Below are 111,487 nucleotides of genomic sequence, written 5' to 3' on the forward strand. Positions count from 1 at the left end.
CGACCAGGCCGCCCTGCAGGCCCGGCGCGTGGGCCTGCCCGAATCCGCCCTGCCCGCCCTGCCCCTGGCCGAGCTGAAGATCAGCGGCGCCCGGCGCGTCAACGCCGAGGCCCTGCGCGCCGAGCTGGGCCTGCAGCCGGGCGACCGCGTCGGCCGCGGCGAGCTGGCGCGCGCCGTCGAGCGCCTGGACGGCACCGGCGACTTCGACCGCATCGAGACCGAGGTCGACGACCGCGACGGCCGGCGCAGCGTTGAGCTCAAGCTCACCGAGGCCGACTGGGCCGCCAGCCGCGTGCGCCTGGGCCTCGAGCTGTACAGCAACTTCGCCGACGCCAACAGCTATTCGCTGGTCGCCATGCATGTGGCCAACTGGCTCAACCGCTGGGGCGCGGAGTTGCGCAGCGTTGCGCGCATCGGCTCCACGCGCGGCCTCAACACCGAGTTCTACCAGCCGCTGGGCCCCGGCTCACGCTGGTTCACCAGCGCCAAGCTCGCCTATGCCGCCGGCAGCAACGACGTCTTCGACCAGGGCCAGCGCGCGCTGCGCCTGTCCAGCAGCCTGACCAGTGCCCAGCTCGAACTCGGCCACCGCGTGGCCGGCCTGGGCGACCTGCGCTTGGGGCTAGGTCGCCTGCACGCCAGGGACGAGGTCGTGCTGCCCGTCATTCCCGAGAACGGCCGCCGCTCGCAGACCTATGGCCAGCAATACCTGGAACTGCACACCGACTCCCTCGACTCGCTGGCCTTCCCCAGCCGCGGCCAGTGGACGACGGCACGCATCGAATGGCTGCGCCCGCGCGGCGAGTCCGGCGTCATCAACGCGTCGCTGCTCGGCCTGTCGGCCTTCCGCCTCGGCGAATGGGCCGGCCAGCTGTATGGCGAGTTCGCCCACGCCGAGCGCGGCCAGGCGCGCTCGCTGGGCGGCTATCTGCGCCTGTCCGGCACGCCCGACGCCTCGCTGGTGGGCGAGAACATGGTGCTGGCCCGCCTCGTCATGGCGCGGCGCATCGGCGAGATGCCGGTCGGCCTGGGCGGCGCCGTGCGCATCGGCTTCTCGCTCGAAGCCGGCGCCATCGGCGCGGGCTCGGGGCTGAAGCTGTCCAATGTGCCGCGCAGCGGCTGGCAGCAGGCCGCCAGCGGCTTCCTGAGCGTGGACACGCGCTTCGGCCCCTTCTTCCTGGCCCTGGGGTCGACACGCGGCGGCGAGACCTCGGCCTACCTGCTGCTCGGCCCGACGTGGTGAATTGGCATTCAAGCCCCCGCCACTTCGGTCGATAAGCCCCTCAAGAGGACCTGCAGCATGCGGGCTGGCCCCCAACGGGCGTTGAGGAGAAGACCATGAAGATCCAGTCGTTGAAGAAACCTGTCCCCGGCCTGCTGGCCCTGGGCACCCTGATGTTGCTGGGCGCCGCCGGCATGCGTGCCGTGCAGGCCGCCGACAACGCGACGGCCTCCGCGACCGCCGTCGTGCTGCAGCCCATTGCCGTCAGCAAGGCGGCCGACCTCGTGTTCGGCAACGTCGTCGCCGGCAACGGCGTCGTGACCCTCGCGACCGACGGTACCCGCACGAAGTCCGGCACCGCCGCACTTCCCACCGGCGTCGCGGGCGTGGCGGCGCGCTTCGATGTGACGGGCTCCGGCAACAACACCTTCTCCATCGACTACACCGGCAGCGACACGGTGCTGACCGACGCGAGCAGCAACACGATGGCCGTCGACTGGATCACCGAGGCACTGGCCGGCACGACCGCGAGCGGCAAGACCGACGAGACCACCGACGCGACGTCGGGTACCCTCTCGTCCGGCGCCGCCTACATCTTCGTCGGCGGCAAATTGACCGTCGGTGGCGCCCAGGCAGCCGGCACCTACACCGGTGTCGTCAAGGTCACCGTCGCCTACAACTGAGGGCAAGGCCCTTTTCCGCCATGACGCGCGCTTCCTGCGCCCTGTGCGCGGCCGTCGGCCTGCTGTGCGCCCTGACGCCGCCGACGCGCGCCCTCGCGGCGACAGCCCCGGCCCAGGCCAGCGCCGTCGTCGTCGTGCCGGTGGCGGTCAACGCCTGGCTGGGCGTCCCCATCAACGTGCAGGAGCTGCTGCTGGCCCAGAACGCGCCGGCCGGCCCGGCCACCGGCACTCTCGTGCCCCGCGTGCCCAGCGCGACGGTACCGGCCGCGCTGCGTGCCCTGCCGGTCTGGATCACGGCGGCCGTGGAGTCGCGCCAGGCCTTCGGCGCGGAGATCGTCGCCGCCACCGGCTCGGCCCTGCTGCCGCGCGGACCGGCGGCGGCCATCTCGTTCGGTGCGGCGGACGGCGATGGCGACGGCGAGCCGCCCCTGGTCATCACCGTCGCCTTCAATTGAAATGCAGCGCTGCCTGACCTGGGCCCTGCTGCTGGCCAGCGCCGCCGCACAAGCGCAGGACTTGACCAACAACACGGCCCTGTCCTTCGGTGCCTTCACGGCAGGCGGCGGCGGCACCATCACCGTCGCACCGGGCGGCGGGCGCATGAAGACGGGCAGCGTCATCCTGGTCAACCAGGCCGGCACGGCCAGCGCCGCGCAGTTCACCATCAGCGGCACGCCGAACGCCGTGTTCACCATTTCCCTGCCCATCGACGGAACCACCTTCCTGACCGACGGCGGCAGCGGCAGCATGGCCCTGAACAGCTTCTCCAGCAGCCCGCCGGTGACGGGCGTGCTGTCCGGCGGCGGCACGCAGACCATCAACGTCGGCGCCACGCTCAGCGTGGGCAATCTGCAGGGCACGGGTGCCTACAGCGGCACCTTCAGCGTGACGGTCAACTACCAGTAACAAATTGCACCGTGAATGCGGCGCTTTTGCGGGCTTTGCCGCCCTCAAGTTCTGGCGACCATGCCGGAATGCGTGCAACACCCAAGCTTTTCCTGCTGGCGGCCCTCGGGCTGCTGGGGGCGCGCGCCGCCTTCGCCGACCTGATGCTCTTCCCGACGCGCATCGTCTTCGACAAGCAGCGCGCGGCCCAGGTCGAGCTGATGAACCAGGGCAAGACGCCCGAGACCTACCGCATCCATCTCGTCAACCGCCGCATGGGCCCGAATGGCGAGTTCATCGCCATCGACCAGCCCGGCGCCGGCGAGCAGTTCGCCGACGCCATGCTGCGCTACTCGCCGCGCCAGGTCACCATCCCGCCGGGCGGTTCGCAGACCGTGCGTATCCTGCTGCGCAAGCCCGAGGACCTCGCCACGGGCGAATACCGCTCCCACCTGCAGTTCGACCGCGTCGCCGAAGCCAGCGGCGCCAGCAGCGTCGAGGACGTCGCCAGGCGCGGCGTGCAGGACGTGGGCGTCAGCATCCAGGCCCTGGTCGGCGCGTCCATCCCCGTCATCGTGCGCCAGGGCGACACGCAGGCCCGGCTGGACCTCGCCGACCTGGCCGTGCAGCCGCCCGCCGCGGGCGGCCCCGGCCTGCTGTCCTTCCAGATGAAGCGTGACGGCAACCGCTCCGTCTATGGCGACCTGCTCGCCACCTTCACGACGACGGCCGGCGTGACCTTCGAGGTCGCGCGCGCCGGTGGCGTCGCCGTCTATGTCCCCAACGCCAGCCGGCGCGTGCAACTGCCCTTGCAGTTGCCCTCCGGCAACGCCCTGCCCGCCGGCACCTTGAAGCTGGCCTTCCGCGAGCGGCCCGAGTCCGGCGGCAAGCTGCTCGCCGAGACCGCGCTCACCCTCCCCTGACGGGCCGGCGCCCGCGCGCCATGGCCCGCCGTGCCCTGCGCCTCGCCCTCGCTGCCCTGGCCGTCTGGCCATGGCTGGCCTGGGCCGGCCCCAACGACGCCCCCACGCCGCTGCGCCAGCTGGAGGTGCAGGTCGACGGCCGCAGGATGGCCGAGCCCGTGGACGTCTTCCAGACCGACTACCAGGTGCTGCTGCCGCTGGGCGCCGTGTCGCGGCTGCTCGGGCTGGATGTGCGCGTCCAGCCGGCCACGGGCCGTGCGGCCGGCACCCTGCCCGGCTCGGGCGAACCCTTCTGCCTGGATCTCGTCGAGTCCAGCATGCGCATCGGCGAGCGCCGCCTGTCCTTCGAACCCCGCCTCGCCCAGGCCATCGGCAGCGACATCTATGTATCGACGCAGCTGCTGACGCGCTGGCTCAACCTCGAGCTGGCCGTGGACCTGCCGCACTGGCAGCTGCGGCTGCGCGTGCGCGACGGCGTCGCGGTCGCCCCCGCCGCGCCGCTGCCACGGCCCGGACCCGCCCGCATCGACGAGAACAACCTGCTGGTGCTGGAGGTGATGCTGGACGGACAGGTCATCTCGGACAGCTTCGCCGCCTACCAGGACGGCACCCAGACCCTGCTGCCGCTGGGCGAGCTGTCGCGGCTGCTGACCCTGGCCATCCAGGTGCGGCCCGACCGCGGCAGCGCCGAGGGCCGGCTGCCGCGCGACCGTGCCTTCGCCCTCAACCTGCCCGAAACCCTGGCCAGCGTGGCGGGCCGCGAGCAGAGCTTCGAGCCGCGCCTGGCCGGCGTCGTCGGCGACGACATCTATGTGTCGCGCCAGCTGCTGACGCGCTGGCTGCCGCTGGACCTGCAGCTCGACCTCGCCACCCTCAAGCTCAAGGTCGTGCCGCGCGAGAAGCTACCGCTGCAGGAGAAGCTGGAGCGCGAGCGCCTCGCCGCCGCCCTGGCCGGCATGCAGCCCGCCGAGCGGCCCAACTACCCCTACGCGCCGTCGACGCCGGGGGCCATCGGCGTGCCGTCCATCGACCAGTCCCTGGGCGCCGACGCCCGCTACGGCCGCCATTCGCGCCAGTACAAGGCCGCCTACACCGCCTATCTGACCAGCGACCTGCTCGGCATGGAGGGCTCGGCCTATGTGCTCAAGACCCAGGACAAGGCCACACCCGACCTGCGCGTCACGCTGGCGCGCAACGATCCCGATGGCGGCCTGCTCGGGCCCATGAAGGCCCGCTCGGTGACGCTGGGCAACGTGGCCCTGCCCAGCGTGCGCAACGTCATGCAGGGCAGCGCCAAGGGCAATGGCGTGGCCGTCAGCAACCGGCCGCTGGACCAGCCCAACAGCTTCGACCGCCACAGCCTGCGCGGCGACCTGCCGCCCGGCTGGGACGTGACCCTCTACTACAACGACCAGCTGCTGGGCTACCAGTCCTCGCGTGCCGACGGCCAGTACGCCTTCGACGACCTGCCCCTGTCCTTCGGCCCCAACGAGTTCCGCCTCGTCTTCCACGGGCCGCTCGGGCAGCTGCGCGTCGAGAAGCAGAGCTTCCTGCTCGACCAGGCCAGCGTGAAGCCTGGCGAGGTCTTCTACACCCTGGCCTCGCAGGTGGCGGACGACGGCTCGGTGCGCAGCCTGGCCCAGGCCGACATCGGCCTGGGCAAGAAGCTCACGGGCAAGCTCGGCCTGGTGCGCCGGCCGCGCATCGTCGGCGGCATCGCCACCGAGACGCTGGACTATGGCCAGCTCGGCCTGCTCGCCTATCTCGACTCCATGATCCTCAGCGGGCAGCTGAGCGGCATGCGCGGCGGCGGCCTCGGTGAGCTGGGCTTGAAGACCCGCCTGGGCAGTTTTGCGCTGGACGCCCTGCACACCCAGCGCCAGGGCGGCTTCGTCACCGACCAGTTCTCCGTGCGCCGCCGCGACGAATTGCGCCTGCAGGGCAGCGTCAAGCTCGGCGCCCTGCCGCGCCTGATGCTGGATGTCGGCGCCCTGCGCAGCAGGCTGGACTACGGCGGCACCGACCTGCAGCTCGGCCTGCGCACTTCGCTGATGTACTGGGGCACGGCCTTGTCCAACAGCCTGCGCTGGCAGCGCAGCGGCGACCAGACGACGACGGACGGCGCGCTGCAGGTCAGCCGGCGCGTGGCCGACATCGGCCTGAACGCCCAGTTCAACTACCGCGTGCAGCCCGGCAGCAGCCTGCAGGCCGTGGCCATCAGCGCCGACCGCAACCTGGCCGACGGCTACCAGCTCAACGCCGGCCTGCTGCGCAGCATGGACTCGGGCCTGACCCTGGTGTCGGCCGGCCTGGCCAAGAGCCTCGGCAGCTTCGGCCTGGCCCTGAGCGCGAGCTATTCCAGCCAGCGCGAGCTGGCCCTGGGCCTGCAGCTCTTCATTGCGCTGGACCGCGACCCGCGCAGCGGCCGCTGGCAGTTCGACGGCCAGCCGCTGGCCGGCACCGGCGCCGTGTCGGCCCGCGCCTTCGTGGACCGCAACATGAACGGCATCCGCGAGCCCGGCGAAGAGTTCGTACCCAACGCCGGCTTCATCCTCAACGGCGGCGGCCGCCATCCGCGCCTCACCGATGCCGGCGGCGTGGCCTTCCTGAACCGGCTCTCACCGGGGCGCTATGCCGACATCGCACTGGACCCGTCCACGCTGGAAGACCCGCAATGGAAGCCGCTGACACCGGGCGTGCGCGTGCTGCCGCGGCCGGGCCGCGTCGAGCAGCTGGAATTCCCGGTCATCGTCACCTCCGAGGTCGAGGGCACCATCTACCTCGTCGAAGCCAAGGGCAAGAAGCGCGGCATCGGCGACGCCCAGGTGGAGCTGGTCAATGCCAAGGGCGAGGTCATCGCGACGACCACCAGCTCGGCCGACGGCTACTACCTCTTCCACCAGGTCACGCCTGGCGCGTTCAGGCTGCGCATCGCGCCCGAACAGGCCGCCAAGCTCAAGCTCAAGGGCGCGCTGGAGCGCACCCTCGACGTGCCGGCCAACGGGGACTTCCTCAGCGGCGAGGACCTCGATCTCAGGCTCTGAGCCAGCGCTCGGCCAGCGCGAAGTCCTCGGGCCAGGTCACCTTGAAGTTGGCCATGGACGCACGCACCAGCAGCGGCGCCAGGCCCAGCGCCTCGACGGCGCTGGCCTCGTCGGTGGCGGCGGCGCCCATGGCGGTCAGCGCCTGCTCGACCAGGCCGAGGCGGAACATCTGCGGCGTCTGCGCGGCCCATTTGTCGCGGCGGTCGACGGTGGCCGTCACACGGGCTTGTGCGTCAGCGGCCTTGAGCGTGTCGGCGATGGGTTGGGCCAGCAGGCCGCCGACGGCGTCGGGCAGGCAGGCGTCGATCAGCGCATCGACCCACTCGGGCCTCAGCAGGCAGCGCGCGGCGTCATGCACCAGCACCCAGTCATCGCCGACGGCGCCGCGGCGGCGCAGTTCGGCCAGGCCGCCCAGCACGCTCTCGGCCCGGCTGGCACCGCCGACGCGAGCGGCCCAAGCGCTGTGGTCAGGGACGGCGGTCTCGAAGCGGTCATCAGCCGGCGAGAGCACCACCAGGGTCTGGACGAGGCGCGGCACGGCCGCGAGCGCCGCCAGCGTGTGGGCCAGCATGGGCCGGCCGGCGATCTCGACGTATTGCTTGGGGATGCCGGCGCCGGAGCGCTCGCCGATGCCGGCGGCTGGCACGAGGGCATAGCAGCGCGGGCTGCGGGAGTCTGTCGTCATCGGCTGAATTAGAGCAGCAGGTAGTCGACCGGCTGCAGCGGCGGCGGTGGTTCGGCGTCGCCCAGGGCCTGGCGCAGCTCGATCTCGATGCCGCGGCAGATGGCATCCAGCGGCAGATCGTTGGCCTCGGTGCCGAAGGGCTCCTCGATCTCGTCGCCGAGGGCGTCCAGGCCGAAAAAGGTGTAGGCCACGATGGCGACGACCAGGGGCGTCATCAGGCCGATGGCGTCCACCAGGCCGAAGGGCAGCAGGAAGCAGTAGAGATAGGCCGTGCGGTGCAGCAGCAGCGAATAGGAGAACGGCAGCGGCGTGTGGCGGATGCGCTCGCAGCCCGCGGCGGCGGCCGTCATTGCACTCAGCGTCGCGTCGATCTCGACGGCGCGCATGCTGTCCAGCAGGCCATCGCGGCGGCAGCGGGCCAGGTCGGCACCCTGGTTCAGCATCAGCATGGCGGGGCGGTTGTGGCCAGCGGCCAGGGCGGCCAGCTCGGTCGATGACACCAGTCCCTGCAGGCCGCTGTCATCCTGCGGCCGCCCGCGCAGCAAGGCCTTCAGCGCATGGCAGAAGGCCGCCGCACGCAGCAGCAGGCGCACGCGCGCGTCGCCCAGGTCGCGCGCAGCGGCCGGCGGCGCGGGCCAGTCGATCAGATGCAGCACCTGGCGGGCGAGGTTGCGCGAGCGCTGCACCAGCTCGCCCCAGAGCTTGCGCGCCTCCCAGTAGCGGTCGTAGCAGGAGCTGTTGCGAAAGCCGAGGAAGACGGCCAGCGGCAGGCCCATCAGCGAGAAGGGGATGGGCGACAGCATCAGCACCATCGTTTCGCGCGGCAGCGCGCGATGGCCCAGCGTGACGATGAAGGCCAGCAGCACATTGGCCAGCAGCACGCCGCGGATGCGCCTCAGGATGGAGCCGCGCAGCACGAAGAAGAGCCGCAGGGCGGAGGGACGCTGGCGCAGGATCATGGCGCCATTTTCGCCAGCGCGTGCTGCACGGCGGCGAGTACGGCCTGGGGCGCCTCCATCTGCGGGTAGTGGCCCACGCGCGGCAACTCGACGACGTCGGCGGGGATCTGCAGCTCACGCAGCCTCGCGATCATGTGGGCGCCCGAGATGGGGTCGGCGCTGCCATTGATGACGGTCAGCGGCACCGGGCAGTTCTGCAGGGCGCCGACCCAGCGCTCGCGGTTCTCGCGGCGCTCCACCATGTAGCGGATCAACCCCGGCAGCGCGAGACAGCCGTCGTCACGGCTCATCAGCGTCCACATCGCGTCCAGCTCGGCTTGCGTCGGTTTGGCGTCGCCGGCGATGGCCGTCAAGCTTGCCCCGAGCTTGGCCCGGCTGGACAGGCGGGCGATCAGCGGGCCCAGCGGCGACAGCAGCAGCTTTTGCAACAGCACCGGCCTGTGCGTCTCGGGAAAGAGTCCGCCATTGAGCAGGATGACGCCGCGCAGCTTGACGGGCAGGCGGCCATCGATGGCGCGGGCGACGATTTCCTGAGCCACCGTGTCGCCGAGGTCATGGGCCAGCACGGCGCATTCGCTGACCCCGGCCTCGGCCAGGGCCGCGAGAAACAGGTCGGCCTGCTCACCCACCGTGTAGCGATGCCCGCGCGGCTTGGCCGAGAGCCCCAGGCCCAGCATGTCGGCGGCAACCAGACGGTACGTCCGCGCCAGGTCGGGCCAGAGCTTGCACCAGTCCCAGCTCGCCGTCGGGAAGCCATGGATCAGCAGCAGGGCCGGTGCGTCCTGCGGCCCGTCGCTGCGGATGAAAACGCGCTGGCCGCGAAAGTCGACATGGCGGCCCGCCGCTGCCCAAGTCTCGACGCTCGGGGTCACGCGTCGTGCCCGGGGCTCTGGCGCGCCAGACGGCGCAGCAGGCCCGGCCACGCCAGTTCGGCGCCCGAGCCGCGCAGCACCTTGTCGCTCTGGGCGCGGATGCCGGCCAGGATGGCTTGCGGGATGCGGATCAGCTCGCCACCACCCGCCTGCGCCGCGATCTGGATCTCGCAGGCCCGCTGCAGCATGAACATCTTCAGGAAGGTGTCGGCGGCGCTTTGGCCCAGCGTGAGCAGGCCATGGTTGCGCAGCATCATCAGGGAGGTCTTGCCCAGGTCGCGCACCAGGCGCGATTTCTCATCCGGGTTGAGGGCCACGCCCTCGTAGTCGTGATAGCTGAGGGAGGCCAGCGGGAAGAGGCTGTGCTGGGAGATGGGCAGCAGGCCCTCGTGCTGGGCGCTGACCGCCACGCCGGCCACCGTGTGCAGATGCATGACGAAGTGCGCCTCGTCGCGAGCCTCGTGCACGGCACTGTGGATGATGAAGCCGGCCGGGTTGACGTTGTAGTCGCTGGGCACGACCTTCTCGCCGGCCTTGTCCACCTTGACCAGGCTGCTGGCCGTGATCTCCTCGAACATCATCCCGTAGGGGTTGATGAGGAAGTGATGCTCGGGGCCGGGCACGCGGGCCGAGATGTGGGTGAAGATGAGGTCATCCCATCCATGCAGCGCGGCCAGCCGGTACAGGGCGGCGAGATCGCAGCGGACGGCCCATTCCTCGGGCGAGCAATCAGGCGAACCGGACTTTGGGCTCATGGCGTCTCCTCAGCAAAAGGATGAATCCAGCATAGCGCCGACAATCGGGGCGCTGTTGTCACCTCCGTTCCCATGCTGATCGCCGACCTCCGCCAGCGCCTGCGCGCGCTGGGCGCCAACCCCGACCACGAAAGCCGCGTGCTGCGCCTGTGGCTGCAATGCCTGCCGCTGGATGGGGGCAAGCGGCCGCTGCAGGGCTGGCTGCCCAAGGCCGTCTTCGAGGCGCTGCCTGCGCTGATGGCGGAGCTGGACGGCCTGCTGACCCTGCGCAGCGAGCATGCCGGCGGCGACGGCCAGTCGGCGCGGCTGCTGCTGGGCCTGAACGATGGCCAGACCGTGGAGACCGTGCTGCTGCCGCGCGACGGCGTCTGCGTGTCCAGCCAGGTGGGCTGCGCGGTCGGCTGCAGGTTCTGCATGACGGGCGTGGACGGCCTGATCCGCCAGGTCGGCAGCGCCGAGATCGTGGCCCAGGTGGTGCTGGCAAGGCGCAAGAACGCGAAGCTGAAGAAGGTCGTCTTCATGGGCATGGGCGAGCCGGCGCACAACCTCGCCAATGTGCTGGAAGCCATCACGCTGCTGGGCCGCGAGGGCGGCCTGGCCCACAAGCAGCTGGTGTTCTCGACGGTGGGCGACGAGCGCGCCTTCGCCGCGCTGAACGAGGCCGAGGTCAAGCCGGCCCTGGCCCTGTCCCTGCACACGACGGACGCCGCCAAACGCGCCGACCTGCTGCCGCGCGCGCCGCGCCTCACGCCCGAGGATCTCGTTGAAGCCGCTGACGCCTATGCCCGCGCCAGCGGCTATCCCATCCAGTACCAGTGGACGCTGCTGGACGGCGTCAACGACGGCCCCGAGGAGATGGACGGCATCGTGCGCCTGCTCAAGGGCCGCTACGGCCTGCTCAACATGATCCCCTTCAACAGCAACGAAGGCCTGCCCTTCCGGCGCCCGAGCTGGGACCGCGCGAAGGCCATCGCGGCCGAGCTGAGCAGCCGCGGCGTGCTGACCAAGCTGCGCGACTCGGCCGGCCAGGACGTCGAGGGCGGCTGCGGCCAGCTGCGCGCCCGCGAGGCCAAGGGCCGCCCTGCTCGGGTGGTAAGGATTCACGCCTGATTCGAGGGTATCCGGCAGACCGGTTACGGTCGATTCCGCAAGCAGAATCGCGGCGCCGCAGCGGACACGCTGCGAGAAGAGCCACCTCGGAGACCCCATGACCCAGCTTCAGACGCTCGCCGCGCGCGTGCGCCTCGCCACCCTGATCGCCGGCGCAGCCCTGTGCCTGCAGGCCACCGCGGCGCCCACCGCCACCAAGTTCGACACCACGGCCCAACTGGGTGGCAGCGCCTTGCAGCTGAACGGCAAGGGCACGCGCGTGCGCCTGGTTTTCAAGGCCTATGACATGGGCCTGTACACGGCCCGGCGCGTCGCCACCACGGCCGAGCTGATGGCCCTGCCGGGCCCCAAGCGCCTGCAGTTCACGGCGCTGCGCGAGCTGCCCGGCACCGACCTGGGCCGCCTCTTCCTGCGCGGCATCAGCGACAACACGCCGGCCGCGCAACTGACGCGCCACACGCTGGCGACGACCCGCCTCATCGAGGTCTTCTCGGGCAAGCCCAAGCTGATGCCCGGCGACGGCTTCACGATGGATTTCGTGCCCGGCAAGGGCACGCAGTTCTACATCCAGGGCCAGCCCCAGGGCGAGCCCATCGGTGATGACGAGTTCTTCACCATGGTGCTGAAGATCTGGTTCGGCGAATCGCCGGCCGACGCCAACCTGCGCGACGCGCTGCTGAGCGGCAGGGACTGAGTTCCCTCGCCGACCCCGGCCCGCAAGCTCCGCGCGCCTACGATGAGGCGTCGTCCAGCCCGCCTCACCGCCATGAAAACCGCTGTCTTCAGTGCCCGCCGCTATGACCAGTCCCTGCTGGCGCAGGCCAACCTGCGGGCCGGCCACGAGCTGGTGTTCATCCAGGACCGGCTGACTGCCGACACGGCCCGCTTGGCCGGCGGCTGTGCCGCGGTCTGCGTGTTCGTCAACGACGGCGTGGATGCCGAGGTGCTGGCCCGGCTGGCCGACCAGGGCACGCGGCTGGTCGCGACGCGCTCCACCGGCTACAACCACATCGATGCCGCCGCAGCCGCGGCGCTTGGCATCGCCGTCGTGCGCGTGACCGACTACTCGCCGCACTCGGTGGCCGAGTTCGCCGTGGGGCTGCTGCTGGCCGTGAATCGCAAGATCGCCCGCGCCAGCAACCGCACACGCGACGGCAATTTCGAGCTGGAAGGGCTGATGGGATTCGATCTGCACGGCAAGACCGTGGGCGTCATCGGCACCGGCAAGATCGGCACGATCTTCGCACGCATCCTGCACGGCTTCGGCTGCACGCTGCTGGGCCATGACGTGGCCGCCAATCCGGCCTTCGAGGCGCTGGGCGGCCGCTACGTGACGGTGCCGGAGCTGATGGCGCAGTCGGATGTCATCTCGCTGCACTGCCCGCTGCTGGCAGGCACGCACCACATCGTCGACGCCGCGTCGTTGGCCGGCATCAAGCGTGGCGCCATCCTCGTCAACACCAGCCGCGGCGGCCTGGTGGACACCGAGGCGGCCGTGCAGGCCCTCAAGAGCGGCCAGCTCGGCGGCCTGGCCATCGACGTCTACGAACAGGAGGCCAACCTGTTCTTCCAGGACCTGTCGTCCACCGTCATCACGGACGACGTCATCCAGCGGCTGGTGTCCTTTCACAACGTCATCGTGACCGGCCACCAGGCCTTCTTCACCGTCGAGGCTGTCGGCCAGATCATGGCCACCACCATCGAGAGCCTCAGCGACTTCGAAGCGGGCCGGCCGCTGCGCCACCGCATCCCTGCATAGAATCGTGGCCATGCGCCGCTGGTTCATCGCCCTGCTGACCCTGCTTGTCGCCGCCCAGCTGTCCTGGGCCGGCGCGGCACTGTGCTGCATCGATGAGCTGAGCGGTGGCGAGCCCTCATCGCTGGTCAGCAGCGAGCAGGCCCACACGGCCAAGGCCGGCGACAGCCATCCGGTCTGCGAGACCGGCCATTGCCACTGCCACCATGCCGGGGCCGCCACGCCGCTGAGCGAGGCCGATGCCCTCGCCGCGCCGCAGGCGCAGACGCCCGCGCCGCTGGCCCAGGCCCGGCACAAATCCCACATCCCCGCCGGGCTCGAACGCCCCAATTGGCCGCGCGCCTGATTCGGCGCGCCGCTTCCCCTCCCCCGTCCTGAAGCGCGGCACCCAGCGGGTGCCGGCCGCGCCGAACCGTCTGCCGTTGTTCCCCAACCGGAGAGTTCGATGCGATTCCTTCTACCAGCGCTGCTGTTCGCGCTGGCCCCCGGCGTCTCCCACGCCATCACCCTGGCCGAGGCGCAAGCCCTCGCCCAGGCCCACAACCATGACCTGGCCCAGGCGCGGCTGGAACTGCAGGCCCTGCAGGGCGCCGAATTGCAGGCCGGCGCCCGGCCCAACCCCGAGCTGGGCGTGCTGCTGGAAGACACGCGCAGCGCGACCCGGACCAGCACCGTGCAGCTGTCCCAGGCCATCGAGCTGGGCGGCAAGCGTGCAGCCCGCCAGGCCGCCGCCGCGCAGGCTCGCGAGCAGGCCGCTGTCGCATTGAGCGCCAGGCGGGCCGAAGTGCGCGCGGCCGTGGCTGCGGCCTTCTTCGAGCTGCTCGGTGCCGAGGCTCAGCAGCAGCTGGCCGAGTCCGCCGTGGAACTGGCTCGCGGCGCGAGCGGTGCTGCCGACAAGCGCCTGCAGGCCGGCAAGGTGCCGCCGCTGGAAGTGGCCAAGGCGCGCGTCGCCGAGGCCCAAGCGCGTGCCGAGCTGGCCCAGGCCCGCAGCGAATGGCAGCTGGCCCGCGCGCGGCTGGCCGCGCTGTGGGGCCAGGGCCCGCAGGCCGTCACCGGTGCCGAGGGCGGTAGCGGCACCCTGCCCTCGCCGCCCTCCGACGCGCAACTGGCCGCCTGGGCTGCCGACGCGCCGGCCCTGCGCCTGGCGCAGCTGGAGATCGCGCGCCGCCAGGCCTTGCTGGACGTCGAGCGGGCCAAGCGCGTGCCCGACGTGACCTTCACCGTCGGCGCCAAGCGCGACGCCGAGCTGGGCCGCACCCAGGCCGTCATCGGCTTCTCGCTGCCGCTGCCGCTGGCCGACCGCAACCAGGGCAGCCTGCTGGAAGCCCTGCGCCGCGAAGACCAGGCCCGCGAGGCCCTGGCCGCCGCCACGCTGAAGCTGCAGGCCGACGTGGCCGCCGCAGCCGAGCGCCTGCGCGCCAGCCGCGAGCAGGCCCGCCTGCTCGCCGACGAGGCCCTGCCCGTCGCGCAAACGGCCCATGAGACCGCGCTGAAGGGCTATGAGCTGGGCAAGTTCGCCTTCCTGGACGTGCTGGATGCCCAGCGCAGCCTGTTCCAGCTGCGCCGCCAGCAGCTGCAAAGCAGCGCCGAAGCCCACCGCGCCGCAGCCGAACTGGACCGGCTGCTGGGCCGCGCCGCGCAAGACAACAAGGATTGATGATGAACAAGAAACGAAACCTCGCCATCGCCGCCGTGCTGGTGGCGGGCCTGCTGCTGGCCGCGGCCATCCTGCGCGGCGGCCACAAGCATGCCGACGAAGGCCATGAACATGGGGCGGGCGGCAGCCATGGTCACGCCGAAGCCGCCGCGCCCCAGCCCAAAGGCCCGCATGGCGGCCGGCTGTTCAGCCAGGACGGATTCGGCCTGGAGCTGACCATCTTCGAGAGCGGCGTGCCGCCCGAGTTCCGCGTCTACCTCTATGGCGACGGCAAGCCGCTGCCGCCGGCCGCGGCCGAGGTCACGGTGACGCTGCAGCGCCTGGGCCGCGAAGCCGAGGTCTTTCGCTTCAGCGCCGAGAAAGACTATCTGAAGGGCTCGGCCACCGTCGAGGAACCGCATTCCTTCGCGGCCACCATCAGCGCGACCAGCGCCGGCAAGCGCCGTGAGTTCCGCTTCGAACAGGTGGAGGACCGCGCCACCTTGAGCGACGAGCAGCTGCGCCACAACGGCATCACGCTGGAGACGGCCGGCCCGGTGCGCATCGTCAGCGCACTGGAACTGCTGGGCGAGGTCAAGCTGAACCAGGACCGCGCCGTCGTGCTGACGCCGCGACTGGCCGGTGTCGTGGAGGCCGTGCGCGTGAATGCCGGCGACCGCGTCGCGCGCGGCCAGGTGCTGGCCGTGCTGTCCAGCCCTGCCCTTGCCGACCAGCGCGCCGAAGCGCTGGCCGCGCAGCGCCGCCTGGCCCTGGCCCGCACCACGCATGAACGCGAGAAGAAGCTGTGGGAGGACAAGATCTCCGCCGAGCAGGACTACCTCGCCGCCCGCCAGGCCTTCCACGAGGCCGAGATCGCCGCCGAGAACGCACGCCAGAAGCTGGCTGCGCTGGGCGCAGCGCCCGGTGATGCGCAAGGCCTCACGCACTACGAGATCCGCTCGCCCATCGCCGGCGTCGTCGTCGACAAGAAGCTCAGCGTCGGCGAGGCCGTCAAGGAGGACGCCGCCGTCTTCCAGGTGGCCGACCTGTCCAGCGTCTGGGTGGAGCTGGTGGTGCCGACACAGCAGCTGCCGCAGCTGAGCGAAGGCATGGCGGCCGAGGTCAGGGCGACGGCCTTCGAAGCCCAGGGCGAAGCGCGCTTGAGCTATGTCGGCGCCCTGGTCGGCGAGCAGAGCCGCAGCGCCACCGCCCGACTGGTGCTGGCCAATCCCAAGGGCCTGTGGCGACCCGGCCTGCCGGTGACGGTGACGCTGAAGGGCAGGGACAGTGCCGACGCCGAGGTCGCCGTGGCCGTGCTGGCCGACGCCGTGCAGACACTGCGCGACGGTCCCGTCGTGTTCGGCCGCTACGGCCAGCAGTTCGAGGCCCGCCCCGTCGAGCTGGGCCGCGGCGATGGCCGCCATGTCGAGGTGCTCAAGGGCCTGAAGGCCGGCGAGCGCTATGCGGCCAGGAACAGCTTCCTCGTGAAGGCCGAGCTCGGCAAGAGCGAAGCCAGCCACGATCACTGAGGACGCCGCCATGTTCGAAAGACTCATCCGCTTTGCCATAGCGCAACGCTGGCTGGTGCTGCTGGCCGTCTTGGGCATGGCGGTGCTGGGCGTGTTCGCCTACCAGCGCCTGCCCATCGACGCCGTGCCCGACATCACCAATGTGCAGGTGCAGATCAACACGGAAGCCCCGGGCCATTCGCCGTTGGAGGCCGAGCAGCGCGTGACCTACGCCGTCGAGACGGCCATGGCCGGCCTGCCGCGGCTGGAACAGACGCGTTCGCTGTCACGCTACGGCCTGTCCCAGGTCACCGTCGTGTTCAAGGAGGGCACCGACATCTACTTCGCCCGCCAGCTGGTGGGCGAGCGCCTGCAGCAGGCCCGCGCCACGCTGCCGGCCGGCCTGTCGCCGACGCTTGGCCCCATATCGACCGGTCTGGGCGAGATCTATATGTGGACCGTGGAGGCCAAGCCCGGTGCGCTGAAGCCCGACGGCACGCCCTTCACGCCGACCGACCTGCGCGAGATCCAGGACTGGATCGTCAAGCCGCAGCTGCGCACGGTGCCCGGCGTGACCGAGATCAACACCATCGGCGGCTTTGCGCGCGAGTACCAGGTGGCCCCCTGGCCCGATCGCCTGGCCGCGCGCGGGTTGGCGCTGGCCGACGTGGTGAACGCGCTGGAGCGCAACAACGCCAATGTCGGCGCCGGCTATATCGAGAGGCGCGGCGAGCAGGTGCTGATCCGCGCGCCGGGCCAGGTCAAGAGCCTGGACGACATCGCCAACATCGTCATCACGACGGCGCAGGGCGCGCCGGTGCGCATGCGCGACGTGGCCGACGTCGGTTTCGGCCAGGAGCTGCGCACCGGCGCCGCCACCGACAACGGCACGGAGGTCGTGCTGGGCACGGTCTTCATGCTGATGGGCGAGAACAGCCGCCAGGTGTCGCTGGCCGTGGACAAGCGCCTGGAGGAGATCAACCGCAGCCTGCCGGCCGGCGTCTTCGCGCAGACGGTGTATGACCGCACGACGCTGATCGACAAGGCCATCAGGACCGTGCGCAGCAATCTGCTGGAAGGCGCCCTGCTGGTCATCGCTGTGCTGTTCGCCTTCCTGGGCAACTTGCGCGCGGCCCTCATCACGGCGGCCGTCATCCCGCTGTCCATGCTGTTCACCTTCAGCGGCATGGTGGCCGGCAAGGTCAGCGCCAACCTGATGAGCCTGGGGGCGCTTGACTTCGGCCTCATCGTCGACGGCGCGGTCGTCATCGTCGAGAACTGCCTGCGCCGTCTGGGCCAGCGCCAAGCGGCGGCCGGCCGGCTGTTGACGCGCGAGGAGCGCTTCGCCGAAGTCTTCGCCGCGGCCCGCGAGGCGCGCCGGCCGCTGCTCTACGGCCAGCTCATCATCATGGTGGTCTATCTGCCCATCTTTGCCCTCAGCGGCGTGGAAGGGAAGATGTTCCATCCCATGGCCTACACGGTGGTCATCGCGCTGCTCGGCGCCATGCTGCTGTCCGTTACTTTCGTGCCGGCCGCGGTGGCGATGATCGTCACCGGCAAGGTCGAGGAGCAGGACAACCGCCTGATGGCCTGGGCGCGGCGCGGCTACACGCCGCTGCTGGACTGGACCCTGGCCAACGCCGTCCTGGTGCTGACCGTCGCGGCCGTGGCCGTGGCCTTGAGCGCCCTGATCGCCACGCGCATGGGCAGCGAGTTCATCCCCAGCCTGGACGAGGGCGACATCACCATGCATGCCATGCGCATCCCGGGCACCTCGCTGACGCAAGCCGTCGACATGCAGCAGGAGCTGGAGCGCACGCTGCTGGAGGCACCCGAGGTGGCCCGCGTTTTCTCCAAGCTGGGCACGGCCGAGATTGCCAGCGACCCCATGCCGCCGAACGTCGCCGACACCTACGTCATGCTGAAACCCCGCGGCGAATGGCCCGACCCCAGGCTGCCCTCGGCCGGGCTGGTCGAGAAGCTGCAGGCGCTGTCAGCCCGCCTGCCCGGCAACAACTACGAGTTCACCCAGCCCATCCAGATGCGCTTCAACGAGCTGATCTCGGGCGTGCGCAGCGATGTGGCGGTCAAGGTCTTCGGCGACGACATGGCGACCATGGAGGCCACCGCCACGCAGATCGCCAAGCTGCTGGAGGGCGTCAACGGCGCCGCCGACGTCAAGGTTGAGCAAACGACCGGCCTGCCGGTGCTGACGCTGGACATCGACCGCACTCGCATCGCCCGCCTGGGGCTGAGCCTGGCCGAGGTTCAGGACACGGTGGCGACGGCCATCGCCGGCCGCGAGGCGGGTGCGGTCTTCCAGGGCGACCGCCGTTTCGACCTGCTGGTGCGCTTGCCCGAGAGCGTGCGCAGCGATCTCGAGGCGCTGAAGCGGCTGCCGATCAAGCTGCCCGGTTCGGACGGGAAAGGAGGGCATGTGCAGCTCGGCGAGGTGGCGAGCTTTGACCTGCAGCCCGGCGCCAACCAGGTCAGCCGCGAGAACGGCAAGCGCCGCGTCGTCGTGACGGCCAATGTGCGCGGGCGCGACGTCGGCAGCTTCGTCAAGGAGGCCCAGGTCCTGCTGGCCCAGCGCGTCAAGGTGCCGGCCGGCTACTGGACGCAATGGGGCGGCAGCTTCGAGCAACTGCAGTCCGCCACGCAGCGCCTGCAGGTCGTCGTGCCGGTGGCCCTGGGCCTGGTGGCCGTGCTGCTGTTCGCGATGTTCGGCAATGTGCGCGACGGGCTGCTGGTCTTCACCGGCGTGCCCTTTGCGCTGACCGGCGGCATCGTGGCGCTGTGGCTGCGCGGCATCCCGCTGTCGATCTCGGCAGGCGTGGGCTTCATCGCGCTGTCGGGCGTGGCCGTGCTGAATGGCCTGGTCATGCTGAGCTTCATCCGCGCGCTGCAGGACGAAGGCCGGCCACTGGCCGAGGCCGTGCGCGAAGGCGCCGTCTCGCGGCTGCGCCCGGTGCTGATGACGGCCCTGGTTGCGTCGCTGGGCTTCGTGCCCATGGCCATCGCCACCGGCACCGGCGCCGAGGTGCAGCGGCCGCTGGCCACCGTCGTCATCGGCGGCATCCTGTCGTCGACCGCGCTGACGCTGCTGGTGCTGCCCCTGCTCTATCGCTGGGCGCACCGGCGCAGCGAACTCAGGACGACTGGCGGGCCTTCACCCACTCCATCACCAGCTCCCTGAGCACCGGCAGCGGCACCTGGCCCGCGGTCAGCACGACGCGGTGGAAGCCCTTGATGTCCCACTTCGCGCCGAGGGCCTTCTCGGCCTCGGCGCGCAGCTTCGCGATCTCCAGCTGGCCGATCTTGTAGCCCAGGGCCTGGCCGGGCCAGACGATGTAGCGCTCGACTTCGGAGACGACATCGCTCTCGGCCATGGACGAGTTGTCGAGCATGAACTTGATGGCCTGCTCGCGCGTCCAGCCCTTGTGGTGCAGGCCGGTGTCCACCACCAGGCGCATGGCGCGCAGCTGCTCGTCGGAGAGGCGGCCATACCACTGGTAGGGATCGGTGAAGAGGCCCAGCTCCTTGCCCAGGCTCTCCGCATACAGCGCCCAGCCTTCGACGTAGGCGGTGTAGTGGCTGCCGAAGCGGCGGAACTTGGGCAGGGCCTGGTCTTCCTGGGCGATGGTGACCTGGAAGTGATGGCCCGGCGACGCCTCGTGCAGCGACAGGGTCTCCATGCCGAAGATGGGCTGGGCCTTCAGGTTGAAGGTGTTGACGTAGAACACGCCGGGGCGTGAACCGTCGCTGGAGGGGCTCTGGTAGGACGCACCGGCCGCGCTCTCGGCACGGAAGGCCTCGACCTCCTTGACCTCGTAATCCGCCTTGGGCTGGATGTCGAAGAGCTTGGGTGTCAGGCCGTTGATCTTCTTCTGCAGGTCGCGGTAGCCGGCCAGCAGGTCCTCGGGCTTGCTGTAGTAGTACTTGGGGTCGTCCTGCAGATGCTTGAAGAAGGCCTTCAGGTCGCCGGGGAAGCCGACCTGCTTTCGCACGCCCTCCATCTCACCCAGGATGCGCGCCACCTCCTTCAGGCCGATGGCATGGATCTGCTCGGCCGTCAGCTTCAGCGTGGTGGACTGCTGCACGCGGTGGGCATACCAGGCCTTGCCGTCCGGCAGGGCTGACCAGGCCGTGCTCTTGCGCGCCTTGGGCGTGTACTCGTCGCGCACAAAAGCCAGCAGGCGGCCATAGGCGGGCAGCACCTGGGTGGACAGCAGCTTGCGCATCTCGGCCGAGATGCGCTCGCGGTCGGCCGCGGGCACGGCATCGGGGAAGTTCTTGATCGGGCCCCAGAACAGGCTCTGCTCGGGGTCGGTCACGGCCAGGGCCGTCAGCTGGGGCAGCACCTTCTCCATGACGGCCCGGGGCTGGGTCACGCCGGCCTTCACGCCGTCGCGCATATTGGCGATGCTGCCGTCGAAGATCGGCACGGCCAGGGCCAGGCGCTTGAGCCAGTCGTCGTAGTCCTTGGTCGTCTTGAAGGGCTGGATGGACTGGCCCGTGCCCATCTGGGCCAGGAAGCTGGGCGCCCCGCCGATCTGGCTGATGGGCTGCATCCAGTCGGGGAAGCGCTCGCCGGCCAGGTTCTGCTCCAGGTCCAGCTTGAGGATGCTGTAGGAGATGCGGTCCTTGGGGTCGAGCCTGGCCTTGTTGAAGCCGGCCAGGCCCTTGAGCTGATCCTGCACCTCGCGCTTGGCCTGGGCGCGGTAAGCCGCCGTCGTCGTGTCGATGAGGCGGTCGTTGTAGCGCGTGTCGCCGAGCGACGTCGCCAGGATGGGCTGGCGCTGCAGCGTCAGTTCCCACTGGGCGTCCAGCCATTGGTGGAAGCGTTCGCTCTCGGTGGCGGCAAAGGCGGGCAGGCTCAGCGACAGGCTGGTGGCGAGCAGGCTCAAGGCATGGCGACGGCGCATGGAATCTCCGATGTGAAGGCCGCGATGCTAGCGAGGTGGCTGCTGACAAGCCAAAGGACATGGCTTCCCTAGAATCCCGGCACGCCCCGCTTCGGGGCTGTTGTCGTTTGTAGGTACGCATGAGTCTTCCGTCGCTGCCGGTGGTTCAACCCGGCAAGAAGTTCACCCACCCCCGCCCCGTCGGTTCGGCCGACGCCCTGCTGCTCGCCCGTTTCGTGCAGCAGCAGCGCGACGCCGGCCGCATGGCCGCCATCTTCACGGCCGAGCCGGGCGACACCCAGCGCCTGGAAGACGAGCTGAAGTTCTTCGCTCCCGAGCTCAAGGTCGCCGTCTTCCCCGACTGGGAAACCCTGCCCTATGACAGCTTCAGCCCCCACCAGGACCTGATCTCCGAGCGCCTGGCGACGCTGTGGGAGCTGCTGCAAAGCAAAAAAACGAAAAGCATCGATGTGGTGCTGATGCCGGCGTCGACCGCCCTCACCCGCCTGGCACCGCCCAGCTTCCTGGCCGGCACCACCTTCAACTTCAAGCTGAAAGCTAGGCTGGACGAAGCCTCGCTGCGCTCCCAGCTGACGCTGGCCGGCTACACCAACGTGAGCCAGGTCGTGCAGCCTGGCGAGTACGCCGTGCGCGGCGGCCTCATCGACCTCTTCCCCATGGGCTCGGCCGTGCCCTACCGCGTCGACCTGTTCGGCGACGAGGTCGACTCCATCCGCACCTTCGACCCCGACAGCCAGCGCAGCCTCTACCCCGTTCCGGAGGTGCGCCTGCTGCCGGGCCGCGAGTTCCCGATGGACGATGCGGCGCGCAAGGCCTTCCGCAACCGCTGGCGCGAGAAGATGGACGGCGACCCGACCAAGTCGCGCATCTACCGCGACATCGGCGACGGCATCGCCTCGGGCGGCATCGAGTACTACCTGCCCATCTTCTTCGAGCAGACAGCCAGCGTCTTCGACTACCTTGGCGCCGAAGCCGGCCTGGCCCTGCATGGCGAGGTCGATGAAGCCATCCAACGCTTCTGGACCGACACCAAGGAAAGACACCGCTTCCTGCAGCACGACCCCGAGCGGCCGCTGCTGCCGCCCCAGGAGATCTTCCTGACGGCCGAGGACTTCTTCGGCCTGACCAAGCCGCATGCCGTGCTGTCGGTGCGGGGCAGCGAGCCGGTGGACTTTGCGCGCCCCCTGCCCGACGTCAGCGTGGAACGTGGCGCCCAGGAGCCGCTGGCCCGCCTGGAAGCCCACATCAAGGCCACGCCGCACCGCGTGCTGCTGCTCGCCGAGAGCGAAGGCCGGCGCGAGAGCCTGCTGGAGCAGCTGCGCGACCACAAGATCGACCCGCCCTCGGCCGCCAGCCTCGCCGAGTTCTGGGAAGGCGACGAGAAATACGCCATCACGGCCGCGCCGCTGGCCGAGGGCTTCTTCTGGGTCGATGCCGAGAGGCCGGTTCAGCTCATCACCGAGACCGAGCTGTTCGCGACGACACCCACCACGCGCCGCCGCCGCAAGCAGGAGCAGGTCAGCGACGTCAATGCGCTGATCAAGGACCTGTCCGAGCTGAAGGTGGGCGACCCGGTCGTGCACATCAACCACGGCATCGGGCGCTACCAGGGCCTGGTCAACATCGACCTGGGCGACGGCCAGAAGAGCGAGTTCCTGCATCTGGAATACGCCGACAAGGCGACGCTTTATGTGCCGGTGGCCCAGCTGCATCTGATCGGCCGCTACACCGGCGTGTCGCCGGAAGAAGCGCCGCTGCACAAGCTGGGCTCGGGCCAGTGGGAAAAGGCCAAGCGCAAGGCCGCCGAGCAGGTGCGAGACACCGCCGCCGAGCTGCTCAACCTCTACGCCCGCAGAGCTGCACGAGAAGGACACGCTTTCAGGTATTCGGGGCACGACTACGAGGCTTTTGCCGCCTCGTTCGGGTTTGAAGAAACCCCAGACCAGCGCGCCGCCATCCACGCCGTCATCCAGGACATGATCAGCCCCAAGCCCATGGACCGCCTGGTCTGCGGCGACGTGGGTTTCGGCAAGACGGAAGTCGCCCTGCGCGCGGCCTTCGTCGCGGTGATGGGCGGCAAGCAGGTCGCCATCCTGGCGCCGACGACGCTGCTGGCCGAGCAGCACTACCAGAACATCTCCGACCGCTTCGGCGCCTGGCCCATCAAGGTCGCGGAGATGAGCCGTTTCCGCTCCGCCAAGGAGATCAAGGCGGCCATGGAGGGCATCGCCGACGGCACCCTGGACATCGTCGTCGGCACGCACAAGCTGCTGTCCGCCGAGGTCAAGTTCAACCGTTTGGGCCTGCTCGTCATCGACGAGGAACACCGCTTCGGCGTGCGCCACAAGGAGGCCATGAAGGCCATGCGCGCCGAGGTCGACGTGCTGACGCTGACGGCGACTCCCATCCCGCGGACGCTCGGCATGGCGCTGGAAGGCCTGCGCGACCTCAGCGTGATTGCCACCGCGCCGCAGCGCCGCCTGGCCATCAAGACCTTTGTGCGCGCCGAAAGCAGCGGCACCATCCGCGAGGCCGTGCTGCGGGAACTCAAGCGCGGCGGCCAGGTCTACTTCCTGCACAACGAGGTCGAGACCATCGAGAACCGGCGCCAGAAGCTGGAAGAGCTGGTGCCCGAGGCGCGCATCGTCATCGCCCACGGCCAGATGCCCGAGCGCGAGCTGGAGCGCGTCATGCGCGAGTTCGTCGCCGGCAAGCACAACCTGCTGCTGTGCTCGACCATCATCGAGACCGGCATCGACGTGCCGAGCGCCAACACCATCATCATTGCCCGTGCCGACAAGTTCGGCCTGGCCCAGCTGCACCAGCTGCGCGGCCGCGTCGGCCGCAGCCATCACCAAGCCTACGCCTATCTGATGGTGCCCGACATGCAAGGCCTGACCAAGCAGGCCACCCAGCGCCTGGATGCCATCCAGGCCATGGAAGAGCTGGGCTCGGGCTTCTACCTCGCCATGCACGACCTGGAGATCCGCGGCGCCGGCGAGGTGCTGGGCGACAACCAGAGCGGCAACATGATGGAGGTGGGTTTCCAGCTCTACAACGACATGCTGAGCGAGGCCGTGCGGTCGCTGAAGGCCGGCCGCGAGCCCGACCTGCTGTCACCGTTCGCGGCCACCACCGAGATCAACCTGCATGCCCCGGCCCTGTTGCCGGACGCCTATTGCGGCGATGTGCAGGTGCGGCTGTCGCTCTACAAGCGTCTGGCCACGGCCGAGAAGAACGAACAGATCGACGCGATGCTGGAAGAGGTCACCGACAGATTCGGCAAGCTGCCTTCTCAAGGCCAGAACCTCTTCGACCTGCACCGCCTGCGCGTGCTGGCCAAGCCTTTCGGCGTCATCAAGGTGGACGCCTCGCCGGCCATCATCAACATCAACTTCCGCCCCAACCCACCCATCGACCCGATGCGCGTCATCGAGCTGGTGCAGAAGAACCGCAACATCAAGCTGGTGGGCAACGAGAAGCTGCGCGTCGAGAAGCAGCTCTCCAGCCCGCAGGACCGCGCCCAGGCCGTGCGCGAGGTGCTGAGGCTGCTGGGCCAGCCGATCAAGGAAGGCTAGGCAGCACCAGGGCGCGCAGCGCCGCGTCGGCACGGCCCAGCAGCTCGGCAAAGCCCTGGCGCTGGGCCAGTTCCACCGCCTCCAGCAGCAGCGGCTGAGCCTCGCGCGCTGCCAGCCCCTGGGACTGGAGCAGCAAGCCTTCTACCAGCGGTTCCATCAGGCCGGCCTCGCGTGCCACGGCCACCTGTCGGGCGGCTGCGCTGGCATCGCCTTCGAGCAGCTCCAGCCGCGCCAGCCGGATGTGCAGCAGCGGATGCTGGCTGCGCTGGGTCAGCGCGCGCAGGCGCTCGGCCAGGGCCGGGTCGGGCGGCAAGCCCTGGGCCTGGCGCAGCAGGCCGCGCAGCCAGGCGATATGCGACACCCGCAGCGGATCGCGGCTTTGCGCCAGCAGCGGCTCGGCAGCGGCCAGGTCGGCCTCGGCCAGATCGACACAGCCACTCTGCCAATACAGCCGCGCACGCCGCGTCAGCGCCTCGGCCTCGAACAGGGACGAGCCTTGCGCACGCCCGAGCTCCAGCGCCCGGTCCAGCACGCCGCGCGCCTCGCCATAGCGGCCGGCGCTGGTCAGCGTCAGGCCCAGCATCAGCAGGGACAAGGTCTCGGTATGCGCCACGCCCGCCCAGCTCTGCAGGCTGCGCCGCGCCATCAGCTCCGCACGGTCCAGCTCGCCCAGGGCCTGAAGCATCACGCCCAGGTCGCTTTCGATGGTCAGGCCCCGGCAGTAGTCGGGGTGGCGTTCGAGCAGCAGCTCGAAGGCATCGCGCGCCGCCCTCACCTGGCCGCCAAACCAGTGGATCTGGCCCTCGTAGCTCAGCAGCGAGGGCCGCGCGGGCGAGAGCTGGCGCAACTGCCCGAGCAAGGCCCAGGCGGCCGGGATGTCGGGCTCGCGCATGGCCAGCTCGATCAGCACCTCGCAGGCATTGCAGCGCTCGGCCAGCGGCATACGCGGCAACAAGTGCCGCAGACGCTCAGCCAGCACGGCGGCCTGGGCCAGGTCGCCCGAGAACACGGCGTTGTCGACCAGGCCGGCCAGAGCCTGGCCTTCGATCTGCTCGCGCTGGACCGGATCCGCCACGGCGCCGGCCAGCTCCAGCACCTGCTGCAGCGCCGCGCGGCCCGCCGGCAGGTCGTGCAGCAGCGCGCACTCGGCGAGGCTGAGACGCGCCTGCAGCGCCAGGGCCGGCTCGCAGGACTCGGCCGCCACGCGCTCCCAAAGCGCCTGGGCCTCGTCGTAGCGGCCGCGCAGCTTCTGCTGGGCCGCGCCCCGGTGCAGCCAGGCCAGGGCCGTCTGCGCCTCGCCGGCGGCCTCCCACAGCGCCGCCACGGCCAGCGGCTCGGCTGCGCCCTCCATGCGCGCGCCCAGCGCCAAGGCGGCGCGCTGGCGAAGCGACTGGGCCTCGAAGGCTGGCAGCACGCCCAGCACCGCCTCGCGCACCAGGTCGTGCCGGCATTGCAAGGCGCCATCCGCCTCCTCGCGCAGCAGCGCGGCCTCCAGCGCCTGGCGGGCAGCGGGCAGCAGGTCGCCATCTCCCACGGCGGCCACGTTGCCCAACACGGCCAGCGGCAGGGGCCGGGCCAGCACGGCCGCCGCGCCGACGAGGCCGCGCGCCGCCGGGCCCAGCATCTGCCAGCGCCTGAGCAGCAGCTCGCGCACGCGCGGCGACACGGCCACGCCGTCGGCCCGCGCGCGCAGCAGCTCGCCCAGCACGAAGGCATTGCCATGGCTGGCCGCCACCAGCGCCGGCGCATCGGCGGCACTCTGGCCGGCACGGGCCAGCAGCTGCTGCACGGCGTCCAGCGCCAGCCCCGGCAGCGCGAGGCTGCGCAATTCCTGCTGGCGGGCCAGCCATTGGCGGTGCTCGGACGGCAGTTCCTCTCCCCGGGCCGCGCCACGCCAGCGCAGCTTGCCGCGGTGGCTGAGCAGGGCCAGCAGCTCCAGACTGGCGGCGTCCACCCATTGCAGGTCGTCCACCAGCAGCACCGGGCCCAACGCCTCCAGCACGCGGGCCAGGCCTTCCAGCAGCCGGGCGCGGGCACTCAAGGCGTCCAGCGGCGGCAGGGCTTCGTCCACCGCCAGTTCGGGCAGCAGCCGCGCCAAGTCGAGGCGATAGGCGGCCAGCCCCCGCTCGGGCTGGCGCAAAAGCGCACGCAGCGTGTCCAGGCGCGGCAGCAGCAGCTCGACGACGGGCCTGTAGGGCATCTGCGCCAGGCCCTCGCGGCCCTGCAGCACCGGTGCGCCGGGAAAGGCGGCCTTGAGCACGCTGCTCTTGCCCACGCCGGCCTCGCCCAGCAGCACCAGGGCCGGCGCGGTCTCGCGACGGATCAGGCCCAGCAGTTCGGTACGGCCGCACAGCGCGTCATCCACTGCAACGGCCAGCGCGGCACCGCCCTGCTCCAGCAGCGCGCGCAACGGCGCCTGCCACGGCGCGGCGCCACCACGCTGCAGGGCACGGCGCGCGGCATCGTCCCAGCGGCGCTGCAGCAGCGCACCGTGCTCGTCGGCCCAGCGCCAGAACTCGTCGAAACCGGCGAAGCGAAAGCCCTGCAACCAGTCCGAGGCCGGGCGGGCCCGCAGCTCGGCGCCATCGGCCTCGGCACAGGCCATCTCCAGCAGCGCCAGGTCGTGGGGCAGTTGCAGGCAGACGCGCTGGCGCTCGGCCACCAGAGCGTCGCCCTGGCCCAGGCCGTCCAGCAGCTGGCGCAGCCGGTGCAGGTTGATGCGCAGATGGTGGCGGGCCTGCTCGCGCTCGGCGTCGGGCCAGAACAGCGCGGCGAGCTGGCCGCGCTCCACCCAATGGCCGACACAGGCCAGATGGATGAGCAGGCAGCCCGGCAGCGTGGCGGGCAACGCGAGACTCTCCCCGGCCTGGCCCCGCCAGGCCGGCACTCCCAGCAGCTTCAGCATGCCGCGCAGTGTGCGTCAGCCGCGGCGGCGGCGCAGCAGGGTCAGGCCCAGGCCGGCGATCATCAGCATGCCGGCCGACGGCTCGGGGACGGGAGCCGCCGGCGTCAGCGTGGCGGAGAAGTTGTCCAGGCTCAGGAAGGCGCTGCCGGCCACGCAGCCGTTGACGCCATTGCAGCTGGTGCCCAGGGTGTAGCGGAAGCCCGTGAAGATAGGCGCCCCGGCGGCGCTGAAGTCGGGATGCTGGGTGGAGCCGGCCACGGCCGTCACCCAGTCGGCCGCCACGGCGGCAAAGGACCATTGCCGCGACTGGTAGATGCCCAGCTGGGCCTTGCTGCCGATGAAATCGCTGCCGATGACGGTGTAGACGATGCCGCCCTGCATCAATGCCGGGCGGATGCTGCCCAGGGTGTCGAAGGCGAAGCTGCTGGACAAGCCCTTGATGTCGGCGCTGAAGTCCAGCTGCTGCAGGGCGCCTGCCTGCGCCGGGTCATAGGCCAGCGCCGTGTACAAGGCGCCGAGCCGGTTCGTGGCGGTGAAGGTGCCGGTGCTGCGCGGCGTCGCATAGCTGATGACCCAGTGCGAGCCCGGGTTGCCGAGATTGGCGTCGATGACCATGTTGGCCTCCGCCGGTCCGTCATCGGTGATGGAGATCAGCGACCAGTCGGCGCCATTGAAGTCGCCGACCTGCAGGCTCAGGCCTGGGTTGGCAGCGGCATGGCCGGACAGGGCCAGGGTCAGGCTGAGGGCGGCGAGGCGGGACATGGGCGGGCTCCTGGGCTGGGGTTTGGAGGCACTCTGCGCGGTCAGCGTCTCCGCACCGTCTCCGCAAGCTAGGGACTGCCTGCGGGCCGCCAACTGCCTAGACTGCGCCACCTTGCCGAACGGAGCACTCCAACAATGAAGAAGCTGGCTTGCATTGCCGCCGCCCTGTTGCCCACCCTGGCCAGCGCCGCCGGCCTGCTGGGCTCGACGGTGGACGTGCGCTACCACTACGACGGCGGCACGCCGGTCAACACGCTGGACTCCGTGCTCGTCGGCGCCGGTGTGGAGCTGAGCTGCCCAGGCAGCGCGCAGATCTGCACCATCCTCAGCGCCCCCGGCCAGGCCCTCGACATCGGCGACAACAGCATCCGCTACGACTACACGGGCGGCGGCGCCGGCTTCAGCAATGTGCCGGTCAACAGCTTCGATTTCGGGGCGCTGTACAGCGGCGCGGTCATCACAGGCTTTGGCGTGCAGACCAATATCGCGGGCTTCGACGCCTCGCGGGTGAGCTTCTCGGCGCACGGTTTGCAGATCAACATGAGCAACGTCAACGTGAGCACCGGCGCCTTCTTCCAGATCGACCTGCAGACCGCCCCCGTGCCCGAGCCGGCCAGCGCTGCCCTGCTGCTGGCCGGCCTGGCCCTGCTGGCTGCGCGTCGCCGCGCCTGAGCGCACCGGGATAATGCGGGCATTGATGGCCCGCCCTATCCCGCCCCTGTGACCTCCCCTGCTTCTGACGGCCTCGTCCTGCGCGACGGCCCCGCGCTGCCGCCGCTTGCCCATTTCAAGCTCGCCGCCTTCGACATGGACTCGACGCTGATCAGCATCGAGTGCATCGACGAGATCGCCGCCCTGGCCGGCAAGGGCGAGCAGGTCGCCGCGATCACCGAGGCCGCCATGCGCGGCGAGATCACCGACTTCAAGGACAGCCTGCGCCGCCGCCTCGCCCTCCTCGCCGGCGTGCCGGCCAGCGTGCTGGACCGCGTGCTGGCTGAACGCCTGCGCTTCAACCCCGGCGCCCGCGAGCTCTGCGCAGCGCTGAAGGCAGCCGGGCTCAAGCTCGTCCTCGTCTCGGGTGGCTTCACCTTCTTCACGAGTCATGTGGCCGCCGAACTGGGCATGGACTTCGTGCGCAGCAACGAGCTGGAGATCGAAGGCGGCGCCCTCACCGGCCGCGTCGCCATGCAGGACTGGGGCGACATCTGCGACGGCGAGCAGAAGCGGCTGATGCTGCTGGAATGCTGCGCCAAGGTCGGCTGCCGCCCCGACCAGGCCGTGGCCGTGGGCGATGGCGCCAACGACCTGCCCATGATGGGCGCGGCCGGCCTGTCGGTGGCCTATCACGCCAAGCCCAAGGTGCGCGAGCAGGCCCGCATCGCCATCAACGAGGGCGGCCTGGACCGCCTGTTGGAGTTGATCCGGCCGTGAGGCTGGCGGCGCTGCTGCTGGCCACCGTGCTCGCGGGCACGGCGGCAGCGCAATCGCCACGGCCCGTGCTGCGCTTCATCGCCGCCACCAACAACGCCCTGCCCATCGCCGAGTTCGACGCCAACCAGGCTCTGGTCGGCGGCATCGTCAAGGACCTGGGCGAGCTGATCGCCGCCGGCCTGGACCGGCAAGCCGTCTTCCTGCCGATGCCGGGCAAGCGCGTCAGCGCCGCCCTGCTGGCCGGCGATGCCGACGCCATCTGCTTCGTGCTGCCGGAATGGCTGCAGGGCGACTTCCGCTGGACGCGCGGCCTCATCCCCGATGCCAGCCTGGTTGCCGCCCACGTCGATGCGCCGGCGCTGAAGAGCCTGGAGCAGCTCGCCACCCTGCCCCTGGGCACGGTGCAGGGCTACAGCTATCCTCATGCCGAGCAGGCCCTGGGCAAGTGGTTCCGGCGCGCCGACGTGACCAGCATGGCGGCCAACCTGAAGCGGCTGGCCGCCGGCAAGGTGCGCTATGCACTGGTGGAGAAGACTTCGCTGCAGTACTTCCTGCGCGAGCAGCCCGACGCGCCGGTGCGCATCGCCTGGGTCATCAACCAGTTCGATGCGCGCTGCGCGCTGTCGCCGCGCTCCGGCCTGCCCTTCGCCGAGGTCGCCTCGGTGCTGGACCGGCTCGTTCGCGACGGCAGCATCCAGGGCGTGCTGGCGCGCTACCGCTGAAGCCGCCGCCGGGCCACGCCGCCCATGCAGGCCAGGCCGGCCAGCATCAGCGCATAGCTGCCGGGCTCGGGCACCGCCGTCACGGCCAGCACATCGGCCACGATGGGGGTCGAGTTGGAGCCGGCGATGGTCGTCCAGTTGGCGCCGGAACCCAGCGCGGTCTTCAGCTGGGCCAGCGAGGCGAAGGGCGCGTCGTTCGTGCTGACCTGGGCCGTGAACTGCGTGTAGCGCGTTGCCGTGCTGGCGTCGATCTTGTATTCACGCAGCTGGATGCCCGAGAGGCCGGTCGCGGCGGTCGGGTTGTCCGATGTTGAGTAGCTGCCGCGATTGGAGATGGCGCCCAGGAAGGTGATGGCCGCGGGCTGGTAATTGGTGGCGTAGGAAGCCGCCTGGAAGGCATAGAGGATGTCGCCGCCGCTGCTGATGTTGGAGGCGCCGCCGTTCAGGTTGACGACCGTGCCATTGGCCGTGCCGCCGGCGGCACCGGACTTGGCGGCGTACTGGCCGTTGGTGCCGGTGCCCAGCAGGGCCACCGAGGTGCCGGCCTTCACGGTGCTGGCGGCGGTCCAGGACCAGAAGGTCTCGGCCGTCGTCGAGAACACGCCCGAGGCCGTGGGCGTCTGCAGCACATTGGTATCGGTGAAATAGACGGTGGTGCCGGCGGCGATGTCGACGAAGCTGACGAAGGACCAGCCACCGACGGTGGTGTTGCCGTTCACGCCGGTGAAGGCGAAATCGGTCTTGGTCAGCGCGGTACCGGCGGCCTGGGCGCCGAGGGAGGCGACGGCGAGGGCGAGGGCATTCAAGGTCAGGAACTTGTTCATGGTGGGTCTCCTCACAGGGTGGGGTTGGAACGGCGGCGGGCGGCCCACAGCAGCGCAAGGCCGGCGGGCAGCAGCAGGGCCGAGGCGGGCTCGGGAACGGGGGCGGCGGCGATGACGAGGTTGTCCAGGGACACGCCGTAATAGCTGTCGCGGTTGGTCAGCGTGAAACCGGCGATGTCGGCCGCCCCGCCGCTGCGCGCGAAGGCGTAGCGGCCATCGCTGCGTCCGCTCAGGTCAACGGCCTGGATCAGGCTGCCGTCCGTGCGGTAGAGGCTGAGCGTGATGGCGCCGCCGTCGGCGTCGCGCAGCTGGAAGCCGAGCGCCGACACCGGCGACGCGAAGCGGGCCGAGATGGCACCGAAGCCATCCGCGGCACCGGCCTGGGGGCCGATGCCGAACAGCGCCATGCCGTCGGCGTCGCCATACTGATAGGCGCCCAGGTTGGCGCCAGTCGCGCCGGCCAGCAGGTTCAGGCCCGCGCTGGGGGCGCCCAGGCTGAGGTCGTCGAACCAGTCCTGGGCCACCACACCGGGCCGCGGCGCCTTGGCCACGGCCAGCTCCTGGCCGGCGAAGCGCTCGCCGAACTGCACGCCGCCGCTGCTCAGCAAGCCGTCGATGACGGCACCGTCGGCCAGCTCGGCAAACGTGACGGCCGCGCCGCTCAGCGAGGCATAGGCCACCTCGCTGGTCGCCGCGGCCTGGGCAGCACCCATGCCGAGGCCGAGCAGCAGCGCGGCGAGGGTTTGAAGTCGGAATTTCATGATGATGTCTCTCCTCAGCGGCCGCCGCCGACGATGCTGACGTTGTCGAAATCGGCCGTGACGACCGCGCTGTTGCTGCCCGACGAAAGGGCCAGGCCCACGTACAGCGTCGTGGCGCTGGTGGTCAGGTTGGTCGGCGTCTTCTCGGTCCAGCTCACGCCGTCGGTCGAGGCGGCCTGGAAGAGCGCGTTGCCCGAACGCCGCACCCGCACCCAGACCGGCAGGGCCGAGGTGGAGAAGCCGGCGATGCTGGCCTTGTTGTTGCCGTTGATGGCCGCGCGGATGTCGCCCGTGGACGAGTAGCGCGCCGTCCAGGCGTAGGCCGGCGTGCCGGTCAGCCCCTCCATCGCGACGATGCCGGCGCGGGCCGAATCGGCGCTGCCGCCCTGGCTGACGACGCGGGCCGTGAATGTGAAGTCGCCCGTCAGCGCCGTGTATTTGAAGTTGAAGGCATAGGGGCTGCCGGTGTTGATGACGCCGGCACCCGACAGCGTGTAGGTGCCGGTGGCCTGGGCATAGGCCGCCGCCGGCACGGTGGCCGTGACGGCGCTGCTCAGCGTCTTCTCGCCGCTGCTGCTGTCGCAGGGCAGCACCGTCGTGCAGGCCGTGCCCGGGATGCTGGGGGGGGCCGGGGCCGGCGTGGGTGCTGGGCTCGGCGCCGGCGAGGGGCCGGGTGCGGGAGCAGGCGCCGGTGCCGGGCTGGGCGCAGGGGCGCTCGGCAGCGGCGCGGGCACCGGGCCCTGCACGGCGAACAGGCCCAGGCGGCCGGCGCCGGCCGACGCCTGCACGGCGGCGCGCGTGGCGTCGGCCGTGCGCAGCGTGTAGGCATAGGGCGGCACCCAGTTCTGCTTGACGGGCAGGCCCTCGCAGCCCTGCAGCTCGATGTCGATGACGCCGGCCATGGGCTTGCCGAGGTCGTCCTTGTCGCTGATGAAGCGGTGGCCCGTGCTGCGGAAGCTGATCGCATCCTTGCCACCGGCCAGCTTGCCGCAGACCTCCTTGGGCTTGAGGCCGGTGAACTCGTAGAAATTGTTCTCCGAGATCACGTCGGACTGGTAGCGCACGTCCAGGCCGGAGGCGAACTTCTTGTCGGCGTCCTCGGTCGTCGTGCTGCCGCTGACCAGGTTGTTGTAGAGGTGGAGCTGGCCGAAGCGCACCAGCGGCAGGCGGCTGTAGGGGTGGTCCCACCAGTTGCCCGTCATCGTCACATGCAGGCGGCCGGCGTCGCTCCAGGCGCGGCCCGAGTCGCCATTGCCGACCAGCGTCGTCTTGTGGTGCTTGGTGAAGACGCTGCCCGACACCGTCACGTAGTCGCTGCCGCGGATGATGTCCAGGGCGCCGTCGTGGCGGGTGTCGCCGGCCAGCGAGTCGGGCGTGTCGCCGTCGCTGATGGTGACGTGGTCGACCCAGATCTGCTGGCCGCGCGTGATGGCGATGCCGTCCATATAGGCATTGCCGCTGTCCTCGGGGTTGACGTCCCAGGGCGTGTCCAGGGCCAGGTTGCGCAGGATGATGTTGCGCGTCCAGGTCGGGTAGAGCTCGGGGTCCTTGCCCGCGGCCACCCATTTCTTGAAGTCGTCCTCGGGGCTGCCGCCGGCCGTCTGCGCCGCCTCGATGCCGATCAGGATCTGCGTGCCGGTGATGCGCGCCGGGCGGCCGTTGCTGTCGTTGATGCCGACCAGCGTCGTGTTGGACGGGATGGAGAAGCTGCCGCCGTTCTTCTGGTCGAGATAGCCGGTGTATTCCTCGAACACCGTGTTGCCGTCGCGCCAGCGGAAGTCGATGTGGCCGACGATGCGGATGATCTTCGGCTCGTTCTTGGCCTCGCGCAGGGCGGCCAGCAGTTGCTCCTTGTTGAACACCGTGTAGACGCGGTTGGCCGCGGCCGAGGAGCCGCCGGTCACCCTGACCTTGCCGGCGCGCGACTGGCCATGCCAGCCGATATCGGGCGCCGTCTCGCGCTCGAAGGTGAGCTGGCCGCCGGTGGGGTCGACGGTGGCGAACTGCCAGGCCGGCAGCCGTGGCGCGGCGCGGTAGTTGCTCGGGTTGTGCAGGCCGCCGATGGTGGTCGGCGCGGCGTAGGTGCGCGTGCCGACGTCGAAGAGCAAAGGCGCCGTGGGGTCGGTCAGGCTGAGGGCGTCGATGACCGGCGCGGGGGCCGGCGTGAGGGGCCGGGGGTCGCGCACGGCCAGGGCCTTCGCGGTCGCGACCTCCGAGGTTGCGGTGGCATCGAGGCGGCTGGCTGTTGCGGCGTCGCCGGCCTGGGGAGTGGCGAAATGGACAGGGTTGTGCTGGCCGCCCCCGCAGGCCAGCAGGCCGAGCGAGATGGACGAAGCCAGCAGGCCCAGCTTGGGCTTGCTTGAGGTCATGGCATGTCTCCGGGCGCGCTCTGGCGGCGCGCATTTCTGAGGTGATTGCCGCCTCCCGGCTGGCGCGGTCTGGGGCAGGCGCGAGCCCGCCCGGCACCTGGCCCGTCAGGGGTCAGGCGCGCAGCGCATCAGCAACAGTGAAGACGGGGGATCGGCGGCAGGCCGAGAAGTGGCATGACACCCTTGCGGCACCGGCTCGCTTGGGCATCAACGGGGTGAGCGGGCGCAGCAGGCGCCTCGCACTGCGTCGGCTGTCGAGACCCCGGTCACCCGGCGGTGTCCGGTCGGCGGTTCGGCTCAGCGAGCAGTTGGAACAGTGTTTCGTTTTTGAACCAACCGGTCAACGCCGGGCATTCCCTGAGGGCGTGAGTGCCGCGACGGCGCAATCCGCGGACCGCGTTGCCCGGCGCCGCCACCACCCTCCACCCCCATAGCACGACTTCAAACTAGGGATGTCGAAAACGTTGACATTCATTTGACCCGCGACACCCCCCTAGAACTCATTTATTCGTTGCCTGCCAATGAGTTATCTCGCATGGCATGGATGGTGCTTATCCCGGTCGTCCCGCGGTCTTTTTCCGCACCTTCATCAACCCCTACTAGGGAGCTCACGATGCGCAAGATTCTCTCCACCGTGGCCATCGCCGCCGGCATGTTTGCCGCTGGCAGCGCCAACGCCTACCTCGTCTTCACCGGCATTGACACCAACGGCAACGCCGGTGTGCAAGTCGCCGCCACGAACTCGACCGCTGCCGAGACCGCTTTCAAGAGCAACCTCGTCGGTGTCGGCACCGAGAACTTCGAAGGCCTGGCTTCGGGCGCCTCGGCACCTCTGGCCCTGAATTTCGGCGCTGCCGGTGTCGCCACGCTGAACGGCGCGGGCAACGTCAATACCAACCCCGCAGGCAGCACGAACGGTTTCGGCCGCTACTCGGTGCCCGGCGGCACGCAGTTCTGGGAAGTGTCTGCCGGCGGCGGCAACCCCTTCCAGGTGGACTTCAGCAACTCGCTGGCCGCTTTCGGCTTCTACGGCATCGACCTGGGTGACTTCGGCGGCACGCTGACTCTGGAACTGTCGCGCGGCGGCTCCGTCATCGGCTCGCAGATCGTCAACATGGCCGCTACGGGCGTTGCCGACGGCAGCATCCTGTACTTCGGCCTGATCGCCTCGAACGCTGCTGAAGAATTCGACAGCATCCGCTTCCTGTCGACCACGGGCTCGGGCGATGCCTTCGCCTTCGACAGCTTCACCATCGGCACCAAGGAACAGATCCGCCAGCTGCCGGAACCCGCCAGCCTGGCCCTGGTCGCCGGCTCGCTGCTGGGCCTGGGCCTGGTGCGTCGTCGTCGCGCCTGATCGCTCTCACACCTTCGGGTGTCAAAACGGCGGCCCTCGGGCCGCCGTTTTTCATTGGGCGCCGGGTTTGCCGTAGCAGCAGCCAGGCGCGGGCACGCAGTCTTCAGCCATCCCCGCTCAAGCCCTTGAGCTCCCGCCAGCGCTGGCGCAGGCGCCGCAGGGCGGCATGGTGGAGCTGCGATATCCGTCCCTTGCTCAGGTTCAGGCTCAGGGCAATCTCGTCGAAGGGCTGTTGCTGGAAGTAGTGCCGGAACACCACCCGCCGCTCCGCCTCGGGCAGCTGCTCGGTGAGCTCGGCAAGCCGGCGGCGCAGCTGGATCAGCTCGGTGCGGGCATAGGCGTTGTCGGGTTCGCTGGGTTCCTGGGCCTCGGCGAGGCCTGAATCCTCCAGCGCGAATCCCAGCGCCAGGCCGATGGCGAGCTCCGCCAGGCGTTCCAGCGCCGAGCGGTCCTGCGGCGCTTCGGCCTGCAGGGACTGCGCCCTCTCCCGCACCAGCTCGCGGCGCACCGTCAACTGGCGCTGCAGTTCGCTGTAGGCCGCCAGACCGTTGAGCAAGGCCCCCTCGATGCGATGGGTCGCGAAGGTCTCGAAGCGCACGCCGCGCGCCGGCATGAAGCGGTCGATGGCCTCGAGCAGGCCGACCATGCCGAGCTGCACGAGGTCGGCATAGTCCAGCTCCGCGCCGAACCGCCGCCCGTAGACGCGTGCGGCCAGGCGGCGCACGAGGGGCGTGTAGGCATCCACCAGGCTGGCCCGCTCAGCGGGAAGCTGGCGATTCGCCCAGGCCGCGGCGCGATCAGTGGATGGTGCCGAGGAGTGATCGGGTGACGATGTTCCAGCCATCGATCAGCACGAAAAGCAGCAGCTTCAGGGGTACCGACACCGTGGACGGCGGCACCATCATCATGCCCAGGGCCATCAGCACGCTGGCGACGATGAGGTCGACGAGCAGGAAGGGCAGGAAGATGACGAAGCCGATCTGGAAGGCGGTGCGCAGCTCCGACAGCATGAAGGCCGGGATCAGATGCAGCATGCTCACGTCCGCCAGGCCCTGCGGGCGCTGAGCCCGGGCCAGCTCGATCATCAGCCCCAGGTCCTGCTCGCGGGTCTGGCGCACCATGAACTCCTTGACGGGCTCGATGCCGCGATCCGCGGCGGCCGCCATCTTCACCTTCCCCGCGAGATAGGGCTGCAGGGCATCGTCATTGAGCCTCTGCAGCACGGGCTGCATGGAGAACAGCGTCAGGAACAAGGCCAGCGTGACGATGACGGCATTGGGCGGCGAGTCGATCAGGCCGATCGCATGGCGCAGCATGGACAGCACGACCACGATGCGCACGAAGCAGGTCATGCAGATCAGTGCCGCCGGAATGAAGCTCAATGCCGTCAAGCCCAGGAAGATGCGCAGGGCCGAGGCCATCTCCGGCGACTGGGCGCCCTGCTCCGCCAGGCTCCACGGTGTGGTGGGTGGTGTACCGGCGGCCCAGGCCGTGCTCGTGAACAGCAACGCGGCCAGCAGCAGGAAGACGGGCGACCTCATGTCGCCCGCTCCGGCGCGACCTCGTCATCGCGAAGGCATTGGGTGCCGGCCGGCCCGACGCTGAGCAGCAGTTGCCGGCCTGCGTAGCGTGCAACGACGAGCTGGGTCTGCGGCGTCATGGCACGCGCCTCCAGAACTTCTATCAAGACATGCCGCCCGCGCGGCCAGCTGACGGAGCCTGCACCACGCCGCCGAAGCAGCCACAGCAGCAGCGCCAGGGCGGCGCAGCACAGCACGAAAGCCAGCCCCCACTGAGAAGCATCTGGCAGCGCCGTATCGGCCGCAGCCTTGAAGGGCAGTGCTGCGCTCGCTGCCGCGGATGCTGCGGCTGGGGTGGTCATGGCTGGGGCCCGCTGGGCGCGACCTCGGTGATGCGAACGCCGAACTGCTCACCCACGGCCACCAGTTCACCGCGTGCGATCACGTTCTCGCCCAGCAGCACGTCGAACGGCGCATTGAGGGCGCGATCGAGGGTCAACACCTCACCCTCCTTGAGCGACAGGATGTGGCCGACATTGCTGCCGGCTCGCCCGGCCACCACGAGCAGCTCTGCCTTGACGTCGGCCAGCGCGGCCAGCCTGTGGTGGGGCGCGGCGGAGCGGCCACCGGGTTGCTCGGCAAGGGGCGGGAGGTCGATGGATTGCATGGTCATGACGGTCAAGGATCAGACAGCCAGCCAGCGCGCGGCGCGCTGGGGTGGATCGGCGAAAGCACCGAGGTGCGCGGACAGCGCCAGCGAGCATCCGGGCGACACGAGGCGCAGCGGAGCGTCCAGGCCTGCTTCGAGCAGGAGCACATCACCGGGCGCGAGTTGCATCAGCTCGCTGACACGGACGCTGGCTCGCCCCAGCTCGGCCACCAGAGGAACTGCCAGCCCGGCCGCTGCACGTTCGAGGTCCACGGCCCGCAGGGAAGGCAGCGCGGGGGGCTTCAGCCAGCCGCCGGCCTTGAGCTGGGCGGCGTCGAGCAGCACGCTGCAGCGCATGCCGAGCAGCTCTCCGGTGATCCGCAAGCCTCGGTGGCCTGGCAGGCCTCTCAGCGCTTCAGCAGGCGGAGGGTTCGGGAACTGCCGCTGCAGCTGTTGCTGGAGCCCATCCGTCATGCGGGCGATCACGGCATCCACGATGGCGGATCGGCCGGCATCCAGCTTGAACAAGGCTTGAGCGATGGCGTTGCGCCAGTGGGCCGCCGCAGGCGCGAACAGGTCCACGGCATCGGACACCACCACATCCTGCTCGGCTTCGAGGAGACTGGCCTGGACTCCCTGCATGGCGGGCAGGCCCCAGGCCGAGGCCCAGTCCGCCACGCTGCCTTGAAACGCGGCTGACACCGCCGCGACCAAGGTCGGCGGCAGCCAGCAGAGGGCGCGAACGGGGCTCAACGGTGGCCCTTCATGTCGAAGAGATCCTGCAGCAGCTCGTTGGCCGTCGAGACGATGCGCGACGAGGCCTGGTAGCCGCGCTGGGCCACGATCAGGTCGGAAAACTCCGTGGCGAGATCGACATTGGAGCCCTCGATCTGGTTGGAGCCTATGCTGCCGAAGCCGGCCTGGTTGGGCTGGCCCACATGCAGGCCTTGCCGCGAGCCGTAGGAGAAGTCGCTGCCACCCAAGGGCTGAAGCTGGGCATTCGCATCGAAGAGGGCCAAGGCGATCCGCGATCCCTTGGCCGTCTGCCCATTGGAATAGCCCAGGCTCATGGTGCCGTCGGCCTCGAAGCCTATCTTGCTCAGCGACCCGACCGCATAGCCGTCGCTCGTGCCGATGGCCAGCGATGACAGGGTGCCGGTATCGAAGCTCGTCACATTGCCGGAGAAATCCACGGTGACGCTGGTGCCGGCCACGCCCGCCGGCGCGTAGACGAAGCTCAGCGAGTTGGCCGCGGGAGACGGGATGCCGCTGATGAACTGGATCTCGCCGGTGCTGACATCGGTCACGCCGTCGGTGATCTTGACCACCCAGGTCCCGGCCGCGCCGGCCTTGGGCTTGAAATTGATCTTCAGGCTGTGCTCGCCGCCCGCGGCATCCACCAGCTTGAGGCTGTTGAGGCTGAAGTCGGTCACGCTGGAGGACAGGTTTCCCGTCATGCTGACGGCGGTCGTGGCCTTGGGCGGGTTGATGCGCAGGCCGCTCAAGGTGATCGGAGCCTCGGCGCCCGTCGCCGTCAGGCCGACAACCTGCTTGCTGGTGCCGCGCATGACCAGCACGCCGTCGCGGTCGAACTCGAACTGCCCGGCGCGGGTGTAGGTGGCCGCCCCGGTCCCCTGCTCGCGCGTGATGAAGAAGCCTTCACCGTTGATGTTCAGGTCCAGCGGGTTGCCGGTCTGTCTCAGCTCGCCGGTGCGGAAGTTCACCACCGTCTGGTCCAGCGCGACGCCGCCACCGAACTGCATTCCACCAGCCAAGGCCTGGCCGCCCCCGCCGCCGGGGTGCGCATACAGGCTCGAGAACAACGCGCTGCTCGACTTGAAGCCCGGCGTGTTCAGGTTGGCGACGTTGTTGCTGATGACCTTGAGGCCCGAAGAGAAGGTCTGCAGGCCGCTGGTTCCGATGAAGAGGGAATCAAGCATGGTGGTGGCTCCTGGGGGTGGGGTCAGCGAACAGCCGTCAGATTGGCCAGGCCGATGTCGGTGAGCAGATTGCCGCTGCTGGTCTTGATGGTCAGCCGCGGCTCGCCCGATGTGAAGGACAGGGCCGTCACGGTGCCCGACGAGTTGCCAGCCGCCGTGGTGACGTCCACCGTCTTGCCCAGCAGGCCCACCGATTGCATGGACGCCTGCGCCGCCAGCAGGGCACCGAGCTTGTCGTTCATCTCCTGGGTCTGCTGCAGCGACGTGAACTGGGCCAGCTGGGTCACGAACTCCTGGTTGTCCATGGGCTTGAGCGGGTCCTGATTGCCGAGTTGGGCGACGAGGATGCGTAGAAAGTCCTGGATGCCGATCTGGGTGACCGCATTCGCGGCGGCTGTTGCGTTAGTGGCCATGGCGGATGGTGGAGATGGAGACAGGATCGAGATTGCCAGCGGGCGGCGGCGCCTCGGTGCTGGAGTCGGGCATGCCGTCCTGCTCGGCCGCGGCGTGCAATTGCTGGCGGCCATTGACCACGACCTGCACCCGGGCATACCCGGCCTGCATCAGCGCCCGCGTCAAGCTCTGGGCGGCCAGCGCTGATTCGCTGGCCGTCAGCTGCGCATCGCGCATGGAGGCCAGCACCTCCTGGTCATTGAGCTCGCGCAGCATCAGATGGCGGGCGCCCGGCTCCTGCGCCTCGGTTGGCGCGGATCGGCGCGGCATGGCTGACGCGGCCGGCTCTTCATCCATGGCTTGGGCCTTCAGCGCAGCTGCGATGTCGGGCGCGACCGCAGGCAACTGGGCGCCGAATGCTCGAGGAGAAGCTGGCGCCAACGCCTGCGATTCCACCGGCTCCGTCCCCGTTGCGAAAGCCGTGATGTCATGCAGCGCAGCCGCACGCGCATTCAGATTGCTGAAGGCCGCCACTGCCGACACAGCGTCTTCAGCCGCACCAGCTTCGACGAAGGCGGGAGAAGGCGATGGGAGCCAGCCCGCGCCGCCGGCGACGGCCCCGGCCGCTGCCGATGGCTCCGGCGCTGTCGGCCGAGGCGACGGCCTTTCAACCGTCGCGGCCTGCTCAGGCTCGTCTTCTTCGTGCAGACGCTCGGCGCGAGAACCTGCACCCCGGCCGCCGTCGACGTCGCGCTGCTCGCCCGCGGCGGCCTGCATCGCCGCCCGCCCTCGCCGCTCCAGGCCCGCGCCGGTTGACGGGGCTGGCTTGGGAGCTTCGGCCTCGACTCGCAACGCCGCCTCGGGCGCTCGCCCGGCCGCTTCTGGCGATGCGCTCCCCCGCGCGCCCTGGGCGACCTGACCCGCCTGGCCCCAGCTTTGCAGCCATTGCCGCTCCAGCTCCTGCAGCAGCCGGCGTCGCAAGGCGGCGCTGTCTTCCGGCCTTGCCGCCGGGACCGCAGGTCTAGCTTGAATGACTGTCATCAGGACCTCCCGAGGATTCCGTTGACGATGGCTGGCTCATTGCCGGGGCAGGACGCCAGCTTCCCAGCAGCCAGGCCTCCGCGGCGTCCCTGGCCTCCCGGGTGGACAAGTCGCGACGCCTCTCTTCTGCCAAGCTCTGCGCGAGTCGTTCAAGCAGGCGCTGTGTCGAGTGCGTCCGTTGAAGTTCAAGCTTCGTTGCATCCCACTGCCCCTCGCAGCCGGTCTGCTGATGAAGCGCACGATCGGCCTGCTGGCGCAGATGGCCGTAGAACTCCCGATACACCGCATCGAGTGCGGCATCCAGATGACCCACACCGCGCTGCGCCACCCAGGCTGCGGACAGCTCGCCGAGTGCGCCGCGGGCCAGGCGCTCGTGTTCGGCGGCCTCCAACAGCGCATCCCAGGCATCGCGGGCCTGCTGTCGCTGGTGCAGGGTGTGCGCCTCCTGCGCGCGCAGCGCTGCGTGCATCCAGGTCTTGGTGGGCCTCACATCGCTGCCCTCCTGGCAAGCGCAGCCTCCAGAGCCGTCCGCGTCTGCGCGAGGCTGGCGTGCTCATCGGCCCTCTGGCGCAGGAAGGCCGTGATGCGCTCCCAGTTGGCCAGCGCATGGTCGAGCTCGGCGTTGCTGCCGGCCTTGTACAGGCCCATGTCCACCATCTCGTGCTGGCGTCTGTGCACCGCCAACAGGGCTCGCATTTCCTGCGCCAGATCCTGGTCGCGCGACTGCAGCAAATCGGTATCGAGACGGCTGACGCTGTGCAGCACGTCGATGGCGGGATGGTGGCCGGCATTGGCCAGGTCGCGGCTGAGCACGACATGGCCATCCAGCGTCGCCCGCAGCGCATCGGAGACGGGCTCGTTCAGGTCGTCACCCTCGACCAGCACGGCATACAGGGCCGTGATGGACCCGCCCCCCTGCAGGCCGCCGCAGCGCTCACACAAGGCGGGAATCGCCGAGAACACCGACGGCGTGTAGCCTCGAGCGGCGGGCGGCTGGCCCGCCGCCAGATCGATCTCGCGGCGCGCCATGGCGAACCGGGTGACGGAGTCCATCATCAGCAGGATGTCCAGCCCCTGGTCGCGGAAATACTCCGCGATGCTGGTGGCCACATAGGCCGCGCGAGCACGGACGACCGCGGGCTGCTCGGCGGTAGCGACGACGACCACCGTGCGGGCCCGGGCATCGGCGCTGAGCCGCTTGTCGATGAAGTCCTGCACCTCCCGGCCACGCTCTCCGATCAGGCCGATGACGGCGACATCGGCCGCGACATTGCGAGCCAGCATGCCCAACAGCGAACTCTTGCCAACCCCGCTGCCGGCAAACACGCCCAGACGCTGGCCGCGCCCCAGGGGCAGCAAGGCGTCGATGGCGCGAATGCCGGTCACGAGGGGCTCGCCAATCGGCGCGCGCGCCATCGGGTTGAGAGGCGCCGGGTGCAGCGGCATGTCGCGCCATCCAGCGCCTCGCACCGCACCTGCCAGGGGCCGCGCAAAGGCGTCCACCACCTGCCCCAGCAGGCCTGGACCCACGCTGACGCTGGGCTGGGTGTCCAGCGCCAGGACTTCGGCGCCCACCGTCAGGCCCTTGCAATCGCCGTAGGGCATCAGCGTCAACTGGCCATCGCGGATGGCCACCACCTCGGCCTCGATGCCCTCCCCGTCAGGCGTGCCCACCCGGCAGGTCTCGCCCAACGCGACGGCGGGGCCGGCTGATTCGATGCCCAGTTCCGTCACGCGCGTCACGCGGCCGATACGCCGGTAGAGCGGCAGCCGGCCGAGCGCCTGGGGCCAGCTCTTCACGAGGCGGCCTTCGCGTCTGCGCGCCGTGCGCGCGCCATGCTCAGGCTGTCACGCAGCAAGCCGAGCTGGACCTCGAGACGGGCATCCAGGGTCTGGACTGCCGACTGCACGATGCACCCGCCGAGCTTCACCCGGTCATCGGCGGCGAAATGAAGTCCCGCCGGCCACGGCTGGGCGCTTGCTGCGCGGCTGGCCTCCACGGCGGCCATGTCGCTGGCATGCAGCAGCACCGTCAGCGGGCCTTGCAGTTGCGCGTCCGCCAGTACCTGGTGCACGGCCTCGGCGACGTCCTCCGACGCCCTGCACCCCAGCAAGCGAGCCGCGGCGATGAAGGTCCATTCCGTGACCTCGGCCTCCAGCTGATCGCGCAGGCCCTGTGTCTGCACGGCGAGCTCGACCGCCAGACCGCGCCATTTCTCCGCCTGCTCCTTCGCCAGCTTGTCCTGGCGCTCCTTGAGTTCACGTTCAAGCCGCTGCCGGGCCTCATGCTCCGCCTCGCGCCGCGCTTCGGCCAACGCCTGCTGCCGGCCCTGCGCCATGCCGCGCTCGACCCCCTGCTCGAAACATTGCGCTCGTGCCGCATCGAGCTCGGCCTGACTGAGCCAGACGCCGGGTTCCGGTGCAACCGCATCGCACGCTGGCGGCTCGGCGCGCAGGACGACCCGCGACTGCGGCGCCGCCGCGAACAAGCCAGCCTTCAGAACGGCGCCATGGCTCATGCAGCCCTCCTACCCACGGACACCGCCGCTTCGCGCCAGCTCTGCAGCAAGGCTTCACGAAGAGAGGGCGTCCAGGCGGGTTCAGCCAGCGCGGCGGGCGTACCCCCGTGCTGCCATCGCGCCATGACTGCCTGCCGCTCGGTCTCGCCCAGCATCGCCAGCAGCTGGCTTTGCAGTGCCGGCGGTTCCTTCGCCAACGCCATGCAGAGCGAGGCAGCCTGCATGCCGAAGGCCTCCGTCGTCGCGGCCGCCTCGCTCAGGGCCACGCGAATGACCTCGGCGTCCGCGGGAATGTCGAGTTCGCGGAGCTCGGCCAACAAGCCCAGCAGCGTCTCGCGGTCGGGCACGGGCAGGCGTTGCAGCAGCCAGTCACGGTCGACGTCGCCCAGCGCGTGCAGCGTGAGCGCGGCGCGGCGCAAGCCGCCATGGCTGCCGACGTTCAGGTTCATGAGCGGGGCTCCAGCCATTGCTGGAGCGTGGCCAGCAGCGCCTCGCGCTCATGGTCGCTCAGCGGCGCCGGAGCCAGCTGCGCCTTGCGCTGACGCCCGCGCCGCCACCGCAGCCCGGCGAACAGCATGCCGCCCATCAGAAGCGCAGCGAGCGCGTAGGCAAGCGTCGCGGTCGAGCGCGCGCCCGGCGCATCGTCCAGTCGCGCCGTCGCGCCTGTCAGCGCCAGCGCCGCCCGCGGCCCCTGATCGGCCGCCGGCGCCGGCGTCGCCCCTCCCAGGTCCGACACGGCGTGGACGGTCACGACATCGCCACGCGCAGGCAGCAGGCCGACGGCGGCGGCCACCAGCTGCCGGACTCGCGCCAGCTCGGCATCCGTCAGGCTGCGTTTGACGACCACCGCGACATTGAGATGGGCGATCTGGCCGCCCTGGGAAACCGTCTGCGCGACCCGCTTGCCGGTCTGGTAGTCCGTCTCCTGGCTCATGACCTGGGCGGCCTGGCTGCTCGTCGCGCCATCTCCCGCCGGCTCCCGGGTCACCATGCGCTCGCGGGTGATGACACCCGAGGGCTGGGCGGAGCGATCGGCCTGGGCAACGGCCAGCACCTCCTCGGTCGTCACGCGGGACTGCTCATGATTGAGCACGACATCGACGGCCACCAGGGCATCGCCCGGCTGGAACATCTGGTCGAGCAGGCGCGTGGCCTTTCTGGACAGATGGGTCTCGAGGCTCTGCCTCGCGTCCAGCTGGCCCACGGCCTGCCCTGCCTCCTCGCCGCCGGCGCGCGACAGCACCACACCATGCTGATCGAGCACGGTGACGTCGTCCGCCCTGATTTCGGGAACGGACGCGGCGATCAGGCGCTGAATGCCGGCGACCTGATCGCCGCGCAGGCCCTGCCCACCCTTCAAGGACACGCTGACCGAGGCCTTGGCCCGCGGCGCATCCTTGCGGAAGAGGGTCTGATCCGGCAGGGCGAGGTGGACCCGCGCGTCCTGCACCTGGTCGATTGCCAGGATGGTCCGCGTCAACTCGCCCTGCAGGGCGCGCTGGTAGTTGACCTTCTGCACAAAGTCGCTGACGCCGAAGTCGGCGTTGTTGAACAGCTCGAAGCCCACCGCGCCATGCAGCGGCAGCTGCTTGCCCATCAAGGTCAGGCGCGTGCGATGCACGCTGTCGGCCGCAACGAGGATGGCATGCCCGTCCTCGCTGAAGCTGTAGGGCTGTTTGAGCTTGTCGAGCTCGGCGGCCAGCACGGCGGCGTCTCGCTCGGCCAGGTCGGAGAACAGCACCGCCTTGGGCTTGCTCTGCGCCCACCAGGCCAGGCCCAGCACCACGGCCAGGATGGCGGCTGCGGCCAGGCCGAATCCCAGCTTCCTGGGCGCCGACCAGCCTTCGAAGAAGCCGGTCCATCCGGCGCGGGCATCGGTCTTCATCGGCTACACCTGCATGCGCATCACGTCCTGGTAGGCCTCCAGGATGCGCGACCTCACCTGGCTGGCGACCTGCATCGCCAGCCGGGCCTGCTCCAGCTGCAGCATGACCTCGTGCAGGTTCTCTGCCGTGCCGGCCGCGACCTTCTGCACGCCCTGCTCGGCGGTCGTCAGCTGCGCGTTGAGACCGACCAGCTCCCGTTCCATCCAGTTGGCGAAGCCGGGCGCCGCGGCGGCCGAAGCCGGCTGGGCCGCCTGCGCAAGCTGGGACTTGAGGGCCTCGATGGCCTCGATGCCGGTGATGCTCATCCCTGGCCTCCCAGCTCCAGCGCCTTCACGGCCATGGCGCGGGCCGTGCTGGCAACAGCCACATTGGCTTCATAGGCCCGCAGAGCGGTGCTGACGCTCACCATCTCGGTGGTCTGGTCTACCGCGGCGTGAGCGACGAAGCCCTGGGCATTGGCGTGCGGGTGGCCAGGGTCATGGACGAGACGCGGCGCGAGATCCAGCGCGGTGACGCTCACCTGCCGCGCCAGCGCCGGCTCCGCCAGGCTCATGGCCCGGTTGAAGTCCAGCTGCAGGGGCTGGGCGACCACCTTCTGGACGGCATACGGCGACTGGCCGGCCGGCGCGCTGCTGTGCATATTGGCGAGATTGAGGGCGGCCACGTCGACGCGGCGCTTCTCGAGGTCCATGCCGGCGGCGGCAATCTGGAATACGGCGCGGTAGTCCATCAGCGACGCCCCTCCTGCACCGCGACGGCCAGGATGCCCAGCTGGCGGCTCAGGGCCTTGAGCAGGGCCTGGTAGTGCAGGCTGTTGGAGGACAGGGCCGCCATCTCCTCGTCCAGCGCTATCGGGTGGCCGGCGGCATCGGGCATCGCTCGGGGCAGCGGCACGTCCTCTGCCCTGAAGCCCGGGCCGGCAGCCACCTGCGCCCGCACCGGCCCCAGCAGTTCCTCGAACTGCACGCGGGTGGCCATGGCGCCCGCGACATGGGCGTTGGCGATGTTCTGCGCGATGGCCTGGTGTCGCAGCGCGCCGGCATCGAGGGCACGGCTCACCAGTTGCAGCGTTGCGGGGTCGATGAAATTCATGCGCTTCTCCGGGGCTACTGGACGATCAGCTCGGCATGCAAGGCGCCAGCTGCCTTGATGGCCTGCAGGATGGAAATCATGTCGCGCGGCGGCGTCTTGCCCTTGGCGAGCAGTTGCACCAGGTCGGTCACGCGCGTGGGGCCCGCGGGAACAAACCGGGGCGCGGCCGGCTCCTGCACGCGGAGCTGGCTGTTGGTGATGACCTCTGTACGGATCCCCGCGCCGGGCGAGCGCAGCAGCGTCGGCTGCGAGACCGCCGTCTCGGCAGCGACGGTGACACGCGTCTCCCCGACCACCACGGCCACCGGCGAGATGCGCACATCGCCCCCGGCGACCACGGTGCCGGTACGCTCGTTGATGACGACGCGGGCGTGGCGGTCGGGCTCGACGGACAGCGCCTCGATCTGCCTCACGAAGGCCGGCACCCGGGCGCGGTAGGCAGGTGGCACCTGGACATCGATGGCGCCGGCGTCCCTCACCTCGGCCAGCTCGGCGCCGATGCTTTCGTTGATGCGGTCCGCCACGCGTCCCGCCGTGCCGAAGTCGGCCTGATGCAGCACGAGGGACAGCACGGGCGGCGCCCCGGCCTCGTCGCCGATCGACGCCTCCACCGTGCCGCCGCCGCTGATCAGTCCGGCGGTGGGGTGGTTCTTCTGCACCTGGTTGCCCTGGGCATCATGCCGGAAGCCGCCGACCGTGAGCGAGCCCTGCGCGAGCACATAGACGCGGCCATCCGCCCCCTTGAGCGGCGCCATCAGCAGCGCGCCCCCCTCGAGGCTGCGGGCGTCGCCCACCGAGCTGACGGCGACGTCGATGTGGTCGCCCGGCCGGGCATAGGCCGGCAGGCTGGCCGTCACCATCACGATGGCCACATTGCGGCTCGCCACATCGTCGGAGGCGATGCTCACGTCAAACCGGTTCAACAGGTTGGACAGCGTCACCCGCGTGGCCTTGCTGCGCACGCTGTCACCCGAGCCCGACAGGCCGGTCACGACGCCATAGCCCACCAGCGCGTTCTCGCGCTGCGCGCCGACGCGGGCCAGGTCCTTGAGGCGGACGGACTGGGCCTGCCCGGCCAGCAGATGGCCGAGCAGCAGCAGGAAGAGAAAGCCTGCTCGCATCTCAGATTCCGAACAAGGCGAGCAACTTCTGCCACCAGCGCGGGCGCTGCGCATCGCCCAGCACGCCATCGCCCACAAAGGCCAGCCGGGCTTCCGCCAGGCGGCTGGACAGCACGACGTTGTTCTCCCCGACATCGCGCGGCCTGACCCGTCCCTCGGCGCGAATGGCCTGCTTCTCGCCATTGATCTCGAGCAGCTGCTCACCCGCCACCCGCAGATCGCCGTTGGGCAGGACTTCGCGGACCAGCACGGTGATCTGGGCCAGCAGGCGGCCGGCTCGCTGCGTGCGTCCCGTGCCGTTGAAGTCGTTGCCGGACGTGATGCCCACACGCTTGTTCCAGCTCGGCAGGCTGACACCGAGGCCGACGCTGGCATCCCGGTTCGTCCCGGTGTCCGCGGTCGAGGTGGCCGACGCGTTCTCGTAGACCATGATGGTCAGCACCTCGCCGACCTCGAAGCGACGCTTGTCCGCCGTCAACGACTGGAACTGGGCGTCGGAGTACAGGCTGCCACGCACGCGCGGCCGTGGCGCGGGGCTGCCGCTGGCAACCGGGCTGACGGACGTCGACGACTCGGGCGGGGTGGCGTCCCGCGGCTGCAGCCCGTCTGCGTCATCGGCGCGCGCCACCGTCGTCGCCGCAAGCACCAGCAAAGCTGCGAGGCGCTTCATTGGCTGTCCACCTTGAAGGTCCGTGCGTCCACCAGGCGCCCCTGCAGGGCGACCCGCCGACCCGCAGCCTGCACGCGCGTGCGCTCGCCCACCCGCGCCGGCGCCAGCAGCTCGGCAGGCAGGCTCACCTCCACGACGCCCTCTGCCAGCACGGCCGTGACGCGATCGCCGCGCAACAAGGCATGGCTGGGCAGCAGGACCGCGTCCGTCACGATCTCGCCGCGCCGCACCGAGCGCCGCAAGCGGCCATCGGGCAGCGCGGCCGCGTCGACGCGCTGCAGCGGCATGCCGTCAGGCCAGCGCAGGGGCCGCAGCTCCACGTCGCCGGCCTGCAAGGCGGTGCCCATGGCCAGTTCCCGCGTGCTCGTCCAGGCGGGAGCGATCCAGCCCACGGTGAGGGGCACGCGTTGCACATAGGGTGCGGCAGCGCCGGCCCGCACCCGCACCGGCCACGTCAGCGCCCCGCTGCTGAGGGCCTGTACCGAAGGCCAGGGCTCGGCCTGCAGCACGGCGCCAACCGGCAGGGGCCGGCCCACGGGTCCACGGCAGCGTGCCTCGGCCGTCCATCCCTGCGCCTCGGCGAAGCGCTGCGCATCGGCCAGCGCGGCCTCGCACAGGCGGCCTGTCCCGGCGGGCGCCGCCAGTGCAGCGAGAAGGATGAGGGCGGCGCTCATTTGCGCAGGTTGTTGGTCATGCCGGCGATCTCATCGGCGGCCTGCATCACCTTGACGTTCATCTCATAGGCCCGCTGGGCGACCATGAGCTGCACCATCTCCTCGACCAGCTGGACGTTGGAGGCCTCCTGATAACCCTGCTTGAGACGTCCTGCGCCCGCCTCGCCGGCAGGTGCCAGCACGGCGTCGCCGGAACTCGCGGTGCGCTGCCACAGCCCTTCGCCGATGGGCTCCAGACCCGCCGGGCTGGCAAACAAGGCGACATCGATACGCCCCAGGGCCAGCGTCCTTCCCGCTTCGTCCTGGCCGTGCACCTGGCCGTCCTCCGCGATGGCGATCGCCTTGATATCGGCCGGCACATGGATCTGCTGGCGCAGCACCAGGCCGTCGCCCGTCGCCAGCAGCCGGTCGGCGTTGATCTGGAGGCGGGCGCCGCGGGCGAAGGCGGGGCTGCCGTCGGGGAGCTGGATTTCCAGAAAGCCTTCGCCCTGGATGGCAAGCGACATGGCGTCGTCCGTGCGGCGCAATTCGCCGGCCGCGAATGAACGCTGCACGGCCCCTACCCTCACGCCGGCTGTCACCGCAGATCTCTCGCCCGAGGCCTGGGCATTCGGATCGACGCTGACGAGGTCGCCAAAGCGCAGGCTGCTGCGCTTGAAGCCGGGCGTGCTCACGTTGGCGACGTTGTTGGCGATGGCATCGAGTTGACCCGTCTGGGCCTTCATGCCCGTGGCGGCGATATACAAGGCGTCGTTCATGTCAGCTGCCCTCCCCCAGGCGGCGGATGGCCGTCGCCTGCATGTCGTCGGCGGCTTGCAACAGGCGCACCATGGTTTCGGCATGCCGGGTGGTCGCCATCAGGCTCACCATCTCCTGGCTGGGCACGACGTTGGACTGCTCCAGATGCCCGCCGCGCACGCCGGCCGTCGGCGTGTCGACGTCCCATTGCGCGCTGTCCGCCGCGTACAGCCCTTCGCCCAGAGCCAGCGGAACCTGCCCTGGCTTGATGGCGACCAGCCGCAGCGCGTCGAGCACCTGCCCTTGCGACATCAGCCGCCCCTGGATGTCGATTTCAAGCCCGGGGCGCTGGGTGGCGCTCAAGCCAACCGGCCCTCGAGACCCCATCACCTTGTGCCCGGCCGCCGTGCGCAGCAGCCCCTGCTCATCGATCTGCAGGGCGCCCTGCCTGCTCAGGGCCTGGCTGCCGTCCTGCAGCTCCAGCAGCAGATAGCGCCCCTGCGGCAGCGCGATGTCCAGCGGCTGGCCGGTCGCGTTCAGCTTGCCGGCACGGCCATCCGTCTGCGCCCGCAGATCGGCTCCAGCCTCCATCAGCTCGGCAAAGGGCTGCTGCACCGCGATCTGGCGCTTGTAGCCGGCGGTCGAGAGGTTGGCGATGTTGTGGCCGATCAGCTGGAGCCGATCCAGATCCTGTCGAAGTCCGACAGCCGCGATGTCCAGGGTCTTCATGCGGGCCTTTCCGTGGAGGGCAGGTTCAGGCTGCCAAATGCCTTGAGCGGGATGAGATGAGGCACTTCGGTGATGGCGAGCACGCGCATATGCGGCAGCGCCCTCTCCGTCAGGCCGCGCAGATGCCGGCGCAGATCGGGCGCGCACAGCAGCACGGGCAGCAGATTGCTTCTCGCCATCTGCTCGGCCAGCACGACGGCACGCGCAAGCAGCTGCTCGACGAAGCGCGGGTCGGCCGGCGCGTCTGAGGCACCCGAGCGCAGGCGATGCTCGACGCCGGGATCGAGGGTCAGGACATGCAGCGCCGGGGCGTCGCCCATCAGCTGCTGGCAGATGGCGCCGCCCAGGCGCTGGCGCACGGCCTCGGTCAGCAGCGCGACGTCCTTGGTGCCACGCCCCACGTCGGCCAGCGTCTCGATGATGCCCTCGACATGGATGAGGCTGACCTTCTCGCGCAGCAGGGCTTGAAAGACCTTCTGCACATCGACCACGGCAAGGACGGTGGGCACCAGCTCCTCGACCAGGCCCGCCTGGGCCTCACGCACGCGGTCCAGCAGGCGATCCGTCTCGGCGCGCGTGACGAGGTGGGCGCATTGCTGCCGCAGCGTCTCGCTGAGATGCGTCACGAAGACCGTCGGCGTGTCCACCAAGGTGTAGCGCGCGGCCCTGGCGCGCTCGCGCTCGTCGTCGGCGATCCAGACGGCGGGCAGGCCATAGGTGGGTTCGCGGGTTTCCAGCCCCTTCACATGCTTGGTGTCCCCGCTCGGGTGGATGGCCAGCAGGCGGTCTTCGTGCAACTCGCCACGCCCGTAGATGACGCCGTAGATGGCGAGCTCATAGGTGTTGGCGGCGAGGCGGGCTTCGTTGATGAAGCGCACGGCCGGCAGCAGCAGGCCGAACTCCCTGGCGAACTGCGTGCGCAGCGCGGCGATGCGCTGCATGAAGACGGATTCGTCCCCCTGCGCCAGGGCGGCCAGCGCGCTGCCAATGCGCACCTCCACCGGATGCACGCGAGGCACAGGGTCGGCGGCCTGGGGCTTGTCCTGTGCCGGCGCTTCGTCGGGCGGCTCACCCGCGTCCCGGCGGCGCCAACCGGCCGCGAAGGCCAGCAGCGCCAGGATCGCAGCCACCGACAACACCGGAAGCACCGGAATGCCAGGGAGCATCAGCATCACGAGCAGGGCCGCCACGACCAGCCAGATGGCCTTGGGAAAGCTGGTCAGCTGCTTCAGCACCTCGCCGCTGAGCCCACCGTCCGAGGCGGAGCGGGTCACGATGATGCCGGTGCCGACGGAGATGACCAGGGCCGGGATCTGGGTGACGATGCCATCGCCCACCGTCAGCAGCGTGAAGGTCTGCAGCGCCTCGCTCCAGCCCATGCCGCGCTGCATGACGCCGATCACCAGCCCGCCGACGATGTTGATGAGCAGGATGATGATGCCGGCGATGGCATCGCCCTTCACGAACTTGCTGGCACCGTCCATCGCCCCGTAGAAGGCTGCCTGCCTCTCCAGGGCCTTGCGCCGTCTCTGGGCCTCGGCCTGATCGATGAAGCCCATGTTCAGGTCGGCATCGATGCTCATCTGCTGCCCGGGCATGCTGTCCAGCGTGAAGCGCGCGGCCACCTCGGAGACGCGCTGGGCCCCGTTGGTCACGACGACGTACTGCACAACGACGAGGATGAGGAAGACGATCAGCCCGATGACGAAATTCCCCGCGACCACATAGGCGCCCACTGCGGCGATGACCTGCCCGGCGCTGGCATCCGTCAGGATGAGGCGCGTGGCCGCCACATTGAGCGCCAGGCGAAACAGCGTCGCGATCAGCAGCAGGGACGGGAAGGTCGAGAACTCGACCGGCCGGTGCATATAGAAGGTCAGCATCAGCAGCGTCAGCGCGAAGCCGATGTTGGCCAGGATCAGGAAGTCCAGCAGCGCCGCCGGGATCGGCGCGAAAAGCACCGTCAGGACGCCCAGCACCAGCACGACGAGCAGGATGTCGGCATGGCGGCCGAAGGCCTGGCGCAAGGCGTTCATGCGGCCACTCCCGTCATGCGCGCTTCGCGCAGGCTGCGCAGCCAGACCAGGATGCGCGCGACCGGCGGATACCAGTGCTCGGGCACATAGGCGTCCTGCGCCACCTCCTTGTACAGGGCCCGGGCCAGCCGCGGGCTGTGCACGATGGGAACCCCGGCCTTGCCGGCCGCCCGGCGTATCTGCCGGGCCAGCATGCCCGCGCCCTTGGCCACGACCAGCGGCGCCGGTGTCACGCCGTGCTCATACCGGAGAGCCACGGCGACATGGGTGGGATTGGTGATGACCACCTGGGCCTCGGGCACCTTGCGCACCGAGCGGGCGCTCTTCAGGAACTGCAGGCGGATCTCGCGCTGTCGGTTGCGGATCCGCGGGTCGCCCTCGCGGTGCTTGTGTTCGTCCTCGATCTCGCGCCGGCTCATGCGCAGGCCGCGCAGGAAGTCCCATCGCACGAAGATCAGGTCGACCAGCATGAAGACCAGCAGCACCGCGCACAGCTTGGCCATCAGCGCGCCGCAAGACTGTGCCAGGCGATACAGCAGCGCCTGGCCCGGCAGTCCCAGCAATTGCAGCGCCGCCGGCACCATGGCCTGGATGGCCACCCAGGCCAGCGCGCCCAGGGCGAGCAGCTTCAAGCTGCTCTTGGCAGCCTCGTAGAGCAGGCGCACGGAGAACAGCTTCTTGAAGCCCTGCGCGGGATTCAAGCGCGTGAAGTCCGGCTGAATGGGCGTGGTCGAGAACACCAGGCCGCCGCTCTGCAGCAGGCCCATCAGCAAGGCGCCGACGACGGCGGCGAAGAGCAGCGGTGCCAGCACCAGCGTGGCGGCGTGCAGGCCCGTCTCGATCAGCCGGACCGCCGTGGCGACATCGTCCAGCGAGCGCGGGGAGGCGCCCAGGCCGCGCCTGAGCAGCACGGCCAGCGCCTTGAGGGCGGAGGCCAGCAAGCCATGGCAGGCCAGCATCGCCACCGCCAGCATGGCCAGGCTTGCTGCATCGGCACTGCGCGCCGCCTGGCCGCGCTTGCGCGCCTCGTCCAGCTTGTGCGGCGTCGCCCTCTCGTTGCGCTCGAGATCCTGTTCGCGGCTCATGCCAGCACCTCTTGCCAGAACAGGAAGACGCCCGCGTAGATGCGCCTCAACACAGGCGCCATGCCCGGCGCCGCGATCGCCAGCGTGGCGAGGCCGGCGAGCGCCTTCACGGGCATGCCGACAAACAGCACGTTCATCTGCGGCATGACCCGCGACATCACATCGATGACGAGCTCGATCAGCAGCAGCAGGAACAGGGCCGGCGCCATCACGACGACGCCCATCGTGAACATGGCCCCGACAGCGCGCATCAGGCTCTTGGCGTCCGGCAGATGCCAAAGGGCACCGGGCGGCACCATATCCGCGGCGTGACCGACACCCCGCAGCAAGGCGTGATGCGCCTCGACTCCGAAGAACACGGACATGCCCAGCATGGACAAGGCGACGCCCATCACGGGCGCGTTGGCTCGCGTGACGGGATCCAGCACCGTGGCCATGCCGAAGCCCATCTGCAGATCCAGCAGCCGGCCCGCCATCACCAGGGAGGCAAAGGCAGCGTGCAGGCTGAAGCCGAGCAGGGCACCGAGGGTCGCTTCGCTCAGCAGCATCAGCGTCAGGCCCGACAGGCTTGCGGGCACCGGCGTGCGCAGGCCCAGCGCCGCACAGAGGGCGCCGGACAGCGCCAGGGTGAAGAGCACCCAGAAGGCGGGTGGCGCCTTGACCGCCTGTGCCAGCGGGCTGAGCCCCAGCATGGCGCCCAGGCGCGCCCAGAGCAGCAGCGTGGCGACAGTCCAGGCCGTGTCGATCTGCGGCATGGCGATGCCTAGACCAGTTGCGGAATGGCCCGGATCAGATCGGCGCTGTAGGCCACCAGCTGCCCCAGCATCCATGGACCGGCCAGGATCAGGACCGCCACGCTGGCAAGCAATTTGGGGATGAAGGTGAGGGACATCTCCTGGATCTGCGTGACCACCTGCAAGATGCTCACGACCAGGCCGACGATCAGCACGGTCAGCAGCAGCGGCGCGGAAATGGCCACCGCCTTCCACATCAGCTGCGCGAAAAGGCGCAGCGAAACGTCTGAAGTCATGACGCCCCCCTCCCTAGAATCTGCTTCGATTCCTGCGTCGGCAGTTGGCCTGCCGATCACTTGGGGCCGATTCTTCTGCTGATTTCGGCGCGGATTTACAGGGAGAAGCACGCAACTCGCAGCCAGGACACGCAAACCCGCCTTGAAATTCGGCCGGCAGCGACTTGGGCCGCTGTCCTGAAACGTGCGGCAATCCTCGAAAACGAGCTCAGTGCCAGGCGCCCAGGATGGCGCCCATCACCGTATAGGCCACGACCTGGTAGCCGCTGTTGATCAGCCATAGCTTCAACGAGCGCTGCTCGAAGAGGTAGATGACGCCCAGGCTCATGGCCACCCAGCCCAGGCCGGTGGCGAAGCCGGCGAACAGGCCGAAGCTGAGCGTGGCCTTGGCGCCGAGGAAGGCGGCCAGGTTGAAGGCCATCACGAGGGAGGCCAGCGCCGACAGGCCGAAGAGGCGGACCATGTTCACCTGCTTGGTCTGCGCCTCGCTGAGCCCGGCCTCGGCCATCCAGGCCTTCTCGAAGGCGATGGGCGAGTACCAGAGCCCGCCGATCAGGAAGCTCGACAGCGCCGCCACAATGACCGCCGGGAAGTTGAATTGCACTGCGTCCATCGCAGACCCCTCTTGGTGAAGTTGTTGGTGCGGCGATGCTGGGGCGCGCCGATGCCCGGCAACAGCGGCCGCCCGCCGAAGTCGAAGATGAGTACGCCCAAAGCCGAAAAACCGCTGCTGAATCCGCCCACCCAGGCGCGCCTGGATGACCGGCTGCTGATGTGCGGCGGCTCGCTGGCCTTTGGCCTGGCCATCCCGTGGCTGACGGGGCTGTACGGCCCGCTGGGCCCCGGCGACGCGCGCTTCTGGGTCGGCTTTGCCGGCTTCATCGCGCTGGCCTTCGCCATCTGGGCCGGCAACCGCTGGCTGCTGTTCAAGCAGCGCGAACACCTGAACTGGTTCGCGCATCCGCTGCGCAAGCTGCTGATGCTGGTCAGCGCCAATGTGCTCTACACGGCGCCGCTGACGCTGGCCGCCATCTGGGCCTGGTTCCACGTCGCCGGCCGGCCGCTGGACGTCAACGCGCTGAAGCTGGTGGTGGCCACCAATGTCATCTGCGTGCTCTTCGTGACCCATGCCTACGAGACCATGTTCCTGATCCGCGAGCGCGAGTCGGACATGCTGCGCGTCGAGCGCCTGGAGCGCGCCCGCACCGAGGCCGAACTGGGCGCGCTGAAGGCCCAGGTCGACCCGCACTTCCTGTTCAACAGCCTCAACACCCTGGGCCATCTGATCGACAGCGACGCCCGCAGCGCCCGCGAGTTCAGCGACACCCTGGCCGAGATCTACCGCTATGTGCTGGACAGCCGCCAGCGCGACCTGGTGCCGCTGGACGAGGAGCTGGCCTTCCTGCGCCACTATCACCGTCTGCTGGCCCTGCGCTTTGGCGCCGCCATGCCGCTGCAGCTGGACCCGGCCTTGCAGACCGACGCATGGCTGGTGCCGCCGCTGGCCCTGCAGACCCTGCTGGAGAACGCCATCAAGCACAACGAGGCCAGCGCGGCCCAGCCGCTGACGGTGGGTTTCACGCTTGAAGGTGATCGCGTGCAGGCCCGCAACGCACTGCAGCCGCGCCGCAGCGCCCTGCCCTCCTCGGGCCTGGGCCTGGCCAATCTCGACGAACGCTGCCGCCTGCTGGCCGGCCGCGCGCTGGAGCGCCGCGTTGACGCCGGCGTGTTCGAAGTCACCATCCCCCTGCTGGCCCGCCCATGAAGATCTTCATTGCCGAAGACGAGACCCCGGCGCGCGAGCGCCTGACCGCCACGCTGTCCCGCGTCGCGCCCGAGGCCCGTGTGCTCGGCCACAGCGACACGGTGCAGGGTACGCTGGACTGGCTGGCCGCCCACCCCGCGCCCGACCTGCTGCTGCTGGACATCCAGCTGGCCGACGGCCTGTCGCTGGAGCTGTTCCGCGAGCGCCGCCTGGCCCTGCCGACCATCTTCACGACGGCCTACGACCAGTTCGCCCTGCAGGCCTTCCAGGCCCTGGCGGTGGACTATCTGCTCAAGCCCGTGTCCGACACGGCCCTGGCCCAGGCCCTGGCCAAGGCCGAGCAATGGCAGCGCCATTTCGACGCCCAGGCCAAGGCGCGCTGGGACCATCAGCTCGACGGCCTGCTGCAGCGCCTGAGCCCGCCGGCCGTCGGCCGCCAGCGCATCGTCGGCCGCAAGGGCGGCCAGCAGTTCCATGCGCTGGAGCTGGCCGACATCGCCTATTTCGTCTCGGTGGACAAGCTGTCATTCGCCATCACCCAGGACGGCGAGCGCTACCTCGTCGAGCCGACCTTGGGCGAGCTGGAGGAAGAGCTGGGGCCGCAGCGCTTCTTCCGCGCGAACCGCCAGCTGCTGGTGGCCGCCGGCGCGGTGCAGCGTTTCACGCCGGCCGGCAAGGGCCGGCTCAGGCTGGACCTCAGCCCGGCCCTGGACGGCGAACTGCTGATCAGCCAGGAGCGCGCCGCGGCCTTCAGGGCCTGGCTGGAGGGCTGAAGCTCAGCGGTAGCGCTGCAGCAGGCGCGTGAGTTCGCCGCGCTCGACCACCGTGCGCAGCGCCTGCTGCAAGCGGCGCGCCGGCAGTTGCGTCTTGCCGCCCAGCAGGCAATGCGTCACCGTCTGGGCGACCACCTGCAGGGCCTGCAGCTTCTCCGCGGGCGGGCGCTCGCGGTTGTACTGGGCCAGCACGAAGCGGTCGGCGACAGCCGCCTCGGTGCGGCCACGGGCCAGCTTCTCGAGCACGCCCTGCTGGGTGGCTGCGTCCTCGCGCACCAGATGGCCGGCATCGAAGAGGGGCCCCAGCTCCGCATAGCGATAGCCCAGCACCGTGCCCACGCGCAGGCCGCGCCGGGCCGTCAGGTCCAGCGGCTTGCCGTCGCCCTGGCCGGGTGCCACCGCCAGCACGTCCTCCACGACCACCATGGGCGGGCCGATGCGCTCCCGCCCCAGCGGCTGGGCCACCCACTTGGGACTCATCATGCACATCAGGTCGGCCTCGCCGGCATGCAAGGCCGCCTGGGTGCGCTTGGGCGGCAGCATCAGGTACTCCGGGCGGGCGTCCGCGGCTCGCGCGACGGCCTCCATCAGCTCGAAGGCCAGGCCGCCGACGGGATGGCCGTCCTTCAGCATCAGATAGGGCGCGGCCCAGTCCTCGCCGACGATGAAGCGCAGCGTCTGCGCCGGCTGCGCGGCGGCCAGCCCGGCCCACAGCGCCAGCGCTCCCGCCAGCCCCCGCGCCAGGGGCTTTGCCGCGCCGCCACCGGCCGGGGCGCCCGCGGGCGGACAATCCGCTGAAATCGACATGCCCCGAGTGTAGGAAGCCCAGCCACCACCGCACCGCATCCCCGACATGGAAACCCAGCTCTTCGACTACACCAAGCAGGACGCCGCCGGCACCTGCTCCACGGCCCATGCCTGGGCCAAGACACCGGCGCCGCTGTCGCCGCCCGAGCGCAGCGCGCTCACCGAGCGCGCCAAGGCCTTGCTGAAGAAGCACAACGCCGTGCTCGTCGCCCACTACTACGTCGACGGCTTCCTGCAGGACCTGGCGTGGGAGACCGGCGGCATCGTGTCGGATTCGCTGGAAATGGCCCGCTTCGGCCGCGACCACGCCGCCCAGACCCTGGTCGTCGCCGGCGTGCGCTTCATGGGCGAGACGGCCAAGATCCTCAGCCCCGAGAAGCGCGTGCTGATGCCCGACCTGGACGCCACCTGCTCGCTGGACCTGGGCTGCCCCGAGGACGACTTCGCCGCCTTCTGCGACGCCCACCCCGACCGCAAGGTGGTGGTCTACGCCAACACCAGCGCCGCCGTGAAGGCCCGCGCCGACTGGATGGTGACCAGCTCCTGCGCCCTGGACATCGTGTCCGACCTGCATGCCAAGGGCGAGAAGATCCTGTGGGCGCCCGACCGCCACCTGGGCCGCTACATCCAGGAAGAGACCGGCGCCGACATGCTGATGTGGAACGGCGCCTGCATCGTCCACGACGAGTTCAAGGGGCTGGAGCTGGAGCTGCTGCGCGAGCAGCATCCGGGCGCCCTGGTGCTGGTGCATCCGGAGTCGCCCAAGAGCGTCGTCGAGCAGGCCGATGTCGTCGGCTCGACCTCGGCCCTCATCAAGGCCGTCGTCGAAGGCACGGCGCCGGCCTATATCGTCGCCACCGACAACGGCATCCTGCACCGCATGCGCCAGCTGGCGCCGGGCAAGGTCCTCATCGAGGCGCCGACGGCCGGCAACAGCGCAACGTGCAAGAGCTGCGCCCATTGCCCCTGGATGGCGATGAACGGCCTGGCCAATCTGGTGGACTGCCTGGAAAGCGGCCAGCCCGAGATCCATGTGGACGAGGCGGTGCGGGTGAAGGCCCAGGGCTGCATCAACCGCATGCTGGATTTCGTCGCGGCGAGAAAGAGTGCCGCCGCTACGGGCATGACCCCGGGTATCGGCGCGGCCTGATGGCGCTATAAATCGGCATCTCACCGCGCACGACGAGGCCCGCCATGAATGCCGATTTCAGCTCCCTCTACAACCACCATGAGCGCGAGATCTTCGCGGCGGTGATGGCCTCGGCGCCGGACTACCCGGACATCGCCGCCAGCGGCGACCTGCTCTGCGACGTGGCCTGCGTCGCCCTGAACCGCCTGCCGCCGCGCTATATCCGCCACGAGGTGGACTTCAGCTTCTACCTGACCGAGCACGAACGCCTGGAGATCGACAACGCCATCGTCGAGGCGGTGTCCTATGCCTTCAACTTCGTGCAGGCGCGCACGGCACTGCGCTCGCGCAAGTAAGCCGCCCGGACATGAAAAACGGCCCGCCTCTCGCGAGGCGGGCCGTTGTTCGTTGTAGATGGTCGGGGCGGCGGGATTCGAACTCGCGACCCTCTGCTCCCAAAGCAGATGCGCTACCAGGCTGCGCTACGCCCCGATCAAGCCCGCCATTCTAGTGCCTGTTCCAGGTCCGGCCGAGGATAGCCGTCCGCGCGGGAGCAGAAAGACGTCCGCACGGGCGCCAGTGGGTGCCAGCCGCCGCCCAAACCTACCGCCCCTTGGCCTGCTCGGCTTTGCGTTTCAGGGACTCCATGATGCGGGCCTTCACCTGCTCGAAGCGGGGGAACTCGCGTGCCCTGACGTCGGTGACTTCGATGACATGCCAGCCGAACCGGCTCTGCACGGGCGCGTCGACGAGGCCGCGCGGTGACAGGCGCTTCACGGTGGCCGCGAAAGGCGGCGTGTAAAAGCTGGCCGGGCCCCAATCCAGGTCGCCGCCCTTGGCGGCGGATTCGGGGTCCTTGGAGCCTGGCTCAGTCTTGGCCACGGCCTCGAAGGGTTGGCCGGCACGGATCTTGTCCAGCGCCGCCTGCGCCTGCTCGCGCGTCTCCACCAGGATATGCCTCACCTTGTACTCCACGCGGCTCAGCGCTCCGAGGCGGTCGTACTCGTAGCGCGCCTGGGCTTGCGTGATGGGCAGGGTCGGCTGACGGACGCTGATGCCAGGCAGTTCGCCATCCAGCAGGTCCACGTCGCGTCCCGCCACCCGCCCGCTGGCCACCAGCGCCTCCAGCGCGAGGCGGGCTTGCGCCGCCTGGCCTCGGGCGTTCAGCACGCGGGCGGCATAGAACTGCAGGCTGGCCCACTCCGGCCGGCTGGCGGGCGCCTTGAGCGCGGCATGGGCCAGCGGCACGTCGGCCTCGGTGGGCTGGCGCGCCGTCATCAGCGCCGCCAGCTGCCAGGCGGTGTCCCGGGTCTCCTTGGCCCGCTCCAGGGCGTGGGCATGCTCGGCGTCGCAGGTTGCGGCGTCAGCGGGGTTGTACAGGTCGGCGCAGGCCTGCACGGTGACGATGAAGTCAAACCACTCGCGCTTGCGGAATTCGGCGGCCATCGCCCCCTGTGGGCGATCGGGCGAGAAGCGAGGGTAGAGCTGCTGGAACTGGTCCAGCGCGCCATAGGCATAGGGGCTGACCTCGAGGCGGTCCAGCGCATCCATCGCCGCCCGCAGCGGCACGATGGGGTGCAATTGCAGCAGCGCCCGCCGCACCGTGTACTTGACGGCCGGGTGCACTGGCGCCAGCGTGGCGTCTGCCAGGACCGCCTTGGAGCGGGTGTCGATCTCCTTGAGCGCAGCCTCGGTGCGAACGCGGCTGCGGGCGGCTGCCTCGGCGACGGCCGCGTTGAACTCAGCACCCCGCAAGCCGCGCCGGGTCCAGGCGTCGGCGACGGCCGCATCCCAGTCCGCATCACGGGCGGCACCACGCACCACGCTGCGCAGCGCGGCCAGCGCGGCCCAGGAACGCATGGGGTGGCCCGGTGTGGCGGCGATGGCGTCAAAGGCCTGGCGCGCAGGCAAGAACTCGTCCCCGTAGAACAGCGCAGCGGCGCGCTGGTAGGCGTTGAGCGCCCTCAGCTTGGCTGGCGCATTGGCAGGCAACACGGCGGGCAGCGGCAGCGGCTTGGTGCCGGGCCTCCAGGAGCAGCGCGCGAAGACGGCGTCCTGGCCGGCCACCCAGGCCTGGCGGTCGGCAGGCTTCAGCGCCTTGTCAGCCACCAGCTCGCCCAGCGTTCGCGCAGCCAGCGCGTAGGCGCCGGAGCCGCACTGGCCTTCGACGAATTCGAACTCCACCGGCCCCTTGGACTTGATGCTCCGGTAGTAGTCCGGCATCACGGCGGGCGCCTTGGGCTGCACTTCCTCGCGAGCGTCCTTCCAGGCCTGCAGCGCGTCGACGCCCTCCTCCTCGGCGAACTTGCCCCCGCTGACCCAGCTGCCGATGCGGTCATGGCTTTCATTGGCCAGGGCGCCCACGGGCAGGTGCATCACCCGCCACGCCACGTACAGGGATGCGCGGCCATAGCCGGCGCGGATGAGGCCCAGCTCGCCGTGCGCATAGGCGCGGCTGTCCACGGGGCCGGTGATCGGCTCCTCGTAGGTGGAGCGCAGCGTCTGGGGCAGATCGTTCTCGTTGAAGTCGGCGGCATGGCCCAGGGGCGCAAGGCCGAGGGCGCCAACGGCGGCAAACGCGAGGCAAAGATGCTTCATGGGATGAGATGGCGAGGAGGTCGGGAAGGGTTGGCCCAGGCGCTGGCATCGAACCAATAGGGCCGCGTGGCGCGGGCCAGCAGCGCGGGTGTGGGCGGGTCGTGCGTTGCAAAGCCCAGCGCGGGGCCCCGGCAGCGGCGCGCGAGAGCAGCGTCTCCCCGTTCGAAGCGGCGACGCCAGTCATCGGCATGGGGCCCCAGGCGGTAGAGCATGGGCACCACTTCGTCCACGCTCAATCTGTCGAGCCAGTCGCCTTGCGTGCACCAGTGGGCCAGCACGGTCACGCTCAAGCGCACGCCGGCCGGCAAGGCCTCGCGCACGCTGGCGATGAGGGATCGATAGGCCTCGCGCTGGCGGAGCGGCGCCTCGAAGTCCAGTTGCACCAGGCCCGCGCCCCTGCCCGCCTGGCGGCGCATGGCCGCCACGATGGCGTCGCGCTGCGCGGGTGTGAAGTTGTCCGGCGCATCGGCGGCAGCCTCGACATGCACCACCGGTACCAGGCGAATCCCGGGCGGCAGCGCCAGCGGCTGCCTGCGCCCGCCATGCTCCACGCGGTTGGCTCGCAGCATCAAGGACTCCGTCAGCACGGCAGCTTCGCGATACGGAAGTCCCGTGGCCTTGCCCTGGGGCAGCGGGCCATTGCTGTCGGGCCAGATCCAGGCCACGCCACCTGCAAGCGAGGCCGCGACTTCCATCGCCGAAATGGACGACGCGGCACGGGCCGACACGCCGGCCATGCAAGTCAACAAGCCAGCAACAACGCACGCGATCGCCCGGCGCATGCCGCCGGGGCGTCGATGGGGTTCCCTCATCGGTGCGGCCTCCCTCCGCGGCGCGGAGTCTACGGGCTCGTCGCGGGGCGGCCGCCCTAGCTGACCTCGATGAAGCGCCCCGTGCCGCTGATCAGCGCGGCCTTCACGACCTCTCCGGGCTGCAGCGCCTGCACCGCCGCCACATAGCCGCGCATCTGCTCCAGATAGGCCGGCTCGCGCTCCGGCGTGGCACCGAGCTTGTAGTCCAGCACCCACCAGCTGCCGTCGCGGCGCTGCACGAGGCGGTCGATGCGCTGGTCTTCGCCGCCTTTTGCAGCGGACGCCACGGCCAATTCGTTGCCGGCCCAGAGCAGTTCGGCCGGATCGAAGAAGGGCTGGCAGTCGGGGCTGTCGAGGATGGCCCTGGCTGCGCGCGCATGCTGCTCGCGGGCCTTGGCGTCCAGGCCGAAGGCCTGGGCCGATGCGGCCAGCAGCGCGTCCAGAGGCTGGGTCTGGCCCGGGGCCGAGACCCACTCCAGCGCGCGATGCAAGGCTTCACCCACCTTGGCTTCACGTTCGTTGCGGGCCGTGCCGTCACGCACCGGTGCGGCGGGCGGCGCCTGCCAGCGCGGCAGCGGCGCGAGCCGCGGTGCGACGGTGTCGGCGCGCGCCGCCTTGTCCAGCGCGAAGGGCCAGCGGCGGGACAAAGGCTGCAGGCGGTCCCACCAGCTCGTGGCCTGGCTGCGGCCGGGCGTGTGGCTGAGCACGATGGCGCGGCGCGCCCGCGTCAACGCGACGTAGAGGCCGTTCAGCTCCTCGCGTTCGCGGGCGACGCGCTCGTCGTCGACCAGGGCCTGCAGCGACGGCGGCGGCCTGGCTTCCGAGGCCAGGAAGGCGGCGCGATTCGGCGACAGCTGGCCGACCGGCCAGTCCAGCAGCAGCCCGAGAGTCTCGGCCTTGGGAGGCGCGGCATCGGTGTCGAGCAGGAAGACGACCTCGGCCTCCAGGCCCTTGGCGCCGTGGATGGTCAGCAGCTGCACGGCGTCGGGCGCCGCGGCGGGCACGAACTTGATGGGCCGGCTCTTCAGCGCGCGCACAAAGCCATAGAGCTGGGCATAGCGGCCACCATCCAGGTCCAGGGCCGCATGCAGCAGGGCCTGCACGCTTTGCAGTCGCACGGCGGCGTCGGCCGCGGGCACGGCAGCCGTGATGCGAGCGAGCAGGTCGCCCTCATCGACGATGCGGTCCAGCAGCTCGTGCGGCGTGCGCAGGCGGGCCTGCTCGGCCCAGTCGCGCAGCAGGGCCTGCGCACGCGACAGCGCCGGGCCGGGCGAAACCAGGTCCTGCAGGGCGTCCCACCAGCGATGGCGTTCGATGGCCGGGCGGCCCAGCCACTCGGCCGTGCCGGCGGCCTCGGCCAGGGTCAGCAGATCGGCCTCGGTGACGCCAAACAGCGGGCTGCGCAGCGCATGGGCCAGGGACAGGTCGTGCCCCGGCGAGGCCAGCACGTCCAGCAGGGCCAGCAGGTCGGCCACGTCGGGCAGCCCGGCCAGCGGCTGCTCCTCGGGCGCCGCATGAGGCACGCCGGCAGCCGTCAGCGCCTCGCTGAGCTGACGCAGCGGGTCGCGCTTGCGGGCCAGCACGAAGAGATCGCCGGGCTTGAGCTCGGGCCGCTCGCGCAGCAGGCCCACGATGGCCGCGCAGACGCGCTCGCACTCGGGGGCGCGCCGGCTGATCTCGGCCTCGTGGCGGGCCTCGCTCAGGCTGGGGCGCCAGCGCAGCGGGTCGGCGTCCTCGGCCGTTGGGGCCGCCTTGACCCCGGCGTCCAGGGCCCACAGGCCGGCCAGTTCGTCCACCTGGGCGACCTCGGTGGTGTGCAGGCGAAAACCCTCGTAGTCGCCGGCGCGCTGGGCGATGTCGAAAGCGGCATTGACGACGGCCAGCACCTCGGGCGCGTTGCGCCGCGTGTGGTCGCAGGCCAGGCGCACACCGGCCAGGCCTTCGCAGACAAAGTCCTGGGCCGCGGCAAACACGCGCGGGTCGGCGCGGCGGAAGCGGTAGATGCTCTGCTTGGGATCGCCGACGATGAAGACGCACAGCGGCGAGCCCGCGCCCGCGCCGGCATAGGCAGACAGCCAGCCGTGCAGGGCCTGCCATTGCAGCGGGCTGGTGTCCTGGAATTCGTCGATGAGCAGATGGCGCACCTGGGCATCCAGGCGCTGCTGCACCCAGCCGGCCGTCTGGCCGTCGGCCAGCAGGGCCAGGGCGCCCCGCTCCAGGTCATTCATGTCGACCAGGCCGCGCTCGCGCTTGAGGCCTTCGAAGGCATCCACCAGCACCAGGGCGAGGCGGCGCATGGCGGCGTGCTCTTCGGAAGCCTTCTGCTGGGCGATGGCCGCGCGCAGGCGCTGCAGTTCTTCGCAGAGTTCGTCCAGATCGGGGCTGTCGACACCGAGCTTGCGCGGCTCGGCCTTCTGCGTGAAGAGCGCCGCGAAGCAGGCGTCGAAGTCCTCAGCCTGCTCCAGCGCCACGGCCGCATCCTGGGCCTTCTTGCCCTTGGCCTGGCCGAGCTGGCGAGCGAGGTCCTTCAGCGGCTCGCGCAGATGGCCGAAGTACAGCTCCGGCGTCGTGCCCAGCAGGTCGACCGCGCCGGGCAGGCTGGCCTCCAGCACGCCGGCCGACTCCGACAGGCGCAGCTCGACGCGCTTGGCAAAGGCCCCGAGCAGCCACTCGCGCAGATTGAAGCGGCCGCGCGATTGCGTCAGCGCCTGGAAGTCGGCGCGCAGCGCCTCGTCGGCCAGCACGGCGACATGGAAGCGCCGCCACAGCGTCGGCATCAGCTCTTCCTCGTCCTCGACGAGCTGCAGCTCGGGCGCGATGCCCTGGGCCTGCAGGAAAGCCAGCGGCGCGGCGCGCAGCAATTGCGAGAACCAGCCGTGGAAGGTGCGCACCTCGACGGCACGGCCGCCGCGCAGCAGTTCAGCCTGCAATGTCGCGAGGCGCGGCCTGAGCACGACGGCTTCGTCGGCGGAGACACCCCGCTGGCGCAAGGCCGCGACCTGCTCGGCCTCGGGCGCGTGGGCGAACTCGGCCAGCCATTCCGCCAAGCGCTGGCGCATCTCGCCGGCGGCCTTGCGGGTGAAGGTGATGGCGACGATCTGCTGCGGTTCGGCACCCGCCAGCAGCCCTCGCAGGATGCGCGAGACCAGCATCCAGGTCTTGCCGGCGCCGGCGCAGGCCTCGACGACGATGCTGCGCGCCGGGTCGCAGGCCAGCTCGTAGAAGCGCTCACGTGGGACGCGGTAGCCGTCGGCCCAGTAGGCGAGTTCGGCGCCGCTCATGTCCAGTCGTCCTTTCTGCAGAGGCCGCGCGCCTCGCAGTAGTCACACACCCGGCCCTCGCCCAACGCCGGCAGCGGCGCGCCCTCGCGCAGGGCCGTGAGGTCGGCTTGCAGGCCATCGCGCAGGGCCAGGGCGGTGTCGCTGACGTCTTCGTGCGGCAGCAGCGCAACGCCCTTGCCGTCATCGAGCACGAGATAGGCTGCCTGCAAGCCCCTCTCGGCGCCGCTCAGCAATGCATAGGTGGCGAGCTGGGTGTCCTCCAGCTTGGCGGCCACCTTCTCCTTCAACGCCTTGGCATCGCCGGTCTTGTAGTCCAGCAGCCAGGTCACGCCCTTCTCATCGTCGATGCGGTCGATACGGCCTTTCACGACCACGCCGTCCAGCGGTGCCGAGAAGGGCCGGGCCTCGCGATCCACTTCGCCGGCGGCGTAAAGCTGGCCGGCGGCCTCGGTCTCGGCCAGCCAGGCCAGATAGTGGGGTCTCAGCCTCTCGAAGGCCGCCGAGAAGGGCAGGAAATCGGCGGCGTCCAGCAGGGCCAGTTCGGCCTCGGCGGCGGCACGCAGGGCTGCGTCGTCATCATCGCCCCGCGCTTCGTGGAAGCGCTTCAGCACCGCATGCAGCCAGGTGCCGTAGTCCCGCTTGCTGAGTTCCTGCTCCAGCTCGTCGGCCTCGCGCAGACCGAGCAGCACGCGGCTGAAGAACTGGTAGGGGCAGTTGCGCAGCGCGTCGATGGCGCTGGCGCTGAGGGCGGCGGGCAGGCGGCCACCGGCATCGGCGGCGGAGCGCCCCTGGGGCTGCTCGGCCACGGCGACGCGCGCGCGCTCGTCAATCCAGTGAGGCAGAGCGAGACCGGCCTTCGCCGCCGCCCCCGCCAGGCGCTCCAGCAGCGGGCTGGGCGGCAAGGGCTCGGCGCCCGCGAAGGCGCAACGCAGCAGCGTCACGACCGGCGTGCGCAGCAGTTGGGCGAAACCCAAGGCCTCGGCTTCGCGCCTCTCGGCCAGGCTGGGCAGGCCCAGGGCCGCCGCGTCGGCATCGGCGAGCAGGCCGGCCTGCGGATTCACGGGGCCGAGGGTCGCCGCATCGGCGCCGGGCAGGACGATGGCGCCGAAAGGCCTCAGCATGGCGCGGGCCAGCGGCGTGATGACGACTTCGGCCGCACCCGCCTCCTCGGCGGGCTCGAACTGCGCGGCCTCCAGCGTGTCGTTGACCCAGGCCAGGAATTCGTCGGGCCGCAGCCGTGTCTGCGCCAGAGCGGCCTCGTGGGCGCTGCCGGGCCATGTCTTGCGCGAAATCCACAAGGCCTCGAGCAGCGCCTCGCCGCCCTCGACTTCGGCCAGCGGGGCCAGCCCGTTCAGCGCCTGCCCGAGTGCGACCAGCCAGCCGCCGAGGGAGCGCGAACCGCCGGCCAGCGGCTCCAGCTGGCTGCGCGCGCGCTGCCAGACGGCGCCGACGGCAGGCAGCAGCGTGGCGGCGTCGAGCTGGGCTGCCTGGCGCCAGCCCAGGCGGCGGCAGCGCGACTCCAGGCCGGCCAGGCCTTCGGCATCCCAGCCCTTGGCGAGGGCCGATTTCAGCCAGGCCAGCCAGTCGTCCACGGCGCCGCCGGCCAGAGCAGCGCGCAGCAGGGCCATGACGGCGGCGGCCGCCGGGGTCGTCGCCAGCGTCCAGCCGGTTTCGTCGTGCACCGGCACATGCTGACGGGCCAGCAGGGCCCGCACGCGGCGGATGACGACGCGGTCCTGGGCCAGCAGGGCCACCGGCCGACGGCCGGCGTTCAGGTGCTGGATGACGGCCGTAGCGGCCTGGGCGGCGAGGGTCTCGAAGTCCGGCGCGACGGCGGCTTGCACCCGCGCGGTGGGCGTGAAGCCGCTCCAGGCCTGATCGAGGTCGAGGTCGGCATCCAGGCACAGCGTCGGCACATCGCCGGCCTGGGCAAGCAGGGTGCGGGACAGGGGGTCGGGTCCGCCGACGCGCAGCCAGATCCAGGCGCTCGGGCGCAGCGTGAACAGCGTGTCGGTGGCCGGGCGGCGCTCGTCCGACGCCACCCAGGCCAGGGCGACCTGGGCCAGCGCGCGCTCCATCAGGCCAGGGCCGGCGTCCAGGGCGGCGAGGCGCTGGCGTGCATCGTCCAGGAAGACGGGACGATCCAGCGGCGGCACCTGGGCGGCGGCGCGGGCCAGGGCCTGGGCCGTGTCGACCAGGCGGGCCAGGGCCACGCGGTAGTCGCGCGGGCTGCTGCGCTTGAGGGGCTCGACCCAGCTCTGGCCGGCCAGCAGGCGGTCGGCCGTGAAGGCATCGATGGCGGCATCGCCAGAAAGCTGATCCGGCGCCGCCAGCGTGGCCGGGCCCAGGGCCGAGGCCAGGCTGTGGCTGGTGGTGATGCGCGGCATCCAGCCGCCGCGGGCCAGGAAGGCGCGCCGCGCCGGGGCCAGCTGCTGGGCAAAGGGCAGCAGCAGCACGGCGTCGCGCAGCGGCGCACCCTGGCCGGCCAGCCAGTCGGCGCAGGTGGCGGCGACGCGGCGCCAGAAGGTTTCGATGTCTTCCCCGGGCGCCAGGCCCAGGTTCAATGCCTGTTGCACTTGTAAAGCGGGCCTCCCGCCCTGATGTTTGCCACTGCTTCGGTCACCCTCGTGACCGTCCGGTCAAAAGTGGCTATGTCACAATGATTTTGCCTATTCGGACGGCGCCGCACGGCGACCGCCAACCCTTTGAGGCCAAGGAACCCTCCCATGAGCAGCGAATTGATCAAGCATGTTTCCGACGCGTCCTTCGACGCCGACGTGATCCAGTCCGGCAAGCCGGTGCTGGTGGACTACTGGGCCGAGTGGTGCGGTCCCTGCAAGATGATCGCGCCCATCCTGGACGAGGTCGCCACCGGCTACGGTGAGAAGCTGCAGGTCGCCAAGATGAACGTCGACGAGAACCGCGAAGTGCCGGCCAAGTTTGGCATCCGTGGCATCCCGACGCTGATGCTTTTCAAGGACGGCCAGCTCGCCGCCACCAAGGTCGGCGCCCTTTCCAAGGCCCAGTTGACCGCCTTCCTCGACGCGAACCTATAATCGCGTCCAACTGCTGCAGCGCATGTCGCACCTCCCGGTGCCCCGCTGCAGCAGCCAAAGCCAACACGCCCCGGGCTTCTCGATCTCGAATCGGGAGCCCAGCCAGCGTGGCCTCGGCTCCCCCTCCCCCACTTTCTGAATCCGCATCGCTCGCTGTTTGAGTGACGCCTTTTCGGTCCTTTCCCCGGGGCGGCCGTGGATTCGCCGTTGCGCCTTGGCTGGCGCTGCGGCCCCTGACGGGTGTTCACCCATGCATCTTTCCGAACTCAAAGCGCTCCACGTTTCCGCCCTCATCGAGATGGGCGAGGCGCTGGAGATCGACAACGTCACCCGCCTGCGCAAGCAGGAGCTGATGTTCGCCATCATGAAGAAGCGCGCCAAGGCTGGCGAGCAGGTCTTCGGCGATGGCGTGCTCGAAGTCCTGCCTGACGGCTTCGGCTTCCTGCGCTCGATCGAGGCCAGCTACATGGCCTCCACGGACGACATCTACCTGTCGCCCAGCCAGATCCGCCGCTTCAACCTGCACACCGGCGACCTGGTGGAAGGTGAAGTGCGCGTGCCCAAAGACGGCGAACGCTACTTTGCTCTGGTCAAGGTCGACCGCGTCAACAACCAGACGCCCGAGGAGAGCAAGAACAAGATCATGTTCGAGAACCTGACGCCGCTCTTCCCGAAAGAGCAGTTCAAACTCGAACGTGAAAACTTCAAGGGCGAAGAAAACATCACTGGCCGCATCGTCGACATGATCGCGCCGCTCGGCAAGGGCCAGCGCGCCCTGATCGTGTCGCAGCCCAAGACCGGCAAAACCGAGATGATGAAGAGCCTGGCGCATGCGCTGGTGGCCAACCATCCGGACTGTCACCTCATCGTGCTGCTCGTCGACGAGCGCCCCGAGGAAGTGACCGAAATGATCCGCACCGTGCGCGGCGAGGTCATCAGCTCCACCTTCGACGAACCGGCCGCCCGCCATGTGCAGGTCGCCGAGATGGTCATCGAGCGCGCCAAGCGCCTGGTGGAACTGAAGAAGGACGTGATCATCCTGCTGGACTCGATCACCCGCCTGGCCCGCGCCTACAACAACGTGCTGCCCAGCTCCGGCAAGGTGCTGACCGGCGGTGTGGATGCCAACGCCCTGCAGCGCCCCAAGCGCTTCTTCGGCGCCGCGCGCAATATCGAGGAAGGCGGCTCGCTGACCATCATCGGTACGGCCCTGATCGACACCGGCTCCAAGATGGACGAGGTGATCTACGAAGAGTTCAAGGGCACCGGCAACTGCGAAATCCACCTGGATCGCCGCATGGCCGAGAAGCGCGTCTACCCGTCCATCCTGATCAACAAGTCGGGCACCCGCCGTGAAGAGCTGCTGCTGAAGCCGGAAATCCTGCAAAAGAGCTGGATCCTGCGCAAATTGCTCTACAACATGGACGAAATCGAGGCGATGGAGTTCATCCTCGACAAGATGAAGGCGTCGAAGAACAACCTGGACTTCTTCGACATGATGCGGCGCGGCGGGTGATCCTTCTCACCCCAAGCTAGCCAAACCGCAGGGAAGCCGGCTACAATCGCCGGTTTTCCGCCCAGACACCCTGGAAAGTGCGTCCACTGCAACCAAAAATGCGGTCGGCGTGGCTCCCAACCTAGCCAAGAGGTTCCCATGAAAGACGGCATTCACCCCAACTACCGCGACGTGGCGTTCATCGACCTGTCGAACGGTTTCCAGTTCGTCACGCGCTCGACCGTGCAGACCAAGGAAACCACCGAGATCGACGGCAAGACCCTGCCGCTGGTGAAGCTGGAAACCACCAGCGAGTCGCACCCCTTCTACACGGGCACGCAAAAGAGCGTGGACAACCTGGGCGGTCGCGTCGAGAAGTTCCGCAACAAGTTCGCTCACCTCAAGAAGTAATTCTTGGCGCGGCGTCCACGCCGCGGGTGACCACAAGGGCAGCTTCGGCTGCCCTTTGTCATTTGCGAGTCAGCGCCGCCCTGGCGGAACTGCGGCATGATCCCGCCACTTCAAGAATCCCCCAGCGCGTGAATCTCCCCACTCCCGCCATCGTCGCCGAGCGCGGCGTCGAGCGCCTGCCGCGCCTGGCGCTGATCCTGCTGTGCGCGGCCTATGTGATCCCCGGCATCTTCGGCCGCGATCCCTGGCGCAATGCCGACCTGACGGCCTTTGGCTTCATGGCCAGCATTGCCGAGGGCCATGCGCCCTGGTGGCAGCCGGCGATTGCAGGCATTCCCGCCGACGGCGGCCCCCTGCCCTACTGGCTGGGCGCCCTGGCCATCAAGGCCCTGCCCTTCCTCGATGGGCCCGTCGCCGCCCGCCTGCCCTATGCCTTCGTGCTGGTCGGCGTGCTCGTGGCCGTCTGGTACACCTGCTTCCATCTCGCCCGCACCGAAGCGGCCCAGCCGGTGGCCTTTGCCTTCGGAGGCGAAGCCCAAGCCGTGGACTACGCGCGTGCCCTGGCCGACGGCGCCCTGCTGGCGTTGATGGCATCGCTGGGCCTGCTGCAGCTGGGCCACGAGACGACGCCGGAGCTGATGCAGCTGCTGGCCATCTCGGTCTACCTCTACGGCTTGGCCGCCGCGCCGTTCAGGCAGGGCCGCGCGCGCATCGCCGTGCTGCTGGCCCTGCCCGTGCTCGCCGCCAGCGGCGCACCCGCCGTCGCCTGCGCCCTCGGCGTGCTGGGCCTGCTGCTCAACCATCGCTCCAGCTACGACGAGGCCAAGGGCCAGCGGATCTGGCTGCTGGCCTCGCTGACGCTGGCCATCGTGGCCGCCTGGGCCTTCGATGGCTGGGCCTGGCGGGTACGGCCGGGGGTGCAGTTCGCCTCGCTGCTCAGCCTGCTGGCCTGGTTCTGCTGGCCGTCCGGCCCGCTGGCGCTGTGGACGCTGTGGCGCTGGCGCCGCCACGGCCTGCGCCGGCACATCACGGTGCCCGCCATCGCGCTGCTGGTGCCGCTGGTGGCCTGCATCACCATGGATGCCTCGGAACGCGCCCTGCTGCTGGCCCTGCCCTCGCTGGCCATCCTGGCCGCCTTCGCGCTGCCGACGCTGAGCCGCAGCGTCTCGGCCGCGGTGGACTGGTTCTGCGTCTTCATCTTCTCGGCCGTCGCGCTGTTCGGCTGGCTCTATTACGTATCCATGCACACCGGCTGGCCGGCCCGGCCCATGGCCAATCTGCGCCGCCTGGCCGAGGGCTTCGAGCCGCAGTTCAGCGTGCTCGCCCTGGTGTTGGCCATCGCCGCGACGCTGGCCTGGCTGGCCCTGGTGCGCTGGCGCACGGCACGGCATCGCCATGCGTTGTGGAAGAGCCTGGCACTGCCCGCCGGCGGCGTGGCCCTGGGCTGGCTGCTGGTCATGAGCCTGCTGCTGCCGCCGCTGGACTATGCGCGCAGCCTGGCGCCACTGGCGGCGCGGCTGAAGGCGCGCATGCCCACCGAGGTCTCCTGCGTGGCCGCACCCGGCCAGAACCTGGCAACACTGGCGGCGCTGGAGTGGCATGGCGGCTGGCTGGTGAAGGGCCGGGGCTCGCTGAGCGCCTCGGGCTGCAGCCATGCCGTCATCAGTGCGGGACAGCCGACACCCAAGGGCTGGCAAGTCCTGGCTCAGGTCAAGCGACCGACAGACCGCAGCGGCAGCGCCGGCCTCGTGCTGCTGAAGCGTCAGTGATCTGACAGCGCCGCCGCGTTGAAGGCGGCTTCGTCGCCCAGCGCCGAATCACTGGCCTGGCGCACGCGAGCGGCCGGGAAGACGAGGCGGAAGCGCGAGCCCTTGCCGACGTCGCTCTGGATCATCAGCTCGCCGCCATGGCGCTGCATGACGTGCTTGACGATGGACAGGCCCAGGCCGGTGCCGCCCGTCTCGCGCGAGCGGCTGCCGTCGACGCGGTAAAAGCGCTCGGTCAGGCGCGGAATGTGTTCGCGCGCGATGCCCGGGCCGGTGTCGATGACGGTCAGCTCGCCGTCGCCACCCTCCAGCAGCCGCCAGGCCACCTCGACCTCGCCGCCATCGGGTGTGTAGCGCACCGCGTTGGTCACGAGGTTGGCGATGGCGCTGAGCAGTTCGCTCTCGATGCCGGCCAGTTCCATGTTGGCCTCGGGCCTGAGGTGCAGCTGGTGGCGGCCGGCGGACAGCACTTCGGCATCGGCGGCGATGCGCAGCAGCAGGCCATCCAGGCCCACCCAGCGGTCCGGCGCCGGGCGCGGGCTGCCTTCGAGCTGGGCCAGCGTCAGCAGATCGGCGACGAGGGTCTGCATGCGCTGGGTCTGCTGGTTCATCAGCACCAGCACGCGTTCGCGCTCCACCGCCGTCAGCGGCAGGGTGTGCATGGTCTCGATGAAGCCGGACAGCACGGTCAGCGGCGTGCGGATCTCGTGCGAGACATTGGCGACGAAATCGCGCCGCATGGCCTCGGAACGCACGCGCTCGGTCACGTCCAGCGACAGCACCAGGCGCATGCCCTCGCCGTACTCCCGCACGATGATGGACAGCGTGCCCGGGCTGCGGCCATTGCCCAGCACCAGGGGCTCGGCAAAGGTGCCGGCCTGCAGATAGGCGACGAAGGCCGGCGCCCGCACGAGGTTGGTGATGCGCTGGCGCAGGTCGCGTTGCGGGTCCAGCGCAAAGTGGTCGGCCGCGACGCGGTTGCACCAGACGATCTGCTCCTGCGGGTCCAGCATCAGCACGCCATTGGGCGAGGCCTCGATGGCGGACAGGAACTGCTCCAGCTCCAGCCGCGCCCGGCCCACGGCGCGGTCGCGGTCGCGCACCGCGCGCTCGATGCGATAGCCGACCTCGCCCCACAGGCCGGTGTCGCGCGGCGCGTTCTCGAGCTGGTTGCCGCGCAGCCAGTTGAGCAGGCGATGGCCGCGCACGGCGTCGACCCCCATCATCAGCACAACGCCGCTGACGACACCTAGCCCCAAGCCCAGGGCGTCGATGCCCGTGGCGGTCCGGACGGCGACGCCAATGACGAACCCGAGCAGCGCGGCCGCGAGGGCCATCAACAGTCGGGGCAGCAGCCAGGTCATTGAGGGCGGGGAATTCTCAAGCGGACAGAGCGCTGCTCTGTTGCGTCAGCCGATAGCCGGCACCACGGACCGTCTCGATCATGCGCGCGCACTGCACGCGCTCCAGCGCCTCGCGCAGGCGCTTGACGTGGACGTCGATGGTGCGCTCCTCGATGAAGACATGGTCGCCCCAGACGCGGTCCAGCAGCTGCGAGCGGCTGTGCACGCGCTCGGGATGCGTCATCAAGAAGTGCAGCAGGCGGAACTCGGTGGGACCCAGCTTGACCTCGGCGCCATCGCGGCTGACGCGGCGCGTGCCCGGGTCCAGCAGCAGCGGGCCGACCTCGACCGCGCTGTCCAGGGCCTCGGGGGCCTTGCGGCGCAGCACGGCACGGATGCGGGCCAGCAGCTCGTTGGTCGAGAAGGGCTTGGTGATGTAGTCGTCGGCACCCGCATCCAGGCCGGCGATCTTGTCGCCCTCCTCGGCACGCGCCGTCAGCATGATGACCGGCAGCTCCTTGGTGCGTGCCGTGCCACGCCACTGGCGGGCCAGGGCCACGCCCGATTGGCCGGGCAGCATCCAGTCCAGCACCACCAGGTCGGGCAGCACGCGGTCCACCTCGTACTGGGCCTGGGTGGCGCTGCCGGCGATGGTGACCTCGAAGCCGGCATGGCGCAGATTGATGGAGATCAGCTCGGCAATCGCCGATTCGTCTTCCACCACAAGAACTCGACTCATTGTTTAGGCTCCAATTTCAGCGGGCCGAGCGACGGGCCGCTCCCTAGCCGGCCCGCACTGGCGATGTGCTCGCCGGTCGATCCGGCGAGCATCGCCGTCCTCTCGGGGAACCGGCTGACGTACTCGTCGGACGAGGGGCTCACTTATCTCACCATGGTTTCGACAGCCTCGGGCGAGGCATGCCGCACGTCCTGGCCCTTGACCACGTAGATGACGACCTCGGCCAGGTTCTTGGCGTGGTCGCCGACGCGCTCGATGGCCTTGGCGACGAAGACCAGGTCGATGGACGAAGAGATGGTGCGCGGGTCTTCCATCATGTAGGTGATCAGCTTGCGCAGCAGGCCGTCGAACTCCTTGTCGATCTCGTCGTCATGCTTGAGCACGTCCAGGGCGCGCTCGACGTCCAGGCGGGCGAAGGCGTCGAGCGACTTGCGCAGCTGCTTGATGGCCAGCTCGGCCTCGAAGGCCAGGTCGCCCATGGGCAGGCGCAGACGGCTGGACACGCCACCCGTCACCAGGCGCTGCACGGTGCGGGCGATGCGCGCCGCCTCGTCGCCGACGCGCTCGAGGTTGGCGATGCACTTGGAGATCGCGATCAGCAGGCGCAGGTCGCGGGCCGTCGGCTGGCGGCGCGCGATGATGGTCGAGAGGTCGCGGTCGATCTCGATCTCCATCGTGTTGACGCGGCCTTCCTTGGCCAGCACTTCGTCGGCCGAATCGGCGCTGAAGTCGGCAAGAGCCTGCACGGCCTGGGCCACCTGGGCTTCCACCAGGCCGCCCATTTCCAGCACGCGGGTCGAGATGCCGCTGAGTTCGGCATCGAACTGGGTCGAAAGATGTTTGTCCACCATACCGTCCTCCTTGATCAGCCGAAGCGGCCGGTGATGTAGTCCTCGGTGTCCTTGCGCTTGGGCTTCATGAAGAGCTCAGCGGTGGGCCCGAATTCGATCAGGTCGCCCAGATACATATAGGCGGTGTAGTCCGAGCAGCGCGCGGCCTGCTGCATGTTGTGGGTCACGATGGCGACCGTGTAGTCGGCCTTGAGCTCATGGATGAGCTCCTCGATCTTGCCGGTGGAGATCGGGTCCAGCGCCGAGCAGGGCTCGTCGAGCAGCAGCACTTCGGGCTTGATGGCGATGCCGCGCGCGATGCACAGGCGCTGCTGCTGGCCGCCGGAAAGGCCGGAACCGCTCTGGTTGAGCTTGTCCTTCACTTCCGTCCACAGCGCGGCCTTCTTCAGGGCCCATTCGACGCGTTCATCCATCTCCACGCGCGGCAGCGTCTCGAACAGCTTCACCCCGAAGGCGATGTTGTCGTAGATGGACATCGGGAAAGGCGTGGGCTTCTGGAAGACCATGCCGATCTTGGCGCGGATCAGCGAGACGTCGTCCTTGCTGGCCAGCACGTCCTCGCCGTCCAGCAGGATCTGGCCTTCGGCACGCTGTTCGGGGTAGAGCTCGAACATGCGGTTCAGCGTGCGCAGCAGCGTCGACTTGCCGCAGCCCGACGGGCCGATGAAGGCGGTGACCTTCTTCTCGGGGATGTCGAGGTTGATGTTCTTCAGGGCGTGGAAGCTGCCGTAGAAGAAGTTCAGGTTGCGCACCGAGAGCTTGGCGCGCTCGCCCACGGGCGTTTCGATCTTGGCGTCCATGAGGTCGGTTCCTTAGTGTTTGTTCTTGAAGAGCACGCGGGCCAGGATGTTCAGCAGCAGCACACCCACGGTGATCAGGAAGACGCCGGCCCAGGCCAGCTTCTGCCAGTTCTCGTAGGGGCTCATCGCGAACTTGAAGATGGTGACCGGCAGGCTGGCCATCGGCGAGCTGATGTCGCTGGTCCAGAACTGGTTGGACAGGGCCGTGAACAGCAGCGGCGCCGTCTCGCCGGACACGCGGGCCAGGGCCAGCAGGATGCCGGTGATGACGCCGGCACGCGCCGCCTTCAGCGTGATGGCCAGGATGACCTTCCACTTAGGCGTGCCGAGAGCGTAGGCCGCCTCGCGCAGCGCGTTGGGCACCAGGCTCAGCATGTTCTCGGTCGTGCGGATGACCACGGGGATGACCAGCAGGGCCAGGGCCAGCGCACCGGCCATGCCGGAAAAGCTCTTCAGCTTGGCGACGACAACCGCGTAGACGAACAGGCCGACGACGATGGAGGGAGCCGACAGCAGGATGTCGTTGATGAAGCGCACTGCGCTGCCCAGCCAGGTCTTCTGGCCATACTCGGCCAGGTAGACGCCGGCCAGGATGCCGACGGGCGTGCCCACCAGCGTGGCCAGGCCGACCATGACGAAGCTGCCGAAGATGGCGTTCGCCAGGCCACCGCCCTCGCCTTGCGGCGGCGGCGTCATCTCGGTGAAGGTGGCCAGGTTCAGGCCACCAATGCCGAGATAGATGGTCTCGAACAGGATCCAGATCAGCCAGAACACGCCGAAGGCCATGGCGCCCAGGGACAGGGTCAGCGCGACGGCGTTGACGCGCTTGCGCTTGTTGTGCATCGCCAGGCGGCGAGCGTCGAGGGTGGAAGAGCTCATGAACGGGCTCCTTCGCTCTTCTTCAGGCGCAGCAGCAGCAGCTTGGAGATGGTCAGCACGACGAAGGTGATCAGGAAGAGGACCAGGCCGAGGTACATCAGCGAGGCCTGATGCAGGCCTTCGCCGGCTTCAGCGAATTCATTGGCCAGCGTGGACGTGATGCTGTTGGCGGCCTCGAAGACCGACAGCGAGTTCAGCTGGCTCATGTTGCCAATGACGAAGGTGACGGCCATGGTCTCGCCCAGCGCCCGGCCCAGGCCGAGCATGATGCCGCCGACGACACCGGTCTTGGTGTACGGCAGCACGACGCGGGAGACGACCTCCCAGGTCGTCGCGCCCAGGCCGTAGGCGGACTCCTTCAGCATCGGCGGCGTGACCTCGAAGACGTCGCGCATCACCGAGGCGATGAAGGGGATGATCATGATGGCCAGGATGATGCCGGCCGACAGGATGCCGATGCCCACCGGCGGGCCCGAGAACAGCGCGCCCAGATAGGGCACGCCGCCGAACATGGCCTGCAGCGGCTGCTGTACGAAGGTGGCGAGGATGGGGCCGAACACCAGCAGGCCCCACATGCCGTAGACGATGGAGGGCACGGCCGCCAGCAGCTCGATGGCGATGCCCAAGGGGCGCTTCAGCCAGCTCGGCGACAGCTCGGTCAGGAAGATGGCGATGCCGAAGCTGACCGGCACGGCGATGACCAGGGCGATGAAGGAGCTGGCCAGCGTGCCGTAGATCATCACCAGGCCGCCGAACTTCTCCTGCACGGGGTCCCAGTCGGTGCTGGTCAGGAAACCCAGGCCGAAGGCCTTGAGGGCTGGCGCGGCGCCGATGATGAGAGAGCCGATGATGCCGACCATCAGCGCCAGCGTCAGCCAGGCGGCGCCCTGCGACAGGGCGGCAAACAGCGTGTCGGCCCAGGGGGCGACGCGGCGGCGCTGCGGCTTGGGTTCCATCGGTGAAGTCTGAGAGCGGGGTTCGCCTCGGTCAGCGCCTGCGCTGCCGGCTGGAAGGATGGCTGCCAAGGAACCTCCGAAATTCTGTTCACGGGACGGGTGCGTGGCAAAGCCCGGCTTGCGCCGGGCCTGGCTTCAGCACCCAGGGATCACTTGTAGGCGACGGCCTTGCCGGCGGTGTCCTTGATCTGGTCGGCCCACTGCTTGCGCACCAGGTTCTTGACGGTATCGGGCAGGGGCACGTAGTCGAGGTCGTCGGCCATCTTGTCGCCGTTGCCATAGGCCCAGTCGAAGAACTTCAGCGCGGCGCTGGCCTGGGCCGCCTTGTCCTGGGACTTGAACATCAGGATGTAGGTCGGGTTGGTCAGCGGCCAGGCGGTCTTGCCGGGCTGGTCGGTCGTGATCTGGTAGAAGGTCTTGTTCCAGTCGGCGCCGGCGGCGGCGGCCTTGAAGGCGTCGTCGCTCGGGTTGACCCACTGGCCGTCCTTGTTCTTCAACTGGACGTAGTTCATCTTGTTCTGCTTCACATAGGCGTACTCGACGTAGCCGATGGAGTTGGGCAGGCGCTGCACGAAGGCGGCGACGCCCTCGTTGCCCTTGCCGGCCGTGCCGGCCAGCCACTTGACCGTCGTGCCTTCGCCAACCTTGGCCTTCCAGTCTTCGCTGACCTTGGACAGGTAGTTGGTGAAGATGAAGGTCGTGCCCGAACCGTCGGCGCGGGCCACCGGGGCGATGGCCGCGTCAGGCAGGGCGACGCCGGGGTTCAGCGCCGTGATGGCCGCGTCATTCCACTTGGTGATCTTGCCCAGGTAGATGTCGGCCAGCACGGTGCCGGTCAGCTTCAGCTGGCCCGGGGTGATGCCCTTGACGTTGATGACGGGCACGACGCCGCCGATGACCATGGGGAACTGCACCAGGCCGTCCTTGGCCAGCTCGTCGTCCTTCAGCGGCATGTCGGAGGCGCCGAAGTCGACCGTCTTGGCCTTGATCTGGCGGATGCCGGCGCCGGAGCCGACCGACTGGTAGTTGATGCGGGCGCCGCTGGCCTTGTTGTAGGCGTCGGCCCACTTGGCGTAGATGGGAGCCGGGAAGGTGGCGCCGGCGCCGGTCACGTCCTGGGCAAGGGCCACCTGGGCACCGAACAGACCCGCGACGATCACGAGCGACTTGCTGACCTGGACAACGTTCATCTGAGACACCTTCCGCAAGCGGTTTTGACGATGGTCAGCATCCTAGGGATGGAATGTGACGGTTCGGTGACCGCCCCGTCATCAACTCCGACATTGGAGCGCGTCGGCAAGCCGCTGGGAAGGCGTCTGAACCGCTTTGTGACACTGTCATTTGAGGTTCATGCGACCGTCATATTGCACTTCTAGAGTGCCGACCAGCCCTTTCCAGACCCACCGGAGCCTCCGAAATGATCCGTCGCACCTCCTTGATCGCCCTGGCCGCCAGCGCCCTGCTGGCCGCCTGCGCCACCACCCCTGCCCCGGCGCCGCTGGCTGACACCCTGGCCCGTGACCCGCAGCTCAGCACCTTCAACCGCCTGGTGGCTCAGGCCGGCCTGGCCGACGAGCTGCGCGCCACCGGCCCGCTGACCGTCTTCGCCCCCAGCGACGAGGCCTTCAAGGCCGTGCCTGCCAAGACGCTGGAGGCCCTGGCCGCCGACCCAGCCCAGCTGAAGGCCGTGCTGGGCTATCACGTCATCGACGGCCGCGTCGCCGCCGCCGACGTGAAGACGGGCGCCGCCAAGACCCGCCAGGGCGCCACCCTGGCCCTGGCCAAGGCCGGCAGCTTCGTCACCGTGGATGACGCCGTCGTGCAGCAGGCCGACATCGTCGCGACCAACGGCGTGGCCCACGTCGTCGACCGCGTGCTGATGCCGCCCAAGAAGTAAACAAAAAAGGCCGCCCCGCGGCGGCCTTTCCTTTCAGTGACGGTGGATCAGGCCGTCAGCGTGTCGGCTAGGCGCTGAGCGCAGCGCTTGGCCAGATCGGCGTCCGAGGCCTCCACCATCACGCGCACCAGAGGCTCGGTGCCCGACGGACGGATCAGCACCCGGCCGCGGTCGCCCAGCTCGGCGACCACGGCGGTCTGTTCCTCGGCCAGGCGGGTGTTGGCCTTCCAGTCCTGGCCCGGCTGCAGTCGCACATTGATCAGCGTCTGCGGGAACAGCTCCACGCCCTGCAATTGCTCCGAGAGGCTGCGCCCGCTGCGGCAGATGGCCTGCAGCACCAGCAGGGCGCTGACGATGCCGTCACCCGTGGTGTGCTTGTCCAGGGCCAGCAGATGGCCGGAGCCCTCGCCGCCCAGCTGCCAGCCGCGCGCGGCCAGCTCTTCCAGCACATAGCGGTCGCCGACCTTGGCGCGCACGAACTCGACATCGCGCGAACGCAGGGCCAGTTCGACGGCCATATTGGTCATCAGCGTACCGACGGCGCCAGGGACGCGCAGGCCCTGGGCCAGGCGGTCGGCCACCATCACATAGAGCAGTTCGTCGCCGTTGTAGAGGCGGCCGTTGGCGTCCACCAGCTGCAGGCGGTCGGCATCGCCGTCCAGGGCCACGCCGTAGTCGGCACCATGGGCCTTGACGGCCTCGACGAGGGCGCCCGGCGCCGTCGCGCCGAAGCCGGCGTTGATGTTGAAGCCGTCGGGCTTGCAGCCGATCGAGATGACCTCGGCGCCCAGCTCATGGAAGACGTCGGGGGCGACGTGATAGGCCGCGCCATGGGCCGCGTCGACGACGATCTTGAGCCCTTTGAGCGTCAGGTCGGAGCCGAAGCTGTTCTTGCAGAACTCGATGTAGCGGCCGCGCGCGTCTTCCAGGCGCTTGGCGCGGCCGAGGCTCGCCGAATCCACCCATTGCGGGGCTTCTTCCAGCGCAGCCTCGACATCCAGCTCCCAAGCGTCGGGCAGCTTCTCGCCCTTGGCCGAGAAGAACTTGATGCCGTTGTCCTGGAAGGGGTTGTGCGAGGCGCTGATGACGACGCCCAGGTCCAGGCGCAGGGCCCGGGTCAGGTAGGCGACGCCCGGCGTCGGCAGCGGGCCGGTCAGCAGCACGTTGACGCCAGCGGAGGCGAAGCCCGCCTCCAGGGCGGACTCGAGCATGTAGCCGGAGATGCGCGTGTCCTTGCCGATCAGCACCGTGGGGCGCTTGTTGGCCTTGCGCAGCACGCGGCCGACAGCATGGCCCAGGCGCAGCATGAAGTCGGGCGTGATCGGGTCCTGGCCCACCGTGCCTCGAATGCCGTCGGTTCCAAAATACTTGCGGCCCATCGAGCTCTTCCTTTTATTCAGTGGTCGGGATTGTCGCCGCATCGACCGCGGCCCAGACCTTGAGCGCGTCCACCGTCGCAGCGACATCGTGCACACGAAGCACGTTGGCGCCGAGGCTGACGGCCCTCAGCGCTGCGGCCAGGCTGGCGGCCAGGCGCTGGTCCACGGCCCGGCCGGTGATGTCGCCGAGGGTGCGTTTGCGCGACCAGCCGACCAGCAGGGGATGGCCCAGTTCGGCGAGCCGCTGCTGGCCGGCCAGCAGGCGCACGTTGTGCTCGGCCGTCTTGGCAAAGCCATAGCCGGGATCCAGCGCGATGCAGTCCGCCGGAATCCCGGAATCCAGGGCGGCCTGGGCGCGCTGGGCCAGGAAGGCGGCCACCTCGGCGACCACGTCGCCATAGACCGCCAGCTCCATCATCGAGGCCGGCTCGCCGCGCATATGCATCAGGCAGACGCCCGCGCCGCTGCCGGCCACCGCGGCCAGGGCACCGGGCTTCTGCAGCGCCTGCACGTCGTTGATGATGTCGGCGCCGGCGCCCAGCGCGCGCCGCATCACCTCGGGCTTGCAGGTGTCGACCGAGACGGGCACGCCCAGCGCCATGGCCGCCGCCAGCACCTTTTCGATGCGCGCCCATTCGCTGTCGGCATCGACGCGCGGCGCGCCGGGGCGGGTGGATTCGCCGCCGATGTCCAGGATGTCGGCGCCCTCGGCCACCAGGCGCTCGCAGTGCGCAATGGCCGCGCGGCTGTCGTCATGGTGGCCGCCGTCCGAGAAGGAATCCGGCGTCACGTTGACGATGCCCATCACGCGGGGGCGGCTCAGGTCGATGTGGAAACGGCGGGTCTGCCAGTGCATGAGGGGGCCAGCAAAAAGAAAACGGGCCCGGTGAAAGCCGGGCCCGTCAGGGTTGTCTGGATCAGGCCGCGGCCGGAGCGCCGTCGGTGCTGACCGGAGGTGTGCCGCCGCTCGGGCCGTTGGAGGCCACGGGCGTGCCACCACCCGGCTCGCGCGGCGGGCGGCCGGCCATGATGTCCAGGATCTGGTCGCGATCGATGGTTTCCCACTTCATCAGCGCATCGGTCATCACCTCGACCTTGTCCTTGTTGTCCTCGAGGATCTTCTGCGCCACGGCGTATTGCTGGTCGAGGATGCGGCGGATCTCGCTGTCGACCTTCTGCTGCGTGCTCTCGCTGATGTTGGTCGTCTTGGTCATGCTGCGGCCGAGGAAGACTTCGCCTTCGTTCTCGGCATACACCATCGGGCCCAGCGCCTCGCTCATGCCATAGCGCGTGACCATGTCGCGGGCCATGCGGGTGGCGCGCTCGTAGTCGTTGGACGCACCGGTGGAGATGTCGTGGACGAACAGGTCCTCGGCGATGCGGCCGCCGAACATGATGCTGATGCTGTTGAGCATCTGCTTGAAGTACAGGCTGTGCTGGTCACGCTCGGGCAGTTGCCAGGTCACGCCCAATGCGCGGCCACGCGGCATGACGGTGACCTTGTGGACCGGGTCGGTGCCGGGCAGCAGTTCGGCGACGACGGCATGGCCGGACTCGTGATAGGCCGTGGCGCGCTTCTCGTCCTCGGTCATGACCATGCTCTTGCGCTCGGGGCCCATGTAGAGCTTGTCCTTGGCGCGCTCGAAGTCGATCATCTCGACGAGGCGGGCATTGCGACGGGCGGCGAACAGGGCGGCCTCGTTGACGAGGTTGGCCAGGTCGGCGCCGCTCATGCCGGGCGTGCCGCGGGCCAGGATGGACGCATTGACGTCCTGGCCGATGGGCACCTTGCGCATGTGCACGTTGAGGATCTGCTCGCGGCCGCGGATGTCGGGCAGCGTGACATAGACCTGGCGGTCGAAGCGGCCCGGGCGCAGCAGGGCCGGGTCCAGGATGTCGGGGCGGTTGGTGGCCGCGATGACGATGACGCCGAGGTTGGTGTCAAAGCCGTCCATCTCCACGAGCATCTGGTTCAGGGTCTGCTCGCGCTCATCGTTGCCACCGCCCAGGCCGGCGCCACGATGGCGGCCGACGGCGTCGATTTCGTCGATGAAGATGATGCAGGGGGCGCTCTTCTTGGCCTGCTCGAACATGTCGCGCACGCGGGCCGCACCGACGCCGACGAACATCTCGACGAAGTCGGAGCCCGAGATCGTGAAGAAGGGAACCTTGGCTTCACCGGCGATGGACTTGGCCAGCAGCGTCTTGCCGGTACCGGGAGGGCCGACGAGCAGCACGCCGCGGGGAATGCGGCCACCGAGCTTCTGGAATTTCTGCGGGTCCTTCAGGAAGTCGACCAGCTCCTTCACCTCTTCCTTGGCCTCGTCGCAACCGGCGACGTCAGCAAAGGTGATGGTGTTGTTGGCCTCGTCCAGCATGCGGGCCTTGCTCTTGCCGAAGCTGAAGGCCCCGCCCTTGCCGCCGCCCTGCATCTGGCGCATGAAATAGACCCAGACGCCGATCAGCAGCAGCATGGGCGTCCAGTTGATCAGCATGCTGACCAGGAAGCTCTGCTCCTCGCGCGGCTTGACGTCGAACTTCACGCCGTTGTTGCGCAGGTCGCCCACCAGGCCCTGGTCCTTGGCCGTGGCCAGGGTGCGCAGCTTGTTGCCGTCGGTGTCTTCGGCGACCACGTCGCCGGCAAAGCCGTCCGGCAGGACGACCGACTTGATCCGGCGCGCCTGGACCAGATCCAGGAACTCGGAATACGTGACTTGCTTACCGGGTGCCGTGGTGCCGCCGAACTGTTTGACGACCGTGAACAGCACCAGCGCGATCACGATCCAGACGGCGAACTTCGAAAACCATTGATTGTTCACTGCGACTCCTTGGCCCTGATGGCCCAGCGCGGGTTTCAGGACAGTGGGGGCGATTTTAGGGGCGGCAAGGGGGCTGCCCCTGTAATCAGCGGTTTTTCAGGCCGATGCCGACCAAGAATGTCTCGGAAGACCGGATGCGCGAGGCCTTGGGCTTGACGACCTTGAAGACCTTGAAATGCGCCTTGAAGAGGTCGACGAGCTCGTTGTAGCCGCTGCCGTGGAAGACCTTGGCGACCAGAGCCCCTTCGGGTTTGAGGTGCCGGTTGCAGAAATCCACGGCCAATTCGACCAGTGAGGAAATGCGGGCGCCGTCCGTGACTGCAATGCCCGACAGATTGGGCGCCATGTCCGACACGACCACGTCCACCGGCTTGCCGGCCAGGGCTTCTTCCAACTCGGCCAGCACGGCGTCTTCCTGGAAATCGCCCTGGATGAAGTGCACGCCCTCGATGGGCTCGAACTCCAGCAGGTCCAGCGCGATGATGGTGCCGTTGAGCTGGCCCACGGCTGCCCCGCCCCGCCCCGCCTCCGTGGGCGCGAACCTGCGGCGCAGATACTGGCTCCAGGCGCCGGGCGTGGCGCCCAGGTCGACGACGACCTGGCCCGGGCGGATCAGCTTCAGCTCCTCGTCGATTTCCTTGAGTTTGTAGGCCGCACGGGAGCGGTAACCGTCCTTCTGGGCCTGCTGAACATAGGGGTCCGAGACGTGGTTGTTCAGCCACGCCTTGTTGAGCTTTTTGCTTTTGGTCTGAGTTTTCATGCCTACGGGATAATACGGGGATGCCTCAAATCAACCTGACTCCCACCCAGCGCCGGGAAAAGCGCGCCGATGCCCATCATCTCGACCCGGTCGTGATGGTCGGCGGCGAGGGCCTGACGCCCGCCGTCGTCAAGGAAACCGACGCCGCGCTGAATGCCCATGGCCTGATCAAGGTGAGGGTTCAGGGCGACGACCGCGAGGCACGCGAGGCCATGTTCGTGCAGCTCTGCGACGAGCTGAACGCCGCGCCCATCCAGCACATCGGCAAGCTGCTGGTGCTGTGGCGGCCCATTCCCGAGAAGGCCAAGGCCGAGCGCGAGAACGCCATGCCCGGCCCGCGCGTCGTCAAGATCGTCAAGTTCTCCAAGAGCGGCAATGGTCGCCCCCAGATCAACAAGGTCAAGGTCATGGGCAATGAGCGCGTGACCCAGGGCGGCGAGATCAAGCGCATCAAGAAGCGCAGCAAGACCACCAGCGTCAAGAAGACCTTCGCTGACTGATCCACGCGAGAGACAGCACCGCGAGGCCCTTGATACCGAAGAGGGCCAGCGAGGCGCCATGCAGCGCCGCGAATGAAGCCACGCCGGCACCCGCCTTGGCGTCGGCCATCAAAGGCTGCAGGCCGTAATAGCCGGCGATGGTGCAGAACAGCGCCACGACGGGCAGCAGCAACCGGGCCGAGAACTGGTTGCTCGCGCCGCCGGCCTCCACCGCGTCACGCGCGATGCGGCGCTCGATCAGCACCAGCACCAGGCCCAGCGCCAGGCTGATCTGGGCCTCGATGGCAAACACCCGCGCGACGAAAGCACCTGCCTGGGCACGCTCCAGCACGGCAAATGCGCTCGGCGTCGCGACGAAGGCGATACACAGCAAAAGGCCGCCCCAAAGGGCGGCCAGCAGCGCTTGCAGCCGAGCGAACATCACTCGTAACGGACTTCGACGATCTCGTAGCGCTTGATGCCGCCGGGAGCCTGCACCTCGGCGACGTCGCCGGCTTCCTTGCCGATCAGGGCGCGGGCGATGGGCGAACCCACCGAGATGCGGCCCATCTTGATGTCGGCCTCATCGTCGCCGGTGATCTGGTAGGTCACTTCGGTGCCGCTGGCTTCTTCTTCCAGGTCCACGGTCGCACCGAAGACCACGCGGCCGCCGGCGTCCAGCGACGAGGGGTCGATGATCTGCGCAGCCGCCAGCTTGCCTTCGATTTCCAGGATGCGGCCTTCGATGAAGCCCTGCTTGTCCTTGGCCGCGTCGTACTCGGCGTTTTCGCTCAGGTCGCCCTGGGCGCGTGCCTCGGCGATCGCCTGGACGACGGCGTGGCGCTCGACGGTCTTGAGGCGGTGCAGCTCGGCCTTCAGCGCCTCGGCGCCGCGCTTGGTCAGGGGAATGGTCGTCATATCAAACTCAATAGGCAAAAAGAGTTCCGCCGCTGCGGCCCGGATGAACGGGCTGCTGCGGCGGAATCGTTGAACGCAATTTTAGGCGAGTTCCGCGTGCAGTTCCTGCAGGGATTGCACGGTCAGGCCGTCACGGTGTTTCATGCCTTCGACCGCGGCTTCGCAGCCTGCCATGGTCGTGTAATACGTCACGCGATTGGCCAGCGCGGCCTGGCGGATGTAGCGGCTGTCGGCGATGGCGGTGCGGGTCTCGTCCACCGTCGTGAAGACGAGCTGGATGTCGCCACCCTTGAGCGCATCGACGATGTGCGGACGGCCGTCCTTGATCTTGTTGATCAGCTTGACCGGCACGCCGGCTTCCGTGATGGCGGCCGCCGTGCCCTTGGTCGCGACGATGCCGAAGCCCAGTTCGTGCAGGTCCTTGGCGATGGCGACGGCGCGGGCCTTGTCGCTGTTCTTGATCGTGATCAGCACATTGCCCTGGCGCGGCAGGCGCGAGCCGGCGCCGATCTGGCTCTTCAGCATGGCCTCGCCGAAGGTCTTGGCGGCACCCATGACTTCACCGGTCGAACGCATCTCGGGGCTGAGGATGGGGTCCACACCCGGGAACTTGTTGAAGGGGAAGACGGCTTCCTTGACGCTGAAGTAAGGCGGGATGACCTCGGCCGGCACGCGGCCCTTGCGGTCGCGCTGGTCCTTGAGCTTCTGGCCGGCCATGCAGCGGGCGGCGATCTTGGCGAGCTGCTGGCCGGTGGCCTTGGAGACGTAAGGCACCGTGCGTGAGGCGCGCGGGTTCACTTCCAGCACATAGATCGTGCAGGCCGACAGGCCCTTGGTCACGTCGCCCTGGATGGCGAACTGCACATTCATCAGGCCGATGACCTTGAGCGCCTTGGCCATGGCCGCGGTCTGGCGGCGCAGCTCGTCCTGCACGTCGGCGGCCAGCGTGTAGGGCGGCAGCGAGCAGGCCGAGTCGCCGGAGTGGATGCCGGCGGCCTCGATGTGCTCCATGATGCCGCCGATCATCGTGTCGGTGCCGTCGGAGATGCAGTCGACGTCGACCTCGACGGCGTCCTGCAGGAAGTGGTCCAGCAGCACGGGCGACTTCTCGCTGACGCGCACCGCTTCGCGCATATAGCGCTCCAGGTCCTTGTCGCCGTGCACGATCTCCATCGCGCGGCCGCCCAGCACATAGCTGGGGCGCACGACCAGCGGGTAGCCGATCTCGTTGGCGAGCAGGACGGCCTGATCTTCGGTGCGCGCCGTGCGGTTGGGCGGCTGCTTCAGGCCCAGCTCGTGCAGCAGCTTCTGGAAACGCTCGCGGTCCTCGGCGATGTCGATGGAGTCGGGCGTCGTGCCGATGATGGGCACGCCGGCGCGCTCCAGGTCCAGGGCCAGCTTCAGCGGCGTCTGGCCGCCGTACTGCACGATGACGCCGACCGGCTTTTCCTTGTCGACGATCTCCAGCACGTCTTCCAGCGTGACGGGCTCGAAGTAGAGGCGGTCGCTGGTGTCGTAGTCGGTCGAGACGGTCTCGGGGTTGCAGTTGACCATCAGCGTCTCGTAGCCGTCCTCGCGCATGGCGAGGGCCGCGTGCACGCAGCAGTAGTCGAACTCGATGCCCTGGCCGATGCGATTCGGGCCACCGCCCAGCACCATGATCTTCTTCTTGTCCGTCGGTGCGGCCTCGCACTCGGCGCCCTCGCCTTCGTAGGTCGAGTACATGTAGGCCGTCTGCGTCGAGAACTCGGCGGCGCAGGTGTCCACGCGCTTGTAGACCGGGCGCACGTTCAGCGCGACGCGGCGGGCGCGAACTTCGTGCTGGTTGGTGCCCAACAGCTTGGCCAGGCGCTTGTCAGAAAAGCCCTTGGTCTTGAGCAGGCGCAGCTCGGCCTCGGTGATGGACTCCATCGTGCGGCCCTTGAGCGCGCCTTCGATCTGGATGAGCTGCTCGATCTGGGCCAGGAACCACGGGTCCACCGCGGTCTCTTCGTAGATCTCGTCCAGCGTCATGCCGATGCGGAAGGCGTCGGCCAGGAAGAGGATGCGCTCGGGGCCGGCTTCGCCGATCTCCTGCACGATCTCTTCGCGGTCATTGGAACGCTCCGTCAGGCCGTCGATGCCGGTCTCGAGGCCGCGCAGGGCCTTCTGGAAGGATTCCTGGAAGGTGCGGCCCATGGCCATCACCTCGCCCACCGACTTCATCTGCGTCGTCAGGCGCGAGTCGGCCATCGGGAACTTCTCGAAGGCGAAGCGCGGGATCTTGGTGACGACGTAGTCGATGCTGGGCTCGAAGGACGCCGGCGTGGCGCCGCCGGTGATGTCGTTCTTCAGCTCGTCCAGCGTGTAGCCCACGGCCAGCTTGGCCGCGACCTTGGCGATGGGGAAGCCCGTCGCCTTGGAGGCCAGTGCAGACGAACGCGACACGCGCGGGTTCATCTCGATGACGACCATGCGGCCGTCCTTCGGGTTGATGGAGAACTGCACGTTGGAGCCGCCGGTGTCCACGCCGATTTCGCGCAGCACGGCCAGCGATGCGTTGCGCAGCAGCTGGTATTCCTTGTCCGACAGCGTCTGCGAAGGGGCCACGGTGATGGAGTCACCGGTGTGGATGCCCATGGGGTCCAGGTTCTCGATGGAGCAGACGATGATGCAGTTGTCCGCCTTGTCGCGGACGACCTCCATCTCGTATTCCTTCCAGCCGATCAGGCTCTCTTCGATGAGGAGCTCGTTGGTGGGCGAGAGGTCCAGGCCGCGCTTGCAGATGGTCTCGAATTCTTCCGGGTTGTAGGCGATGCCGCCGCCCGTGCCGCCCAGCGTGAAGCTGGGGCGGATGACCATGGGGAAGCCGCTGCCGCCGATCTCGGCGTGGATGTGCTTCTGCACCGCCCAGGCCTCTTCCAGCGTGTGCGCGATGCCCGACTTGGCCGAACCCAGGCCGATCTTGGTCATCGCGTCCTTGAACTTGAGACGGTCCTCGGCCTTCTCGATGGCGACCTCGTTGGCGCCGATCATCTCGACCTTGTACTTGGCCAGCACGCCATGCTTGTGCAGGTCCAGGGCGCAGTTCAGCGCGGTCTGGCCGCCCATGGTGGGCAGCACCGCGTCGGGGCGTTCCTTGGCAATGATCTTTTCGACGACCTGCCAGGTGATGGGCTCGATGTAGGTGACGTCGGCCGTGTCCGGGTCCGTCATGATGGTCGCCGGGTTGCTGTTCACCAGGATGACCTTGTAGCCCTCCTCGCGCAGCGCCTTGCAGGCCTGGGCCCCCGAGTAGTCGAACTCGCAGGCCTGGCCGATGATGATCGGGCCGGCGCCGATGATGAGGATGCTCTTGAGGTCTGTACGTTTTGGCATGGCTTGCGAGTCTTCTTAGAGCGTGGCCGTGGCCAGCTTGGCCCCGAACCCAACGAAAAGTGCACCGACGCCCGCGTTGGCGGCGCCAGAGAGTCGACGCCGCGCACGGAAGGCCGCCGCGAGGCGGGCACCGGCAAAGATCAGCGTCGACAGATAGACAAAGCTGAGCACCTGGATGATGGCGCCCAGGATCAGGAAGGTCAGCGCCGGATGCGGATAGGCCGGATCGACGAACTGGATGAAGAAGGACAGCAGGAAGGCGATGGCCTTGGGGTTCAGCAAGCTGACCACCAGGGCCTTGCGGAAAGGCTGGCTGGCATCGACGACGCGCGGCGCTTCTGACGCCTGAGCCTCGCCACGCCAGCTCTTCATGCCACCGCGCAGCAGCTGGATGCCGATCCACGCGAGATAGACCGCACCCACCATCTTCACGACGAAGAAGATCTGCGGGCTGGCCATCAGCAGCGAGGCGCCGCCGGCGGCCGCGGCCGTCATCAGCAGCGTATCACCCACGAAAACACCGCAGGCCGCAACGTAGCCGGCGCGCACGCCGCGCTGGGCGGCGACGGACAGCACGTACAGGGAATTGGGCCCCGGCAGCAGGATGATGAAGATCGCTGCCGCGAGGTAGGTGCCGAGGTCGGTGATGCCGAACATGCGAGGCTCCTCAGGCGCGGGACATCAGGCCAATGAAACGGTCGAACAGATAGGCGATGTCATGCGGGCCGGGGCTGGCTTCCGGGTGGCCCTGGAAGCTGAAGGCCGGCTTGTCGGTGCGGGCAATGCCCTGCAGCGTGCCATCGAACAGGCTGACGTGCGTGGCGCGCAGATTCGCCGGCAGCGTCTCGGGGTCGACCGCGAAGCCGTGGTTCTGGCTGGTGATGCCGACGCGGCCGCTGTCCAGGTCCTTGACCGGGTGGTTGGCGCCGTGGTGGCCGAACTTCATCTTGAAGGTCTTGGCACCGCTGGCCAGGGCCAGGATCTGGTGGCCCAGGCAGATGCCGAAGACGGGGATGCCGGACTCGATCAGCTGGGCCGTGGCCTTGATGGCGTAGTCGCAGGGCTCCGGGTCGCCGGGGCCGTTGGACAGAAAGACGCCGTCCGGCTCCAGGTCGAACACGGCGCTGGCGGGCGTCTGCGCGGGCACGACGGTGACCTTGCAGCCGCGCTCGGCCAGCATGCGCAGGATGTTGCTCTTGACGCCGAAGTCATAGGCGACGACATGAAACTTCGGGCTGGCCTGCTTGCCGTAGCCGCTGCCGAGCTTCCACTCGGTCTGGGTCCAGGTTTCGCTCTCGGTGCGGCTGACCACCTTGGCCAGGTCCAGGCCGGCCATGGACGGCGCGGCCTTGGCGGCGGCGACGGCCGTGTCGATAAGGGCTTGCGTGAGGGCTTCACCGGCGGCCAGGGCCAGGATGCAGCCGTTCTGCGCGCCCTTGGTGCGCAGCACGCGCGTCAGACGGCGCGTGTCCAGGCCCGCGATGCCCACCGTGCCCTGCTCACGCAGATAGGCGTCCAGCGTCTTGCCGGAACGGAAATTGGAAGCGCGGATCGGCAGGTCCTTGATGACCAGGCCGGCGGCGAACACCTTGCTGGCTTCGACGTCTTCCTCGCTGATGCCATAGCTGCCGATGTGCGGATACGTCAGCGTGACGATCTGCTTGCAGTAGCTCGGGTCGGTGAGGATTTCCTGATAGCCGGTCAGGGCCGTGTTGAACACCACTTCGCCCACCGTCTGGCCGGTGGCGCCGATGGACTGGCCTCGGAACACCGTCCCATCCGCCAGAGCCAGAATCGCTTGAGGGGGATGGAGCAGGTCGGTCAGCACAAGGGTCTCCGCAAGTGGGGCGCGTGCCCAGCATCAACCCGCCCGAAGGGAGCGGATCAACTTGAGGAAACCGAGGAGGTTTTCGCCGGGCAGCAGGTGGGTTCAGGTAAACCCATCGAGTATAGCCGACTGGGGTTAGTACGGAGGCTTCGTGACCGCCCCGCGACGGCTTCGTGACGCCTGAAAGTGTCGATCGAAGCGCCGCCTCAGAGGGCGGCGATGCCGGCCTTGGCGATCTCGGCGTCCTCGCTGGACTTGACGCCGCTGACACCGACGGCGCCGACGCACTGGCCGTCGACGAGGATGGGCACGCCGCCTTCCAGCAGGCCGTGCATGCCGGGCACGCTGAGGAAGGACTGGCGGCCGCCGTTGATCATGTCTTCGTAGATCTTGGATTCACGCCGACCCAGGGCTGACGTGTGGGCCTTGGCGGGCGCGAACATCGCGGAACTGGGCGAGGCGCCGTCCAGGCGCTGCAGCCACAGCAGATGGCCGCCGGCGTCGACGATGGCGATGGACACGGCCCAGCCCTTGCCGAGGGCGTGGGCCTCGGCGGCGGCGGCGATGCGTTTGACGTCTGCGAGTTCGAGTTGGGCTTGTTGCTTCATGGTCTTGCTTTCCAAGGGATAGGCCCCAATGTAGCGGTCCTGCGGGAGCCTAGAATTCCGCGGTCTATTCGCCCCCCCGGAGCATCGTCATGAACGAGAGTCTGCAAACTTCCTACGGCTACGCCGGCAGCGGCCTGGCCGTCGACCGCCAGCGCGTGCTGCGCAACACCTACTGGCTGCTGGCCCTGTCGCTCGTGCCGACGGTGCTGGGCGCCTGGATCGGCGTCTCCACCGGCTTCATGGCCAAAATGGGCTTCGGCATCAGCACGCTGGTGTTCTTCGTCGGCGCCTTCGGCCTGATGTTCGTCATCGAGAAGACCAAGAACAGCAGCATGGGCGTCGTCGCCCTGCTGGGCTTCACCTTCTTCATGGGCCTGATGCTGTCGCGGCTGATCGCCCAGGTGCTGGGCTACCGCAACGGCGCCAGCCTCGTCATGACGGCCTTCGGCGGCACGGCAGCCATCTTCTTTGCGATGGCCAGCCTCGCCACCGTCATCAAGCGCGACCTGTCCGGCATGGGCAAGTTCCTGTTCGTCGGCGCCGTCATCCTGATGATTGCCGGCATCGCCAACATCTTCCTGCAGTCCTCGGCCCTGATGCTGACCATCCTGGTGCTGATGCTGGGCGTGTTCTCGGCCTTCATGCTGTACGACATCAAGCGCGTGCTGGACGGCGGCGAGACCAACTACATCAGCGCCACGCTGGCCATCTACCTGGACATCTACAACGTGTTCCAGAGCCTGCTGTCACTGCTCGGCATCTTCGGCGGCGAGCGCGACTGATTCCCTCCCCACCATGACAAAGGCGGCCCGCGGGCCGCCTTTGTTTTTGCCTATTTGGCTGGTGTGTAGTTGCGCAGCACGAAGGGCGCGCTGACCCAGATCGGCTGGCCGACCTGCCCGACATGGGCTGACAGCATCACCGTGCCGGCCGCATGGTTGTCCTGGGCGGTGCCGTTCAGCACCACGGGCTCGAGCTTGCTCGTCAGCGTCGCCACGCCGGACAGCAGGGCCGTGTAGGGCGCGGCATTCAGCTGCAGCGACAGCGGCACGTTGACCTTGGCCTTGGCGTCCTCCGTGTCCAGGCGCATCCAGACCAGCACCTGCAGCTTGTCGCCCTTGCGGATGTCGGCCGTGATGGGCGCGATGACGCCGTTGTCCCAGGGGTTGGCACGCTTGCCCTGCAGGTCGACGCGCAGGCAGGTCTTGCCCGAGGCCTCGCAGGCCACCTGCTGGGTGGACTGGCCGTCGCCGTAGACCGACCAGGCGCTGGACTTGGCCGAGTTGATCAGGTGATCCAGCGCCGGATCGCTGCTGCGCGCCGCCTGGACAACCGGCGCACCCGGCACCGGCACCAGGGCATTCAGGATGGGCTTGACCCAGCCATCCGCCTTCATGTCCCAGGCGATGAAGTCCGAATCGAACTGCCAGTAGCTCCAGCCGAAGCCGCGCGCCTCGGCCGCGCGGGCAACGGCCGCCGTCCAGGCGACGCGCTGCCCCATGCCCGCCGTCTCCAGCGCGCCGAATTCACCCAGCAGCACGGGCCGGCCGGTGCGCTGACTCCAGGCCTTGACGCGGTCGAAGTCCTGCTTGAGCTTGTCGAGCTCGGCGGCGGTGCCCCAGGTCACGCCGGACAGCTTCTGGAACTGCGGCGTCCACGACGCGCCCTGGTGGGTGAACTCCATCGGCGTGTAGTAGTGGAAGGTCACGACCAGGTTGCGGTCGGCCTCGGGCAGCTTCAGGCTGTCCAGGTGATCCAGCGAGTTCCAGAATTTCGGGCCCACGACGACGCGCCGCTTCGGATTGCTCTCGCGGATGATGGCCAGGTTCTCGGCCAGCATGTCGTTCCAGACCGCGTCCGCCGCGCCATTCGGCTCGTTCAGGATCTCGAACAGCAAGGCGTCGGGCGCATCCTTGTAGCGTGGCGCCAGCTGGCGCCAGAAGGCCTTGAGCCGCGTGCGGCACCTGTCGATCTCCTTGGCGCAGTCCATGAAGTTGTGCTGGTCGAAGATGACCTGCAGGCCGGCATTCAGCGCCGCGGCCGTCATCTCATCCAGCGTCTTCAGCCACGCCGCCGGCATGCGCCCCTCGGCGTCCATGTGCTCGAAGGCATGCAGGTTGATGCGTACATGGTCGAAGCCGCCGTCGCGGATGGCCTGCATATGGCGCAGCTGGAAGCGTGCCTTGGCCGGCTCGCTCCAGAGCGCGTCATAGCCCAGCACGTTGACGCCGCGCTTGAGCGCCGGCTGCGGCAGGGCCACGCTGGGCTGCGCGAACGCGGCAGACGCCAGGCCGAGGGCCAGGCAGGCGGCGCCCAGCAGGCGGGGCAGCGGATTTCGAATGGACATGGCCGGTTTGTCTCCTGTGGAAGTCCTCGCGCCGGCCTCGGTGGTCCGCGGCTCGACAAAACAACTAAACAACGATGTTTATTTATTTTGTCTACTAAAACCAGGCGACGAGTCCGGACTAACACGGAGGTCGGAAAGCAAAAATCCCGGCCGCCGCGATGGCAGGCCGGGATTCGGGGGTCGGAGCCGGACTAGCGCTCGAAGACCGCGATGCTTTCAACGTGCGCCGTATGCGGGAACATGTTCACCGCGCTCGCCGCCGTACAGCGATAGCCGGCCACATTGACCAGCAGGCCGGCATCGCGCGCCAGCGTCGCCGGATTGCAGCTGACGTAGACGATGCGCTTGGGCGGCGCCCAGCCCGGCGCCAGCGACGGATCCTGGGCGATGTCCGCCACCGCCTTGGCCAGCGCGAAGGCGCCCTCGCGCGGCGGGTCGATCAGCCAGCGGTCGGCCGTGCCGTCCAGGGCCAGCAGTTCGGGCGTCATCTCGAACAGATTGCGCGCGACGAAGCTGGTCTTGTGGGCCAGGCCGTTGGCCTTGGCGTTCTCGCGCGAGCGCTGCACCAGCGTCTCGCTGCCCTCGATGCCCAGCACCTCGCGGGCCTGGGTGGCCAGCGGCAGGGTGAAGTTGCCCAGGCCGCAGAACCAGTCGATGACGCGCTCGTCCTTCTGCACCGCCAGCAGGCGCAGCGCACGGCCAACCAGGCTGGCGTTGATGTGCGGATTGACCTGGGTGAAGTCCGTCGGCTTGAAGGGCATGCGGATGCCGAATTCCGGCAGCGCATAGGCCAGCTCCGGGCCGCCCTCGTCCAGCAGCTTGACCGTGTCCGGTCCCTTGGGCTGCAGCCACCACTGCACGCCGTGCTTGGCGGCGAACTCGCGCAGCAGCGCGATGTCGCCGTCCGGCATCGGGTTCAGGTGGCGCAGCACCAGGGCGATGACCTCGTCGCCCATGGCCAGCTCGATCTGCGGCAGGCGGTCGCGCTCGGCCATGCTGGCGATCAGCTCGCGCATGGGCATCAGCAGGTCGCTGACGACCTTGGGCACGACCTTGCAGACCTGCATGTCGGCCACATAGCGGCTCTTGCGCTCGTGGAAGCCGATCAGCACCACGCCCTTCTTCTGCACATAGCGCACCGAGAAGCGGGCGCGATAGCGGTAGCCCCAGGTCGGGCCTTCGATGGGGCGCAACAGCACCTCGGCCTTGACCTTGCCCAGATGCCAGAGCTGGTCTTCCACGACGCGCTGCTTGACGGCCACCTGGGCGCCGGCCTGCAGATGCTGCATCTTGCAGCCACCGCAGGCACCGGCATGCAGGCCGAAATGGGGGCAGCCCGGCGTCACGCGCAGGGGACTTTCCTTCCTGATCTCGGTGAGCTGGCCCTGCTCCCAGTTGTTCTTGCGGCGCGCGATCTGCGCCTTGACGATCTCGCCCGGCAGGGCGCCGTCGATGAAGACCACCTTGCCCTCGGCGTTGTGCGCCACGCCCTGCGCCTCAAGTTCGATGCTTTCGACCTTGAGCCAGTCTGTCGTTGTTGGATTCATAGGGCCAGGATTATCCCGGCTGTGAGTGGAGCCCTCCCGCCCGCCGGGTACGTCGAGCGATCCCACGCGGGGATGCGGGCCAGCCAGGGGCGGCCCGTCGCTCGGCCCATCAGAAGATGCTGTCCCTATCGACCCCGTGACGCATCATGTTGCGCTTGAGCTTGGCCAGCGCCTCGATCTGGATCTGGCGGATGCGCTCGCGCGTGAGCTTGAGGCGGATGGCCAGCACGTCCAGGGTCTCGGGCTCGCGGTCCGACAGGCCGTAGCGGCCCGACAGCACCTCGCGCTCGCGATCGTTCAGGCTGGCGAGGCCGTGCTGCAGCAGTTCCTCGACCTCGTGCGACAGGCGCAGGCCCATGGGGTCGATGGCCTGGTCGTCGGCGACGAGATCCAGCATGGACTCGCCGCCCTCGCCGTTGCGGTCCACCGGCGAATCGAGCGAGCTCGGCAGTTCGGCATAGGCCAGCAGCTCCGCCACTTCATCGACCGGCCGGCCCAGGGCCTGGGCCACGTCTTCGGCACGCACTCGGCCTTCGGAGCCATTGGCGCTCTGCAGAGCCTCGAGCGCGCGGCGGGCCTTCAGCACCTGGTTGAGCTCGCGCACGATGTGCACGGGCAGCCGCACCAGGCGGGCCTGGTGCATCAGCGCGCGCTCGATGCTCTGGCGTATCCACCAGCTCGAATAGGTGGAGAAACGAAAACCCCGCTCGGGCTCGAACTTGCTGATGGCGTGCATCAGGCCGAGGTTGCCCTCTTCGATGAGGTCACTCATCGGCAAGCCGCGGCCGAGGTAGTTCTTGGCGATGCTGACAACCAGGCGCAGGTTGTGCTCGATCATGGCCTGGCGGGCGTCGAAATCACCCGCGCGGGCCGCCTGGGCGGTATCGAACTCCTGCTGGGGTGTCAGCAAAGGCGTGCGGCGGATGTCGCGCAGATAGGCCTGCAGCGCATTGCCGAGCTCGACCTCATCCCCCGCCGTGCGCAGGACCTGGCCTTCTTCCTCGTTGGCTTCGGCGGCCGGCTCGGCTTCGCTGCCGCCATTCATCGCCGACAGCATGACGCCGGGCTCGCCGCCGTGGCTGCCGTGACCGTTGAGCTTGGGCGCAGCGCGTTTCATGGCGTGGTCGCTGGCCCGTTGCGGGATGTTCGCTGTCCGGCGTCTCAGCGCGCCGGCAACAGCTTGGCCGGATCGACGGGCTTGCCGAGCTTGCGCACTTCGAAGTGCAGCTTGACGGTATCGCTCTCGGTGGAACCCATCTCGGCAATCCTCTGACCTTTGCGTACGACTTGGTCCTGCTCGACCAGCATCGCCCGGTTGTGGGCGTACGCCGTCAGGTAGGTGCTGTTGTGCTTGATGATGACCAAGTTGCCGTAGCCGCGCAACCCCGAACCAGCGTAAACAACGCGACCATCGGCGACAGCCAGCACCGGGTCACCCGGCTTGCCGGCGAAGTCCAGGCCCTTGTTGCGCTGCTCGTCGAAACCGGCGCTGATGGCCTGGCTGACCGGCCAGCCCCAGGCCATGCTGTCATCGTCTGAGGAGGCAGATGCCGTGGCGGCCGGCGCAGCGGTGGAAGGGGTGACGGGGGACGAGGCCGCGCTGGCGGCAGCCACCGGCGGCTTGGCGTCCAGCGGGCGCGACTCGACCTTGCCCGCGCCCGCGATGGGCTTGGAGGTCACGGCGCTGGCATCCACGCCCGGCGGCACCACGCGCAGCACCTGGCCCACTTCGATGCGGTTGGGGTTCTCGAGGTTGTTCCACTTGGCCACATCCCGCCAGCTCTGGCCGTTGTCCAGTGCAATGCGGATCAGCGCGTCGCCGGGCTTGACGGTGTAGTAGCCGGCCTTGCCCGCGTTCTCGGCGCCGGGCAGCGGCGGCTTGACCTCAGGCACCGACGCGGCTGCCGATGCCGCAGGTGCGGGCACCACCGCAGACGGCTGCGGGTTGCGGTCCTCGACCGGCGCGGGGAGACGCGGCGTGACGGTACAGGCGCTGAGCAGCAGCGAGGTGGTGATGACAGTGAATAGAAGGCGCAGGCTTGAGGGCATCGTGTGGCTGGTGCACGTTGGAAGGCCGACCCGATTGTGTAGCGCGGTGCGCCGACGGCCCGTCAGAGGACGCCGGATTTTAGGGGGACGAAGAGAACCGCCTCATGTTCGCTGCGCGCCCACCGGCTGACGCCCCCTTCGACGACGTGGTCGAGCACCACCAGCACCTGCCCCCGGCCGCCGGCCGCCGTCGGTGCGATGAGTCGCCCGCCAGGCGCCAGTTGCTCGGTCCAGGCCGCGGGAATGTCTTCGCCGCCGGCCGCCGCGATGATGCAGTCGAAGGGGCCGCTCGCCGAATGGCCGAGTCGGCCATCGCCCCAGATGAGGCGCGGCGCGCGCGGCAGGCCGATGCGCTGCAGATTCAGCCTGGCCTTGTCATGCAGGCCCTGCACACGTTCGATGGACGTGACCTGGCGCGCCAGCATGGCGATGACGGCGGCCTGATAGCCGCAACCCGTGCCGATCTCCAGCACGCGGCCCAGCGAGCCGCGCTGGCGCGCACCGGCGCCGGCCATCAGCAGGCCCAGCATGTGGGCGACGACCGAGGGCTTGGAGATGGTCTGGCCATGGCCGATGGGCAGGGCCGTGTCCTCGTAGGCCTGGGCGGCGAGTGCGCTGTCGACGAACTCGTGGCGGGGCACGCTGGCCATGGCCGCCAGCACATGCTCGTCGAACTTGCCCTCGGCACGCAGGCGGTCGACCATGCGTTGGCGCACGGCACCGCTGTCCAGCCCGCCGCCGCTGGGGCGTGCCAGGCGAGCAGCGTCGCGCGTGGCCTGGTGCAGATGGCGCTGCGGCATCAGCAGCTCGCGCTGCGGCGACGTCGCCGACTTCAGGCTGGCCGGAAAGCGCTTGGGGCTGGACGTGGACATTCAGAGACCCAGGCGCTGGGCCCAGGCACCGAGAGAGGAATGCTCGGTCAGGTCGACCTGCAGCGGCGTGATCGACACCTGGCCGTTGGCGGTGGCGTGGAAGTCGGTCCCTTCGCCGGCATCGCGGGCATTGCCCGCCGGGCCGATCCAGTAGATGGTTTCGCCGCGCGGGTTGATCTGCTCGATGATGGCTTCGGCGGAGTGGCGGCGGCCCAGGCGGGTGATCTTGCGCGGCAGGCTGTCGGCGTCGGTCCGGTTGGGGATGTTGACGTTGAGCAGAAAGCTCTGCCCCAGGCCGCCGGCGATGACCTGCTCGACGACGCTGCGCGCCGTGCGGGCGGCGGCCTCCAACTCGACCCAGCCCTTCTCTGCCTGCGAGAAGGCGATCGACGGGATGCCGAAGAGATAGCCCTCGGTGGCGGCGGCGACGGTGCCGGAGTACAGCGTGTCGTCGCCCATATTGGCGCCGTTGTTGATGCCCGAGAGCACCAGGTCCGGGCGGTAGCCGAGCAGGCCGCTCAACGCGAGGTGGACACCGTCGGACGGCGTGCCGCTGACATAACGGAAGCCATTGGCGGCACGGTAGACGTTCAGGGGCCGGTTCAGCGTCAGCGAATTGGAGGTGCCACTGGCGTTCTGCTCGGGAGCGATGACGTCGATCTCGCCCAGGCCTTCACAGGCTTTCACCAGGGCCGCCAGGCCCGGCGCGAGGTAGCCGTCGTCGTTGGAAATCAGGATGCGCATGGGGGCCAATTGTAGGGAGAGCGTCACCTGCGAGACCGGGTGTAACCACCTTGATTCCTATCATGGGCGTTTACAAGAAAGCGACGGGCCGCCCCCTGGCTTTCTTGCGCCCCGGCGGGGGGGCAGGCCAGGTGCCACCTGGCCGTGGGGGCACCATTTATTCTGGAGACGACGATGAAGGCATGGCTCTGCGAGAACCCGGTGGGCGTCGAGGCGCTGCAATGGCGTGAACTGCCCGCGCCGCCCCTGCCCGCGGGGCATCTGCGGGTGCAGATCAAGGCCGCCAGCCTGAATTTCCCTGACCTGCTCATCGTGCAGAACAAATACCAGATGAAGCCGCCCCTGCCCTTCGTGCCGGGCACGGAGTTCTCGGGCGTCGTCACCGAGGTCGGCGAAGGGGTCAAGGGCTTTGCCGTCGGCCAGCGCGTCGCGGCCTTTGGCGGCCTGGGCGGCTTCGCGACCGAGGTCTGCATTCCGGCCATGCTGGCCATGCCCCTGCCCGAGGCTTTCAGCTTCGAGGACGCCGCCGCCTTCATCTGCACCTATGCCACCAGCCACCACGCGCTGATGGACCGTGCCGCGCTGAAGGCCGGCGAGACCGTCCTCATCCTCGGCGCCGCCGGCGGCGTCGGCACGGCGGCCATCCAGATCGCCAAGGCCGCGGGTGCGCGCGTCATCGCCGCGGCCGGCAGCGACGCCAAGTGCGAAGCCTGCAAGGCCCTCGGCGCCGATGCGGCCATCAACTACACGACGCAGAACCTGCGCGATGAGTTGAAGGCCCTGACCGAGGGCAAGGGCCCCGATGTCATCTACGACCCGGTCGGCGGGGACTTGTCCGAAGCTGCTTTCCGCTCCATCGCCTGGCGCGGCCGCTACCTCGTCATCGGCTTCGCCCAGGGCGCCATTCCTGCCCTGCCGCTGAACCTGGCCTTGCTCAAGGGCGCATCGCTGGTGGGCGTGTTCTGGGGCGAATTCGCCAAGCGCGAGCCCGGCCACAACGCCCGCATGCTGGGCGAACTGGCCGCCTGGTACGCCGCGGGCAAGATCAAGCCCGTGCTGGACCGCGTGCTGCCCATGGAGGAATTGCCCGCCGCCTTCGCGCGCATGGCGGCCCGGGAAGTTGTCGGCAAGTTAGTTCTTACCAATTCGTGAAGCCTGAAACGGGGGCGTGCGCTCGAGTGCCGCGCCCGGGTTTCTAGGGGTCTGTGCGCTACATTCCTGTCGGTCGAATCGACAGCCGTCTCCCCCCATGACCGTCAAAGTTCTCATCATCGAAGACAATCCCGTCGCTCGCAGCTTCCTGTGCCGCGTGGTGCGCGAGAGCTTCAGCGACGCGATGGAGATCACCGAGGTCGGCGATCTCGAGAACGCCCGCCGCCAGGTGGCCAAGCTGTCCGGCGGCAACCCCGAGATCAGCTTCAAGCTCATCCTCGTCGACCTGGAACTGCCCGACGGCAACGGCATGGAGTTCCTGACCGAGCTGACCGGCTCGCCGGCCATCAAGATCGTCACGACGCTGTATTCCGACGACGACCACCTCTTCCCGGCCCTGCAATGCGGTGCGGACGGCTATCTGCTGAAGGAAGACCGCTTCGAGGTGCTGGTGGAAGAGCTGCAGCGCATCGTGCGCGGCCAGCCGCCACTGTCGCCGGCCATCGCCCGCCGCCTGCTGACGCATTTCCGCCCCAGCCAGAGCGGCGACAGCGGCACCATGCCGCTGAACTCCGGCTTCGGCGCGCTGTCGACCTCGCACGCCCCCTTCTCCAACAGCCGCAGCGTCGCGCTGGACCCGCCGCCCGAGTGGGAACGCCTGACGCCGCGCGAGAGTGAAGTGCTGACCTATCTGAGCAAGGGCTTCACGATCAAGGAGATCGCGAACCTGATGGGCATCAAGTGGTTCACCGTCAACGACCACATCAAGAGCATCTACAAGAAGCTCAACGTGTCCAGCCGCGCCGAAGCGGCGGTGCTGGCGTCAAAGCAGGGCCTGGTCTGATTTGCCTGTGAAGGCAAGGACTTAGCCCCTCTCGGGCTTCTCGATTTCTGATCCACCAATGACTGCCTCGGATGAGGCGGGACGCATTCAAACATAGCCTTCAAGGGTCTGCAATGGGCTCTTTTGGGCGCTGGTTTGGCACAAAAGTGGCACAGGAATTGGCACCGCAGCCGCACCTGACTGCTGGCAGCCCTGCAAGCCGAACAGCGCGCCGCTTAGAAGCGCTTCGTGAAGCCGAACAGGCCGTAACCTCACGGCCCAGAAGAGGGTCGCCACAGCCGGGCTGAGGCCCGCCAACGAGACTGCGCTGATTGAGGCCCAAAGGTCGCCTAGGCCGAAGCTTAAGCTTGCTTCCATGCCGCTGCTGCGCGCCGATCCAGGCCTAATGTGGAGGTCGCCATCCCTGACCAGGCACTAACTGAGCGGGCCGAGATCGTGCTTTCCTGAAGCTGATGACCGCACGCGCCGCGCCCCTCGGTGCTGCTACTCCTGGGCCCGCGATGGCTCCATGCGTGTGCCCCTCAAGAGCCACCTGCTTTTTCTTTTGCGTCATTGGACGCCGCGGCCCTTCGCAGCGCCTTCATCTGGAAATGAGCCTCCGCGTGGTGGTTCTTGCAATACACCGTCACGTCCGCGAGGGTCGTCCTTCGGGTGCCCTCCGCAATGGGGTCCAGGTGGTGCACGTCGATCATGTGCCGCTGCGTCACCTGGCAGCCGTCCCATCGGCATCGGCAGCCGTAGTGCTTCAAGGCCGCGTTGCGCAGGGCCGGGTCTCGCTCCGCCTTCGACAGCACGACCTCAAACCTCTCGCCCTCGTGGAACACGCGCCGCCCCTCCCAGACTGCCAGGAACCGCGAGGGCACGAACTGCCCCACTTTGCCGGCCCTTTGGTCCATGAAGATGACCGTGCAGTCCGCGTCAGGGGACCTAAGGCCGCGTCCGATGACTTGGCGGAGCCTTCTCTGGGCCATCGTGCGGGCGTCCAGGTAGCTGCTCACCACCTCCCCATCGATGACCACGGGCTGACCGAATGGCACGGCGGGGACGACGATGCTGCGCCACGGCACAGGCGCATCGAGCCCGGCCCAGGCCCCGGCCTTTATCACCACCCCCTCACGCTCCCCAATAGCCTCCGTCAGGCGAGCGGTCAGGTCGTGGGAAGTGGTGGCGACCAGGGTAGGACGCTGGGCCTCCATGACAGCCTCCACGGTCGCATCGAACCACTCGGCGGCGTCGACCTCCAGGGGGTGTAGCTCGAAACGCAGATGCCCGTGATGCTTGGGCTCGATGGAGCAGGACAAACGGCTGATGTCCTTGATGCCCATCGCCGAGCGGAAGTTGTTGAAGGTGTCCGACACCGTGAGTGTGGCGCTGACGAAGGCCACATCCGCCCGGTTGGCAACCTTGGTCAAGAGGCGACCGGGAAGGCGATGCGAGAGCACGATGGCCCCTTCGTCATCCAGGCCCACGCGCTGCCAGGGCTGGGGGTCGGCGAGGACTTCGAGCATCACCCGCGCCGCAGCTCGCACCTCTGGCTCAACAACCCTTGGCGGCGCCTCAGCGAGGCGAGCCAGCGTGCCGCCGATGTCGGTGAAGCTGATGCCAGCGTTCGCCAGGTCGGTCCTGCTCACCGTCATGTCCGACTGCAAGGCTGCCATCTCGGGAAGTTGGTCGGCTTCATCGAACAGCAGGTAGTCCCGCTCCGTGGCACCGCAGTAGTCCCCACGCAGGCGCTGATCGACTATGACCGCCGCGGAGGTGCAGACCATCACGCGGGCGGCTCGTGCGGCGTGTCTGTGGGCCTCATATGCTGCCCGGCTGTCGAACATCGAGGCCGGCCTGAAGTCCGCCACCTGGAGGCCCACCGCGGCCAGGTCAGCGCTGTTCAGCAGTTGGTCGATGAGCTGGTGCGTGGGGACCACGATGGCAACGCGCTGCCCTGAGGCCGCTACGGCGTGAAGGTACGCCCGCGTCTTGCCAATACCAGTGCCGCCCTCCAATAGCAGGGGGGCACCCTGAACAGCCAAGTGCTTGGCGAGGATGGCAGCGAACTCGGCCTGCTCCGTTGAACGGAATCTCATAGGGCACCTCTGCCTGTCATGCAGCCTTGGCAGCGGTTCCGGTCACCATCCCGGCCTTCTCACGGTCGGTCTTCATACGCCAGAGCACCTTGTGAGCACGGGAGCCCGTCAACGGGTCGGGCGGGGCGGTCCAGTCGAAAACCTCCATGCCCTTGGGGCCGCAGATGACCACGTGGCGCAAATCGAAGGTGCGGGCCAGATTGCCGACGGGGATGGGCTTCTTGTCGAACTCCAGCAGCATCACCGGCTGACCGTCGAACTGTTCCAGGCAGGCCAGCCATGCCTCGAAGCGCGTAGCCTCGCTGTAGGTGATGCCCCCGGCCGCGAGCTTGAACTGCAACGTGGCGCCGGCTTTGTTGAGGACTGCCCACCCGGAGGCAATGCGCTGTGGGGCGCCGCCCTTGGCCATGCGGTGTCCGCCAGAGAGGGCACGCTGCGCGTCAGCCAGCGCATCACCTGTCTGTTCGACAAGGTGGCGCCCGAGGATGCGATTGAAGAAGTCCAGCGAGGACTCCGGCCGGGAGAGCTCAGGAGACATAGCAAGGTGCCTTGTGTCGGGGGTCCCAGTAGGCTGGCCGCCAGCAGACATCAGCCACCACATGCGAGCGAGCGCCCTTCCAGAGCCAAGTCGGCACGGGGCGCAACGGTTCGTCAGCGTAGCCCACCACGCCATCCAACTCGCCCTCATCGATGATCCAGCGGGTCACTTCGGTGCTGCGCTTCTTGCCGATCATGGGCAGCGCGTCCAGCAGAGGCCGAATGCGGTCGGGGTCCCCCTGGCAACTCCAGGTCACGGTCTCGGCATCGATGGACCGGTAGCTGTTGAGTATGTTGTCCGGCATGTTTGAGAAGGCGCGGTGGACCGCTCCCGCTGAGTTCTTCTTCAGCCACGGGAGGAGCTCAAGGCCAGGCCGCATGCCTTGGACGATGGCCCTGCGGCCGACCTGAAGGGGCTCCATGAGCGCCGCGCTGGCGTGGTACATGCCACCCGTGCGGGCCAGTGGAAGGCGCCCATGAGCCTCCTCCAAGTCTTGTGTCTTGGCGAACACCGCTGCGGCCAGCAGCGCATCGAAAGTCATGTAGCCCCCTCCGGATACCAGAGGGCCCGTGATGTGGGCGGTGATCATGAGAGGTATCAAGCAAGCTTCCTCGTGTGTTGCTGCGTAGGGAATGCGCATCTGTTGAGCGCCCTGTGCGCAGGCACGCTGTGCTGTCCAGCGAATCCCCAGGTATCGGGCAGGCTGGCCCCGTGGGGCCAAATTGCAACCTTCGTTTGACCCTAGTAGCCACTCCTGTTGGGTGGCTTGCGCGCGACATTGGAACCGTGCGAATAGCTGTAGTTCTAGAAACCACCTGCCCACGGAGGTGGCTTGGCCCAGGTCCGGCTCGAAATCGGTGTGACCGAAGTTCCAGGAACCACCCCTCCAACGGGTGGCTTTGCCGATCGACATGCTCGCCGCACTGCGCAACATGTTCCAGGAACCACCCATTCAACGGGTGGCTTGGCCGCTCACCCGCAAGCAGGGAGACGTCGCGGCGTTCCAGGAACCACCCATCCAATGGGTGGCTTGGCCCGTCATCTCTGCGCGCAGCTCCAGCCGCGTGTTCCAGTAGCCACCCATCCGCTAGGTGGCTTGACCTTACGCCGCGACGGGCTACTGATCGTTGGCCTTCCAGTAGCCACCCATCCGCAAGGTGGCTTGACCCAAGATGCCGAAGCAGGACAAGGCTGACCTCTTCAAGTAGCCACCCATCAGCTAGGTGGCTTGACCGCCTGATTCCCATGACCGCCGGTCGCACATTTTCCAGTAGCCACCCATCCATTCGGTGGCTTGACCCGCGCCGCGCTTCGGCCCGTAGATGCGGCCCTTCCAGTAGCCACCCATCCATCAGGTGGCTTGACCGTTGAACCCGGCGCATTCCCGCTGGCTCATCTTCCAGTAGCCACCCATCCATCAGGTGGCTTGACCGGCCGCGGCCACGACCTAGGAGACCCAGCGCTTCCAGTAGCCACCCATCCATCAGGTGGCTTGACCCTCGATGACCTCGCCCAGCGTCATGCCGGTCTTCCAGTAGCCACCCATCCATCAGGTGGCTTGACCGATGCGCGTTTTGTCCTTGCCGCCCACCATCTTCCAGTAGCCACCAATCCATCAGGTGGCTTGACCCGCTCATGTTCAAACCCCTGCGGCAGCAGTGGAATCCAACCTGAGAGGCTCATCAAACCGCTCAACCACCATAGGCATCCACCCCCCGGTCGTCACAATTGCGTGCAGGGCGCCGTCGACCTTGACCACGAATCGCCCACTAACCTCCCCGCAGCCACGGGCCACCTGAGCCCCTAGCAAGGGCCGCTGCGAGAGCGCATCAAGCCCCGTGAGAATCATCTCCAGGTCCCTTTCACGGGCGCGCTCGACGACCAGTTTTCCGCTGAGGTGCAAGCCCGGGGGCAGCGCGTAGAAAGTGGTGATCGTGCGGCTGCTGTTCTGCATCTCGCCCATCGCGGACTTGGCCTCGGAAGCCTTGGCCTCAGCTACGACGAGGGCCGCCTCCAGGTCGGCAGCGTCCGTACCGGCCTTTTTGGCCTTGCGAAGCTTTGCCTTGATGCCGCTGACAAGGGCCTCTGCCGCAGCTCGGGCCGAATTCGCATCGGAGCGGCCGAAGTACGCCAAACGGTCGTCAGCCGTCAGGGCTTCGAGAACGCCTTCGGTGTCCTCCAGGTCCTTGCGGGTGCCCGTAATGGGCTCGGGGAGGACTGGCACGGCGGGCAGGAAGTTGGACACGAGGAGGCGGCTCTTGAAGGACCACCGGCCGAACAGGTCCAGGATGGGGTCTGCGTCCCGCTCCTTCGCGATCTGGACCAGATCGATTTCGTCTTTGCCGTCGCCAGCTTGGCCGAGAACGTCGCTGTACGCCTGCTGCATGGACGTATTGCCAACCCCGCGGGCGCGCATCGCGGCCATCGCCACGGCCCTCCGCAGGAAGCCGCGCACGGTGCTGGCCGGGAGGTAGCCGGTGCGCCTGGGCTGCCCGGCATTATCCAGGCCCATCGCCGTCACCGGGAAGTTCTTCCAGTCGTTCTCCTGCTGCCCCTCAGCGATGGGCATGGCGATAGACAGCGGGCCAACCGTCGAGATGGTCGCGTCAATGATGATGGTGCTCATGTTGAGGTCCCCCTGGTCTGGCTAGTTGTTTGGACTACAAGCACATCATGCCCATGCCAAAAGCCTTGGCGGTGCTGCCCACGCCACTGCGTAGCGCGGCGCCGAAGAGGTCCACATCGAGGACCTTCAGGACGCCTGTGAAGTCCGTTTGATCGACGGTGAAGGACCGCCCTGATTTGTCGATGACCGCCATGCGTGCGGTGCAGTGGACCGAGATGACCTCGAAGCCGTGTCGCAGCCCTTGGCGGTCAAGCCAGGCGTGCCGGCTCCGCCAGTCCTGCGTCGGCCAGTAGCGATGCCGGCCTTTGACCTTGGAGCCCGTCGAGGCCCTGAGCGTGAAACCGAGGATGCTCCCGGCTTGGAACTCCCGAACGGGCAGCGGGGTCGCTCCGGTGAGCAGTGCCTCTGACCTGATGCGGAGATGTTCGCCCTGATCCACGTACTGGGCAGGTGTCCCGCCTACGAGCCCCGCGACCGCCCTGTGGACTGCGTACCCCACAAGCCCAGACGGCTTGGTGATGATGTGATCCAACTTGCACCCTCCCTGGCCTCTCTGTGTTCGTCCTCATGGTAGGGCGAGTTCGAGGCGCTACATGAGGCGCAACCCTAACGGTGGTTCGCTGAGGAACACATAAAGGGTCCTCTCAGGGCTCAACCTCGGCGTAGCCGCGACCAAATCGAAGGCCCGGCACAGGCATCAGCGACGACTGAGGCGACCACGTCAAGAGCATCCACGAGACGCTCAACGTCAGCAGCCGCGCCGAAGCATCCAGCTTGCTCGCTGCACTGGCTTGTGCGGCATCCAGCGCCCCCCCGAAGCCCAGCTTCCAAGCCTGAGATATCCTGTGAGCCATGGTCCAGCCGCGCGCCCTTCGCTGCGCTTTGAATGTGCCGCCCACCCCGCTTTGGGACGGGCGGGGCTGGACCGTGCCCGGCACGCACGCCACGCGCGTCGCCTTTCACCCGCTGCCGAGTGCCATTCAGCGCGTTCGGGGCGGGGCCGCCCTCTCCTTCTCTTTCAGCCTTCCGACGTCGCCGTCATACCGATCAATAGCGATCTAACGCTACTGGTCTGCGCGGCGACGCTTGTTCACAAGACAGGCTGGGCCGCCGCATTGGCGGTCTGACTTAAGACCGTTTGAAGGAAATGGGTCTTACTAGTTAATTAGAGGTATTTTTAGATGAGCCAAAACATTGTTTGGTTGATTGACGCGCTTTTTCACTACGAAGCGAAGCATCTGGCCACCCTGGTTGAGGGCGGCATGCTTAAAGCCTATGACGGCTTCGATCGTTTTGGCGCTGCCAAGCAGGACCAGCGCGAGCTGGCCCTGCTGGCAATCGCAAATCACGCCCGCGCCATGTCGGCGCCGGAGGCCGAGGACTACAAGTTCAACCTGTTTCTCCTGCGCGGCTTCGCCGACAGCATTCACACGACGGCTGGATTCCTGGGCATCGATTTGCTGAAGGCCAGGCCGGCAACGGGGGACGGGTCGCTTCAAGCCGAGCTTGCTATGTTGAAGGGTGAAAAGCGCGATGCACGGCTGCTTCAAGAGTTCCACGCTATGGGTGGGCGTCGCCCCTCTGAGCCGGAGGGCGGGCGGCGGGGTGCGTTGGTCGAATTGGCCGGGCGGCTGGGCAAGGACGACAAGACCATCGGCCAGATTCTGGACCGGGCCCTGAAGGCCAAGAAGAAGCCGTACTGGCCCACCCCCGGGCTGCTCTAAAGCCGCCAATGAACACCGCCAATGCCGCCGAATTGGCGGTGTTCTCCCAGCGAGCGAAAGGCCAGCAGATGGCGGCGTTGAGGCTCTGCAGCATTGTGACTTTCAACGCGCCAATCCTGGCTGAAAGGTCCCATGAACGCATTTAACAAGGCCCCGTTCGAGCCCATCACCTCTAGCAAGAACACACCTTCCCTGACCGCATCTCGCACTGCTTCTCCAGTCACCAACAGCGGCATCGAAGAGCCCCTGCCTGCCGCTTGGTTCTACGACCACGATGAACTGAAAACCCATCTTCGGGCTCTCCGCAGCTCTTTTCCGAGCCTGGGGACGAAGGGCCTCGGGCCCCGCCAATCCAACGAGGCGACCAAGAAGGATCATCGAGACCCGATGATGACGGCGCGATTTGTCGGTCAGTTTGCCCGCGCATTGACCTACCTTGCAGGCTACACATCGCCGGCCACTTCAGAGGCGCCTGGCCTCCCCATCGCGCTGCACCAGCAGGTAGCAAAGTGCATGGGAGCCTCTGTATCGGTGGGGGCACTTGCATGCGCACATTTGGCGCTCAAGGGGACCGTGCAAGAGGTTGAGGACGATCTCCGGTGTCGCACCCTGCGCCGAGCGTGCCTCGCGACGCCCATGCCTGTGTCGGTCGTCCTCCGCAAACGCGGCTAAGACGCTCCGAGGCCGCACGCCTCTTCTACTACTTCCTCGCGACGCGCGTCTCGGCGCGCGTCCGCGATCATTCTAGGAACAGAATTGAATCAACCTAAGTTTGGGTCCGGGGCGCTCCATTCCGCGCCGGACGCCGTCGCCATCGAAGGGTCGGACAACCTCACCACCTTGCAATCGGCCGGCCCATTGCTCGCCAAGAGGTGGCTTGCTAACGGCTCTATCGACGACTACAAAGACGCCTTGCAGTTCAAGCCGACATGCTCGCGCGTCGACGGGCTGCAGTCCATGTATCAGCTGCTTTGCATGCTTGAGAGCAAGCACGATGTGTGCCTTATCCGTGGCGCTTTCAACGGCCACTACGCCGCCGAGGCAGCGGCCAAAGACCTCGCAAAGCCGCTTCTGCCGGGGTACGTCTTGCGACGCGGCGACTGCTTCTCGGACCAGCCGCTTCACTGGTTCATGATCGACGTTGATCATTTCAGGCCGGTGTTTAAGGACCCGGTAAAGCAGCCCGAAGAAGCGGCGTTGGAGTTCATCGAGCACAGCCTGCCCAAGGAGTTCGCCGACGTCAGCTTTGTCTGGTCGCTGTCCGGCAGCGCCGGGCACGCCAAACACGCAGGCAAGCTCAAGATGCATCTCCATTTTTGGCTGGAGAAGCCTAGGACCAGCGCAGAGCTGGCGGCATGGGCCACGTCGCTGCCGAAGGGTGCAGTTGACGCGTCCCTATATCACCCTGTGCAAGTCCACTACACCGCAGCGCCCGTCTTTGCCGACGGCGTTGTTGACCCGGTGCCGCGCCGCATGGGGCTTCACGAAAGTACGGCGGGAAAGTCTGCAGTCAGCCTGGTCATCGACCCCGCCACGTTGGCCCGCGCCAAAGCTGCGAGCGCAGAGCGCAACGAAATGGCAGACCCCGCCGAAAAGCCCGGGTTCATCGGCGCCTTCTGTCGGGCTTTCAAGCCTGATGACCTGCATAAATTGCTGCCTCAGCACTTTCAAGAAAGCCGCCGGAGTGGGCATTTTGACTGGACGGAGCCAGGGGGCAATGAGCACTCCAAGGGCGGAGTCTTCGTCACAAGCTGCGAATTTGGCCTCGTGAGCAGCCATGACACGGCACCGACCGGGCGCAACAGAGCCTGCAACATCTATGACTTCGTGCGCCTGCATCTCTTCAGCGAGCTTGATGCCGAAGCTATCCCTGACTGCCGGGTCAGTGACCTGCCGAGCTGCAAGGCAATGAACGAATGGATCACGGAGCACCATCCCGATGTCGTGGAAGATGTTCCGTCCGGCCTGCGGACGGCCGAGGAGGACTTCGGGTCTATCTCTGAGGACGATGGCGACCAAGCCGCCGTGCGTCCCCGGGCGGCCTCGCCCTCGGGCAAGCTGCGCGTCTGGCGTCCAGCCGAGCTTCGTGGCAGGCCCGCAGCGAAGTGGCTTGTTCGCGGCCTTCTTCCGCTGCACGGGACAGCGTCCCTGGTGGGAGATTCAAACGTCGGCAAGTCATTCCTGGCACTCGATCTGGGCATGGCCGTGTGCCGTGGCGCGGCATGGTTCGACCGCGTCGTAGATCAGGGGGCCGTCCTCTACGTCGCAGCCGAAGGCGGTCATGGCTTCAAGAGCCGCCTTGCCGCATACGAGCAGTATCACGGCATCGACGTGGACACCCTGCCTTTTGGGCTTGTGGATGATGGTCTAGACCTGCGTACGAACAACATCGACACCCATCGAGTCATCGGCGCCGCCAAGGAACTGGCGGACGCGACAGCACAGCCTCTGCGGCTTGTTGTGCTCGACACGGTGGCGCGAATGATGAACGGCGGCGAAGAGAACAGCAGCGCCGACATGGGCCACGTGGTTAATCGCGCGGGCGACATTGCGGCGGCCACCGGTGCGCTAGTGCTTCTGATCCATCACACGGGTAAGGATCACCAACGCGGGGCCCGTGGCCATTCCAGCTTCAGGGGTGCGCTCGACGCACAGTTGCTGA

The 111,487-nt window shown here is 68.7% G+C and carries 104 protein-coding genes and 1 tRNA gene (1 of these 105 cut by a window edge); 35 read left to right on the top strand and 70 right to left on the bottom strand.

Annotation, left to right across the window (positions count from 1 at the left end; all coding sequences use genetic code 11):
- The 6 genes from AC07OY_RS27425 to AC07OY_RS27450 form a co-directional block, all read left to right on the top strand.
- On the top strand, positions 1-1,243 hold a 1,243-nt coding region (locus tag AC07OY_RS27425; RefSeq protein ID WP_495045780.1), incomplete at its 5' end, for a POTRA domain-containing protein.
- 95 nt (positions 1,244-1,338) lie between these two features.
- A complete protein-coding gene (locus AC07OY_RS27430; protein ID WP_495045781.1) occupies positions 1,339-1,905 on the top strand; it encodes a DUF4402 domain-containing protein in 567 nt (188 codons plus the stop codon).
- A gap of 20 nt (positions 1,906-1,925) precedes the next feature.
- Complete coding sequence (locus tag AC07OY_RS27435) at positions 1,926-2,360, top strand: hypothetical protein (RefSeq protein WP_495045782.1); 435 nt, start codon at positions 1,926-1,928, stop codon at positions 2,358-2,360.
- Position 2,361: 1 nt separating this feature from the next.
- The gene (locus tag AC07OY_RS27440) at positions 2,362-2,811 is read left to right on the top strand and encodes a DUF4402 domain-containing protein (RefSeq protein WP_495045783.1); all 450 of its coding nucleotides are present in this window, start codon (positions 2,362-2,364) and stop codon (positions 2,809-2,811) included.
- Between the two features lie 68 nt (positions 2,812-2,879).
- Positions 2,880-3,713: a fimbrial biogenesis chaperone gene (locus AC07OY_RS27445; protein WP_495045784.1), complete on the top strand. Its 834-nt coding sequence runs from the start codon at positions 2,880-2,882 to the stop codon at positions 3,711-3,713.
- A gap of 20 nt (positions 3,714-3,733) precedes the next feature.
- A complete protein-coding gene (locus AC07OY_RS27450) occupies positions 3,734-6,757 on the top strand; it encodes an SdrD B-like domain-containing protein (protein WP_495045785.1) in 3,024 nt (1,007 codons plus the stop codon).
- Here the strand turns inward: AC07OY_RS27450 and ispD are convergent.
- The 4 genes from ispD to AC07OY_RS27470 are packed head-to-tail and all read right to left on the bottom strand — an operon-like array spanning position 6,747 to position 10,028.
- The gene (gene ispD / locus AC07OY_RS27455) at positions 6,747-7,442 is read right to left on the bottom strand and encodes a 2-C-methyl-D-erythritol 4-phosphate cytidylyltransferase (protein ID WP_495045786.1); all 696 of its coding nucleotides are present in this window, start codon (positions 7,440-7,442) and stop codon (positions 6,747-6,749) included. The genes AC07OY_RS27450 and ispD overlap by 11 nt on opposite strands.
- 8 nt (positions 7,443-7,450) lie before the next feature.
- Positions 7,451-8,401 carry a bestrophin family protein gene (locus AC07OY_RS27460; protein ID WP_495045787.1) on the bottom strand — a complete coding sequence of 317 codons (951 nt, stop codon included), beginning with the start codon at positions 8,399-8,401 and terminating at the stop codon, positions 7,451-7,453.
- A complete protein-coding gene (locus AC07OY_RS27465; RefSeq protein WP_495045788.1) occupies positions 8,398-9,273 on the bottom strand; it encodes an alpha/beta fold hydrolase in 876 nt (291 codons plus the stop codon). The genes AC07OY_RS27460 and AC07OY_RS27465 overlap by 4 nt, the downstream gene beginning before the upstream one ends.
- Complete coding sequence (locus AC07OY_RS27470; RefSeq protein WP_495045789.1) at positions 9,270-10,028, bottom strand: class II aldolase/adducin family protein; 759 nt, start codon at positions 10,026-10,028, stop codon at positions 9,270-9,272. The genes AC07OY_RS27465 and AC07OY_RS27470 overlap by 4 nt, the downstream gene beginning before the upstream one ends.
- 72 nt (positions 10,029-10,100) lie before the next feature.
- Here AC07OY_RS27470 and AC07OY_RS27475 point away from each other — a divergent pair, with 72 nt between their 5' ends.
- The 7 genes from AC07OY_RS27475 to AC07OY_RS27505 all read left to right on the top strand — a co-directional run bounded on the left by AC07OY_RS27475 (position 10,101) and on the right by AC07OY_RS27505 (position 19,234).
- The gene (locus AC07OY_RS27475; protein WP_495045790.1) at positions 10,101-11,138 is read left to right on the top strand and encodes an RNA methyltransferase; all 1,038 of its coding nucleotides are present in this window, start codon (positions 10,101-10,103) and stop codon (positions 11,136-11,138) included.
- Between the two features lie 97 nt (positions 11,139-11,235).
- Positions 11,236-11,832 (top strand): chalcone isomerase family protein, encoded by a 597-nt coding sequence (locus AC07OY_RS27480; protein WP_495045791.1) that lies wholly within the window; start codon positions 11,236-11,238, stop codon positions 11,830-11,832.
- A gap of 72 nt (positions 11,833-11,904) precedes the next feature.
- Entirely contained in the window at positions 11,905-12,897 is a 993-nt protein-coding gene (locus tag AC07OY_RS27485; protein ID WP_495045792.1) for a 2-hydroxyacid dehydrogenase, read from the top strand.
- 10 nt (positions 12,898-12,907) lie between these two features.
- A complete protein-coding gene (locus AC07OY_RS27490; protein ID WP_495045793.1) occupies positions 12,908-13,240 on the top strand; it encodes a hypothetical protein in 333 nt (110 codons plus the stop codon).
- A 99-nt stretch (positions 13,241-13,339) separates the two neighbouring features.
- The gene (locus AC07OY_RS27495) at positions 13,340-14,551 is read left to right on the top strand and encodes a TolC family protein (RefSeq protein WP_495045794.1); all 1,212 of its coding nucleotides are present in this window, start codon (positions 13,340-13,342) and stop codon (positions 14,549-14,551) included.
- 2 nt (positions 14,552-14,553) lie between these two features.
- Positions 14,554-16,059 (top strand): efflux RND transporter periplasmic adaptor subunit, encoded by a 1,506-nt coding sequence (locus tag AC07OY_RS27500; protein WP_495045795.1) that lies wholly within the window; start codon positions 14,554-14,556, stop codon positions 16,057-16,059.
- Between the two features lie 10 nt (positions 16,060-16,069).
- Positions 16,070-19,234 carry an efflux RND transporter permease subunit gene (locus AC07OY_RS27505; protein ID WP_495045796.1) on the top strand — a complete coding sequence of 1,055 codons (3,165 nt, stop codon included), beginning with the start codon at positions 16,070-16,072 and terminating at the stop codon, positions 19,232-19,234.
- Here AC07OY_RS27505 and AC07OY_RS27510 read toward each other — a convergent pair.
- Positions 19,188-20,963, bottom strand: coding sequence for a DUF885 domain-containing protein (locus AC07OY_RS27510; protein WP_495045797.1), 1,776 nt, complete (start codon positions 20,961-20,963; stop codon positions 19,188-19,190). The genes AC07OY_RS27505 and AC07OY_RS27510 overlap by 47 nt on opposite strands.
- Before the next feature lie 119 nt (positions 20,964-21,082).
- On the opposite strand from AC07OY_RS27510, the gene mfd reads away from it, so the two are divergent.
- Entirely contained in the window at positions 21,083-24,541 is a 3,459-nt protein-coding gene (gene mfd / locus AC07OY_RS27515) for a transcription-repair coupling factor (protein ID WP_495045798.1), read from the top strand.
- On the opposite strand, the gene AC07OY_RS27520 is transcribed toward mfd, so the two are convergent.
- Complete coding sequence (locus AC07OY_RS27520) at positions 24,528-27,446, bottom strand: AAA family ATPase (protein WP_495045799.1); 2,919 nt, start codon at positions 27,444-27,446, stop codon at positions 24,528-24,530. The genes mfd and AC07OY_RS27520 overlap by 14 nt on opposite strands.
- Before the next feature lie 15 nt (positions 27,447-27,461).
- Positions 27,462-28,208, bottom strand: coding sequence for a PEP-CTERM sorting domain-containing protein (locus AC07OY_RS27525; RefSeq protein ID WP_495045800.1), 747 nt, complete (start codon positions 28,206-28,208; stop codon positions 27,462-27,464).
- A gap of 135 nt (positions 28,209-28,343) precedes the next feature.
- Here AC07OY_RS27525 and AC07OY_RS27530 point away from each other — a divergent pair, with 135 nt between their 5' ends.
- The 3 genes from AC07OY_RS27530 to AC07OY_RS27540 are packed head-to-tail and all read left to right on the top strand — an operon-like array spanning position 28,344 to position 30,361.
- Positions 28,344-28,880: a PEP-CTERM sorting domain-containing protein gene (locus AC07OY_RS27530; RefSeq protein WP_495045801.1), complete on the top strand. Its 537-nt coding sequence runs from the start codon at positions 28,344-28,346 to the stop codon at positions 28,878-28,880.
- A 48-nt stretch (positions 28,881-28,928) separates the two neighbouring features.
- Entirely contained in the window at positions 28,929-29,639 is a 711-nt protein-coding gene (gene serB / locus AC07OY_RS27535; RefSeq protein WP_495045802.1) for a phosphoserine phosphatase SerB, read from the top strand.
- On the top strand, positions 29,636-30,361 hold the full coding sequence (locus AC07OY_RS27540) for a substrate-binding periplasmic protein (RefSeq protein WP_495045803.1): 726 nt from the start codon (positions 29,636-29,638) through the stop codon (positions 30,359-30,361). Before serB ends, AC07OY_RS27540 begins: the two co-directional genes overlap by 4 nt.
- Here the strand turns inward: AC07OY_RS27540 and AC07OY_RS27545 are convergent.
- From AC07OY_RS27545 to AC07OY_RS27555, 3 genes are read right to left on the bottom strand one after another with little or no spacing between them, the layout of a single operon-like run.
- Entirely contained in the window at positions 30,352-31,185 is an 834-nt protein-coding gene (locus AC07OY_RS27545) for a PEP-CTERM sorting domain-containing protein (protein ID WP_495045804.1), read from the bottom strand. The two genes, AC07OY_RS27540 and AC07OY_RS27545, sit on opposite strands and share 10 nt — an antisense overlap.
- 11 nt (positions 31,186-31,196) lie before the next feature.
- The gene (locus AC07OY_RS27550; protein ID WP_495045805.1) at positions 31,197-31,946 is read right to left on the bottom strand and encodes a PEP-CTERM sorting domain-containing protein; all 750 of its coding nucleotides are present in this window, start codon (positions 31,944-31,946) and stop codon (positions 31,197-31,199) included.
- 14 nt (positions 31,947-31,960) lie between these two features.
- Positions 31,961-34,315 (bottom strand): pectate lyase family protein, encoded by a 2,355-nt coding sequence (locus AC07OY_RS27555; protein ID WP_495045806.1) that lies wholly within the window; start codon positions 34,313-34,315, stop codon positions 31,961-31,963.
- A gap of 613 nt (positions 34,316-34,928) precedes the next feature.
- Here AC07OY_RS27555 and AC07OY_RS27560 point away from each other — a divergent pair.
- The gene (locus tag AC07OY_RS27560; RefSeq protein ID WP_495045807.1) at positions 34,929-35,672 is read left to right on the top strand and encodes a PEP-CTERM sorting domain-containing protein; all 744 of its coding nucleotides are present in this window, start codon (positions 34,929-34,931) and stop codon (positions 35,670-35,672) included.
- A 103-nt stretch (positions 35,673-35,775) separates the two neighbouring features.
- On the opposite strand, the gene AC07OY_RS27565 is transcribed toward AC07OY_RS27560, so the two are convergent.
- From AC07OY_RS27565 to AC07OY_RS27600, 8 genes are read right to left on the bottom strand one after another with little or no spacing between them, the layout of a single operon-like run.
- On the bottom strand, positions 35,776-36,516 hold the full coding sequence (locus tag AC07OY_RS27565) for a sigma-70 family RNA polymerase sigma factor (protein WP_495045808.1): 741 nt from the start codon (positions 36,514-36,516) through the stop codon (positions 35,776-35,778).
- Entirely contained in the window at positions 36,470-37,213 is a 744-nt protein-coding gene (gene fliP, locus AC07OY_RS27570; protein ID WP_495045809.1) for a flagellar type III secretion system pore protein FliP, read from the bottom strand. The genes AC07OY_RS27565 and fliP overlap by 47 nt, the downstream gene beginning before the upstream one ends.
- Positions 37,210-37,554, bottom strand: a complete 345-nt coding sequence (locus AC07OY_RS27575) for a flagellar biosynthetic protein FliO (protein ID WP_495045810.1) — start codon at positions 37,552-37,554, stop codon at positions 37,210-37,212. The genes fliP and AC07OY_RS27575 overlap by 4 nt, the downstream gene beginning before the upstream one ends.
- A complete protein-coding gene (locus AC07OY_RS27580) occupies positions 37,551-37,865 on the bottom strand; it encodes a FliM/FliN family flagellar motor switch protein (RefSeq protein ID WP_495045811.1) in 315 nt (104 codons plus the stop codon). Before AC07OY_RS27580 ends, AC07OY_RS27575 begins: the two co-directional genes overlap by 4 nt.
- 12 nt (positions 37,866-37,877) lie before the next feature.
- Positions 37,878-38,594: a FliM/FliN family flagellar motor switch protein gene (locus tag AC07OY_RS27585; protein WP_495045812.1), complete on the bottom strand. Its 717-nt coding sequence runs from the start codon at positions 38,592-38,594 to the stop codon at positions 37,878-37,880.
- Complete coding sequence (locus AC07OY_RS27590) at positions 38,591-39,781, bottom strand: flagellar hook protein FlgE (RefSeq protein WP_495045813.1); 1,191 nt, start codon at positions 39,779-39,781, stop codon at positions 38,591-38,593. The genes AC07OY_RS27585 and AC07OY_RS27590 overlap by 4 nt, the downstream gene beginning before the upstream one ends.
- A 23-nt stretch (positions 39,782-39,804) precedes the next feature.
- On the bottom strand, positions 39,805-40,194 hold the full coding sequence (locus AC07OY_RS27595) for a flagellar hook assembly protein FlgD (RefSeq protein ID WP_495045814.1): 390 nt from the start codon (positions 40,192-40,194) through the stop codon (positions 39,805-39,807).
- Positions 40,184-40,531 carry a hypothetical protein gene (locus AC07OY_RS27600; protein WP_495045815.1) on the bottom strand — a complete coding sequence of 116 codons (348 nt, stop codon included), beginning with the start codon at positions 40,529-40,531 and terminating at the stop codon, positions 40,184-40,186. Before AC07OY_RS27600 ends, AC07OY_RS27595 begins: the two co-directional genes overlap by 11 nt.
- A 132-nt stretch (positions 40,532-40,663) precedes the next feature.
- Between AC07OY_RS27600 and AC07OY_RS27605 the strand changes: the two genes are divergently transcribed.
- Positions 40,664-40,990, top strand: a complete 327-nt coding sequence (locus AC07OY_RS27605) for a hypothetical protein (protein ID WP_495045816.1) — start codon at positions 40,664-40,666, stop codon at positions 40,988-40,990.
- 205 nt (positions 40,991-41,195) lie between these two features.
- On the opposite strand, the gene AC07OY_RS27610 is transcribed toward AC07OY_RS27605, so the two are convergent.
- The 18 genes from AC07OY_RS27610 to AC07OY_RS27695 form a co-directional block, all read right to left on the bottom strand.
- Positions 41,196-41,705 carry a hypothetical protein gene (locus tag AC07OY_RS27610; protein WP_495045817.1) on the bottom strand — a complete coding sequence of 170 codons (510 nt, stop codon included), beginning with the start codon at positions 41,703-41,705 and terminating at the stop codon, positions 41,196-41,198.
- Positions 41,702-43,015: a FliI/YscN family ATPase gene (locus tag AC07OY_RS27615; RefSeq protein WP_495045818.1), complete on the bottom strand. Its 1,314-nt coding sequence runs from the start codon at positions 43,013-43,015 to the stop codon at positions 41,702-41,704. Before AC07OY_RS27615 ends, AC07OY_RS27610 begins: the two co-directional genes overlap by 4 nt.
- Positions 43,012-43,734: a FliH/SctL family protein gene (locus AC07OY_RS27620; RefSeq protein WP_495045819.1), complete on the bottom strand. Its 723-nt coding sequence runs from the start codon at positions 43,732-43,734 to the stop codon at positions 43,012-43,014. The genes AC07OY_RS27615 and AC07OY_RS27620 overlap by 4 nt, the downstream gene beginning before the upstream one ends.
- Positions 43,731-44,183: a hypothetical protein gene (locus AC07OY_RS27625; protein ID WP_495045821.1), complete on the bottom strand. Its 453-nt coding sequence runs from the start codon at positions 44,181-44,183 to the stop codon at positions 43,731-43,733. Before AC07OY_RS27625 ends, AC07OY_RS27620 begins: the two co-directional genes overlap by 4 nt.
- A complete protein-coding gene (gene fliF, locus AC07OY_RS27630; RefSeq protein WP_495045822.1) occupies positions 44,180-45,619 on the bottom strand; it encodes a flagellar basal-body MS-ring/collar protein FliF in 1,440 nt (479 codons plus the stop codon). Before fliF ends, AC07OY_RS27625 begins: the two co-directional genes overlap by 4 nt.
- Before the next feature lie 3 nt (positions 45,620-45,622).
- Positions 45,623-45,925 carry a flagellar hook-basal body complex protein FliE gene (gene fliE / locus AC07OY_RS27635; protein WP_495045823.1) on the bottom strand — a complete coding sequence of 101 codons (303 nt, stop codon included), beginning with the start codon at positions 45,923-45,925 and terminating at the stop codon, positions 45,623-45,625.
- Positions 45,922-46,350, bottom strand: a complete 429-nt coding sequence (locus AC07OY_RS27640; protein WP_495045824.1) for a flagellar basal body rod protein FlgC — start codon at positions 46,348-46,350, stop codon at positions 45,922-45,924. Before AC07OY_RS27640 ends, fliE begins: the two co-directional genes overlap by 4 nt.
- A complete protein-coding gene (locus AC07OY_RS27645) occupies positions 46,350-46,712 on the bottom strand; it encodes a flagellar basal body rod protein FlgB (protein WP_495045825.1) in 363 nt (120 codons plus the stop codon). The genes AC07OY_RS27640 and AC07OY_RS27645 overlap by 1 nt, the downstream gene beginning before the upstream one ends.
- 14 nt (positions 46,713-46,726) lie before the next feature.
- Positions 46,727-47,833 carry a flagellar basal body P-ring protein FlgI gene (locus AC07OY_RS27650; protein WP_495045826.1) on the bottom strand — a complete coding sequence of 369 codons (1,107 nt, stop codon included), beginning with the start codon at positions 47,831-47,833 and terminating at the stop codon, positions 46,727-46,729.
- 1 nt (position 47,834) lies between these two features.
- On the bottom strand, positions 47,835-48,503 hold the full coding sequence (locus AC07OY_RS27655; protein ID WP_495045827.1) for a flagellar basal body L-ring protein FlgH: 669 nt from the start codon (positions 48,501-48,503) through the stop codon (positions 47,835-47,837).
- A complete protein-coding gene (locus AC07OY_RS27660; protein WP_495045828.1) occupies positions 48,500-49,177 on the bottom strand; it encodes a flagella basal body P-ring formation protein FlgA in 678 nt (225 codons plus the stop codon). Before AC07OY_RS27660 ends, AC07OY_RS27655 begins: the two co-directional genes overlap by 4 nt.
- Positions 49,174-49,935 (bottom strand): flagellar hook-basal body protein, encoded by a 762-nt coding sequence (locus tag AC07OY_RS27665; protein WP_495045829.1) that lies wholly within the window; start codon positions 49,933-49,935, stop codon positions 49,174-49,176. Before AC07OY_RS27665 ends, AC07OY_RS27660 begins: the two co-directional genes overlap by 4 nt.
- A 1-nt stretch (position 49,936) precedes the next feature.
- Positions 49,937-50,644 (bottom strand): flagellar hook-basal body complex protein, encoded by a 708-nt coding sequence (locus AC07OY_RS27670; protein ID WP_495045830.1) that lies wholly within the window; start codon positions 50,642-50,644, stop codon positions 49,937-49,939.
- The gene (locus tag AC07OY_RS27675) at positions 50,641-52,680 is read right to left on the bottom strand and encodes a flagellar biosynthesis protein FlhA (RefSeq protein ID WP_495045831.1); all 2,040 of its coding nucleotides are present in this window, start codon (positions 52,678-52,680) and stop codon (positions 50,641-50,643) included. The genes AC07OY_RS27670 and AC07OY_RS27675 overlap by 4 nt, the downstream gene beginning before the upstream one ends.
- Entirely contained in the window at positions 52,677-53,765 is a 1,089-nt protein-coding gene (locus AC07OY_RS27680; protein WP_495045832.1) for an EscU/YscU/HrcU family type III secretion system export apparatus switch protein, read from the bottom strand. Before AC07OY_RS27680 ends, AC07OY_RS27675 begins: the two co-directional genes overlap by 4 nt.
- Positions 53,762-54,520: a flagellar biosynthetic protein FliR gene (locus AC07OY_RS27685; protein ID WP_495045833.1), complete on the bottom strand. Its 759-nt coding sequence runs from the start codon at positions 54,518-54,520 to the stop codon at positions 53,762-53,764. Before AC07OY_RS27685 ends, AC07OY_RS27680 begins: the two co-directional genes overlap by 4 nt.
- A gap of 8 nt (positions 54,521-54,528) precedes the next feature.
- On the bottom strand, positions 54,529-54,795 hold the full coding sequence (gene fliQ, locus AC07OY_RS27690; protein WP_495045834.1) for a flagellar biosynthesis protein FliQ: 267 nt from the start codon (positions 54,793-54,795) through the stop codon (positions 54,529-54,531).
- A gap of 208 nt (positions 54,796-55,003) precedes the next feature.
- Positions 55,004-55,408, bottom strand: coding sequence for a DUF1761 domain-containing protein (locus AC07OY_RS27695; RefSeq protein WP_495045835.1), 405 nt, complete (start codon positions 55,406-55,408; stop codon positions 55,004-55,006).
- Between the two features lie 87 nt (positions 55,409-55,495).
- On the opposite strand from AC07OY_RS27695, the gene AC07OY_RS27700 reads away from it, so the two are divergent.
- Both AC07OY_RS27700 and AC07OY_RS27705 read left to right on the top strand, forming a co-directional pair.
- Positions 55,496-56,560, top strand: coding sequence for a sensor histidine kinase (locus AC07OY_RS27700; RefSeq protein ID WP_495045836.1), 1,065 nt, complete (start codon positions 55,496-55,498; stop codon positions 56,558-56,560).
- Complete coding sequence (locus AC07OY_RS27705) at positions 56,557-57,333, top strand: LytR/AlgR family response regulator transcription factor (protein ID WP_495045837.1); 777 nt, start codon at positions 56,557-56,559, stop codon at positions 57,331-57,333. Before AC07OY_RS27700 ends, AC07OY_RS27705 begins: the two co-directional genes overlap by 4 nt.
- A 3-nt stretch (positions 57,334-57,336) precedes the next feature.
- On the opposite strand, the gene AC07OY_RS27710 is transcribed toward AC07OY_RS27705, so the two are convergent.
- Positions 57,337-58,140 (bottom strand): substrate-binding periplasmic protein, encoded by an 804-nt coding sequence (locus AC07OY_RS27710; protein ID WP_495045838.1) that lies wholly within the window; start codon positions 58,138-58,140, stop codon positions 57,337-57,339.
- A 46-nt stretch (positions 58,141-58,186) separates the two neighbouring features.
- Between AC07OY_RS27710 and nadA the strand changes: the two genes are divergently transcribed.
- Both nadA and AC07OY_RS27720 read left to right on the top strand, forming a co-directional pair.
- Positions 58,187-59,290, top strand: a complete 1,104-nt coding sequence (gene nadA / locus AC07OY_RS27715; RefSeq protein ID WP_495045839.1) for a quinolinate synthase NadA — start codon at positions 58,187-58,189, stop codon at positions 59,288-59,290.
- 44 nt (positions 59,291-59,334) lie between these two features.
- Positions 59,335-59,625, top strand: coding sequence for a late competence development ComFB family protein (locus AC07OY_RS27720; protein WP_495045840.1), 291 nt, complete (start codon positions 59,335-59,337; stop codon positions 59,623-59,625).
- A 59-nt stretch (positions 59,626-59,684) separates the two neighbouring features.
- Here the strand turns inward: AC07OY_RS27720 and AC07OY_RS27725 are convergent.
- From AC07OY_RS27725 to AC07OY_RS27745, 5 genes are all read right to left on the bottom strand, one after another.
- Positions 59,685-59,761, bottom strand: a tRNA-Pro gene (locus AC07OY_RS27725).
- A gap of 111 nt (positions 59,762-59,872) precedes the next feature.
- Positions 59,873-61,867, bottom strand: a complete 1,995-nt coding sequence (locus tag AC07OY_RS27730; protein ID WP_495045841.1) for a peptidylprolyl isomerase — start codon at positions 61,865-61,867, stop codon at positions 59,873-59,875.
- Positions 61,864-62,595 (bottom strand): hypothetical protein, encoded by a 732-nt coding sequence (locus tag AC07OY_RS27735; RefSeq protein WP_495045842.1) that lies wholly within the window; start codon positions 62,593-62,595, stop codon positions 61,864-61,866. The genes AC07OY_RS27730 and AC07OY_RS27735 overlap by 4 nt, the downstream gene beginning before the upstream one ends.
- A gap of 140 nt (positions 62,596-62,735) precedes the next feature.
- Complete coding sequence (locus AC07OY_RS27740; protein WP_495045843.1) at positions 62,736-65,960, bottom strand: UvrD-helicase domain-containing protein; 3,225 nt, start codon at positions 65,958-65,960, stop codon at positions 62,736-62,738.
- Positions 65,957-68,536 carry a PD-(D/E)XK nuclease family protein gene (locus AC07OY_RS27745; RefSeq protein WP_495045844.1) on the bottom strand — a complete coding sequence of 860 codons (2,580 nt, stop codon included), beginning with the start codon at positions 68,534-68,536 and terminating at the stop codon, positions 65,957-65,959. Before AC07OY_RS27745 ends, AC07OY_RS27740 begins: the two co-directional genes overlap by 4 nt.
- A gap of 150 nt (positions 68,537-68,686) precedes the next feature.
- On the opposite strand from AC07OY_RS27745, the gene trxA reads away from it, so the two are divergent.
- The 4 genes from trxA to AC07OY_RS27765 all read left to right on the top strand — a co-directional run bounded on the left by trxA (position 68,687) and on the right by AC07OY_RS27765 (position 72,691).
- Positions 68,687-69,016, top strand: a complete 330-nt coding sequence (gene trxA / locus AC07OY_RS27750) for a thioredoxin TrxA (RefSeq protein WP_394415468.1) — start codon at positions 68,687-68,689, stop codon at positions 69,014-69,016.
- A 250-nt stretch (positions 69,017-69,266) separates the two neighbouring features.
- Entirely contained in the window at positions 69,267-70,532 is a 1,266-nt protein-coding gene (rho, locus tag AC07OY_RS27755; RefSeq protein ID WP_119042197.1) for a transcription termination factor Rho, read from the top strand.
- Between the two features lie 138 nt (positions 70,533-70,670).
- On the top strand, positions 70,671-70,922 hold the full coding sequence (locus AC07OY_RS27760; RefSeq protein ID WP_310268140.1) for a type B 50S ribosomal protein L31: 252 nt from the start codon (positions 70,671-70,673) through the stop codon (positions 70,920-70,922).
- Between the two features lie 128 nt (positions 70,923-71,050).
- Positions 71,051-72,691 (top strand): hypothetical protein, encoded by a 1,641-nt coding sequence (locus AC07OY_RS27765; RefSeq protein WP_495045845.1) that lies wholly within the window; start codon positions 71,051-71,053, stop codon positions 72,689-72,691.
- On the opposite strand, the gene phoR is transcribed toward AC07OY_RS27765, so the two are convergent.
- From phoR to pstS, 7 genes are all read right to left on the bottom strand, one after another.
- Positions 72,685-74,052: a phosphate regulon sensor histidine kinase PhoR gene (gene phoR / locus AC07OY_RS27770; protein WP_495045846.1), complete on the bottom strand. Its 1,368-nt coding sequence runs from the start codon at positions 74,050-74,052 to the stop codon at positions 72,685-72,687. The two genes, AC07OY_RS27765 and phoR, sit on opposite strands and share 7 nt — an antisense overlap.
- 16 nt (positions 74,053-74,068) lie before the next feature.
- Positions 74,069-74,770: a phosphate regulon transcriptional regulator PhoB gene (phoB, locus tag AC07OY_RS27775; RefSeq protein WP_495045847.1), complete on the bottom strand. Its 702-nt coding sequence runs from the start codon at positions 74,768-74,770 to the stop codon at positions 74,069-74,071.
- Positions 74,771-74,913: 143 nt separating this feature from the next.
- Positions 74,914-75,621 carry a phosphate signaling complex protein PhoU gene (gene phoU / locus AC07OY_RS27780; protein ID WP_495045848.1) on the bottom strand — a complete coding sequence of 236 codons (708 nt, stop codon included), beginning with the start codon at positions 75,619-75,621 and terminating at the stop codon, positions 74,914-74,916.
- A 14-nt stretch (positions 75,622-75,635) separates the two neighbouring features.
- Entirely contained in the window at positions 75,636-76,421 is a 786-nt protein-coding gene (pstB, locus tag AC07OY_RS27785; protein WP_495045849.1) for a phosphate ABC transporter ATP-binding protein PstB, read from the bottom strand.
- A 12-nt stretch (positions 76,422-76,433) separates the two neighbouring features.
- A complete protein-coding gene (gene pstA / locus AC07OY_RS27790; RefSeq protein ID WP_495045850.1) occupies positions 76,434-77,300 on the bottom strand; it encodes a phosphate ABC transporter permease PstA in 867 nt (288 codons plus the stop codon).
- Positions 77,297-78,256, bottom strand: a complete 960-nt coding sequence (pstC, locus tag AC07OY_RS27795; RefSeq protein ID WP_495045851.1) for a phosphate ABC transporter permease subunit PstC — start codon at positions 78,254-78,256, stop codon at positions 77,297-77,299. The genes pstA and pstC overlap by 4 nt, the downstream gene beginning before the upstream one ends.
- 149 nt (positions 78,257-78,405) lie before the next feature.
- On the bottom strand, positions 78,406-79,446 hold the full coding sequence (pstS, locus tag AC07OY_RS27800; RefSeq protein ID WP_495045852.1) for a phosphate ABC transporter substrate-binding protein PstS: 1,041 nt from the start codon (positions 79,444-79,446) through the stop codon (positions 78,406-78,408).
- A gap of 227 nt (positions 79,447-79,673) precedes the next feature.
- Here pstS and AC07OY_RS27805 point away from each other — a divergent pair, with 227 nt between their 5' ends.
- The gene (locus AC07OY_RS27805; protein ID WP_495045853.1) at positions 79,674-80,153 is read left to right on the top strand and encodes a fasciclin domain-containing protein; all 480 of its coding nucleotides are present in this window, start codon (positions 79,674-79,676) and stop codon (positions 80,151-80,153) included.
- Positions 80,154-80,200: 47 nt separating this feature from the next.
- On the opposite strand, the gene glmM is transcribed toward AC07OY_RS27805, so the two are convergent.
- The 4 genes from glmM to AC07OY_RS27825 form a co-directional block, all read right to left on the bottom strand.
- A complete protein-coding gene (gene glmM, locus AC07OY_RS27810; RefSeq protein ID WP_495045854.1) occupies positions 80,201-81,532 on the bottom strand; it encodes a phosphoglucosamine mutase in 1,332 nt (443 codons plus the stop codon).
- Positions 81,533-81,545: 13 nt separating this feature from the next.
- Positions 81,546-82,388 (bottom strand): dihydropteroate synthase, encoded by an 843-nt coding sequence (gene folP / locus AC07OY_RS27815; protein ID WP_495045855.1) that lies wholly within the window; start codon positions 82,386-82,388, stop codon positions 81,546-81,548.
- A gap of 61 nt (positions 82,389-82,449) precedes the next feature.
- Positions 82,450-84,351, bottom strand: coding sequence for an ATP-dependent zinc metalloprotease FtsH (ftsH, locus tag AC07OY_RS27820; RefSeq protein ID WP_495045856.1), 1,902 nt, complete (start codon positions 84,349-84,351; stop codon positions 82,450-82,452).
- An 85-nt stretch (positions 84,352-84,436) separates the two neighbouring features.
- Positions 84,437-85,111: an RlmE family RNA methyltransferase gene (locus AC07OY_RS27825; RefSeq protein WP_495045857.1), complete on the bottom strand. Its 675-nt coding sequence runs from the start codon at positions 85,109-85,111 to the stop codon at positions 84,437-84,439.
- 20 nt (positions 85,112-85,131) lie between these two features.
- On the opposite strand from AC07OY_RS27825, the gene AC07OY_RS27830 reads away from it, so the two are divergent.
- Positions 85,132-85,611 carry a YhbY family RNA-binding protein gene (locus AC07OY_RS27830; protein WP_495045858.1) on the top strand — a complete coding sequence of 160 codons (480 nt, stop codon included), beginning with the start codon at positions 85,132-85,134 and terminating at the stop codon, positions 85,609-85,611.
- Here the strand turns inward: AC07OY_RS27830 and AC07OY_RS27835 are convergent.
- The 6 genes from AC07OY_RS27835 to AC07OY_RS27860 all read right to left on the bottom strand — a co-directional run bounded on the left by AC07OY_RS27835 (position 85,589) and on the right by AC07OY_RS27860 (position 92,301).
- Positions 85,589-86,032 carry a DUF4149 domain-containing protein gene (locus tag AC07OY_RS27835; protein WP_495045859.1) on the bottom strand — a complete coding sequence of 148 codons (444 nt, stop codon included), beginning with the start codon at positions 86,030-86,032 and terminating at the stop codon, positions 85,589-85,591. The genes AC07OY_RS27830 and AC07OY_RS27835 overlap by 23 nt on opposite strands.
- The gene (gene greA, locus AC07OY_RS27840) at positions 86,032-86,508 is read right to left on the bottom strand and encodes a transcription elongation factor GreA (protein ID WP_495045860.1); all 477 of its coding nucleotides are present in this window, start codon (positions 86,506-86,508) and stop codon (positions 86,032-86,034) included. Before greA ends, AC07OY_RS27835 begins: the two co-directional genes overlap by 1 nt.
- Before the next feature lie 81 nt (positions 86,509-86,589).
- The gene (gene carB / locus AC07OY_RS27845) at positions 86,590-89,865 is read right to left on the bottom strand and encodes a carbamoyl-phosphate synthase large subunit (protein ID WP_495045861.1); all 3,276 of its coding nucleotides are present in this window, start codon (positions 89,863-89,865) and stop codon (positions 86,590-86,592) included.
- Between the two features lie 15 nt (positions 89,866-89,880).
- A complete protein-coding gene (gene leuE / locus AC07OY_RS27850) occupies positions 89,881-90,522 on the bottom strand; it encodes a leucine efflux protein LeuE (RefSeq protein ID WP_495045862.1) in 642 nt (213 codons plus the stop codon).
- Between the two features lie 10 nt (positions 90,523-90,532).
- Positions 90,533-91,693, bottom strand: a complete 1,161-nt coding sequence (gene carA, locus AC07OY_RS27855; protein ID WP_495045863.1) for a glutamine-hydrolyzing carbamoyl-phosphate synthase small subunit — start codon at positions 91,691-91,693, stop codon at positions 90,533-90,535.
- Between the two features lie 206 nt (positions 91,694-91,899).
- On the bottom strand, positions 91,900-92,301 hold the full coding sequence (locus AC07OY_RS27860) for a GlcG/HbpS family heme-binding protein (protein ID WP_495045864.1): 402 nt from the start codon (positions 92,299-92,301) through the stop codon (positions 91,900-91,902).
- A gap of 89 nt (positions 92,302-92,390) precedes the next feature.
- Here AC07OY_RS27860 and AC07OY_RS27865 point away from each other — a divergent pair, with 89 nt between their 5' ends.
- Positions 92,391-93,083 carry a Bax inhibitor-1/YccA family protein gene (locus tag AC07OY_RS27865; RefSeq protein WP_495045865.1) on the top strand — a complete coding sequence of 231 codons (693 nt, stop codon included), beginning with the start codon at positions 92,391-92,393 and terminating at the stop codon, positions 93,081-93,083.
- A gap of 50 nt (positions 93,084-93,133) precedes the next feature.
- On the opposite strand, the gene AC07OY_RS27870 is transcribed toward AC07OY_RS27865, so the two are convergent.
- From AC07OY_RS27870 to surE, 6 genes are all read right to left on the bottom strand, one after another.
- A complete protein-coding gene (locus AC07OY_RS27870; protein ID WP_495045866.1) occupies positions 93,134-94,648 on the bottom strand; it encodes a glycoside hydrolase family 5 protein in 1,515 nt (504 codons plus the stop codon).
- Positions 94,649-94,839: 191 nt separating this feature from the next.
- Positions 94,840-96,195, bottom strand: a complete 1,356-nt coding sequence (rlmD, locus tag AC07OY_RS27875; RefSeq protein ID WP_495045867.1) for a 23S rRNA (uracil(1939)-C(5))-methyltransferase RlmD — start codon at positions 96,193-96,195, stop codon at positions 94,840-94,842.
- A 109-nt stretch (positions 96,196-96,304) separates the two neighbouring features.
- Positions 96,305-97,252 carry an RNA polymerase sigma factor RpoS gene (gene rpoS, locus AC07OY_RS27880; protein WP_495045943.1) on the bottom strand — a complete coding sequence of 316 codons (948 nt, stop codon included), beginning with the start codon at positions 97,250-97,252 and terminating at the stop codon, positions 96,305-96,307.
- A gap of 104 nt (positions 97,253-97,356) precedes the next feature.
- Complete coding sequence (locus tag AC07OY_RS27885) at positions 97,357-98,244, bottom strand: peptidoglycan DD-metalloendopeptidase family protein (protein ID WP_495045868.1); 888 nt, start codon at positions 98,242-98,244, stop codon at positions 97,357-97,359.
- A 62-nt stretch (positions 98,245-98,306) separates the two neighbouring features.
- Complete coding sequence (locus AC07OY_RS27890) at positions 98,307-99,116, bottom strand: protein-L-isoaspartate(D-aspartate) O-methyltransferase (protein ID WP_495045869.1); 810 nt, start codon at positions 99,114-99,116, stop codon at positions 98,307-98,309.
- Positions 99,117-99,860 (bottom strand): 5'/3'-nucleotidase SurE, encoded by a 744-nt coding sequence (gene surE / locus AC07OY_RS27895; RefSeq protein WP_495045870.1) that lies wholly within the window; start codon positions 99,858-99,860, stop codon positions 99,117-99,119.
- Between the two features lie 174 nt (positions 99,861-100,034).
- Between surE and AC07OY_RS27900 the strand changes: the two genes are divergently transcribed.
- Together AC07OY_RS27900 and AC07OY_RS27905 are read left to right on the top strand one after the other, a co-directional pair.
- Positions 100,035-101,012, top strand: a complete 978-nt coding sequence (locus AC07OY_RS27900; protein ID WP_495045871.1) for an NADPH:quinone oxidoreductase family protein — start codon at positions 100,035-100,037, stop codon at positions 101,010-101,012.
- A gap of 97 nt (positions 101,013-101,109) precedes the next feature.
- Positions 101,110-101,856, top strand: a complete 747-nt coding sequence (locus AC07OY_RS27905) for a LuxR C-terminal-related transcriptional regulator (protein WP_495045872.1) — start codon at positions 101,110-101,112, stop codon at positions 101,854-101,856.
- 521 nt (positions 101,857-102,377) lie between these two features.
- On the opposite strand, the gene AC07OY_RS27910 is transcribed toward AC07OY_RS27905, so the two are convergent.
- From AC07OY_RS27910 to AC07OY_RS27930, 5 genes are all read right to left on the bottom strand, one after another.
- Positions 102,378-103,937 (bottom strand): DEAD/DEAH box helicase, encoded by a 1,560-nt coding sequence (locus tag AC07OY_RS27910; protein ID WP_495045873.1) that lies wholly within the window; start codon positions 103,935-103,937, stop codon positions 102,378-102,380.
- Between the two features lie 16 nt (positions 103,938-103,953).
- On the bottom strand, positions 103,954-104,475 hold the full coding sequence (locus AC07OY_RS27915; RefSeq protein ID WP_495045874.1) for a hypothetical protein: 522 nt from the start codon (positions 104,473-104,475) through the stop codon (positions 103,954-103,956).
- Entirely contained in the window at positions 104,465-105,064 is a 600-nt protein-coding gene (locus AC07OY_RS27920; protein ID WP_495045875.1) for a hypothetical protein, read from the bottom strand. The genes AC07OY_RS27915 and AC07OY_RS27920 overlap by 11 nt, the downstream gene beginning before the upstream one ends.
- Positions 105,065-106,114: 1,050 nt before the next feature.
- On the bottom strand, positions 106,115-107,101 hold the full coding sequence (locus AC07OY_RS27925) for a hypothetical protein (protein WP_495045876.1): 987 nt from the start codon (positions 107,099-107,101) through the stop codon (positions 106,115-106,117).
- 34 nt (positions 107,102-107,135) lie between these two features.
- Positions 107,136-107,633: a type I-E CRISPR-associated protein Cas6/Cse3/CasE gene (locus tag AC07OY_RS27930; protein ID WP_495045877.1), complete on the bottom strand. Its 498-nt coding sequence runs from the start codon at positions 107,631-107,633 to the stop codon at positions 107,136-107,138.
- Positions 107,634-108,282: 649 nt separating this feature from the next.
- Here AC07OY_RS27930 and AC07OY_RS27935 point away from each other — a divergent pair.
- The 3 genes from AC07OY_RS27935 to AC07OY_RS27945 all read left to right on the top strand — a co-directional run.
- Positions 108,283-108,825: a hypothetical protein gene (locus tag AC07OY_RS27935; RefSeq protein WP_495045878.1), complete on the top strand. Its 543-nt coding sequence runs from the start codon at positions 108,283-108,285 to the stop codon at positions 108,823-108,825.
- An 8-nt stretch (positions 108,826-108,833) separates the two neighbouring features.
- Positions 108,834-108,971 (top strand): hypothetical protein, encoded by a 138-nt coding sequence (locus AC07OY_RS27940; RefSeq protein WP_495045879.1) that lies wholly within the window; start codon positions 108,834-108,836, stop codon positions 108,969-108,971.
- Positions 108,972-109,581: 610 nt separating this feature from the next.
- Positions 109,582-111,487, top strand: partial view of an AAA family ATPase gene (locus tag AC07OY_RS27945; protein ID WP_495045880.1) — the 5' portion only. Its footprint extends 452 nt past the window's final position; 1,906 of the gene's 2,358 nt are visible here — the first part of the coding sequence; the start codon lies at positions 109,582-109,584; the stop codon falls past the right edge of the window.

Source organism: Roseateles sp. GW821-FHT09H10 (assembly GCF_059415865.1).

What these genes read in the sequence shown, in the direction of transcription:
- AC07OY_RS27620 (WP_495045819.1), bottom strand. Translation starts at nt 43,734, where the DNA reads ATGAGCCATGGCGCCGTTCTGAAGGCTGGCTTGTTCGCGGCGGCGCCG.
- AC07OY_RS27865 (WP_495045865.1), top strand. Translation starts at nt 92,391, where the DNA reads ATGAACGAGAGTCTGCAAACTTCCTACGGCTACGCCGGCAGCGGCCTG.
- AC07OY_RS27760 (WP_310268140.1), top strand. Translation starts at nt 70,671, where the DNA reads ATGAAAGACGGCATTCACCCCAACTACCGCGACGTGGCGTTCATCGAC.
- AC07OY_RS27580 (WP_495045811.1), bottom strand. Translation starts at nt 37,865, where the DNA reads ATGACCATGCAATCCATCGACCTCCCGCCCCTTGCCGAGCAACCCGGT.
- AC07OY_RS27835 (WP_495045859.1), bottom strand. Translation starts at nt 86,032, where the DNA reads ATGTTCGCTCGGCTGCAAGCGCTGCTGGCCGCCCTTTGGGGCGGCCTT.
- AC07OY_RS27700 (WP_495045836.1), top strand. Translation starts at nt 55,496, where the DNA reads ATGAGTACGCCCAAAGCCGAAAAACCGCTGCTGAATCCGCCCACCCAG.
- AC07OY_RS27705 (WP_495045837.1), top strand. Translation starts at nt 56,557, where the DNA reads ATGAAGATCTTCATTGCCGAAGACGAGACCCCGGCGCGCGAGCGCCTG.
- phoR (WP_495045846.1), bottom strand. Translation starts at nt 74,052, where the DNA reads ATGACCTGGCTGCTGCCCCGACTGTTGATGGCCCTCGCGGCCGCGCTG.
- AC07OY_RS27825 (WP_495045857.1), bottom strand. Translation starts at nt 85,111, where the DNA reads ATGAAAACTCAGACCAAAAGCAAAAAGCTCAACAAGGCGTGGCTGAAC.
- AC07OY_RS27590 (WP_495045813.1), bottom strand. Translation starts at nt 39,781, where the DNA reads ATGCTTGATTCCCTCTTCATCGGAACCAGCGGCCTGCAGACCTTCTCT.
- AC07OY_RS27545 (WP_495045804.1), bottom strand. Translation starts at nt 31,185, where the DNA reads ATGAACAAGTTCCTGACCTTGAATGCCCTCGCCCTCGCCGTCGCCTCC.
- AC07OY_RS27860 (WP_495045864.1), bottom strand. Translation starts at nt 92,301, where the DNA reads ATGAAGCAACAAGCCCAACTCGAACTCGCAGACGTCAAACGCATCGCC.
- AC07OY_RS27505 (WP_495045796.1), top strand. Translation starts at nt 16,070, where the DNA reads ATGTTCGAAAGACTCATCCGCTTTGCCATAGCGCAACGCTGGCTGGTG.
- AC07OY_RS27500 (WP_495045795.1), top strand. Translation starts at nt 14,554, where the DNA reads ATGAACAAGAAACGAAACCTCGCCATCGCCGCCGTGCTGGTGGCGGGC.
- AC07OY_RS27905 (WP_495045872.1), top strand. Translation starts at nt 101,110, where the DNA reads ATGACCGTCAAAGTTCTCATCATCGAAGACAATCCCGTCGCTCGCAGC.
- AC07OY_RS27675 (WP_495045831.1), bottom strand. Translation starts at nt 52,680, where the DNA reads ATGAACGCCTTGCGCCAGGCCTTCGGCCGCCATGCCGACATCCTGCTC.
- AC07OY_RS27935 (WP_495045878.1), top strand. Translation starts at nt 108,283, where the DNA reads ATGAGCCAAAACATTGTTTGGTTGATTGACGCGCTTTTTCACTACGAA.
- AC07OY_RS27910 (WP_495045873.1), bottom strand. Translation starts at nt 103,937, where the DNA reads ATGAGATTCCGTTCAACGGAGCAGGCCGAGTTCGCTGCCATCCTCGCC.
- leuE (WP_495045862.1), bottom strand. Translation starts at nt 90,522, where the DNA reads ATGTTCGGCATCACCGACCTCGGCACCTACCTCGCGGCAGCGATCTTC.
- phoB (WP_495045847.1), bottom strand. Translation starts at nt 74,770, where the DNA reads ATGAGTCGAGTTCTTGTGGTGGAAGACGAATCGGCGATTGCCGAGCTG.
- AC07OY_RS27925 (WP_495045876.1), bottom strand. Translation starts at nt 107,101, where the DNA reads ATGAGCACCATCATCATTGACGCGACCATCTCGACGGTTGGCCCGCTG.
- AC07OY_RS27510 (WP_495045797.1), bottom strand. Translation starts at nt 20,963, where the DNA reads ATGCGCCGTCGCCATGCCTTGAGCCTGCTCGCCACCAGCCTGTCGCTG.
- AC07OY_RS27430 (WP_495045781.1), top strand. Translation starts at nt 1,339, where the DNA reads ATGAAGATCCAGTCGTTGAAGAAACCTGTCCCCGGCCTGCTGGCCCTG.
- rpoS (WP_495045943.1), bottom strand. Translation starts at nt 97,252, where the DNA reads ATGCTGTCGGCGATGAATGGCGGCAGCGAAGCCGAGCCGGCCGCCGAA.
- AC07OY_RS27695 (WP_495045835.1), bottom strand. Translation starts at nt 55,408, where the DNA reads ATGGACGCAGTGCAATTCAACTTCCCGGCGGTCATTGTGGCGGCGCTG.
- AC07OY_RS27445 (WP_495045784.1), top strand. Translation starts at nt 2,880, where the DNA reads ATGCGTGCAACACCCAAGCTTTTCCTGCTGGCGGCCCTCGGGCTGCTG.
- AC07OY_RS27475 (WP_495045790.1), top strand. Translation starts at nt 10,101, where the DNA reads ATGCTGATCGCCGACCTCCGCCAGCGCCTGCGCGCGCTGGGCGCCAAC.
- AC07OY_RS27460 (WP_495045787.1), bottom strand. Translation starts at nt 8,401, where the DNA reads ATGATCCTGCGCCAGCGTCCCTCCGCCCTGCGGCTCTTCTTCGTGCTG.
- AC07OY_RS27550 (WP_495045805.1), bottom strand. Translation starts at nt 31,946, where the DNA reads ATGAAATTCCGACTTCAAACCCTCGCCGCGCTGCTGCTCGGCCTCGGC.
- rlmD (WP_495045867.1), bottom strand. Translation starts at nt 96,195, where the DNA reads ATGAATCCAACAACGACAGACTGGCTCAAGGTCGAAAGCATCGAACTT.
- rho (WP_119042197.1), top strand. Translation starts at nt 69,267, where the DNA reads ATGCATCTTTCCGAACTCAAAGCGCTCCACGTTTCCGCCCTCATCGAG.
- AC07OY_RS27920 (WP_495045875.1), bottom strand. Translation starts at nt 105,064, where the DNA reads ATGATCACCGCCCACATCACGGGCCCTCTGGTATCCGGAGGGGGCTAC.
- AC07OY_RS27495 (WP_495045794.1), top strand. Translation starts at nt 13,340, where the DNA reads ATGCGATTCCTTCTACCAGCGCTGCTGTTCGCGCTGGCCCCCGGCGTC.
- fliQ (WP_495045834.1), bottom strand. Translation starts at nt 54,795, where the DNA reads ATGACTTCAGACGTTTCGCTGCGCCTTTTCGCGCAGCTGATGTGGAAG.
- AC07OY_RS27655 (WP_495045827.1), bottom strand. Translation starts at nt 48,503, where the DNA reads ATGAAGCGCCTCGCAGCTTTGCTGGTGCTTGCGGCGACGACGGTGGCG.
- fliP (WP_495045809.1), bottom strand. Translation starts at nt 37,213, where the DNA reads ATGAGGTCGCCCGTCTTCCTGCTGCTGGCCGCGTTGCTGTTCACGAGC.
- AC07OY_RS27520 (WP_495045799.1), bottom strand. Translation starts at nt 27,446, where the DNA reads ATGCTGAAGCTGCTGGGAGTGCCGGCCTGGCGGGGCCAGGCCGGGGAG.
- AC07OY_RS27565 (WP_495045808.1), bottom strand. Translation starts at nt 36,516, where the DNA reads ATGGCTGGAACATCGTCACCCGATCACTCCTCGGCACCATCCACTGAT.
- AC07OY_RS27900 (WP_495045871.1), top strand. Translation starts at nt 100,035, where the DNA reads ATGAAGGCATGGCTCTGCGAGAACCCGGTGGGCGTCGAGGCGCTGCAA.
- AC07OY_RS27830 (WP_495045858.1), top strand. Translation starts at nt 85,132, where the DNA reads ATGCCTCAAATCAACCTGACTCCCACCCAGCGCCGGGAAAAGCGCGCC.
- AC07OY_RS27870 (WP_495045866.1), bottom strand. Translation starts at nt 94,648, where the DNA reads ATGTCCATTCGAAATCCGCTGCCCCGCCTGCTGGGCGCCGCCTGCCTG.
- AC07OY_RS27625 (WP_495045821.1), bottom strand. Translation starts at nt 44,183, where the DNA reads ATGAACCTGAACGTCGGCAGCCATGGCGGCTTGCGCCGCGCCGCGCTC.
- AC07OY_RS27525 (WP_495045800.1), bottom strand. Translation starts at nt 28,208, where the DNA reads ATGTCCCGCCTCGCCGCCCTCAGCCTGACCCTGGCCCTGTCCGGCCAT.
- greA (WP_495045860.1), bottom strand. Translation starts at nt 86,508, where the DNA reads ATGACGACCATTCCCCTGACCAAGCGCGGCGCCGAGGCGCTGAAGGCC.
- AC07OY_RS27435 (WP_495045782.1), top strand. Translation starts at nt 1,926, where the DNA reads ATGACGCGCGCTTCCTGCGCCCTGTGCGCGGCCGTCGGCCTGCTGTGC.
- AC07OY_RS27665 (WP_495045829.1), bottom strand. Translation starts at nt 49,935, where the DNA reads ATGAACGACGCCTTGTATATCGCCGCCACGGGCATGAAGGCCCAGACG.
- AC07OY_RS27650 (WP_495045826.1), bottom strand. Translation starts at nt 47,833, where the DNA reads ATGCGAGCAGGCTTTCTCTTCCTGCTGCTGCTCGGCCATCTGCTGGCC.
- surE (WP_495045870.1), bottom strand. Translation starts at nt 99,860, where the DNA reads ATGCGCATCCTGATTTCCAACGACGACGGCTACCTCGCGCCGGGCCTG.
- phoU (WP_495045848.1), bottom strand. Translation starts at nt 75,621, where the DNA reads ATGGTGGACAAACATCTTTCGACCCAGTTCGATGCCGAACTCAGCGGC.
- AC07OY_RS27660 (WP_495045828.1), bottom strand. Translation starts at nt 49,177, where the DNA reads ATGAGCGCCGCCCTCATCCTTCTCGCTGCACTGGCGGCGCCCGCCGGG.
- AC07OY_RS27645 (WP_495045825.1), bottom strand. Translation starts at nt 46,712, where the DNA reads ATGAATTTCATCGACCCCGCAACGCTGCAACTGGTGAGCCGTGCCCTC.
- AC07OY_RS27605 (WP_495045816.1), top strand. Translation starts at nt 40,664, where the DNA reads ATGCAGCGCAGCCGCACGCGCATTCAGATTGCTGAAGGCCGCCACTGC.
- AC07OY_RS27595 (WP_495045814.1), bottom strand. Translation starts at nt 40,194, where the DNA reads ATGGCCACTAACGCAACAGCCGCCGCGAATGCGGTCACCCAGATCGGC.
- pstA (WP_495045850.1), bottom strand. Translation starts at nt 77,300, where the DNA reads ATGAGCTCTTCCACCCTCGACGCTCGCCGCCTGGCGATGCACAACAAG.
- fliE (WP_495045823.1), bottom strand. Translation starts at nt 45,925, where the DNA reads ATGAGCATCACCGGCATCGAGGCCATCGAGGCCCTCAAGTCCCAGCTT.
- AC07OY_RS27450 (WP_495045785.1), top strand. Translation starts at nt 3,734, where the DNA reads ATGGCCCGCCGTGCCCTGCGCCTCGCCCTCGCTGCCCTGGCCGTCTGG.
- AC07OY_RS27490 (WP_495045793.1), top strand. Translation starts at nt 12,908, where the DNA reads ATGCGCCGCTGGTTCATCGCCCTGCTGACCCTGCTTGTCGCCGCCCAG.
- glmM (WP_495045854.1), bottom strand. Translation starts at nt 81,532, where the DNA reads ATGGGCCGCAAGTATTTTGGAACCGACGGCATTCGAGGCACGGTGGGC.
- AC07OY_RS27720 (WP_495045840.1), top strand. Translation starts at nt 59,335, where the DNA reads ATGAATGCCGATTTCAGCTCCCTCTACAACCACCATGAGCGCGAGATC.
- AC07OY_RS27685 (WP_495045833.1), bottom strand. Translation starts at nt 54,520, where the DNA reads ATGCCGCAGATCGACACGGCCTGGACTGTCGCCACGCTGCTGCTCTGG.
- AC07OY_RS27915 (WP_495045874.1), bottom strand. Translation starts at nt 104,475, where the DNA reads ATGTCTCCTGAGCTCTCCCGGCCGGAGTCCTCGCTGGACTTCTTCAAT.
- AC07OY_RS27805 (WP_495045853.1), top strand. Translation starts at nt 79,674, where the DNA reads ATGATCCGTCGCACCTCCTTGATCGCCCTGGCCGCCAGCGCCCTGCTG.
- AC07OY_RS27440 (WP_495045783.1), top strand. Translation starts at nt 2,362, where the DNA reads ATGCAGCGCTGCCTGACCTGGGCCCTGCTGCTGGCCAGCGCCGCCGCA.
- pstC (WP_495045851.1), bottom strand. Translation starts at nt 78,256, where the DNA reads ATGGAACCCAAGCCGCAGCGCCGCCGCGTCGCCCCCTGGGCCGACACG.
- AC07OY_RS27710 (WP_495045838.1), bottom strand. Translation starts at nt 58,140, where the DNA reads ATGTCGATTTCAGCGGATTGTCCGCCCGCGGGCGCCCCGGCCGGTGGC.
- mfd (WP_495045798.1), top strand. Translation starts at nt 21,083, where the DNA reads ATGAGTCTTCCGTCGCTGCCGGTGGTTCAACCCGGCAAGAAGTTCACC.
- AC07OY_RS27885 (WP_495045868.1), bottom strand. Translation starts at nt 98,244, where the DNA reads ATGCCCTCAAGCCTGCGCCTTCTATTCACTGTCATCACCACCTCGCTG.
- AC07OY_RS27730 (WP_495045841.1), bottom strand. Translation starts at nt 61,867, where the DNA reads ATGAAGCATCTTTGCCTCGCGTTTGCCGCCGTTGGCGCCCTCGGCCTT.
- AC07OY_RS27485 (WP_495045792.1), top strand. Translation starts at nt 11,905, where the DNA reads ATGAAAACCGCTGTCTTCAGTGCCCGCCGCTATGACCAGTCCCTGCTG.
- AC07OY_RS27890 (WP_495045869.1), bottom strand. Translation starts at nt 99,116, where the DNA reads ATGTCCACGTCCAGCCCCAAGCGCTTTCCGGCCAGCCTGAAGTCGGCG.
- AC07OY_RS27560 (WP_495045807.1), top strand. Translation starts at nt 34,929, where the DNA reads ATGCGCAAGATTCTCTCCACCGTGGCCATCGCCGCCGGCATGTTTGCC.
- ispD (WP_495045786.1), bottom strand. Translation starts at nt 7,442, where the DNA reads ATGACGACAGACTCCCGCAGCCCGCGCTGCTATGCCCTCGTGCCAGCC.
- AC07OY_RS27640 (WP_495045824.1), bottom strand. Translation starts at nt 46,350, where the DNA reads ATGGACTACCGCGCCGTATTCCAGATTGCCGCCGCCGGCATGGACCTC.
- AC07OY_RS27600 (WP_495045815.1), bottom strand. Translation starts at nt 40,531, where the DNA reads ATGGATGAAGAGCCGGCCGCGTCAGCCATGCCGCGCCGATCCGCGCCA.
- nadA (WP_495045839.1), top strand. Translation starts at nt 58,187, where the DNA reads ATGGAAACCCAGCTCTTCGACTACACCAAGCAGGACGCCGCCGGCACC.
- fliF (WP_495045822.1), bottom strand. Translation starts at nt 45,619, where the DNA reads ATGAAGACCGATGCCCGCGCCGGATGGACCGGCTTCTTCGAAGGCTGG.
- AC07OY_RS27680 (WP_495045832.1), bottom strand. Translation starts at nt 53,765, where the DNA reads ATGAGCCGCGAACAGGATCTCGAGCGCAACGAGAGGGCGACGCCGCAC.
- AC07OY_RS27470 (WP_495045789.1), bottom strand. Translation starts at nt 10,028, where the DNA reads ATGAGCCCAAAGTCCGGTTCGCCTGATTGCTCGCCCGAGGAATGGGCC.
- AC07OY_RS27530 (WP_495045801.1), top strand. Translation starts at nt 28,344, where the DNA reads ATGAAGAAGCTGGCTTGCATTGCCGCCGCCCTGTTGCCCACCCTGGCC.
- AC07OY_RS27480 (WP_495045791.1), top strand. Translation starts at nt 11,236, where the DNA reads ATGACCCAGCTTCAGACGCTCGCCGCGCGCGTGCGCCTCGCCACCCTG.
- AC07OY_RS27740 (WP_495045843.1), bottom strand. Translation starts at nt 65,960, where the DNA reads ATGAGCGGCGCCGAACTCGCCTACTGGGCCGACGGCTACCGCGTCCCA.
- trxA (WP_394415468.1), top strand. Translation starts at nt 68,687, where the DNA reads ATGAGCAGCGAATTGATCAAGCATGTTTCCGACGCGTCCTTCGACGCC.
- carB (WP_495045861.1), bottom strand. Translation starts at nt 89,865, where the DNA reads ATGCCAAAACGTACAGACCTCAAGAGCATCCTCATCATCGGCGCCGGC.
- pstS (WP_495045852.1), bottom strand. Translation starts at nt 79,446, where the DNA reads ATGAACGTTGTCCAGGTCAGCAAGTCGCTCGTGATCGTCGCGGGTCTG.
- AC07OY_RS27940 (WP_495045879.1), top strand. Translation starts at nt 108,834, where the DNA reads ATGAACACCGCCAATGCCGCCGAATTGGCGGTGTTCTCCCAGCGAGCG.
- AC07OY_RS27670 (WP_495045830.1), bottom strand. Translation starts at nt 50,644, where the DNA reads ATGAAGACCCTGGACATCGCGGCTGTCGGACTTCGACAGGATCTGGAT.
- pstB (WP_495045849.1), bottom strand. Translation starts at nt 76,421, where the DNA reads ATGGACGCCAAGATCGAAACGCCCGTGGGCGAGCGCGCCAAGCTCTCG.
- folP (WP_495045855.1), bottom strand. Translation starts at nt 82,388, where the DNA reads ATGCACTGGCAGACCCGCCGTTTCCACATCGACCTGAGCCGCCCCCGC.
- AC07OY_RS27575 (WP_495045810.1), bottom strand. Translation starts at nt 37,554, where the DNA reads ATGACCACCCCAGCCGCAGCATCCGCGGCAGCGAGCGCAGCACTGCCC.
- AC07OY_RS27555 (WP_495045806.1), bottom strand. Translation starts at nt 34,315, where the DNA reads ATGACCTCAAGCAAGCCCAAGCTGGGCCTGCTGGCTTCGTCCATCTCG.